The following is a 95,609-nucleotide window of genomic DNA, read 5'->3' on the forward strand; positions in this document are numbered from 1 at the left end:
CGCACCGACCACACCACCGACCACACCACCGACCTCAGCACCTGGCCACCACCCGGCGCCCAGCCCATCCCACTGCGCGACACCTACGCGACACTCGCCGACCAGGGCTACCACTACGGCCCCACCTTCCAGGGCCTCACCACCGCCTGGACCGAGGGCGAGCATGTGTACGCCGAGGTCGCCCTGCCCGACGGTGCGCACGGTGACGCGGCGGCGTTCGGGCTGCATCCGGCGCTGCTCGACGCCGCGCTGCACGCCTCCGACCTCGGCGGACCCGGCGGCGGTGGCGAGGAAACGGGCATACTGCTGCCGTTCGCCTGGCGGGAGGTGGCGCTGCACGCCTCGGGGGCGACCCGGCTGCGGGTGCGTCTCACCCGTACCGGCGAGCACGCGCTGTCCATGACCGCCGCGGACGCGCACGGCGAACCGGTGGTGTCCGTGGGCTCGCTCGTGCTGCGCGCCATCGCCGCCGACCAGTTGCCGAGCGCCAGTACCGGGCGGCACCCGCTGTTCGGCGTCGACTGGACGCCCGTACCGCTCCCCCCGGCGGCCGACGCGGCACCGCTGACCGTACGGCCCTCCGACGCACACCACGACGCGGACGCCTGGGTGGCGGACGCCGAGGCCCAACTGCCCGCCGAGATACCGGAGATCGTGCTGCTGCACGGCGACGAGGGCCCCGACACGGCGCCGTCCGGCTCCGGGCGTGCCCCGGTGTCGGCGGGGACGGGCGCCGCGGTGCGGACCGCCACCGGGAGGGTGCTGGCGCTGCTGCGGCGGTGGCTCGCGGACGAGCGGTTCGCCGGGACACGGCTCGTCGTGGTCACCCGCCGGGCCGTGGCCGCGGACCGCACGGGCGACGGCGCCGAGGACGTGCTCGACCTCGCCGGTTCCGCGGTGTGGGGTCTGGTGCGCGCCGTGCGCGAGGAGCACCCGGGCCGGGTGGCGCTGGTGGACGTGGACGGCAGCCCCGAATCGTGGAAGTCGCTGCCCACCGCCGCCGCGGCCACGGGCGGCGAGCCCGAGCTGGCACTGCGCGGGGGCAAGGCGCTCGTCCCGAGGCTCACCAGGGTCACCGCCACCGAGGACACGGCCGCCGACGGCAGGGCGCGTGAGGTGGCCGGGTTCGCGCCCGGCGGCACCGTGCTGGTCACCGGTGGTACGGGTGGGCTCGGCCGGGTCGTCGCCAGGCACCTCGTCGAGGAGCACGGCGTACGCCGTCTCCTGCTGCTGAGCCGCCGCGGGCCTGCCGCCGAGGGGGCCGGCAAACTCGCCGCCCAGCTCGGCGAGTTCGGTGCGAGCGTCGACATCGTGGCCTGTGACGCGGCCGACGAGGACGCGCTGCGGGCCGTGCTCGCCGCCGTACCGGCCGCGCACCCGCTGACCGCCGTCGTCCACACCGCGGGCGTCCTCGACGACGCCACCCTGGCCGCGCAGACGCCTGAGCGGTTCGAGACCGTGCTGCGGCCCAAGGTGGACGCGGTACTGAACCTGCACCGGTTGACGGCGGACGCAGCGCTGTCGGCGTTCGTGGTGTTCTCCTCGGCGGCCGGCACGCTCGGCGCGGCAGGGCAGTCCAACTACGCGGCGGCCAACGCCTTCCTCGACGCCCTCGTCCAGCATCGGCGGGCCAATGGCCTGGCCGGGCTCTCGCTGGCCTGGGGCCTGTGGAGCGCGGGCGCCGGAATGGGCGGCAAGCTCACCGAGGCCGACATGCGGCGGATGGGCCGCTCCGGGATGCGGGCGCTGGCCGAGGACGAGGGCCTTGCGCAGTTCGACGCGGCGCTCGCCGAGGGCGTCACGGGCCGTGCGGTGCTGCTGCCGATGGCGCTCGACACCAGCCGCGCCGCGACCCGGGGCGGCGCCGAAGAGGTGCCCGCGATGCTGCGGGCGCTGCTCGGGGCGCCAGCCCGCAGGACCGCATCCGGCGGCGGCGACGGTACGGGACCCGGGTCCAGGGGCGCCGAACTCGCCGACACGCTGCGGCGGATGGGCGCGGACGAGCAGGAGCGCACCCTGCTGAACCTGGTGCGCGGCCACACCGCCGAGGTGCTGGGGCACGCGCGGGCGCAGGACGTCGATCCGGAGCGCGGCTTCGTGGAGCTGGGCTTCGACTCGCTGACCGCGCTCGAACTGCGCAACCGGCTGGGCGGGATGAGCGGTCTGCGGCTGCCGTCCACGCTGATCTACGACCACCCGACCCCGGTGGCGGCGGCCCGCCACCTGTGGGACGAGCTGGTCGGCGACGGGGCCGCCGCGGTGTCGCCGCTCGACGCGCTGGAGGCCGAACTCGCGGGCATCGAGGCCGCGATGAGCGCCGCGGAGCCCGACGAGGCCGGGCACACCAGGGTCGCCGCGAGGCTGCGGGCGCTGACGGCGCGGTGGAGCGAGATCGCGCGGACCGGCGAGGAGCGCACCGCCGAGGACGACAGGGCGCAACTGGAGTCGGTCTCCGCCGACGAGCTGTTCGACATCCTCGACGGCGAACTCGACGCCGACTGACGGGAGAACACACAGGAGGCCGGTCACCCGCTCCCGGGTGGCCGGCCTGCTGCGTCGGGTGCGGGCTCAGCCCCGGTCCGCCACCGCCGCGGTGTCGCCCTCGGTGTCGGCCGCGGGCTCGGAGGGGGCCGCGCCGGGGGTGGCGCCGTGCGTGTGGCGCAGCACGAGGAGCGAGACCAGCGCCATGAGCAGCAGCAGTCCGACCGCCGTCCAGGAGGCGGCGCGCAGCCCGTGCGCGAACGCCTCCCTGGCCACGGTGAGCAGTTCGCCGCCCTGCTGCGCGGGCAGCTGGTGCGACGCCTCGACGGCGCCGCCGAGGGTGTCCTTCGCGGAGTGCACGGCGCCCCGGGGCAGCCCCGCGGGCACCCGCCCCGCCACGTCGTGCCGGTAGACCGCGGTGCCGATGCTGCCGAGGACGGCGATGCCGAAGGCGCCGCCGAACTCGGTCGCGGTCTGGGAGAGTCCGGAGACGGAGCCCGCGCGGTCCGGCGGCGCGGTGGCGATCACCAGGTCGGAGGTGGTGGTCATGACGAGGGTGATACCGGCCGCCATCACGACGGTGCCGGTGGCGAGCATCCCGACGCCGGAGTCGGCGTGCATCCGGGCGAGGACCCCGTACCCGAGCGCGGCGACCACCAGGCCGCATGTGACGACCACGCCGGGGCGCACGAAGCGCACCAGGACGGGCGCGAGGCCCGAGCTGACGAGCGCGGCACCGGCGGCGGGCAGCGCCCACAGGCCCGCGCGCAACGGGCCGAAGCCCAGCACGATTTGCAGGTACTGGGCGGTGAAGAGGCCGGAGCCGACCAGGGAGAAGATGGCGAGCACACTGGTCGCGACGGACGCGCTGAACGCCCGGTCACCGAACAGCCGTACGTCCAGGAGGGGTTCGGCGAGGGCACGCTGGCGGCGCAGGAAGTACCAGCCGACGGCGAGGCCCGCCGCGAACGCGGCGACGGGCACGGCGCCGAGGCCGTCCTCGGCGATCTGCTGGATGCCGTAGACCGCGGGCAGCACCGCGGCCAGCGAGAGCACGGCGCTGAACAGGTCGAACCTGGCGGGCTCGGTGGCTTTCGACTCGGGCAGCAGCAGCGAGCCGAGGAGGAGCAGCAGTCCCATCACCGGCAGGTTGACCAGGAAGACCGAGCCCCACCAGAAGTGTTCGAGGAGGACGCCGCCGAGGAGCGGGCCGAGGATGGCGCCGCCCGCGAACGCGCCTGTCCACACGGCGATGGCGATCCTGCGCTGCCCGTCGTCGCGGAACATGGTGCGGATCAGCGACAGGGTGGACGGCATCAGGGTGGCGCCGCCGACCCCGAGCAGGGCGCGGGACGCGATGAGCACGGCGGGGCTCGCGGCGAGGCTCGCCACCACGGAGGCGGCCCCGAAGAGGACGGCGCCGCCCATCAGCAGCCGCTTGCGGCCCATACGGTCGCCGAGGGCGCCCATGGTCAGCAGCAGCCCGGCGAGGACGAACGGGTAGATGTTGACGATCCACAGCAGTTGGGCGCTGCTGGGTTCGAGGGAGGCGCTGATGAACGGCAGCGCGTAGGACAGGACCTGCATGTCGAGCGAGACCAGCAGGACCGCGATGATGAGGACGGCGAGGCCGGTCCACTCCTTGCGTCCCGCCCTTGGCGGCGGGACGGCCGCCGCGTCGGCGTGGCTCATGGGTTGCTCCGCTCCTGGTTCGCAGGCGGTTGCCGGTCCTCCGCGTTCAGATAGGCGAGCACCGCCAGCACACGGCGGTTGTCGTCGCCGGACGCGGCGAGGCCCAGCTTCGAGAAGATGCTGTTGGTGTGCTTGCTGACCGCCTTCTCGGAGACGTACATCCGGGCGGCGATGGCCGCGTTGGAGCGGCCCTCGGCCATGAGGCCGAGCACTTCGCGCTCACGTTCCGTCAGGCTGTGGACCGGGCTGGTCTCGGTGTCGTGCTTGGTCATCAGCTCGGACACCACCTTGGGGTCCATCACGGTGCCGCCCGAGGCGACCTGCCTGAGCATGTCGACGAAGCGGCGGACGTCGAAGACGCGGTCCTTGAGCAGATAGCCGACGGCGCCGTTCTGGTCGGACAGCAGTTCGCGGGCGTACATCTGCTCGACGTGCTGGGAGAGCACGAGGACCGGCAGGCCCGGCACCTGGGCGCGGGCCTGGACGGCGGCCTGGAGGCCCTCGTCGGTGAAGGTGGGGGGCAGCCGCACGTCGACGATGGCGACGTCCGGCCGGTGGGTGAGCAGGGCCCGCAGCATCGCGGGGCCGTTGTCCACCGCCTCGACGACCTCGAAGTCGTGTGCGGTGAGAAGCTGGACCAGGCCCTCCCGCAGCAGGGCCAGGTCCTCGGCGATCACAACTCGCACGGAAGCTCCATCGTCACTAGGGTCGGTCCGCCCGGCGGGCTGTCGATGTCGAGTTCCCCGTCGAAGGCCGCGAGCCTGCGCTGTAGCCCGCGAAGGCCGCTGCCGCCCTCCGCCTTGGCGCCGCCGCGGCCGTTGTCGCCGACCTGGGCGCGCAGTCCGCCGTCCGCGTACCAGAGCCGGATGCTCGCGCGGTCGGCGCCGCTGTGCTTGGTGACGTTGGCCAGCGCCTCGGCGACGACGAAGTAGACGGCGGACTCGATGGGCGCCTGGGGCCGCTTCGGAAGGTCGATGCAGACCTCGACGGGGATGGCCAGCGCCACCGCGAGCGCCCTGACGGCGCCGTCGAGCCCCCGCTCGGCGAGCACCGGGGGGTGGATGCCGCGTACCAGGTCGCGCAGCTCGGTCAGGGCCTGGCTGCTGGACTCCATGGCGTCGGCGAGCAGTTGGCGCACCAGGTCGGGGTTGGTCTCCAACTGGGTGTCGGCGAGGCCGAGTTTCATGCCGAGGGACACCAGCCTGGCCTGTGCGCCGTCGTGCAGGTCGCGTTCGATCCTGCGCAGCTCGGCGGCCTGCGCCTGCACCGCGTCCGACCTGGTCTCGGTCAGGTGTTCCACGCGCAGCGTGAGCCGGGCGTTGCGGGTCGGGGAGAGCAGGGCGCGGTTGAAGCGGATGTGGAGGCGTCCGAGCGCCGGGGCGATCAGCAGGCCCACCACGATGAGGACGAGGCCCTGCGGGATGGCGAGGTTGGCCTCGCCCTGGTCGGTGATGAACCAGGTCGCGCCGAAGCCCCAGTGCGGGCCCATGCTCTGCCACAGGAACGGGGTGACGAACATGCCGTTGAGGCCGTAGGCGACGAACGCCGCGGGCAGCAGCCCGAGGACGAGGCCCAGGGGGGCGTCGAGCAGCATCCACAGGAAGTCCCGCCAGGTGGCGGGGTCGGACAGCAGTTCGCGGCAGTGCGCGAAGGCGCCCGTGGTGTCGTAGGCGCCGTCGGACGTGGTCGGCCGGTAGGGGGTGTCGATGCCCCTGCCCGTCCACTCGCGGGCGGTGCGCCGGTGGAAGTTGGCGAGGCCGCGCACGGCGATCATGACGACCGGCAGGATGAGGAAGCCGATGCCGACGGCCATGGTGGCGAGGGTGGTGACCATCGCGCTCCACAGCAGGACGCTGCCGGCCTGGGAGAGGACCGCGACCAGCAGCCCCCGGGTGCACCAGCGCACCCGCCCGGCGAGCGCGCGCCGCCTCGGCGGCCGTGCGGCCACGTCCTTCTGCAACTGCCCCAACCTCCTGCGGCCCGGCAGCACCCGCCACCCGCGGGACGCGGTCACACGGCGCGCGCGGACGGTGGTGCCTGGGTGATCCGGGTGGCCTGACTCACGACCTGGCCCAGTCTCACATCCTCTTGAGGATCGCATGGGAAGGCCGCCGAAGCGGTGGGGATTGGTCCAGGTCAGGGGTAGGGGTTTCTCCACCCCACCTGTGGAAGAAGACCCATCGGCCAGGCCCCCTGCCCGTCCCTAGCGTGGACAACGTGATCGCGGCCTCCACGCGACAGGTTCAGGGAGTTTGAATGGACACCACCACGGCTGTGGACGACACAGTACGGCTCGACACCGTTCGCAAGGTGTACGGCCAGGGCGCGGGCTCCGTGACGGCCCTCGACGGCGTCAGCCTGAGTTTCCAGCGCGGCAGCTTCACCGCCGTGATGGGTCCTTCGGGCTCCGGCAAGAGCACCTTCCTGCACTGCGCGGCCGGGCTCGACCGGCCGACGTCGGGCACCGTCCTGCTGGACGGCGAGGACCTCAGTGACTACGACGAGACCACGCTGACGAAGATGCGGCGCGAGCGCATCGGCTTCATCTTCCAGGCGTTCAACCTGCTGCCCGCCCTCTCCGTGCTACAGAACGTGACGCTCCCGCTGAAGCTCGCGGGGCGGCGCCCCGACCGCAAGCGGGTGGCGGACGTCATCGACAGGGTGGGCCTCGGCAACCGTACGAACAACAGGCCCGCCGAGCTGTCCGGCGGCCAGCAGCAGCGGGTGGCGATCGCGCGCGCCCTGGTCACCGGGCCCGCGGTGGTCTTCGCCGACGAGCCGACCGGCGCGCTCGACACCCGTACCGCCCGCGAGGTGCTGCTGCTGATGCAGGAGTCCGTGCGGTCGCTGCGGCAGACGATCGTGATGGTGACGCACGACCCGGTCGCCGCCTCCTACGCGGACCGGGTGGTGTTCCTCGCCGACGGCCGCTTCGTGGGCGACTTCTACAACCCCACGGCGGAGGCGGTCGCGGAGCGCATGACCCGCCTCGGCGCGTGGGCCGACGAGTCGCACGACGCGTACGGGCAGCAGCCCACCGCGGCCGGAGGAACGTACTGATGCTGTCCCTGGCCCTGCGCACGCTGCGGTTCCGCCTCGGCGGATTCGCGGCCACCTTCATCGCCATGTTCTTCGGCGCGGCCCTCATCATGGCCTGCGGCGGGCTCATGGAGAGCGGCGTCCGCGACGCGGTGCCGGCCCAGCGGCTCGCCGCGGCGCCCATCGTCGTCGCGGGCGACCAGACGTACGACGGCTCCCAGCTCTCCGAGCGGGTACGGCTCGACCAGGAGCGGGTACGCGCCGTCGAGGGCGTGTCCGGGGTGGAACGGGCCGTCCCCGACGTGTCGTTCCCGGTGGCCGTCGTCCGCGACGGCCACCCGGTCACCGACCTGTCCGACGGATCGAGCGGCGACGAGCACCGCCCCCTCGGGCACGGCTGGGGCTCCGCCCGCCTCGCCCCCTACTCCCTCACCAGCGGCTCACGGCCCGGCGGGCCCGGCGACGTGGTGCTCGACACGGCGCTCGCCGAGCGGGCCGGGGCCCACGTGGGCGACCGGGTGCGGCTCGTCGTCGGCGGGCAGGCCGGGGAGTTCCGGCTCACCGGCGTCGTCGAGCAGTCCGGGGGGCGTACGGCGTCCCAGCCCGCGGTGTTCCTCAGCGACGAGCAGGCCGCCACGGTGGCGGGCGACCGTGTGGACGCGATCGGGGTGCTGCCCGCGCGGGGCACCGACGCCGCCGAGTTGCGCGACCGTATCGACACGGCGCTGGACGGCGCCGCCGCCGTGACGCTGACCGGCGACGACCGGGGGCTCGCCGAGTTCCCGCAGGCCGCCGCCAGCCAGCAGAACCTCATCATGCTCTCCGCGATCTTCGGCGGCTGGGCGGTCCTCGTCGCCATGTTCGGGGCGTCCTCGACGCTGGGCCTGACGGTGCAGCAGCGGCAGCGCGAGATGGCGCTGCTGAAGGCGATCGGCACCACCCCGGCGCAACTGCGCCGCATGATCCTCGGCGAGACGCTGGTCGTGTCCGTCGTGGCCTCCGTGCTCGGCTGCCTGCCGGGCGCGCTCCTCAGCAACCTGCTCTTCGACAAGCTCGTCGACGCCGGGATCATCTCGGGCGCCGTCGAGTTCCGGCAGAGCCTGGCGCCCGCCGTGGTCGCCGTCGGCGCCTCGCTGCTCGCGGCGGTCGGCGCCGCGTACATCACGGCGCGCAAGGTCGCCGAGACCCGGGCCACCGAGGCCCTGGCGAGCAGCGCCATCGAGGGCCGCTGGCTCACCAGGACCCGGATCGTGCTGTCGGTGCTCTTCCTCGTCGGCGGCGTCGGCATGGCCGTGATGACCGTGACGATGATGAAGGGTGACCTGACGGCCAGCACCGCGGGCCCCGCCTGCATCATGTGGGCCATCGGACTCGCACTGCTCGCGCCCGGCTTCACCAAGGCCGTCGTCTGGCTGCTCCAGGGCCCGATGCGCGCGCTGACCGGCCTCACCGGGTACATGGCGGTGCTCAACTCCCGCGCCCACAGCATCAGGATGGCCGCCACCATCACCCCGATCATCCTGCTGACCGGCGTCGCGAGCGGCACCCTCTACATGCAGCAGATCGAGGACGCCTCCAACCGCGCCGCGCACACCGGGGTGCTGCGCGCCGACGACGTGCTGACCTCGAAGGCCGGCCCCCTCGCCCCCGGCACCCTGGAGCGGGTGCGGCAGGTGAAGGGCGTCGACGCCGCCTCCTCCTACGTCGCGAGCACCGGCTTCGTGCAGAGCCCCGAGGACGCCGACCAGACCGGCGACGGCTGGCCGCTCCAGGGCGTCGACGACACCGGCAACCTGGCGGTGCGCGCCGCCACCGGCTCCCTGGCCGCGCTGCGCGGCGACAGCGTCGCGCTGCCCACCGAGCACGCCGAGTCGCTGGGCGCCAAGGTCGGCGACACCCTCACCCTCAGGCTCGGCGACGGCACCCCGGTCGAGGTGAAGGTCGTCGCCACCTACCGCCCGGAGGGCGACGCGACCGCGCTGCTGATGCCCGCCCCGCTGCTCGCGGAGCACACCACCGACGGCGGCGCCGCACAGATCCTGGTGCGCCACGCCGCGGGCAGCGACCCGGCGGCCGTGACCGCGGCGGTGACCGCGGCCGTCAAGGACCAGCCGGCCGTCGAGGTGACGGGCAGCGGCGCGCTGACCGCCGGGCGCACCGGCGGACAGCAGCAACTGGCCACCATCAACTACCTGGTGGTGGGGCTGATCGTCGGCTACACCGCGATCTCCGTGGTCAACACCCTGATCGCGGCGACCGGCAGGCGGCGCAGGGAGTTCGGTCTCCAGCAGCTCACCGGCTTCACCAGGAAGCAGGTCATGGCGATGATGTGCCTGGAGAGCGTGCTCACCGCGGTCGTCGGGGTGCTCCTCGGCTCCGTCGCCGCCACCATCACCTTCTTCCCCTACAGCCTCGCCAAACTGGACGAGGTGGTCCCGTCCGTACCGCTGTGGATCTACCTCACGGTCGTGGCCTGCGCCGTCGTGATCACCTTCGCGGCGACGCTGCTGCCGACCTGGCGGGCCACCCGGTTCCGCCCCGTGGAGGCGGCGACCGCGGCGGCGTAGCGACGGGCACGGCGGCCCGCCCCCGCGGCCGCCCTGATGCCACCTTGAAGGGCCGGATGTCCCAACCCCCCGCAGGGCATCCGACCGGGTCCCACCGCCCGCCGGGCGGTGGGACCCCTTCTCGCCCCGGCGCGCGGGGACGGCGCCCGTGCCCCCGTCCGCCCCACGTGCGGGACCGTGTCCCGGCGCGCGCTCCCCCGCGCGTCGGGACACCGGGCCAGGCGGGCGAAAACTCGCTGGTCATGCGCGGGGGAAAAATCGTAGGGTCCGGATGGTGACCACTGCTTCCCCACCCTCCCACTCCCCCGGCACGGTCCGCTCCCTTCTCCGTCTGTGGCCCTATGTGCGCCCGATCCGGACGCGGCTCGCCTCCGCGGCCGCGATCGCCGTGCTCGCCTCGTGCGTCGGCCTCGTCATCCCCCTCGTCCTCAAGTGGCTCGTGGACGGCCCCGTCGCCCACCACGACCCGTCCGGCGTCTGGCTCGGCGCCCTGTACCTGCTGCTGCTCGGCATCGCCGAGGCGGTGCTCTTCGGTTTCAGGCGCTGGCTGGTGGCGCGGCCCCTCGTCTCCGTCGAGGCCGCGATGCGTACCGGGCTCTACCGGCACCTCCAGCGGCTGCCGATCGACTTCCACGACCGCTGGCCCTCCGGACAACTGCTGTCACGGGGCACCACCGACCTGATGCTGCTGCGCCAGTTCCTGGCCTTCCCCCTGACGTTCCTCCTGGTCAACGGGGCGACCATCGTGATCGGGATGGCCATCCTGCTGCTCCAGCAGTGGGTGCTCGGCCTGGTCCTGCTCATTCCCTCGATCCCGATGATGGTGCTGTGCGGCTACTTCGAGCGCCGCTACAGCAAGGCCGCACGGCTCGCCCAGGACCAGGTGGGCGACCTGACCACGGTGATCGAGGAGTCGGTGCTCGGCATCCGCATCATCAAGGGCTTCGGCAGGCACCGCAGCCAGGCCAGGGCCTTCCACGGGCTGAGCGGTCAACTGCGCGGCACGGAGCTGACGAAGGCGCGGCTGCTGGCGCGGCTGTGGTCGGTGATCGTCGCGCTGCCCGAGCTGGCCATCGGCGCGGCCCTGGTGCTCGGCAGCCTCAGCGTCGCCGACGGCGACCTCTCCGCGGGCACCCTGGTGGCGTTCCTCTCGACGGCGCTCGCGCTGCGCTGGCCGGTGGAGTCCATCGGGTTCCTGCTGGCCATGACCCAGGAGGCGGCCACCGCCACGGACCGCTTCTTCGAGCCGATGGACGCGGCGGAGGAGGCGGACGCCGACACCGCGGGGACGGCGGCCCCGGAGAGCGGCGGCCCGGCGGCCGCGGCCCGCGCCGCCCTGCCCGAGGGGGCCGCCGAGGCGGGTGAACTCCGCTTCGACGGCGTCGAGTTCCGCTTCCCCGACGCGCCACGGGGGACGCCACCGCTGCTGCGGGGCGTGGACCTCAGGGTCGCGCCGGGCGAGACCATGGCGCTGGTCGGCGCCACCGGCAGCGGCAAGACCACGCTGACGGCGCTGGTGCCCCGGCTGCACGAGCCGACGGGAGGCCGCATCACCCTGGACGGGGTGGACATCACCACCATGCCCCGCGGCCACCTGCGCGACCTGGTGTCCACGGCGTTCGAGGACCCCACCCTGTTCTCGGCGAGCGTCGCGGAGAACGTACTGATGGGCATGGGCATGGGCATGGGCACGGACCACGCCCCCACCGCCACCGCCGACACCGCCGACACCGAGCTTGCGCGGGCGCTCTCGGTCGCCCAGGCCGACTTCGCGCACGCGCTGCCCGAGGGCACCGCCACCCAGGTCGGCGAGCAGGGCCACAGCCTCTCCGGCGGCCAGCGGCAGCGGCTCGCACTGGCCAGGGCGGTGGTGGGCCGCCCCCGCTTCCTCGTGCTCGACGACCCGCTCTCCGCACTCGACGTCCACACCGAGGCCCTGGTGGAGGCGGCGCTGCGGCGGGTGCTCGCGGACACCACCGCGCTCGTGGTGGCGCACCGCCCCTCCACGGTGCTGCTCGCCGACCGGGTCGCACTGCTCTCCGGCGGACGGATCACCGCCGTCGGCACCCACCACCAACTGCTGCGCGACAGCCCCGAGTACGCCTGGCTGATGGCGGGCGCGGCGGACGGCGAGGCCGGGGCACCGGCCGCGACCTGCGAGGAGGCCGACCGTTGACGTCCGCACCCACCGCCGAGGCACCCCCGGATGACGAGGGCGCGAACGCCGTACCCGGGCAGGGCCCCGGCACCGACGGCGACCTGTTCGACCGCGACGCGCTGCCCGCGCCGCCCGGCGCGACCGGGCGGCTGCTGCGCTCCCTGCTCGCGCCGATGCGCGGCCGGGTGGTGCTCGCCGCGCTGCTGCTGCTGTTCCAGCAGGCCGCCGTGCAGGCGGGCCCGCTGATCGTGGCGTACGCGATGGACCATGGCGTCCCCGCCGCGCGGCGCTCCTCGTACGGGCCGCTGGTCGTGGTCGGCGCCGCGTACGGGGTGTGCGCGCTGGCGTCCGGGCTCTTCCAGTACGCGTTCACCAGGGCGCAGGCGCGCATCGGCCAGGACGTGCTGCTCGACCTGCGGGGCCGCATCTTCCGCCACGCCCAGGCGCTCAGCGTCGACTTCCACGAGCGCTACACCTCGGGGCGGCTGATCTCGCGCGCCACCACGGACGTGGAGTCGCTGCGGGAACTCGTCGGCGACGGTTTCCAGGAACTCGTCACCATCGCCGTCTCCTTCGTGTCGATCTCGGCGCTGCTGCTCTGGCTCGACGCGGGGCTCGGCGCGGTCGCGGTGGCCTCGTTCGGGCCGCTCTACGTGCTCGTACGGCGCTACCGGCGGCGGGCGGGCGAGGTGTACCGGCGCAGGTCGACCGCGATCGCGGCGGTGATCGTGAAGTTCGCCGAGACCATGAACGGCATCAGACCGGTGCGCGCCTTCCGCCGTGAGGCCGCCAACGACGCCGTGTTCGACACCCTCAACGCCCACCACCAGCGGGTCAACGGCGACGCGCTGCTTGAGATGGCGCGCTATGTCGTCGGCTCCCGGCTGGTGGCGAACACCGCGGTGGCCGGAATCGTGCTGTGGGGCGCCTACCGGGTGGCGGAAGGATCGCTCGAACTGGGCGTGCTGGCCGCCGCGGTGCTGTACCTGCGCAGGCTCTACGACCCCATCGACCGCCTGGGGATGTTCCTCAACGCCTACCAGTCGGCCGCCGCTTCCCTGGAGAAGATCGCGGGCCTGCTGGCGCAGCGGCCCGGGGTGCCCGAGCCGGAGACCTCGGCGGCGCTGCCCCCGCGGGCGCCGGAACTGCCGGGCCGCACGGTGGAGTTCGAGGACGTACGGTTCGCGTACCGGACCGGCGGCGAGGTGCTGCCGCGCTTCTCGCTGCGGCTGCCCGCGGGGCAGACGGTGGCGGTGGTGGGCTCGACCGGCGCGGGCAAGTCCACGGTGGCGAAGCTGCTCGCGCGCTTCTACGACCCCACCGAGGGCCGGGTGCTGCTCGACGGCGTCGACCTGCGCGACCTCGACATCGCGGAGCTGCGGCGCGGGGTGGTGATGGTGACGCAGGAGTCGTTCCTGTTCTCCGGGACGGTCGCGGAGAACATCGCGATCGGGCGGCCCGACGCCTGCCGTGCCGAGATCGAGGCGGCGGCGAAGGCGATCGGCGCGCACGACTTCATCGCCGCGCTGCCCGACGGCTACGACACGGACGTACGCAAGCGCGGTGGCCGGATCTCGGCGGGCCAGCGGCAGTTGGTGGCGTTCGCCCGCGCGCTGCTGGCCGACCCCGCGGTGCTGATCCTCGACGAGGCGACAAGCTCGCTCGACATCCCGGGGGAGCGTGCCGTGCAGTCCGCGATGGACACGGTGCTGCGGGGCCGCACGGCGGTGGTGATCGCGCACCGGCTCTCCACGGTGGAGATCGCGGACCGGGTGCTGGTGATGGCGGAAGGCCGCGTCGTCGAGGACGGGCCCCCGGCCCGGCTCAAGGACGCGGGCGGCCCCTTCGCCGACCTGCACCGCTCATGGCGGCAGAGCGTGGCGAGGGCCGCCCCCGCCGACCCGGACGAGCCACCGGTCATGGGGGCCGGCGGCAGTCCCTGAGGGCGCGGGGGCCGGCGGCCGGGCGCGCGTGCCCCGGCCGCCCGCGCCCCCGCCAGCAGCGCCGATACGATGACCGCCAGGGGGGTACTGATGCCTGCACGCACACACCGGCTGATGTCTGCACGCACACACCGGCAGCGCCGCCGCGGCCGGAGCGCCGCGGCCGCGCTTGCCCTCGCCGCGCTCACCGCCTGCGGCGATCCGGAGCCCTCGGGCCTCTCGGCGTCCGGGCTGCACGACACGGCGCGGGGCGCCGCCGAGGAGACCAAGGAGTGCCCGGTCGGCTACGACCTGGGGAAGGCGGCCTCCGCGGCCCGGGTGCCGGGCCGCGCCGAGCAGGTGAGGGCGCGGGCGGAACTCGCGGACAAGGCGGACGAGGACGCCCCGATCCGCACCTTCGAGGCCACCGACCTGGAGTGCGACTACCGGCTCGGCGGGGAGCCGATGGCCGTCCAGACGGTGGCCGCGGGACACGGCGACGCGGTCGGCCTGATGGGCCCGCTGATCACCAGGAACGCCGGTCTCGACGTGGCCGGGCTGCGCACGTACCTCGCCGCCACGAAGAAGGCCGCGCACGGCACCCCGGTCCTCACCCCGGGCGGCAACGTCGCCTCGGTACGCCTCGACGCCGCCGAGGGCGACAGCGTGGCCCTCGTCATCACCTACGGAAGCGACGACGAGGGCACCGAGCTGACGGCGGCCCAGGTGAAGTCCCTCAGCAAGGAGCTGGCCGCCCAGGCGGACTGGTGACCCCGGCGACGAGACCGACGCCGTACACCATGAGCAGCCAGCCGACGTCGTCCGGGGGGAACCCGCCCGGCGGGCGACACGGCGGAAGCCCCCGCCGCGGGCAGTCGCGGTGGGGGCTTCCGGACGGTGCCGGGCCCCGCGGGGCCCGGCCCGGCTACTTCTGCCAGCCGATCAGCTCGGGCGGGCCGAGGGTGCCGTAGTTGCCGTAGAACTGGGCGGAGCCGAAGTTCGCGAGGCCCTTCTTGGTGGCCCAGATCGTCGTGCCGTTCGACAGCGGCATGATGCCGTACGTCTCCATGGCCTTCTGCTCGACCTTGTTGCCCTGCTCCACCTGCTGGTCCACGGTGGGGAGCTTGACGACGTCCTTCACCTCGGGGTCCATGCTCTTGGGCACCGAGCGCGAGACGTTGAGGGTGGAGTCGGAGCAGTACATCTGGCAGATGAACGCCACACCGTTGGGGCTCGACGAGATGAAGCCCATGCCGAAGATGTCGAAGGCGCGGTCCGTGAAGACCTTGTTGAAGTCCGCGGACGGGCGGGCCTTGATGTTCAGCTTCACGCCGATGTTCTTGTACATCTGCGCCATGGCCGTCGCCCTCGCCTTGATGACCGCGGAGTCACCGATGGTGGGGAAGTCCAGTTCGAGCTTCTGCCCGCCCTTGGCCCGCACACCGTCGGAACCGGCCTTCCAGCCCGCCGCGTCCAGATCCTTCTTCGCCTTGTCCGCGTCGAACTTGACGAGCTTGCCGAAGTTGTCGGCGTACCAGTCCTTCTGGAAGCTGTAGAAGTTGAAGGACCCCGGCAGCGGCTCCGTGTAGTTGAGCCCCTGGAAGGTGATCTTCGCCAGTTGCGCGCGGTCGATGCCCTCCATCAGCGCCTTGCGCACGGCGACGTCCTTGAGCTGCGGCGAGGTGGCGTTGAACACCAGCAGGTTGTTGGACGTGGTGGTGCCGCGGCGGATGTCGATGCCCTTCATCGACTTCACCTGGCTGAGGAACTCGGCCCGGGACACGTCGGTGGCGTCGATCTGCCCGTTCTTGAACGCGTTGATGGAGGAGCTTTCTTCCATCTGCACGAACGTGAACTTGTCCAGATGCGGTTTGGCGCCCCACCAGTTCGGGTTGGGCTTGTAGGAGATGGTGCCGCCCTTGGCGTCGAACTTGTCGATCGTGTACGGGCCCGCGCCCCACTCCGGGTGCGGCTTGTTCACGTACGCCTTGTTGAAGTCGTCGGCCTTGGCGATGTGGGGGTTGATGACCGTGTTGAAGATGTAGTCCCACCACACGTACTTGCCGTCGTAGGTGAGGACCGCCTCGTGGTCGTCCTTGCCCTTGGTCACCGACTTGACGTTGGCGTAGCCGTCGGAGGAGCCGACGACGAAGTTCTTGTCGGTGCCGTTGTTGGCCTTCCAGGTGTCACGGAAGACGGTCCAGTCCCACTTCTGGCCGTCGTTCCACTTCGCCTTCGGGTTGATGTCGTAGGTGACCTGGGTGTTGCCGTCGACCGTCGTCTCCTTGACGCTGGACAGGTAGTCCTTGTTCCAGGTGACCTTGCCCTTGGGGTCGTTGTAGGAGAGCTGGGGCTGGTAGAACCAGGCGACCTTGGAGGTGTAGAGCGTCCCGTCGCCCTGCATCGGGTTGAGCTGGTCCGGGATCTCCACGATCGGCAGGGTCATCTCCCCGCCCTGCTTCAGGTTACTGGCGGGCTGCGGGTTGTAGGAGGTCAGCACCTCGCTCTCCGAGGAGGCGCCCTTCTGTGCCTTGCCGTCACTCTTGTCGTTGTCCCCGCCGGTGCACCCGGCCAGGACGAGGGAGGCGGCGGCGGCGAACGCGACGCCGCCCAACGCGAGTCTCTTCATGTCAGTCTCTCGGTTCTAGGTCTCTACCGTCGTGAGCGTGTCCGCGAAGTGGCATGCGTCGCGGTGGTCCTGGCTCTCCTCTCCCGTGAGCCGCGGTGTCTCCCCTCGGCACCGCTCCTTCTGTGACTCCCCCAGGGTCAGGTGGAGCGGACACCTGGTGACGAACCGGCAGCCGGGCTGGTCGTCGGTAGGGCTGGGCAGGTCGCCCCTGAGCAGGACGCGCTCCCTGCCGCGCTCCGCCGCCGGGTCGGGCAGCGGGATGGCGGAGAGCAGCGCCCTGGTGTACGGGTGCCTGGGGTTGTCGAAGACGGCGTCCGTCGCGCCGATCTCCACGATCCGCCCCAGGTACATCACCGCCACCCGGTCGGAGATATGGCGTACCACCGACAGGTCGTGGGCGACGAAGAGATAGGAGAGGCCGAGGTCGGCCTTGAGTTCGTTGAGCAGGTTGATGACCCCTGCCTGCACCGACACGTCGAGCGCGGAGACCGGCTCGTCGAGCACCAGCAGCTTCGGCCGGGTGGCCAGGGCCCGTGCGATGCCGATGCGCTGGCGCTGCCCGCCGGAGAACGCGGCGGGGAACCGGTCGCGGTGCTCGGGATCGAGGCTGACCAGCTCCATCAGCTCCGCCACCCGGTCCTCCAGCACGTCCCTGCCGCGCTGGCCGATGGCGCGCAGCGGCTCCGCGAGGACGTCGAAGACGGTCATCCGGGGGTCGAGGGCGCCCATCGGGTCCTGGAAGACCATCTGGATGTCGCGGCGCACCCTGCCGATGTCCTGCTTGCGCCTGAGCCGCGCCACGTCCGTGCCGCCGACGCTGATACTGCCGCGCTCCGGGGCCTTGAGCCCCATGATCTCCAGCAGGGTGGTGGTCTTGCCGCAGCCGGACTCGCCGACGAGGCCGAGCGTCTCGCCCTCGCGGATGTCGAAGTCGACGCCGTTGACGGCGTGTACGGTGCCGACCCGCCGCTTGAGCAGCCCGCCCTTGGTGAGCGGGAAGGTCTTGGTGACGTCGACGAGGTCGAGCACCTTGGCGCGCTCCTCGCGCGGGATGACGGCGAGTTCGGTCTCCGGGAGCACCGGGACGGGGAAGACCGGCGCCCCATCGATGGCGCCGCCGCTGATCTCGCCGGAGCGGCGGCAGGCGGCCCGGTGCGCGGGGGCCGCGTCACCGGCGGCGGTGCCGTCGGCGGCGACGGGTTCGAGGGCCGGCTCGGTGGCGCGGCAGGCGTCCTCGACGACGGGGCAGCGCTCGGCGAAGGGGCAGGCGTCGGGCAGGTCGACGAGGAGCGGCGGCGTCCCCCTGACGGGCACGAGGGCGTCGCGGGCGCGGTCGTCGAGCCGGGGGATGGCGCCCATCAGGCCGATGGTGTACGGCATACGGGGGCGGGCGAAGAGTTCGTCCACCGGGGCGTGTTCGACGGCGCGGCCCGCGTACATCACCATGACGTCGTCGGCGGAGCCCGCCACCACGCCGAGGTCGTGGGTGATCATGATGACGGCGGCGCCGGTCTCGCGCTGCGCGGTCTTGAGGACGTCGAGGATCTGCGCCTGGACCGTCACGTCGAGCGCGGTCGTCGGCTCGTCCGCGATGATGAAGTCCGGGTCGTTGGCGATGGCCATGGCGATGACGACGCGCTGGCGCATGCCGCCGGAGAACTCGTGGGGGAAGCCCTTGGCCCGCCGGTCGGGGTTGGGTATGCCGACGAGGTCGAGCAGTTCCACCGCCCGCTTCCAGGCGGCGGCCTGCGGGATGTCCTGGTGGATGCGGAGCGCCTCGACGATCTGGTCGCCGATGCTGAAGATCGGGGTGAGGGAGGAGAGCGGGTCCTGGAAGATCATGCCGATCCGCCGCCCGCGCACCTTCGACATCCGCCGGTCGTCGAGGTCGAGGAGGTTGTCCTCGCCGAGCCTGATCTCGCCGGAGACGGCGGCGTACTCGGGCAGCAGGCCCATGACCGCCATGGAGGTCACCGACTTGCCGGAGCCCGACTCGCCGACGATGCCCAGGGTCCTGCCCCGGTGCAGGTCGAAGGAGACGCCGCGGACGGCGTCGACCCGGCCCGCCTCCGAGGGGAAGGCCACCGTGAGGTCGCGGACGGAGAGCAGGGGCCGCGCGGCTTCTCGCTCCTTGGTGACGGTGCGCTGCTCGATCATGCGCGGCCTCCGGACTGCGAGGTGGGGTCGAGGGCGTCCCGCAGGCCGTCACCGATGAGCGCCATCGCGACGGTCAGCAGGACCACCGCGATCGCGGGCAGGTAGAACAGCCAGGGCGCGGTGGACAGGGTGGTCTGGCCGTCGGCGAGCATCGCGCCGAGCGAGACGTCGGGCTGCTTCACGCCGAAGCCGATGAAGGACAGCGCGGTCTCGGACTGCACGGTGGACGCGACGCCGAGGGTGAAGGTCACGATGAGCAGCGAGCCGATGTTGGGCACCAGGTGCCGCAGGATGGTGCGCAGCGGCCCGACGCCCATGAAGCGGGCCGCCGTCACGTACTCGCGCTCCCGCAGCGAGGTGGCGAGCGACCAGATGACGCGGGCGGTGAGCATCCAGCCGAAGACGGTGAGGACGACCACGAGGATCTTCCAGTCGCCCTGGTAGTGGGTGCCGACCAGCGCGATGATCAGGAACGAGGGCAGGATCAGCAGGAAGTGGACGAAGCCGAGCATGGCGCGCTCCGCCTTGCCGCCCAGGTAGGCGGCGGTGGTGCCGAAGAGCGCGGCGATCGCCGTGGTGAACAGCGAGACGGAGACCGCGATCACCAGCGACCTGCCGAGGCCGTGGACGAGCTGGGAGTAGACATCGTTGCCAGCGGCGTTGGTGCCCAGCAGATGGTCCCCCGTGCCCGGCGAGACGGTGAGGGCGGTGAAGTCCGCCTCCTCGTAGTTCCAGTGCGTCAGGAAGCGCCCGAAGACGGCGAAGAGCACCAGCAGCAGGAAGAGCACGAGACCGCCGAGGGCCGGCTTGTTGCGCGCGAATCGCCGCGCGTAGAGCCGTGTCGGGGAGAGCCGCTTGCCGCGGCTGCCCGCGGCCCGCAACTGCTGTGCGTCCGCCTTCTCCGGGCGTATCTCGTCGGCGTCAGGACCCACGCCCGGCATGTTGATGGCCACGTCAGCTCACCCTGATCCTGGGGTCGAGTGCCACGACGGCGAGGTCGGCGAGGATCGCGCCGATCGCCGTCATCAGCGCGCCGAACGCGGCGACCGCGACCGCGCCGTGCACGTCGTTGGTGGAGATGGTCTTCACGAAGTACTCGCCCATGCCGTGCCAGGCGAACACCGTCTCGGTGATGACGGCCCCGGTGAAGAGCGCCGGCATCGCGAACGCGACCTGGGTGGCGACGGGAATGATCGAGGTGCGCAGCCCGTGGCGCCGGATCGCCTGCTGCCGGGTGAGCCCCTTCGCGCGCGCCGTGCGCACATAGTCGGAGTTGATGTTGTCCAGCAGCAGGGAGCGCTGGAGCAGGTGGTATCCGGCGTAGGAGATGAAGGTCAGGGAAATCGTCGGCAGGATCGCGTGATTCACGCGGGAGCCGAAGACCGCCCAGAAGCCGGAGACGTCGGGGTCCTGCGCGCCGGCGACCGGCAGCAGGGTGTCCCCCAGGGACTGGTTGAGCGCGATGGCCACCAGGACGACCGCCAGCGAGGCCACGGCGGACGGCACGTTGAAGGAGAGCACGGACAGGCCCTGGAAGGCCCGGTCGGACGGCTTGTACTGCCGTGAGGCGGTGAAGACGCCGAGGCCGACGCCGATGACGATGGAGAGGATCGTCGCGCCCAGGACCAGTTGCCCACTGGTGAAGACGCGGTAGACGACCTGTCCGTTGACACTTCCCCCGGTCGGCGACCTGCCCCAGTCGAAGTGCAGCAGGATATCGGAGAACCAGCGCCACCAGCGATCGAGGATCGGCTTGTCCGGATTCAGGTTGTAAAGCGCCAGAGAGTGGTTGATCTGGGCCGGAGTTCGAGGCGGTCGCAGCGCTGTGTAATTCGACGCGGGCTTCAGGAAGGAATTGGCGAGGAAGTACGTGATGTTTGTTGCGACGACGATCATCAAAAACCAGCCGGCGGCTTTGCGGGCGATGTATCGCAGCACTTTCAGCCGGCCTTTCGGGAGCGGGGGTGACCGATGCTCCGGAGGCCCCGGAGGCGGAACGCGCCCTCCGCCGACCGCCGTTGCGGATGGGGTGTCCATCGGCGCGGGACCGAGCGGGGGGCTCCGTGCGGCGCTGCGAAAATGCGTTGCGCGCCCCCGGGCAGGTACGCGACCCTGGGTGGCGGGTAGGCACCCGAGGCGAGTACCGGGGCATGGGTGAGCAGTGCGCCGGACATGGAGCGACGTCCTCGTGGAGAGAGCTGACATAAAGCCGCCGCATGATCCAGCAGCGCCGTTCCCGAGAATTACAAGCGTGCACATGACGCGTCAAGACTGGTCAGGTCGCGATCCGGTTAATGAGCGTCCCATTACCGGACTTTCCGCCCAAATTATGCGAAGCCGCGGTGGCTTCGGGGTGAACGGCCGACGCCCATGACGAGGCGGCGGGGGCGCGCTCTCGCCCCGGTCCGGTCGCGCGGGAGCGGCGGGCCCGCCCTCGTGGCGCCCACCGGTCGCCCGAGGCCCGTACGGCGCGGGCGAGTTGGCCGCCACGGTCCGGCCGACGCGCGGTCACCCCACGCACCCCTCCCGCCCCGTAGGCGATTTTCAGCCACACGAGGGGGCTCGTCCGGCCTCAGGAAGACGGACTCCGACGCCCCCTTGAACACATCCCGACAATCTCCCGTACATGAGTGCACGGGTGGAGGGCGTAACCTCAAGCTCGGCCGCCACTCAAGTGTTTCGTTCGCATTACGTACAGTCAGTCCCGCCCAACGGACGATTTCCGGCCAACATGACGATGCACCCCTGTCGTGTACCCGCCGTAAATGCAACGCTTCCCGGGCAAGCGAACCCGCACCTCACCTGTTTGCCCGGGGAACCTCATGCCCCGGGCCCCCACACTCAGAGGAGCCTGCGTGACCCCCCACATATCCCGAGGCAGGATTCTGGCCATCGGCACCGCTGTCGCGTCCGGTGCGCTCGTGCTCTCCAGCCTCTCCGGTGGCGCCATGGCACAGACCAAGGCCCAGGACGTCAGATCCCTGGCCGGCGCCCCGAGCGTGCTCACCGGTGCCGCGCACACCGACGCCCTCAAGACCGCCCAGTCGCACGCGGCCACCACCGCGAAGCAACTGGGCCTCGGCGCCCAGGAGAAGCTGGTCGTCAAGGACGTGGTCAAGGACCGCAACGGCACCACGCACACCCGCTACGAGCGCACCTACGGCGGACTGCCGGTGCTCGGCGGCGACCTCGTGGTGCACACCGACAAGTCCGGCGCCACCAAGGGCGTCACCCGCGCCTCTTCGGCGAAGATCGCGGTGGACACGTCGAGCAGCCTCGCCGCCAAGGCCGCGCCCAAGGGCGCCCGCAAGGTGGTCTGGGCCGCCAAGGGCACCCCGGTGCTGGCCTACGAGAAGGTCACCAACACGACGGACGAGGACGGCACGCCCAGCAGGCTGCACGTCATCACCGACGCGGCCAGCGGCAAGAAGCTGTTCCAGTACGACGACATCCGCACCGGTGTCGGCCACAGCCAGTTCAGCGGCGACGTGGAGATCGGCACCACGCAGTCGGGCAGCGGCTACGAGCTGACCGACGGGGAGCGCGGCGACACCAGCACGTACAACCTGGACAACGGTGTCTCCGGCAAGGGCACCCTGTTCACGGACGACGACGACGAGTGGGGCGACGGCACCGTCAACGACCCGGCCACGGCCGGCGTCGACGCCGCCTACGGCGCCGAGGTCACCTGGGACTACTACAAGAACGTCCACGGCCGCTCCGGCATCGCAGGCGACGGCAAGGGCTCGTACTCGCGCGTCCACTACGGCGACAACTACGTGAACGCCTTCTGGGACGACTCCTGCTTCTGCATGACGTACGGCGACGGCTCGGGCAACAAGGCCCCGCTGACCGCGCTGGACGTGGCCGCCCACGAGATGAGCCACGGTGTCACCTCCACCACCGCGGGCCTCAACTACAGCGGCGAGTCCGGCGGCCTGAACGAGGGCACGAGCGACATCTTCGCCTCCGCGGTGGAGTTCTACGCCGACGCCCCCGACAACCCGGGCAACTACCTCATCGGCGAGCAGATCGACATCAACGGCGACGGCAGCCCGCTGCGCTACATGGACCAGCCGAGCAAGGACGGCATCTCACTCGACGACTGGAGCAGCTCGGCCGGCAACACGGACGTGCACTACTCGTCCGGCATCGCGAACCACTTCTTCTACCTGCTGTCCGAGGGCAGCGGCCAGAAGACGATCAACGGCATCGACTACGACTCGCCGACGTCCAACGGCGAGTCGGTGCCCGGCATCGGCCGGGACGCCGCCGAGCAGATCTGGTTCAAGGCGCTGACCGAGTACATGACCTCGACGACGGACTACCACGACGCGCGCGAGGCCACGCTGAGCGCCGCCGCCGACCTGTTCGGCGAGGACTCCACGGAGTACTCCACCGTGGACGCCACCTGGGCCGCGGTCAACGTGAGCTGACCAGGTTTTGAGCCCCCGGGGGCCGCGGACCGCGCCGCGAGGCGCAGGCCGCGGCCCCCTCCTCCGTGCCGAGGGGGCACCGCCACCGCCGGGCAGGGGCCGAGGGCGCCGCGCGTCAGCGCAGCAGCACCCCTGCCGCCTCCCCCGCCGCGTCCTGTCCTGGCAGCGCGACGAGGCCGAGTTCCACGCCGGACGCCAGCAGCGGATGGGCGGGCACCACCCGCACCGTGTAGCCGTACGGCCCGGCGCGGTCCAGGGTGAGGGGGCCCTCGTAGGTCCAGGCGCCGTCGAGCCCGGGGCCTCCGGTGTGCTTCAGCGGGGCGATCCCGGCGTCCACGATCCTGTCCTCCTCGTCGACCCGGCCCGCGACCGCCTGCACCTCGACGTCGTCGGGGGTGAGGCCGCCGAGGGAGACCCGCACCCGCAGCACCTGGGTGGCGCCCAGCTCCGCGGTGCCGGCGCCCGCCGCCTCCACATGGTCGACGCTCACCTCGGGCCAGGCGCCGCGCACCCGCGCCTTCCAGCGGGCCAGGCCGTCCGCCGCGTCGGCCCCGAGACCGCGGCGCGCGGCGGCGGCCGGTGCGTACAGGCGCTCGACGTAGTCGGCGACCATACGGCCCGCGAGGACCTTCGGGCCCAGCCTGGCGAGGGTCTGGCGGACCATCTCGATCCAGCGCTCCGGCAGCTCCTCGCCGGGGCGGCGCTCGTAGAACAGCGGGGTGACCCGCCGTTCGAGCAGGTCGTAGAGGGCCCCCGCCTCCAGCGCGTCCCTGCGGTCGTCGTCGAGGCCGACGGCCTGCCGGGGCCCCGCGCCCGGGGTGTCCACGCCGTCCGCGGTGGGGATCGCCCAGCCGAAGTCGGGCTCGAACCACTCGTCCCACCAGCCGTCCAGCACCGACAGGTTGAGACAGCCGTTGAGCGCGGCCTTCATCCCCGAGGTGCCGCACGCCTCCAGCGGCCGCAGCGGGTTGTTCAGCCAGACGTCGCAGCCCGGGTAGAGCTTCTGCGCCATGCCCATGCCGTAGTCGGGCAGGAAGACGATGCGCCTGCGCACCATCGGGTCGTCGCTGAAGCGGACCAGCTCCTGCACCAGGCGCTTGCCGCCGTCGTCCGCGGGGTGCGCCTTGCCCGCCACGACGATCTGCACGGGCCGCTCCTCGTCGAGCAGCAGCCGGGTCAGCCGCTCGCGGTCGCGCAGCATCAGGGTGAGCCGCTTGTACGAGGGCACCCGGCGGGCGAAGCCGATGGTGAGCACCCCGGGGTCGAGCGCGCCCTCGATCCAGCCGAGTTCGGCGGGCGCGGCGCCGCGCTGCCGCCAGGACGCGTAGAGCCGGGCCCGCACCTCCTCGACGAGCCGGGCGCGCAGGGTGCGCCGCAGCTCCCACAGCTCAGCGGCGGGGACGTCGGCGAGGGCGCGCCAGGCGTCGGGGTCGCCGAGGGCGAGGGCGGCCTCGGCCCGCTCGGCGCCGAGGGTGCGCTCGGCGGCCCCGTGCACCTCGGGCGCCACCCAGGTCGGGGCGTGGACGCCGTTGGTGACGGAGGTGATGGGCACCTCCTCGGGGTCGAAACCCGGCCAGAGTCCCGCGAACATCTCCCGGCTGACCCTGCCGTGCAGCAACGAGACGCCGTTGGCGCCGCGGGCGAGCCTGAGGCCCATCACGGCCATGTTGAACAGGTGGGGCTCGCCGCCCTGGTAGGTCTCGGCGCCGAGGTCGAGGACGCGGCCCGTCTCCAGGCCCGGCAGCTCGGCCTCGGGCCCGAAGTGGCGGGCGACCAGGTCGCGCTCGAAGCGGTCGATCCCGGCGGGCACGGGGGTGTGGGTGGTGAAGACGGTGCCGGCCCGCACCGCTTCGAGGGCGGCGTCGAAGCCGGTGCCCGTGGAGGTCAGCTCGTGGATGCGCTCGACGCCGAGGAACCCGGCGTGGCCCTCGTTGGTGTGGAAGACCTCGGGGTCGGGGTGCCCGGTGGCGGCGCAGTAGGCGCGCACCGCGCGGACCCCGCCGATGCCGAGGAGCATCTCCTGGAGCAGCCGGTGCTCGCTGCCGCCGCCGTAGAGCCGGTCGGTGACGTCGCGCTCGCGTGGCCCGTTCTCCTCGACGTCGGAGTCGAGCAACAGCAGCGGCACCCGTCCGACACGCGCCTGCCACACCCTGGCCCACAGGGCGCCCCCGCCCGGCAGCGCGAGCCGTACGCGCACGGGGGTGCCGTCCGCGGTTTCGAGCGGGGCGAGAGGCAGTTCATGGGGGTCGAGTACGGGGTAGTGCTCCTGCTGCCAGCCGTCCCTGGACAGGGTCTGGCGGAAGTAGCCGTGCCGGTAGAGCAGGCCGACGCCGATGAGCGGGACGCCGAGGTCGCTCGCGGACTTGAGGTGGTCGCCGGCGAGGATGCCGAGGCCGCCGGAGTACTGGGGCAGCGCCGCGGTGATGCCGAACTCGGGCGAGAAGTAGGCGACGGCTGCGGGCAGCCCGCCGCCTTGGCGCTGGTACCAGCGCTCGCCGGTGAGGTACCCGGTGAGGTCGGCGTCGGCCGCGGCGAGCCGGTCGAGGAAGGCGGGGTCCCCGGCGAGTTCGGCGAGCCGGGCGGGCGGCACGCTGGCGAGGACCCGTACCGGGTCCCCGTCGCAGGAGGCGTACCGGCCGGGGTCGACCGCCTCGAAGAGCTGACGGGTCGCGGGGTGCCAGGACCAGCGCAGGTTGCGGGCGAGCCGGCCGAGCGGCCGCAGCGGTTCGGGAAGGACGGGTCGTACGGTGATCCGACGGATTGCCTTCACATGTCCACCTTTGCAATCCAGTTCGGGCGCCTCGAAGAAACGCCCCGGGGCACTGGGAGGGTAACCGCCCACGAGGGGCGCAACCACGGCGCACGGAGGGACGCCGTGCCATCCGACGGCCTCCGGTGCTTCCTACGGGTCACACGGTGGCGTGGGACCGGATTGCACCCCCGAGGGCCGGGGGAAGGCTTTTCCGGTAGTCGAGGCACCACTCTCCACACGCCCGTACGAGTGAATCGCGTGAACGCGGACAGGAGCGGCTATGCCCGCAACCCGTCAGTCGTCGACACCGAAGATAAAAAGGTCAAACGTATCTTCCGCCGCCACCACCGGCGCCACCGAGCGCCGTATGTCACCCGTCCACCCCGCTGAACCACCAGGTGAGCCCATGATCGGCCGTATCCCCGTGCTCGACGTCCACCCGCTCGTGCTCGGCGGCCGACGGCCGGCCAAGGCGGTGGTGGGCGAGGCGTTCGAGGTGAGCGCGACGGTGTTCCGCGAGGGGCACGACGCGGTCGCGGCCAATGTGGTGCTGCGCGGCCCGAACGGCGTCGGCGGCCCCTGGACGCCGATGCGCGAGCTGGCCCCCGGTACCGACCGCTGGGGCGCGAGCGTCGTCCCCGACGCCGAGGGCCGCTGGTCGTACGCCGTCGAGGCGTGGTCGGACCCGCTGGCCACCTGGCGGCACACGGCGTCGGTGAAGATCCCGGCCGGGATGGACACGGACCTCGTCCTCGACGAGGGCGCGGCGCTGTACGAGCGCGCGGCGGCCGGGGTGCCCAAGCGCGGCGGGATGCGCGAGGTGGTGCTCGCCGCCGCCGACGCGCTGCGGGACACCGGGCGCGCGGGCAAGGACCGGCTCGCGGCGGCACTCACCCCCGAGGTGACGGAGGTGCTTGCCCGCCATCCGCTGCGCGACCTGGTGACGAGTTCGGCCCGGCTGCCGCTGCTGGTGGAGCGCAGACGGGCGCTGTACGGGTCCTGGTACGAGTTCTTCCCGCGCTCCGAGGGCGCGCTGCTCGCCGAGGGCAGGCGGCCGGTGTCCGGCACCCTGCGCACGGCGGCCGACCGGCTGGCCGCGGTCGCGGCGATGGGCTTCGACGTGGTGTACCTGCCGCCGGTCCACCCGATCGGCACGACGTTCCGCAAGGGCCGCGGGAACACGCTGCACGCGGGTCCCGACGACGTCGGCGTGCCGTGGGCGATCGGCTCCCCCGAGGGCGGGCACGACGCGATCCACCCGGACCTCGGCACCTTCGAGGACTTCGACGAGTTCGTCCGCAGGGCGCGGGAGCTGCGCCTTGAGGTCGCGCTCGACTTCGCCCTCCAGTGCTCCCCGGACCACCCGTGGGTGACGGAGCACCCCGAGTGGTTCCACCACAGGGCCGACGGCTCGATCGCGTACGCGGAGAACCCGCCGAAGAAGTACCAGGACATCTACCCGATCGCGTTCGACGCGGACATGCCGGGGCTGATCGCGGAGACCACCAGGCTGCTGCGGCTGTGGATGGGCCACGGGGTGCGGATCTTCCGGGTGGACAACCCGCACACCAAGCCGGTGGTGTTCTGGGAGCAGGTGATCGCGGACATCAACCGCACCGACCCGGACGTCATCTTCCTCGCCGAGGCGTTCACCAGGCCCGCGATGATGCGGACCCTGGGCGCCATCGGCTTCCAGCAGTCGTACACGTACTTCACCTGGCGCAACACCAAGGAGGAGCTGACCGACTACCTGACCGAGCTGACCGGGCAGGACGCGTGGTGCGTCCGGCCCAACTTCTTCGCCAACACCCCGGACATCCTGCACGCCTACCTCCAGCACGGGGGGCGGCCCGCCTTCGAGGCCCGTGCGGTGCTCGCGGCCACCCTCTCGCCGTCCTGGGGGATCTACAGCGGCTACGAGCTGTGCGAGAACACCGCGGCGCGCGAGGGCAGCGAGGAGTACCTGCACTCGGAGAAGTACGAGCTGCGCCCCCGGGACTGGGAGGCCGCCGAACGCGCGGGGCGTACCATCGCGCCGCTGATCACCGCGCTCAACCGGATCAGGCGCCGCAGCCCCGCGTTGCAGCAGTTGCGCGACCTCACCTTCCACGACGCGGACAAGGACGAGGTGATCGTCTACTCCAAGCAGAGCAACGGCACCCCGGCGAACACCGTGATCGTCGTGGTCAACCTGGACCCCCACCACACCCAGGAGGCCACCGTGTCGTTGGACATGCCGGCGCTCGGCCTCGACTGGCACGAGTCCGTGCCGGTGCGCGACGAGCTGACCGGCGAGACCTATCACTGGGGCAGGGCGAACTACGTGCGTCTGGAGCCGGGCCTGACTCCCGCGCACGTCCTCACCGTCCTGCGACCCACCCCGCCTACCGGAGGGTCACCCACATCATGATCGTCAACGAGCCCGTCCCCGACACCTTCGAGTCCACCCCCGCGAAGGACCGGGACCCCGACTGGTTCAAACGGGCCGTCTTCTACGAGGTGCTGGTCCGCTCCTTCCAGGACAGCAACGGCGACGGCGTCGGCGACCTCAAGGGCATCACCGCGAAGCTCGACTACCTTCAGTGGCTCGGCGTGGACTGCCTCTGGCTGCCGCCCTTCTTCACCTCGCCGCTGCGCGACGGCGGCTACGACGTCGCGGACCACACCGCCGTCCTGCCCGAATTCGGCGACCTCGCCGACTTCGTGGAGTTCGTGGACGCGGCGCACCACCGCGGCATGCGGGTCATCATCGACTTCGTCATGAACCACACGAGCGACCAGCACCCGTGGTTCCAGGAGTCGCGCAAGGACCCCGACGGGCCATACGGCGACTACTACATGTGGGCCGACGACGACAAGCAGTACGCGGACGCCCGCATCATCTTCGTCGACACCGAGGCGTCCAACTGGACCTTCGACCCGGTGCGCAAGCAGTACTACTTCCACCGGTTCTTCTCGCACCAGCCGGACCTCAACTACGAGAACCCGGTGGTGCGCGAGGAGATCCTGGCCGCGCTGAAGTTCTGGCTCGACCTCGGCATCGACGGCTTCCGCCTCGACGCGGTGCCCTACCTGTACGCGAAGGAGGGCACCAACTGCGAGAACCTGCCGGCCACCCACGAGATGCTGCGGCGGGTGCGCGCCGAGATCGACGAGCACTACCCGGACACGGTGCTGCTCGCGGAGGCCAACCAGTGGCCCGAGGACGTCGTCGACTACTTCGGCGACTTCCAGAAGGGCGGCGACGAGTGCCACATGGCGTTCCACTTCCCGGTGATGCCGCGGATCTTCATGGCGGTGCGCCGCGAGTCGCGCTACCCGGTCTCCGAGATCCTGGCGAAGACCCCGGCGATCCCGTCGGGCTGCCAGTGGGGCATCTTCCTGCGCAACCACGACGAGCTGACCCTGGAGATGGTCACCGACGAGGAGCGCGACTACATGTACGCGGAGTACGCGAAGGACCCGCGGATGCGCGCCAACATCGGCATCCGCAGGCGGCTCGCGCCGCTCCTCGACAACGACCGCAACCAGATCGAGCTGTTCACCGCGCTGCTGCTGTCGCTGCCCGGATCGCCGATCCTGTACTACGGCGACGAGATCGGGATGGGCGACAACATCTGGCTCGGCGACCGGGACGCGGTGCGCACCCCGATGCAGTGGACCCCGGACCGCAACGCGGGCTTCTCCTCCTGCGACCCGGGGCGGCTCTCGCTGCCGACGATCATGGACCCGGTCTACGGCTACCAGGTCACCAATGTCGAGGCGTCGATGTCGTCGCCCTCGTCGCTGCTGCACTGGACCCGGCGGATGATCGAGATCCGCAAGCAGAACCCGGCGTTCGGACTCGGCAGCTACACCGAGCTGCCCTCGTCGAACCCCGCGGTGCTCGCCTTCCTGCGGGAGGCGCCCGCGAGCGACGGCGGCGACGACGACCTGGTGCTGTGCGTGCACAACTTCTCCCGCTTCGCCCAGCCCACCGAGCTGGACCTGCGCGCCTTCCGCGGCCGCCATCCGGTGGAGCTGATCGGCGGGGTGCGCTTCCCCGCGATCGGGGAGCTGCCGTATCTGCTGACGCTTGCGGGGCACGGCTTCTACTGGTTCAGGCTGCGCGCGGACGAGGCGGCGCCCGCCGCCGCGCTGCCGGGGGACACGGAACCGGGCTCCGGGGGCCGCGGGCCCGCGGGCTGAGCGCCGCAGGACCGGGCGGGCCGGTTTCCGCCGCCACCCGCGGGGCACCTGACAGGAGTGTCCGCGGGGCGGCGCCCGGCTCGCGGCGCCCCGTGCAGGCGCCGCAGGGACGCGGCGGACACGCCCCGCCCGGCCACCGAGTCCGTACGGACCATCCTCATCCGACACGTCCCGCACAGCCGCACAGCCACCGCCGCCTTCCGGGACACTGACGCGCACTTCCTGTGCCGGGCCCGGGGAAAGGACGCGACGCCATGCCGGAAGCCGCCAGCCGCCCGGGCACGCCGTCCCTCGCGTGCCCCGATCCGCTCGCCTCCCTCGACCCGCTGCTGCGGGGCTGGCTGCCGCGGCAGCGCTGGTTCGCGGGCAAGGGGCGGCCGGTCACGGGCTTCTCCACGGTGTCGGCGACCGAGCTGCTCGCCCCCGGCGCGGGCGGCGCGCCCGGGCTGCTGCACCTGCTGGTGCGGGCCGAGCAGCCGCCGCCAGGCGACGCGGACTGCTACCAACTGCTGCTCGGGGTGCGCGGCAGCCTGCCGCCGCACCTGGCGCCCGCGCTGATCGGCCGGGCGAGCACGGGCCCGCTCGCCGGGCGCACGGTGTACGACGCGCTGCACGACCCCGAGGCCGCCGAGGCGCTGCTGACCGCGCTGCGCGACCGGGCCAGGATCGGCACGCTCCGCTTCGAGCGGGCCCCCGGGGGCGACATCGGCCGCGGGCTCACGCCCCGGCTGCTGGGCGCCGAGCAGTCGAACTCGTCCGTGGTGTACGGGGACACCCTGATCCTCAAGCTGTTCCGGCGGATCGTGCCGGGGCTCAACCCCGACCTCGAACTGCCGCACGCGCTCGCCCGCACCGGCAGCCCCCGGGTGCCCGCGCCCGTGGCCTGGATGCTCGCCGAGCCCGCGGACCCCGCCGTCGCCACCGACCCCGCGGTCGCCGCCGACCCGGGCGCCGCGGGCACCGGTCCCGAGCCGCACCCGGACGAGGTGCTGGTGCTCGGGGTGCTCCAGCCGTTCCTGCGCGGCGCCACCGACGGCTGGGAGCTGGCGCTCGCCGACCTCGCCAGGGGCGGCGACTTCGGCGCCGAGGCCCGCGCGCTCGGCAGGGCCACCGCCGAGGTGCACACCGCGCTGGCCCGCGCGCTGCCCACCGTGACCCTGGGCAGACCCCGGGTGGAGGAGCTTGCCGGGGGCATGGCGCGGCGGCTGACCGCCGCGGTCGCGGCCGTACCCGAGCTGCGTCCGCACGCGCGCGGGCTGCGCGCCGCGTTCGACGCGCTGGCCGCGCTCGCGGTCGACGGCCGGGTCTGGGACGCCCAGCGGGTGCACGGCGACCTCCACCTGGGGCAGTGCCTGCGCGCCCCCTCGGGAGAGTGGTCGCTGATCGACTTCGAGGGCGAGCCCGCCAGACCGCTCGCCGAGCGCCGCACCCCCCAGCCCGTGGCGCGCGACATCGCGGGGATGCTGCGCTCCTTCGACTACGCGGCCCGCTCGCACCGCCCCTGGGCGCCGCTGTGGGCGGACCGTTGCCGGGCCGCGTACTGCGCCGGATACGCGGACGTCTCCGGCTCCGACCCGCGCCGCGAGGCCGTACTGTTGCGCGCCTACGAGGCTGACAAGGCCGTCTACGAGGTGATGTACGAGGCCAGGCACCGGCCCGACTGGCTGCCCGTGCCGCTCGCCGCGATACACCGCCTCGCGGACCCCGACCCCGTCTAGCGCCATGGCCAAAACGGTTCGCCTGCTCGCGACGCCCGGCACACCTTCCCGGCCGCGGCACCAGCGCCGACGGCGCCGCCCCGCCGCCCGCGCGGCGCCGCGGCCCCACCCGACTCCCAGGAGGTCCCCGTGCCCCGCCCACCGTCGCCCCGCTTCCCCGACTCCTCGGGCGAGGCGCGGATTCCGCCGCCCGCAGCGCCCGGGGGGTCCCCGGCCGCGCCCGCAGGGCCCGCGCCCGCGGACCCGGTGCCCGAGGAGGACAGGCGGCGGCTGCTCGACGGCACCCACCACGACCCGCACGGGGTGCTCGGCGCGCACCAGGTGCCCGGCGGTGTCGCGGTGCGGGCGCTGCGCCCGCACGCGCTGTGGGTGGACGCGGTCCCCGAGGGCGCCGGTCCCGTGCGGCTGCACGACGACGGGGAGGGCTTCTTCTCCGCGCTGCTGCCGCTGACCGCGGTGCCCGGCTACTCCCTTGAGGTCGGCTACCCGCCGCCCGCGGGACAGGCCCCGGAGCCGGCCGCGGAGCCGCGCGGGCGGCCCGCGAGCGGCACCGCGCCCGCCGCGGCGGTGCCCGAGCCGAAGCCGAGGGCCGCGCACTGCGAGGACCCGTACCGCTTCCTGCCCACGCTCGGCGAGTTCGACCTGCACCTGCTCGGCGAGGGGCGGCACGAGGAGCTGTGGCGCGCGCTCGGCGCCCGCGTCATGGAGCACCAGGGCACGGCCGGGGTCCGCTTCGCGGTGTGGGCGCCCGACGCCCGCGGGGTGCGGGTGGCCGGGTCCTTCAACTACTGGGACGGCACCGGGCACCCGATGCGCTCGCTGGGCTCGACGGGGGTGTGGGAGCTTTTCGTGCCCGGACTCGGCGAGGGCGAGCTGTACAAGTTCGACATCACGACGCCCGACGGCGCGCACACGGTGCGCGCCGACCCGATGGCACGCGCCGCCGAGTGCCCGCCCGCCACCGCGTCCGTGGTCACCGAGTCGCACCACGAGTGGACGGACGGCGACTGGCTGGCGCGGCGCGGCGAACGCCAGGTACACGAGGCCCCGTTCTCCGTGTACGAGATCCACCTGCCGTCCTGGCGCCCCGGGCTGACCTACCGTCAGCTCGCGGAGCAGTTGCCCGCGTACGTGAGCGATCTCGGCTTCACCCATGTCGAGTTGATGCCGATCGCCGAGCACCCCTTCGGCGGCTCCTGGGGCTACCAGGTCACCGGCTTCTACGCGCCCACGGCACGCCTCGGCACCCCCGACGACTTCCGCGCCCTGGTGGACGCGCTGCACCGGGCCGGGATCGGGGTGCTGATGGACTGGGTGCCCGCGCACTTCCCGCGCGACGCCTGGGCGCTCGCCGAGTTCGACGGCCGCCCGCTGTACGAGCCCGCGGACCCGCGGCGCGCCGCGCACCCCGACTGGGGCACCCTGGAGTTCGACTACGGCCGTACGGAGGTGCGCAACTTCCTGGTGGCGAACGCCGTGTACTGGTGCGAGGAGTTCCACATCGACGGCCTGCGGGTGGACGCCGTCGCCTCGATGCTCTACTTGGACTACTCGCGCGAGCCCGGCGAGTGGGCGCCCAACGAGCACGGCGGCCGGGAGAACCTGGACGCGGTGGCGTTCCTCCAGGAGATGAACGCGACGCTGTACCGCAGGGTGCCGGGCGTCGTCACCATCGCCGAGGAGTCCACGGCCTGGGACGGCGTCACCCGCGCCACCCACCATGTGGGCCCGGGCGGTTTCGGGGGGCTCGGGTTCGGGCTGAAGTGGAACATGGGCTGGATGCACGACTCGCTGGGGTACGTGGCGCACGAGCCGGTGCACCGCAGGTACCACCACCACGAGATGACGTTCTCCATGGTGTACGCGTACAGCGAGAACTACGTGCTGCCGATCTCGCACGACGAGGTGGTGCACGGCAAGGGCTCGCTGGTGTCGAAGATGCCGGGCGACTGGTGGCAGCAGCGCGCCACGCACCGCGCCTACCTGGGCTTCATGTGGGCCCACCCGGGCAAGCAACTGCTCTTCATGGGGCAGGAGTTCGCCCAGGGCGCCGAGTGGTCGGAGGCGCACGGGCCCGACTGGTGGCTGCTCGACCCGTCCTACTCGGCCGCGGGCGACCACCGGGGCGTGCGGGACCTGGTGCGGTCGCTGAACGAGGTCTACCTGCGGGAGGCCGCGCTGTGGCAGCGCGACACGGACCCGGCCGGGTTCGCCTGGGTGGCGGGGGACGCCGCGGAGGACAACGTGTTCGCGTTCCTGCGCTTCGACGCCGAGGGCGCGCCGCTGCTGTGCGTGTCCAACTTCTCGCCCGTGGTGCGGGAGGACTACCGGGTGGGGGTGCCCGAGGGGGTGGCCGCGCCCTGGGCCGAGGTCCTGAACACGGACGACACCCGCTTCGGCGGCAGCGGGGTGCTGAACCCCGCCCCGCTGAAGGCGGAGCCGGTGCCCGCGCAGGGGCGGGAGCGGAGCGTGGGGATGGCCCTGCCGCCGCTCGGGACGGTGTGGCTGCGGCCGGTGTGAGAGGAGCGAGCGGCCGGGCGCACCGGGGAGGCGACGGGACCGGCGGCCGCGGTGCGCCCCCGGGGCGCCGGGAGGGGGCGGTGAATGGGGGGCCTTGAGCTGCCGGTGCTGGTCGCGCTCGGTCTGTTCGGGCTGGTCGGCGGGGTCGGGATCACCGCCGTGGGGCCCGGCGGCGTGCTGCCCACCGTCGCGCTGTTCGCGCTGACCGGGCTCGGCCCCGCCCAGGTCGCCGGGACCGCCCTCGTCACCCATGTGGCCACGGGCGTCCTGGGCACCGCCGCCTACACACGCTCGGGGCAGCTCAGGGAGCCGGGGACCCGCCGCACGGCGCTGGTCCTCTTCTGCGCCGCGGTGCTCGGCACACCGCTCGGGGTGTGGGTCAACACCCTGGTGTCCGAGCGGGTCTTCGGCCTGGTGCTGGCGGTGTTCGTGGCGGGGGTGGCGGCGCTGGTGTGGTACCGCGAGCGGCATGACGCGGGTGCCGGGGCGCATCCGGCCACCGGGGTGGTGGCCCTCCTCGGCTTCGCCGTGGCGGTCGCGGCGGGCGTGGTCGGCATCGGGGGGCCGATGCTCACCGTGCCCCTCCTCGTGGCCCTCGGCGTGCCCGTCCTGGAGTCGCTGGCCGCCGCGCAGGCCCAGTCGATCGCCATCGCCGCGACAGGGACGGTGGGCTACGTCGTCCACGGCGCCGTGGACTGGCCGCTCGCGGCCCTGGTCGGCGTCCCCGAACTCGCCGGGGTGCTGCTGGGCTGGAAGATCGCCCGCGCACTGCCCACCAGCAGCCTCAGACGCGCCCTGGTCATCACCCTGTTCGCGCTGGCCCCGTATCTCGCCCTGCGCGGCTGACCCGCCGGGGCCGACCCGCCCGAGCGGGCCCGCAGTAAACCACCCGGCCGTCCGCGACGGACTGCGGGGCTTCAAATCTGCACAAAAAAAGCGTAAAGTCAGTCGGGGGTCGGCAGTTACCGATGCGATTCGCTGGTGAACGCGTCAGGTGCCGGGAGTTGGGGGGCCACAGAGTGACGTTGTTTCTTGTGCTCGGCATCGTCGGGGTCGTCCTGCTCGTCGCGTCGCTCGTGCTCGACGGTGTCCTTGAGGGCCTGTTCGACGGGGTCGGCGCGCTGGACGGCCTGTTCGACGGCCTGTTGTCGCTGCCGGTGATCGCGGGCTTCGTCTCGATGCTCGGCTTCGGCGGCGCGATCGTGCTCGGCACGACCGGCCTCGGCACGGGGGCCGCCACCGTGGCGGGCGTCGCGGCGGGTGCCGCCGCAGGTGGGCTGACCTGGAGGCTCACCCGCGCCCTGATGCGGGACGGGTCCGCTCCCGCGCCGCGCGGCGACGACCTCGTCGGCACCGCGGGCACGGTGGTCACCGCGATCCCTCCCGACGGATACGGCGAAGTGCTGCTCCAACTGGCCGGTCAGCGGATCAAGTTCGCCGCCAGGAGCGGCGGCGCCGTCGCCCGCGGCAGCGAGGTGTGGGTGGCGGAGTCCCTGTCGCCGACCTCGGTCGCCGTACGGCCCGTCGACCGCTGACCCGACCGCCCGGGACCGCCGCCGACCCTTTCCGAATCCCTTGCACACGCACACCGCACGGGGCCGGGCCGACCCCGCGTCGCCCGCCCCGCCGACCGACTGCCGTCCCCTGGAGGGCAGAAGGGGGAATGCCCATGAGTCCCGTCGCCATCGCCGTGGTCGGAGTCGTCGTACTCCTGGTACTGCTGGCGCTCGTCGTCATCACCCGTTACAAGGTCGCAGGCCCGAGCGAGGCGTTCATCGTCACCGGCCGGCGCGGCAAGAAGGCCACCGACCCGGACACCGGCCGCGTCTTCACCGACAACAGCGGCCAGAAGGTCGTGGTCGGCGGCGGCGTCTTCGTCGTCCCCTTCGTCCAGCAGCGGTTCTCGCTCGACCTGTCCTCGCGGCACATCCCGGTCGCGGTCCGCGGCGCCGTCACGCTGCGCGGCGTGAAGGTGCACCTCGAAGGCGTCGCCGTGGTGAAGGTCGGCGGCACGGAGGACTCCATACGCGCCGCCGCCCAGCGCTTCCTGATGCAGCAGGACGGCATCGTCGGCTTCACTCAGGAGGTGCTCTCCGGGGCGCTGCGCTCCATCGTCGGGCGGATGTCGGTGGAGGACATCATCCGGGACCGCGCCGCGTTCGCCGGGCAGGTCGCCGAGGAGGCCGAGGCGTCGCTGTCCGGGCAGGGCCTGGTGCTCGACGCCTTCCAGATCCAGGACATCAGCACCGAGGGCTCCTACCTGGAAGACCTCGGCCGCCCGGAGGCCGCGCGCGCCAGGCAGGAGGCCGACATCGCCGAGGCCGTCGCCCGCCGCACCTCCGAGCAGGCCAGGCTGAAGGCCGAGGAGGAGATCGCGGTCGCACAGCGGACGCTGTACCTCAAGCAGGCCGAGATCAAGGCGGAGACCGACAGGGCGGCGGCACAGGCGAACGCCGCGGGTCCGCTCGCGGAGGCCGCCAGGCAGCAGGAAGTGCTCACCGAGCAGGAGAAGGTGGCGCAGCGTCAGGCCGCGCTGACCGACAGGGAGTTGGACACCAAGGTCCGCAAGCCCGCCGACGCCGACCGGTACCGGGCGGAGCAGGAGGCGGAGGCGCGCCGCATCGGTCTGGTCAAGCAGGCGGAGGCGGACGCCGAGCGGGCGCGGCTGACCGGTGAGGGCGAGAAGGCGCAGCGCGCGGCGCTCGCCGACGCCGTGCGTCTCGAAGGCGAGGCGGAGGCCGCCGCGATCGGCGCGAAGGGGAGTGCGGAGGCCGCGGCCATGCGGAAGAAGGCCGACGCCTTCGCGCAGTACGGCGACGCGGCCGTGCTCCAGATGCTGGTCGAGGTGCTGCCGCAGGTCGTGGCGAAGGCGTCGGAGCCCCTGGGCGCCGTCGACAAGATGACCGTGATCTCCACCGACGGCGCGAGCCGGCTCTCCCGCACGGTCGCCGACAACGTCGCCCAGGGCGTGGAACTCCTGAACTCGACGACCGGCGTCGACCTCGCCCATCTGCTCAAGAACATCACGGGCGGCGGCAGCGGCCTCGTACCGGCCGCGGCGGGCGGCGCCCGGCAGACACCCGGCTCGCGGGCGGCCGACCCGGGCGCGGGCGGCCGTATCGACGTCACCGACTGAGGCGCGCGGCCCCGGGGCGGACGGCCGGGACGCACGTCAGGCGCCGTCCGCCAGCGCCGCGGCCAGCGGCTTGGGCAGTTCCTCGCGGTGTACGACGCCGAGTTCGCTGGTGGCGCGGGTGAGGGCGACGTACAGGTCGCTGGTGGTGAGGCGCCCTGGCTCCACCACCAGCACGCTGTCGAACTCCAGGCCCTTCGCCCCGCGCGGGTCGAGCAGCACGACCGGCCTGGTGAGGTCCGGCTCGCTCCCCGCGGTGACCCCGGGGAGCGCGGCGGCGACCTCCTCGTGCAGCGCGGCGGGCGCGATCACCCCGAGCCGCCCCTCGTCCGGCGCCAGCTCCTCGGCCAGCCGGGCCACTTCGGCGGCGAGCCGGTCGCCAGGGGCGCACCGCACCCGCGGCCTGGTGCCGGTCGAGCGCACCGAGCGCGGCGGCTCGAAGCCGGGGCGCTCGGCACGCACCACCGCCGCTGCCACCTCCATGATCTCGGCGGGGGTGCGGTAGTTGACGGCGAGCGTGGTGTGCTCGTAGCGGTCCTCGACGTACGGGGCGAGGATGGCGTCCCAGTCGCCGACGCCCTCCGCGTTCTGCACCGGGTCGCCCACCAGGGTCAGCGAGCGGGTGGGGCAGCGGCGCATCAGCAGCCGCCAGGCCATCGGGGAGAGTTCCTGCGCCTCGTCGACGATGATGTGCCCGAAGGCCCAGGTCCTGTCGGCGGCGGCGCGCTCGGCGGCGGTGCGGTGGTCGGCCTCCTCCTGGCGCTCGGCCATCCGCTCGGCGTCGATCACGTCGTGCGCGCCGAGCACCTCGGACTCCTCGTCGCCCTTGTCCTCGAACTCGTAGGTGCGCGACGCGTAGGAGACCTCAAGGACGCCGCGGGCGTAGGCGACGCGCTCCCTGCGCTCCTCCTCCGCGACGGCCAGGCGCACCCGGTCGTCGGTGCCGAGGAGTTCGGCGGCCTCGTCGAGCAGCGGGACGTCGGCGGGGGTCCAGGGGCCGCGGTCGCGGCGGATCGCGTCGGCGTCCTGCGGCGGCAGATGAGTGGGCTCCGCGAGGAAGTCCGCGACGAGTTGACGGGGCGTCAGGTGCGGCCAGAGGCGGTCGACGGCGGCCCACACCTCGTCGTTCTCGGCGAGTTCGTCGCGGATCTGGGTGATGTCGCTCGCGTCGAGCAGGATCTCGCCGTCGTACGGGTCGGTGCCGATGCGCTCGGCGACCATGTCGGTGAGGATGTTGAGGATCTGGCCCTCGAAGACCTCCCGGGCGGCGTTGTGCGGGAGTCCTGTCCTGCGGGTGCGGTCGCGGGCCATCCTGGCCAGGTCGGCGTCGAGCATCAGCACGTCGCGGTCGTGCACGATGGTGATCACCGGGTCGGGCAGCGCCTGCCGGTCGCGCAGCACCTCGCAGAGGACGTCCGCCATCCCGGCGCGGCCCTTGACCGCGGCGGCGCGCGGGGTGTCGGTGCCGGTGGCGACCAGGCCCGGGTACAGCTCACCCACGGTGGCGAGCAGCACCCCGGTCTCGCCGAGCGAGGGCAGCACCTCGCCGATGTAGCCGAGGAAGGCCGGGTTGGGGCCGACGACCAGCACCGCGCGGCGCGCGAGGAGTTCGCGGTGCTCGTAGAGGAGATAGGCGGCGCGGTGCAGCGCGACGGCGGTCTTGCCGGTGCCGGGGCCGCCCTCGACGACGAGGACGCCGCGGTGCGGGGCCCGGATCACGCGGTCCTGCTCGGCCTGGATGGTGCTGACGATGTCGCCCATGCGGCCGGTGCGTGCGGCGTTCAGCGAGGCGAGCAGGACGGCGTCGCCCGCGGGGTCCTCGTGCCCGGTGCGCTCGGCGTCGGCGAGGTCGAGGTGCTCGTCGTGCAGGGCGGTGACGGTACGGCCCTTGCTGGTGATGTGGCGCCGGCGGCGCAGGCCCATCGGGGTGTGCCCGGTGGCGAGGTAGAAGGGGCGGGCGACCGGGGCGCGCCAGTCGATGAGGAGGGGGGTGCGCTCCTCGTCCTCCTCGCGCAGGCCGATCCTGCCGATGTGGTGGCTGACGCCGTCGGCGAGGTCGATGCGGCCGAAGCAGAGCGAGCCGTCGACGGCGTTGAGGGCGGCCAGCAGCCCGGAGCGCTCGGCGACCAGGACGTCGCGCTCCAGCCGTGCCTGGTAGGCGTTGCCGACCGGGCCGAGCGCGTCCGTGACCGACGCCTCCGTCGCCCCGCGCAGGGCGTCGACATGGCGGTACACCTCGTCGATGAATTCCTGCTCCCCGAGCAATTCACGATCTGGAAAAGGCGCGTTTGACAATTCAACTCCCGGCCGGATATACTGTGCACAGTAATCGAGTTCCGTGTGTATTCGGTTTCGAACACACGAAGTGCTCAATATACGCGTGGAAATCCCCCGGTTGTCAATTCACCGGGGGATTTTCTGTGCCCCGCGCGGGCGGCGGCCCCCGTGACTCGTCGTACCGCAGGGTCCCGGTGCGGCGCCCAGGCTCGACGTCGGTGTCACGGTCGGCCGCCGGGCGCGGGAATGGCTTGGATCATGCTCGGGGGCGCGGGCGTCCGGTTACCGTCCGCGCATGACTGTCGGCTGGCTGCCCACGCACGAATTCATTCGGACCATCGAGCGGGCCACGCTCTACGGCTGCCTCTACTTCACCGACGAACGCGGCTGGCCGCTGCAACTGCTCTCGGTGTACGGAAAACGGGAGTGGCAGTGCCCCGGGGGCAACACCGACCCGGGCGAGACCCCCTGGGAGACCGCGCTGCGCGAGTGCAGGGAGGAGACCGGGATCTCCTACACCGGGCCGCAGCGCCTGCTCGCCACCCACTTCCTCGGGCGCGACGAGTCCTGGCCGCTCGCCAAGGTCGGCTTCGTCTTCGACGGCGGCACCCTCTCCGCCGCCGCCATCGAGGCCATCGTGCTCGACCCGGCCGAGCACGAGGCGGTCAGGGTGCTCCCGCTCGACGCCTGGCGCCCGCTGCTGCCCGCCGCCCGCTACCACCAGCTCGCCGCGGCCGACGCCGCCAGGCGCTCGGGCCATACGGCCTTCGTCACGGCGTGAACCGGCGGTGGGTCCCGCCGGGCGGTCACGGGGCGCAACTCCCTTCGGGAAAAGCCCCCTTCACCCACCCGCTGTCACCCGTGCGGGGGACGCGGTTTCGGCCATATCGCGGCCGGGCGGCGGCCCTCAGCCCAGCCGCACCGGCAGCGCGCACACCCCGTTGCCGACGAAGCTGGAGCGCCGGGGCAGCTCCTCCTCGGGCACCGCGAGGCGCAGCCCGGGGAAGCGGGTGAAGAGCCGGTCGAGGACGATCGTGGTCTCCAGCCTGGCGAGCGGCGCGCCGATGCAGAAGTGGGCGCCGTGCCCGAACGACAGGTGCCGGGCCGCCCTGGTGACGTCGAAGCGGTCCGCGTCCGGCCCGTACGCCTCGGGGTCGCGGCCCGCCGCCGAGTAGCCGGCGAGCACCGGGGTGCCCTCCGGGATCACGGTCCCGGCGACGTCGAGGTCCCGTGCGGGGTAGCGGAACGGGAAGTAGCTGACCGGGCCGTCCCAGCGCAGCACCTCCTCCACCACGGCGCCCCAGTCCGCCTCCCCCGAGCGCACCAGCGCGAGCTGTTCCGGGTGCCCGCACAGGGCGACCACGGCGTTGCCGATCAGGTTGAGCGTGGTCTCGTGCCCGGCGATCACCGTCAGCATCAGGGTGCCGATCAGCTCGTCCTCGTCGAGCCGGTCGCCGTCCTCCTCGCGGGCCGCGATCAGCGCGCTGGTGAGGTCGTCCCCCGGCCGCTCGCGGCGCAGGGCGACGACCTCGGCGAGCCGCTCCAGCATCTCCCGGTTGGCGGCGAGGGTGTCCTCGGGCGCCGCGTCGGTGCTCACGATGGTGTTGGACAGGTCGTGCAGCCGGGCCCTGCCCTCCTCGGGCACCCCCAGCAGCTCGCAGATGACGGAGAGCGGCAGCGGCAGCGCGAGGTGGCGGCGCAGGTCGACGACGCCGTCGCCGTCGGCCGCCGCCCGCTCCATCCCGTCGAGGAGCTGAGCGGTCAACTCCTCGATACGGGGCCGCAGGTCGGCCACCCGGCGCGGGGTGAAGGCACGTGAGGCCAGCGAGCGCAGCCTGCGGTGGTCGGCGCCGTCGGCGGTGGTCATGCCCCGTACCGTGGCGAAGGCGCGCAGCGGCCAGTGCTCCGGGATCTCGCCGGTGTGCAGGGCGGCGAAGTGGGAGGCGTCCTTGGCGACGTCGGGGTGCGAGAGGAAGTCCTTCAGCGCCTCGTGCCCGAGCACGAGCGCGCCGTCGACCCCGCCGGGCAGCACCACCCGCGCGACCGCTCCCCCGGCGCGCAGCCGGGCGTTCGCGGCGTGCGGGCAGCCGCTCGCGCCGTCGAGCCGGTACGGGACGTCCGCGGCGGGCGGCGGGGACGCGGCGGTGGCGGGCCGGCCGGAGGCCGACGGGGATGGCTCGGGGGCGGGTCGCTCGGGGGCGGGCGGGGTCATAGGGCTGCTCCTGCCTGCGGCGCGTCGGGCCGCGGTACGGGCGGCTGCGGTGAGAAGGGTGCGGAGGGCACGGACGCCGGTGGCGCGGTCTCGGCGCCGGGGGGCCGCGGCGCGCTGAAGCGGACCGGGAGGGCCGCTAGCCCCTTGCTCCACGGGGACTTGATCCAGGACAGCTCGGACTCCGGCACCGCCAGCTCCAGATCGGGCAGCCGGTGCCTGAGGGTGTCCACCGCGGCGCGGGTGATCAGCCGGGCCGGGTCCTGCGCGGGGCAACTGTGCGGTCCCGCGCTGAAGGCGAGGTGGGAGCGGTTGCCGACGACGGGCCCTCCGTCGGCGGGCAGCACCGCGGGGTCCGCGTTGGCGGCGGCGAGGCCGAGGACCAGCATGTCGCCCTCGCGCACGTCCTGGCGGCCGAGGCGCAGGTCGCGGGTGGCGTAGCGGGCGGGGAAGTTCTGCGTCGGGGGGAAGCGCCACAGCACCAGGTCGAGCGCGTCGTCGACGCTGAGCCTGCCGCCGGTGAGGGAGGAGCGGAACGCCGGGTCGCACAGGATGATCCGCAGCGTGGTGGCGATCCAGTTGAGGGTGGTCTGGTTGCTCGCGACGAACATGGTGACCAGGGTGGCCACCGTCTCCGTGTCGTCGAGCGCGGCGGGGTGCGCGAGCAGCGCGGAGGTGACGTCGCCGCCGGGGGCGCGCCGCTTCTCCCGTACCAGGGCGAGCATGATCTCGTCCGCGCGTGCGCTCGCGCGCGCCGAGTCGGCGTCGCCGCGGGCGAGTCCGGCGATCGCGGTCACCAACTCCCGCCCGGTGTCCGCGTCGAGGCCGAGGAGCCGGGTGATGACCCGCATCGGCAGCTTGCGCGCGTAGTCCCGTACGAGGTCGGCCTCGCCGCGGCCGGAGAACGCCGCGATCAGGTCCTCCGCGTCCGACTGCACATCGCGGCGCAGCTCGTGCCCGTCGACGGCGGCGAGCGCGGCGGCGACCGGGGCGCGCATCCTGCGGTGCTCGCGGCCGTCGACGAACAGCAGCGCGGGCCGCCAGCCGACCATCGGCAGGATCGGCGAGTCGGCGGGCACCCGGCCCTCGCGCAGCAGCCGCCAGCGCCGCGGGTCGTGCGAGAAGTCGACCTCGTCGCGGGTCAGCCGCAGCAGCTCCCGGTGCCCGAGCACCAGCCAGGCGCCGAGCCCGGGGGCGAGCAGCACCGGGGCCACGGGGCCGTGTTCGGCGCGCAGCCGCTCGTAGAGCAGCGGCATCGCGTCGCCGTCGAAGCCGTCGCCGTACAGCGGGGTGACGCCGTGGGGCGCGGCGAACGGGTCGTGGCCCGCGGCCGGGCCCTGCGGGGGGTACGGGGGCCTGGCGGGCGGTGGTGTGGTCATCGGGTCTCCGTGGCGGCGGTGAGGAGGTGGCGCACGAGGGCGATGAGGGAGCGCACACAGGAGCCGCGCTCCGTGGCGTCGCACACCGTCATCGGGGTGCTCGGCAGCAGGTCGAGGGCGAGCCGCAGGTCGTCCTCCGGCAGGTCGGGGCTGTCGGGGAAGCGGTTGACGGCGACGGCGAACGGCAGGTCGAGGTCCTCCAGGTGCCCCAGCGAGTCGAAGGCGGCGCTCAGGTCGCGGGTGTCCACGAGCGCGAGCGCGCCGAGCGCCCCGGTGGCGAGGCCGCGCCAGGCCGGCAGGAAGCGGGGCTGGCCCGGGGTGCCGAAGAGGTAGAGGACCAGCTCGCCGCCGAGCGTCATCCGGCCGAAGTCGAACGCGACGGTGGTGGTGCGCTTGGCGGCGGGCGCGGTGTCGACGCGGCTGCCCGCACGGGTCATCACGGCCTCGGTCACCAGCGGTTCGATCTCGGAGACACTGCCGATGAGGCTGGTCTTGCCGACTCCGAGCGGCCCCACCACCATGATCTTGGCGGCGCCCGCGACCCCCGGCGCCAGATAGGGTCCAGGCTCCGCCGTGGCCGCCGCGACGGCGCCCGTCTCAGAGGTGTTCTTCGAGGCCATGGAGGACCTTTCTCAGCAGGGACGCGTCGGTGCGTTCCGCAGCGGGGACGGGCGGGCGGCTCCCGATCAGGCCCCGGGCGGCGAGGTCGGCGAGCAGCACCTGGACCACGGGCAGCGGCTGTCCGAGACGGGCCGCGACCTCCCCCACGGAGGTGAGGCCCTGGCAGTGGGCGAGCAGCGCGCGGTGCTCGGGCTGGAGCTGCGCGCCGCCCTCGGGCCGCGCGTCGGCGCCGTCGACAGCCCACACCAGGCACTCCCAGGGCAGCGCCGCGTCGCCCGCGTCCGCGCGTCCGCCCGTGATGACGTACGGCCGCACGGCGGGGGTGGTCCGCTCCTGCGGGGACTCCGTCATGGCGACGGGCTCACCTGCTGCCTCGGCAGGCTGCTGAGCTTGTCGCCGATGCGCACCACAAGCAGTTGCATCTGCTGGGCGACGAGCCCCATGTCGGCGTCGGGCCCGGTGACGACGCCGAGGTGCGCGCCGACGCCCGCGGAGGTGAAGAGGATGAAGCCCTGGTCGGTCTCGACGAGTTGCTGGCGCACCCGGACATCGGCGCCGTACAGCAGGGCGCTGGTGGAGCGCCCCGTCATGGCGAGCGCGGCGCTCGCGGCGGCCAGCTTCTCGGCGTCGTCCACGCCGAGTTCCGCGCCGCCCTCCGCGGAGGCGTGGCCGAGGCGCAGCCCGTCCTCGGAGACCACGACCGCGTGCCGCACGCCGGGGATCTCCACCAGGGGCCTGAGCATCCAGCCCAGGTCGGGCAGTTGCGCGATGGTCCCGCTCACCGGGGGCCTCCCTCGTCTCGTACGGACTCTCCGCCGTGCTGTGCGGGCGCCGCGCCGCCGTCGGTGGCGCCGCGGCCGCGGCGGGTGCCGGACATCAGGCTGGCGATGGACGCCCTGGCCGCCTCGGGCGACCAGGAGTCGGCCGCCTCGTCGCGCCCCTGCGGTGCGGGGGGCGTACCGGCGGGCGCGGTGCGGCCGGGGTCGGGCTCGCGGGGCCTGCGGCGGTTGCGGCGGCGCGGCAGGGCGGCGGCGCCCGGGGGCCCGGCGGCGGGCCCGGCCGTGCCGGTCGCCGGGGCGCCGGGTTCCGCCGCGGAGTACGCGGCGGTGGCGTCGGGGGCGGGGGCGTCGACCGTGGCGCGGGTGCCGGGCTCGGTGAGCAGGGCGAGCGGGGTGAAGACGACGGCGCGGGTGCCGCCGTAGGCGGAGGCGGAGGACAGCTCCACCCGGAAGCCGAGTTCGCGGGTCCAGCGGCCGACGCAGGCGAGGCCGAGCCGGGGGACCGCGCCCAGGCTCGTCAGGTCGACCTCGGCGCCGATCCTGGCGGTGGCCTGCTCCAGTACGTCGAAGGGCATACCGAGGCCGGCGTCGTCGATCTCCACCACCGCGCCCGCCGCGACCGTCTTCACGGTGACCACGACCTGGGTGGAGGACGGCGAGAACATCGTGGCGTTGTCGAGGAGTTCGGCGACGGCGTGCATCAGGCCCTCGACCGCGGTCGGCACGACGTACTGGGACTCGCCGCCGTGCACCTCCACCCGGCCGAACTCCACGATCCTGGACATCGCGCCGCGCACGCAGTCGTACAGCGACACCGGCCGGGTCTCGCGCCGCGCGGGCCAGACGTCGCACATCACCAGCAGCGTCTGCGCCTTGCGGGTCATCTGCGCCGCCGCGTGGTCGGCCTTCATCACCTCGCCGAGCACCACCGGGTCGTCGAGCGAGCGCTCCACCCGGTCGAGCACGCCCTGCTGGACGGTGGCCATCCGGTGCAGGGTGCGGGCCACGCCCTCGAAGGCGGCCTGCACGGAGTCGCGCAACGCCCGCTCCTGGCGCACCAGTTCAGCCTGCCGGACCCGCTCCTCCTCGCGCCCCGCCGCGGCGGCACCGGCCCGTGCCTCCGCGCGCTCGGCGGCCCGTAACGCGCGCCCGGCGGCGAGGGCGCGCAGCAGGACGACGGTCCAGGCGGCGAACCCCACGGCGAGCGCGGCGCAGCCCGCCGCGAGCACCCGCCGCCAGTCCTCGGCGGCGCCCCAGACCGCGACCGCGGCGGCCGCCGCGGGTAACAGCACCGCGAGCGCCGTCACCGCCGCCCGGCGCGCCCCGCCACGGCCGGTCCGGCTCACCACCGCGACCACGCTTCCCCGTACACACCTCTGTGGGCGACCACGAAAGGGCAACCTTCCCGGAGCACGGACCGCGCCCCTGCGGGGCGGCCCACCGTGCCTCCATGACTCGTCTCCACGACTGGCCTTTATGGCCGATCTCTGTGTCTGGCCGAGCAACTTCCGGTTAAAACCGCCGACTTGCGGGTCGGCGGGCGGTGCCTGACCCCGACTTCCCCCGACCGGCCGCGCGATCGCCGCGGCGCCTGCCGCAGCCGATCGTGACGGTCCGTACGACGGAGGGTCACCTTTGTTCGAACAGGAGTGTAGGCGCGGCGGTTTGCGGGGCGAACGGCAGCCCCCGCCCGTGCCCTCCCCCGCCGCGGGGCCGCCGGGCCCCGGCCGGGTCCGGGGGGCGTACGGGGCGGGGGTCCGGACGCCTGCCACACTGGCCCGCATGACTGCCTCCCGCCGCACCCTCGGCACCGGCCCGCGCTCCACGGCACAGCCGGCGCCGCTCCCCGCCGAAGACGGCGCGCACGGCCCGCGCGAGCGCGGCACGGCGGCCGAGCGCGCCGCGGCCGAGCCGCACCCGGAGCACCCGGAGCAGCCGAGGAATCCGGAGCACCCGGGGCGCCCCGAGGAGCACGCGGGCCCCGCGGCGGACGGGCAGCCGGACGAGGAGCACGCCGCGCCGAAGGGCCGCAGGTCACTCGGTACGGGGGCGGCGGCGCAGGACGGCGAGGGATAGTCACGGGGTCGCGGACCGGGGGTACTCGACGGGCGGCGCCTGCCCGCCGCGAGCGGCCCCCGCGCACTCAGGCCCCGTCCCTCGCCCCCGGCTGCCCCGGCACCGCGTCCGCCCCCACGGGCTCCCCCGCGGCCTTCTGCCCGCCGTGGCCGGTACCGTCGGCGGAATCGGCGGAATCGGCAACGAAGCGTTTCTCGTCGAACGGCAGCCGCCCCGCGAGCACGTGCGCCACCCGCTCGCGGTCGATCTCCTGCGTCCAGGTGCCGATGAGGACGGCGGCGACCGCGTTGCCCGCGAAGTTGGTGAGGGCGCGCGCCTCGCTCATGAACCGGTCGATGCCGATGATCAGCCCCACCCCGTCGAGGAGTTCGGGCCGGTGCGACTGGAGGCCGCCCGCCAGCGTGGCGAGCCCGGCGCCGGTCACGCCCGCGGCGCCCTTGGAGGCGATCACCATGAACAGCAGCAGCGAGATCTGCTCGCCCGCGCTCAGCGGCTCCCCCATCGCGTTCGCCACGAACAGCGACGCCATCGTCAGGTAGATCGCCGTGCCGTCCAGGTTGAACGAGTAGCCGGTGGGCACCGTGATGCCGACGACGGGACGGCTGACGCCCAGGTGCTCCAGCTTCGCGATCAGCCGCGGCAGCGCCGACTCCGAGGACGAGGTGGACAGGATCAGCAGGAACTCCCGGGCCAGATAGGCCAGTAGCCTCAGGATGTTGAGCCCCGTGAAGATCCGCAGGATCGCGCCGAGCACCACGAACACGAAGATCACACAGGTGGTGTAGAAGCCGACCATGATGACGGCGAGCGACTTCAGCGCGTCCACCCCGGTCTCGCCGACGACCGCCGCCATCGCCCCGAACGCGCCCACGGGCGCCGCCCACATGATCATGGAGAGCACCCGGAACACCAGCCGCTGGATGTGCCCGATCCCGTTCAGCACCGGCACCCCGTGCCGGCCGAGCGCCTGGAGCGCGAAGCCCACGAGCAGCGCCACCAGCAGCGTCTGGAGCACGTCGCCCTCGGTGAACGCGGAGACCAGCGTGGTCGGGATGATGCCGAGCAGGAAGTCGGGCAGCGACTCCGAGGCGCCCTCGGCCTGCGCCTGCCCCGCGTGCCGTACGGACTCGGTGAGGTGAAGACCGCTGCCGGGCTCCAGGATGTTGCCGACCACGAGGCCGATGGCGAGCGCCACCGTGGACATCACCAGGAAGTAGCCGATGGCGAGACCGCCGACCGCGCCCACCTTGGACGCCTTGCGGACCGAGCCGATGCCCAGCACGATCGTGCAGAAGATGATCGGCGAGATCATCATCGTGATCAGGTCGACGAAGCCGGTGCCGAGCGGCTTCAGGTCCTCGGCCACCCCGGGCGCCGTGAACCCCACCAGGATGCCGAGCCCCACCGCCACCACGACCGCCGGATAGAGCCAGCGGGTCCTGTCCCGGCGTGCGGGCGGCGGGGTGCTGTCGGTCGCGGTTGCCTCGGGTGCCACGGGGTGCCTCCTAGAACGGCCCGGCCTCAACGGCCCGATGCGCAGGGGTTCGTACCGGTACGGACGGCGCGCGCACTCCGGCGCGTCGGGACACGGGCATACCCACCGGTCCGCGTACCGACACGCCCGCGCACGACCATTGACCCTGTTCATGACGTCCGCTTAGGTTCACCGCAACCACATCCGGGCGCCTCCCGGCTGTGGTGAAGCCCCGGCCGCCCCGCCCCCAGGAGGTTGCCCGTGCCACCCTCGCCCCGCACTCGGCTGCGCGCCGGTGCCCCCCTGGCCCTTGCCGCCCTGCTCACCGCGGGCACGCTCACCGCCTGCGGCAGCGGTTCCGGCAGCGACGCGGACACCGTCCGGGTCGTCTACAACCGCAGCACCGACAACAAGATCCGCTTCAAGGACCAGTACCTGGAGCGGATGAAGAAGAAGTTCGAGAAGGCGCACCCCGGCAAGAAGGTCGAACTCGTCCCGGTCCAGGCGGCGGACAACGACTACGCGGCCAAGGCGCAGCAGATGATGCGCTCCCCGAAGACCGCGCCCGACCTGGTGTACGAGGACACCTTCCGGATCAACTCCGACATTCAGGCCGGGTATCTGCGCCCGATCGACGACTACCTCGCCAAGTGGTCCGACTGGAGCCAGTTCGAGCCCACCGCGAAGGACGCGGCCAAGGCGCAGGACGGCAAGACGTACAGCGTCCCGGACGGCACCGACACCCGGGGCCTGTGGTACAGCAGGGACCTGTTCAAAAAGGCCGGGCTGCCCGCCGAGTGGAAGCCGAAGACCTGGGAGGACGTCCTCACCGCGGCGCGCACCGTCAAGAAGAAGGTGCCCGGCGTCATCCCGCTCAACGTCTACACGGGCAAGGGCCCCGGTGAGGCCGCGGTGATGCAGGGCTTCGAGATGCTGCTGTACGGGACGGGCGAGAACCCGCTGTACGACGAGGCGTCGAAGAAGTGGGTGACGGGCAGCAAGGGGTTCACGGACGCGCTCGACTTCGTGCGGAAGGTCTACGGCGAGAAGCTGGGGCCCGACCCGTCGGACGCCCTCGACCCCAATGTCGGTACCACGGTGGGCAACGAGTGGCTGCCCGAGGGCAAGCTCGCCATCGACCTGGACGGCTCCTGGCTCGGGCAGAACTGGATCAGCAAGGGCCCGAGCGAATGGCCGGGCTGGAGCAAGGAGTTGGCGCAGGCGCCGATGCCGACCCAGAACGGGCAGGCGCCCGGCGAGGTGTCGATGTCGGGCGGCTGGAGCTGGGCCATCCCGCAGAAGGCGGGCAACCCCGACCTCGCGTTCGACTTCGTCAAGACGATGCAGACCAAGGCCAACGCCGTCGACTGGACGATCGCGGACGCGCAGATCGCGGTGCGCAAGGACGTGGCCGCCGACCCGAAGTACCTGAAGTCGATGCCGGGCATCGAGTTCTTCACCGAGCGCGTCGAGCACACCCACTACCGCCCCACGCTCCCGGTCTACCCGCAGGTGTCGACCGCGATCGGCGAGGCCATGGAGTCGGTCACCACCGGCGACGCCACCGCGGCCCAGGCGGCGAAGGCGTACGACGGGCAGTTGAAGGACGTGACCGACGGCAAGGTAGTGGCCAAGCCGTGAGCGCCCGATGAGCGTCGCGAGGGCGGTGGCACCCGGGCCCGCGAAGGTGCCCGCCGCCGGGCGGCGAAACCGCGCGGGGACGCGCGCGCTGCGCTGGCTGCCGATCGCGCCCGCCACCGCGCTGCTGCTGCTGTTCCTCGCGGGCCCGATCGGCTACTGCGTCTATCTCGCCTTCACCAACATGCAGTTGACCGGCGCCGCCTCGACGGACTTCGTCGGCTTCGACAACTTCACCAAGGCGTTCGGCGACAAGGACTTCCGCAACGCGGTCTGGCTGACCCTGGTGTTCACGGTGCTCTCGTCGATCATCGGCCAGAACACCATCGGACTCGCGCTGGCCGGCCTGATGCGGCGCGCGCCCAAGGCGGTGCGCACCGTCACGGGCGCGGTGGTGATCTGCGCCTGGGTGCTGCCGGAGATCGTCGCGGCGTTTCTGCTGTACGCGTTCTTCCGGCGCGAGGGCACCCTGAACGTGATCCTCGGCTGGCTCCATCTGCCGTCGCAGAACTGGCTGTACACGCTGCCGATCCTCGCCGTGTCGTTCGCCAACGTCTGGCGCGGCACCGCCTTCTCGATGCTGATCTACTCGGCGGCCCTCTCCGACATCCCCGGGGAGGTCACCGAGGCCGCCGAGGTGGACGGCGCGGGCGGCTGGCGGCGGCTGCGGTATGTGACGCTGCCGATGATCAGCCGCTCGATCGGCACCAACCTGATGCTCAACACCCTCCAGACGCTCTCGGTCTTCGGCCTCATCTGGGCGATGACCAGGGGCGGCCCCGGCGACAAGTCGACGACGCTGCCGGTGCTCATGTACGACCAGGCGTTCAACAAGAGCCTGATCGGCTACGGCACCGCGATCGCGCTGCTGCTGCTCGTGGTGGGCGCCCTGTTCTCGGTGGTGTACCTGCGGCTGATCCGTACGGAGGTGTGAGACATGGCCGGTGGTGTCGCGGTGCAACAGCCGCTGGACAAGGCGCCCATGACGGCACGTCACACGCCGCCCGGCAGACGGCCGCTGCTGCGCAGGGCGACGCGGGCCAAGCTGGCGGCGGCGCTCGCGCTGCTGGTGGCGGCGGTGGCGTTCGTGCTGCCGCTGGCGTGGCTGCTGCTGTCGTCGTTCGACGCGAAGGCCAACCTGCGGGTGCGGGTGCCCTCGTCGCCGACGCTCGACAACTTCTCCGCGGTCCTCACCGACGACATCACCTTCACCCCGATGCTCAACAGCCTGGTGCTGTGCGGCAGCGCGACCCTGGTGACGGTCGCGGCGGCGGCCCTCGCCGCCTACCCGCTCTCCCGCTACCGCTCCCGCTTCACCCGCCCGTACCTGCTGACGGTCCTCTTCTCCACCTGTCTGCCGATCACCGCCGTGATGGTGCCGGTGTACGGCCTCTTCGTCCAGGTGAACCTGATCGACACGGTGTGGGGCACGGCGCTGTTCATGGCCGCCGCCCAACTGCCGTTCGCCATCTGGCTGATGAAGAACTTCATGGACTCGGTGCCGGTGGTGCTCGAAGAGGCGGCGTGGACCGACGGCGCCTCCACCCTCCAGACCCTGCTGCGGGTGATCCTGCCGCTGATGGGTCCGGGGCTCACGGTGGTGACGATCTACAGCTTCATCATGATGTGGGGCAACTTCTTCGTCCCCTTCATGCTGCTGCTCACCCCCGACCGGCTCCCGGCGTCGGTGTCGATCTACACCTTCTTCGGCAACTACGGACAGGTGGCGTACGGCCAGCTCGCCGCCTTCTCGATCCTCTACTCGGTCCCGGTGATCCTGCTCTACGTGCTGATCTCCCGCAGGCTCGGCGGCGGCTTCGCGCTGGGCGGCGCGGTGAAGGGCTGAGCCCCCTTACGCCGGGGGGCCGGGCGACGGGCGGTGCAGGACCGGCCGCGGGAGCGGGGCGGGGCGGGGCGGGGCGGGGCGGGCTAGAAGACCGACTCGGCCTCGTCCATCCGCTCCTTGGGGACCGTCTTCAGTTCCGTGACCGCGTCGGCGAGCGGCACCATCATGACCTCGGTGCCGCGCAGCGCCGTCATCCTGCCGTGGTCGCCGCGGTGCGCGGCCTCCACCGCGTGCCAGCCGAAGCGGGTCGCGAGCACCCTGTCGTACGCGGTGGGGGTGCCGCCGCGCTGGACGTGGCCGAGGATGACCGGCTTGGCCTCCTTGCCGAGCCTGCCCTGGAGTTCGAAGGCGAGGGCGGTGCCGATGCCCTGGAAGCGCTCGTGCCCGTACTGGTCGATCTCGCCCCTGCGGTAGTCCATGGTGCCCTCGGCCGGGTGGGCGCCCTCGGCGACGCAGACCACGGCGAACTTCTTGCCGCGCGCGAAGCGCTCCTCGACCATGTTGACCAGGTCGGCCGGGTCGAACGGCCGCTCGGGCAGGCAGATGCCGTGGGCGCCGGCCGCCATGCCCGACTCCAGCGCGATCCAGCCCGCGTGCCGCCCCATGACCTCGACGACCATCACCCGCTGGTGGGACTCGGCGGTGGTCTTCAGCCGGTCCATTGCCTCGGTGGCGACCCCGACGGCGGTGTCGAAGCCGAAGGTGCGGTCGGTGGAGGAGATGTCGTTGTCGATGGTCTTGGGCACGCCCACCACCGGGACGCCCGCCTCCGAGAGCATCCGGGCCGCGGTCAGGGTGCCCTCGCCGCCGATCGGGATGAGCACGTCGAAGCCGTTGTGCTCGGCGAGCTGGCGGGCGTCCTCGCAGGCCGCGCGGAACCGGTCGCGGGCGAGCCGCGAGGAGCCGAGCACGGTGCCGCCACGGGCCAGGATGCCGCTGACCGCGTTCAGGTCGAGCCGCCGGGAGCGGCCTTCGAGCAGGCCCGCGTAGCCGTCCTGGAAGCCGATCACCTCGTCCCCGTAGTGGGTCACGGCCCGGTGCACGATCGACCGGATGACCGCGTTCAGGCCGGGGCAGTCGCCGCCCGCGGTGAGAACTCCGATACGCATGCCGCTGTGTCTCCTGCTCTCCCGGTCTGCCGCTCGCCCGGCCCGGGACGGATGATTCAGCACTTCACTCAAGTGGACCTTGCGTCACGCTATCGCAACCGCCACGGGCCCCCGCCGCTGGCCCGGGGGCGCCCCGGGCCCGCCCGGCGGTACGGTCGTCGCGGGCCAGGCCCGGCCCGTGATCCCGCCCCGCGACAGAGACGGAGAGCCCGCGTGACGCGCAGTGTTTATGTGACCGGAGTCGAGCGGGGGGACGGCAGACAGGTCGTCGAACTCGGCGTCATGGAGCTGCTGACCCGCAGGGTGGACCGGGTGGGCGTCTTCAGGCCCCTGGTGCACGACGGGCCCGACCGGCTCTTCGAACTCCTCCGCACCCGCTACCGGCTCTCCCAGGACCCGGACTCCTGCTGCGGCACCGACTACCGGACGGCGTCCGCGCTCTGGGCCGAGCGCGGCACGGACGAACTGGTGTCGCTGCTGGTCGAGCGCTTCCACAAGGTCGCCGACGGATACGACACGGTGCTGGTGCTCGGCACCGACTTCGCCGACACCCAACTGCCCGACGAGCTGGCGCTGAACGCCCGGCTCGCCAACGAGTTCGGCGCGAGCGTGCTCCCCGTGGTCGGCGGGCGGCGGCAGAGCGCCGATTCGGTGTGCGCCGAGGCCCGCAACGCCCACCGCGCCTACCACGGGCACGGCTGCGACATCGGCGCGCTGTTCGTGAACCGGGTCGCCCCCGACGCGCGCGACACGGTCGCGGACCGGCTCGCCGCGCAGCTCCCGGTGCCCTGCCATGTGCTGCCCGACGACGCCGCGCTCGCGGCGCCCACGGTGGCGCAGATCGCCAGGACCCTGGACGCCACGGTGCTCATCGGCGACGAGGCGGGCCTCGCCAGGGACGCCCTCGACTTCGTCATCGGCGGCGCGATGCTGCCGAACCTGCTGTCCGCGCTCACCCCCGGCGCGCTGGTGGTGACCCCGGGCGACCGCGCCGACCTGGTGGTGGGCTCGCTCGCCGCGCACAGCGCGGGCACCCCGCCGATCGCGGGCGTGCTGCTGACCCTCGGGGAGCGTCCTGGCGAGCACGTGCTGAAGCTCGCCGAGCGGCTGGCGCCCGGCACCCCGGTGATCTCCGTGGCGGGCAACAGCTTCCCGACCGCGACCCGGCTCTTCACCCTTGAGGGCAGGCTGGACGCGGACACCCCGCGCAAGGCGGAGACCGCGCTCGGCCTCTTCGAGCGGTGGACCGACAGCGGGCAGCTCCTCGACCACATCTCGGCGCCACACGACGGCCGGGTCACCCCGATGATGTTCGAGCACCGGCTCATCGAGCGGGCCCGCGCCGACCGCCGCCGCGTGGTGCTGCCCGAGGGCCTCGACGAGCGGGTGCTGCGCGCCGCCGACGTACTGCTGCGCCGCGGGGTCTGCGACATCACGCTGCTCGGCCCCGAGGACGCCGTCGCCAGGAGGGCCGCCGACCTCGGGCTCGACCTCGGCGGCGCCCAACTCCTCGACCCGGCACGCTCCGTGCTGCGCGCGGGCTTCGCCGAGGAGTACGCGCGGCTGCGCGCGCACCGCGGGGTGAGCCTGGAACTCGCCCACGACGTGGTGGCCGACGCCACCTACTTCGGCACCCTGATGGTGCACCTGGGCCACGCGGACGGCATGGTGTCGGGCGCCGCGCACTCCACGGCGGCGACCATCAGGCCCGCCTTCGAGATCATCAGGACCACCCCCGGCACGTCCATCGTGTCGTCGGTGTTCTTCATGTGCCTGGCCGACCGGGTGCTGGTGTACGGGGACTGCGCGGTCAACCCGGACCCGGGGGCGGAGCAGTTGGCGGACATCGCGGTGCAGTCCGCGGACACCGCGGCCAGGTTCGGCGTCGAGCCGCGGATCGCGATGCTGTCGTACTCGACGGGCACCTCGGGCGCGGGCGCGGACGTGGACAAGGTGCGGGAGGCGACAGGGCTCGTCCGGGAGCGCCGCCCCGACCTGCTGATCGAGGGCCCGATCCAGTACGACGCCGCCGTGGAGCCGTCGGTGGCGGCGGCGAAGCTGCCCGGCTCACAGGTGGCGGGGCGGGCCACGGTGCTGGTCTTCCCCGACCTGAACACCGGCAACAACACGTACAAGGCGGTGCAGCGCTCGGCGGGCGCGGTGGCGGTGGGCCCGGTGCTCCAGGGGCTGCGCAAGCCGGTCAACGACCTCTCGCGCGGCGCCCTGGTGGGCGACATCGTCAACACGGTCGCGATCACGGCGCTCCAGGCGGCCGGCACCGCGGAACCGGCCCAGAACACGGCCCGGGGCACGGCGGGGAACACGGCGCCGAAGACGGCGGGGAGCGGTTCGTGAGCGGGCGGGAGACGGCGGCGCGCGACCTCGTGCTGGTGCTCAACTCGGGCTCCTCGTCGCTCAAGTACCAGTTGGTCAGCATGGCCACGGGCGGCCGGCCCGCGGCCGGGATCGTGGGCAGGATCGGGGAGGCGGAGGGGCGCCTCGCGCACTCGGGCCCGAGCGGTCCCGTGGTGCGCGTGGAGCGCTTCCCCGACCACGGCGCGGCGCTGCGCGCGGTCGGGGAGGTGCTGGACGCGGAAGGACTCGGCCTCGGCGCCCCCGGGCTGACCGCGATCGGGCACCGGGTGGTGCACGGCGGCGACCGCACCGAGCCCGCGCTCGTCGACGACGCGCTGCTGGCCGAGATCGAGCGCCTGGTGCCGCTGGCGCCGCTGCACAACCCGGCGAACCTCACCGGCATCCGCACGGCCCGTGCGCTGCGCCCCGACCTGCCGCAGGCGGCGGTGTTCGACACCGCGTTCCACGCGACGATGCCGGAGGCCGCCGCGCGGTACGCGCTCGACACCGCGACGGCCGACGCGTACCGCATCAGGCGCTACGGCTTCCACGGCACGTCGCACGCGTACGTGTCCCGCGAGACGGCCGCGCTGCTCGGCCGCGCGCCCGCCGAGGTGAACGTGGTCGTGCTGCACCTGGGCAACGGGGCGTCCGCGTCCGCGGTGGCCGGGGGCCGCTGTGTGGACACCTCGATGGGGTTCACCCCGCTTGAGGGCCTGGTGATGGGTACCAGGTCGGGGGATCTGGACCCGGCGATCGTGCCGTATCTGATCCGGGAGGCGGGCATGGGCCCTGACGAGGTGGACGAGCTGCTCAACAGGCGCTCCGGGCTCGCCGGGCTCTGCGGCGACAACGACATGCGGGAGATCTCCCGGCGCGTCGCGGACGGCGACGTGCGCGCCACGCTCGCCTTCGACGTCTACGTCCACCGGCTGCGCAAGTACGTCGGCGCCTACTGCGCGGTGCTGGGACGGGTGGACGCGGTGGTGTTCACGGCAGGCGTCGGGGAGAACTCGGCGGCGGTACGCGCGGCCGCGCTGCACGGGCTCGACGGGTTCGGCATCGCGGTGGACCCGGCGCTGAACGGGGCGGAGGGCCACGGCGCCCGGCTGATCTCGCCCGCGGGCTCCCGGGTCGCGGTGGCGGTGGTGCCGACCGACGAGGAAAGAGAGATCGCCCGGCAGACATATCAACTGGTAACCGGTAAAGGCGGAACGACGTCACCGGGAGAGGAGTGAAACACGCGGTCGCGGGAGACCGCGAAGAACACCCGCACACCCAACAATTGAGCAGCGCGGCGCCCACGTGTGATTTTCCGTCACCAGTACCGCGACAACCGCGCTGACCTGCATATTTTCGCCCTCGAACAGAACGATAGGATCTGCCCATGCGCCGTTCCAAAATTGTCTGCACACTGGGCCCAGCCGTCGACTCATATGAGCAGTTGAAATCGCTCATCGAGGCCGGAATGAATGTGGCCCGATTCAACATGAGCCATGGCTCGCACGCCGAGCACGAGGGGCGGTACGAGCGGGTTCGCAGGGCCGCCGAGGCCACCGGGCAGGCGGTCGGCGTGCTCGCCGACCTCCAGGGCCCCAAGATCCGTCTGGAGACGTTCGCGGAGGGCCCGGTCGAACTGGTCCGCGGGGACGAGTTCACCATCACCACCGAGGACGTCGCGGGCGACAAGTCGATCTGCGGCACCACCTACAAGGGCCTGCCCGGCGACGTCTCGCACGGCGACCAGATCCTGATCAACGACGGCAACGTCGAGCTGCGGGTCGTCGAGGTCGACGGGCCCCGGGTCAGGACGATCGTCGTCGAGGGCGGGGTGATCTCCGACCACAAGGGCATCAACCTCCCGGGCGCCGCGGTCAACGTCCCCGCGCTCTCCGACAAGGACGTCGAGGACCTGCGCTTCGCGCTCGGCATGGGCTGCGACATGGTGGCGCTCTCCTTCGTCAGGGACGCGGACGACGTCAAGGACGTGCACCGGATCATGGACGAGGAGGGCCGCAGGGTCCCGGTCATCGCCAAGGTGGAGAAGCCGCAGGCGGTGGCCAACATGGAGGCCGTGGTCATGGCCTTCGACGGGGTCATGGTGGCCCGCGGCGACCTCGCCGTGGAGTACCCGCTGGAGAAGGTCCCGATGGTGCAGAAGCGGCTGGTGGAGCTGTGCCGCCGCAACGCGAAGCCGGTGATCGTGGCCACCCAGATGATGGAGTCCATGATCACCAACTCCCGGCCGACCCGCGCCGAGGCGTCCGACGTCGCCAACGCGATCCTGGACGGCGCCGACGCGGTCATGCTCTCCGCCGAGTCCTCGGTGGGCGCGTTCCCGGTCGAGACCGTGAAGACCATGTCGAAGATCGTCACGGCGGCCGAGGAGGAGCTGCTGTCCCGCGGGCTCCAGCCGCTGGTGGCCGGCAAGAAGCCGCGCACCCAGGGCGGTTCCGTGGCCCGCGCGGCCTGTGAGATCGCGGACTTCCTCGGCGGCAAGGGCCTGGTGGCGTTCACCAAGTCGGGCGACACGGCACGCCGGCTCTCGCGCTACCGGGCGGGCCAGCCGATCATCGCCTTCACCACCGAGGAGTCCATCCGCAGTCAACTGGCCCTGAGCTGGGGCGTGGAGGCGTTCGTGGTGCCGCACGTGGACACCACGGACGCGATGGTGGACCTGGTGGACGCCGCGCTGGTGAAGCTGAACCGCTTCAACGACGGCGATGTCGTCGTGATGACCGCGGGCTCGCCGCCCGGGGTGCCGGGGACGACGAACATGGTGCTGGTGCACCACCTGGGGGCCGCGCGCACCGTCTGAACCTGACGGGCGCCGGGGGGCCTGACGGCCCCTCCGGCGCCATGAAGCCCGGGGCGGCCGCCTGCCGCCCTTTCAGGACCCCGGCGCCTCTCCCGCGCCCCTTCCGACACACAGGCCCCCGTGCGGCGTACAGCCGCCCCGGGGGCCTCTCCGTGCCGTGTGGTGCGCGCGGGGTGCGCGGCGGGCTCAGGTGATGTACTGGTGCAGGCCGGGGATGGTCAGGTTCCCGCCGAACTGGCCGGCCTGGGTGATCTTCACGTTGGTGAAGTAGTACGGCACCGGCAGGTCCACGGGCGGCGGCGGGTGCTCCGGGTCGAACGTGACCGGGATGAGGCCGAAGAGGTTGCCCTGGAGCTTCTCGGTGTAGAGGGTGACCTCGCCGTCGCGGATGGTCGACGTGGAGCCCTTGGCCGCCTGGACGTGGTACTTCTTGCCGCCCGGCCCGTCCACGATCTGGTGCAGGTCCCCGATGTCGACACCGGACGCGGTGAACTTCAGCGCCTGCTTGCTCTCCCCGTTGGGCATCGTCAGGTTGACGACGCCCTTGTAGTGCATGCCGTACAGGGTGAGGCTGCTGGACTCCAGGTACCACGGCTGGTTGGGGACGGTGGCGGGCGGCGTCTCGTCGGTGCCCGCGACCTTCTTCTCCTCGACACAGGGGAACGGGATCTTCCCGTCCGCGTCGTCGGCGTCGTCGGTGTTCTCGGCGTTTTCGTCGTCCGGCTTCGCCGAGTCGCTGGCGCCGGGCGACGGCGACGTGCTGGGGCTGCTCTTGTCGTCGTCCGCGCCCTTGCCGTCGTCGTCCTGCCCGGTGATCTTGTCGACGGTGTCCTTGGCGCCGCCGAGGAGGCCGTCGGAGCCCGCGTCCTTGGAGGCGTCGGGGCTCGGGGTGGCGGTGGCGCCGTCGGACGGGGTGGCGCTGGGGCTCGGAGACCCGGACTTCTTGCCGCCGCCGAGGATGCTGCCGAGACCGTCGCCGATGTCGCCGAGGACGTCGCCGAGACCGCCGAGCGGGTCCTTCTTGCCGTCCTTGCCGTCGTCGGAGCCGGACGTCGCGGACGGGGAGGGCGAGTCGCCGCCCGAGGTGCCGCCGCCGCTGCCGGACGACGGGGTGGCCGAGGGTCCTTCGCCCGCGCCCCCGGTGTCCGAGCCGCCGTCGTCCGAGCCCTCGCCCGACTGCCCCGGCTTCCCGTCCTGGCCGTCCTTCTTGCCGCCCTTGCCGTCTTTGGCCTTGCCGTCTTTGGCGTCCTTGCTGTCCTTGCCGTTCGTCGCGTCCTTTTCGTCCTCGGCGTCCTGGCCCTGGTCGTCGGGCTGGGTGACGCACGGGCCGTCCTGGAACGGGTTCTTGGGGATCGGCTTGGCCTGGGCGAGGGTGGGCGTGAGGCCCATGCCCATCAGCACCGCGCTCGGCATGGCGGCCAGCGCGATGGCCTTGCCCGCGGGCATGTGGAGCCGGGTGAGCAGGGTCTTGCGGGGCGCCGCGTGCCGGGGGCCGCCGCGCGCGGTGGCGGCCGGGCCCTTGGCGCCCGTGGCGTCCTCGGGGAGATCCCCCTGGCGCGCCTCGTCAGTTGGCACGGCGGTGTCCCCCGTTCGTCCCCTTGGACGGCGTACTGCCCAGCAGGTCGTGGCTCACCCCGTCCGCGCCGTTCTCCCCGTCCACGCCGTCCTCGCCGCTCATGCTGTTCGCGCCGTTGTCCCCGTAAGCCGGGTCGCCCTCCTGCCGCGACTGGTGCGGGATGCCCCGCCCTGCGGCCGAGCCGTCCGCGGCGCCCTCGCCGTCCTCCGCGCCCGCGGGCGCGGTGCCGGGGGCCCAGGAGACGGCGAGCGCCCCGCCGACGAGGGCGAGGAGGAAGCCCACGAGGAAGCCGCCGAAGTTGGACACCACGAGGGAGACGAGTCCGAGGAGGATTCCCGCGACACCCGCGAACACCCGGGAGTGGCGCTGGAACCACATGGTGAGGCCGAGCACCACGAGGAGCACACCGATGATCAGCGATCCGGCGCCGGCGGTGGTCGCCATCCGGATCGTCATCGAACCCAGCGTCAGGTTCGCGTACGGGAAGTACATGATCGGAATGCCGCCGAGCAGCGTCAGCAGTCCGCCCCAGAAGGGGCGCTGCCAGCGCCACGCCCGGAACGTTCGGCGCATCCGGCCGAGTCGGCCACTCGGCCCCGCCTGCGCTTCGGCAGTCATCTCGTAATGCTCCTCGGGAACGGCGGGTCAGTCGTGGGTGGTGCGGCCCGGGGCACGGAGGCGGCCGGAGGGGGCGGGCCCCCGTACCCGGGCCTCAGTGTGCCTGCCGCGGCTCACGCCGGGTCAGTAGCACTCGTGCTTGCCCTTCTGGATCTTCATACCGAGCCCGGAGAGCTTGAAGGTGCCCGCGGTGGTCGCCCACGCCCGCTGCCTCACGTTGAGGAAGGTCACGGAGTCGGCCTGCTGCGAGAAGCTGTCCTGAAGGACCTTGTCGCCCTTGGCCGGGCCCGGGCCCTTGGTGGTGTGGCTGACCGACACACCGATGTCGACCTTGTTGAAGGTCGCGTCGGTGGAGAGGTCGTCCGCGTCGATATACAGCTTGTTGGCGCTGACCCTGGCGCCGCCCGGCTTGCCCGCGGTCAGCTTCATCGACACGTCGCCGAAGACGGGGACCGGGACCACCACGGACTGGCAGAGGTTGGTGATCTTGGCGTCGTCGAGCCCGACGACCGCCACCGGGTGGTCGCCCGAGTCACCGCTGTCGATCGACGCGTACTGGACGAACCCCGTGCCGTCGAGCCGGTCGGCGGTCACCTTGAACTGCTGGCCCGACACACTGAACGATGCCGCGAGCGCCCCCTGCGAGAGGGCCACACCGATCGCGGCGGTCGCCGCGACGCTCGGCACCATGACCACGGCGAACCGCTTCCATCTGGTTCCGCCACGAGCCACGGACTCCATGACTTTCCTCCTTCTCGGACGTACATCTCCGGCTCCGGCTGCTCCTCCTGGCGGCTCAGCACGGGCCGGGATGGGAGAAGTGCTACGTCCTCGGGAAGGAGAGCGCCCGCTTCGGAGGCACTGCACGCGCCCGAACCACCGGCGATCACCCCCGAGCGACTACCACAGGCCGCGCCCTGACTCCTCGCGCGCGGCCTGAAGGACAGGCCCCACCACCTGGTGGGAACCCCCCTGCCCTTCGACCCACACCACTGGTGCGGATCGCGCCCGGTGGGGACCCAGTGCCCGCGCTGCCGAATGGCTGTCGGCCACGGGAATGGACCGGGCGTCGCCGATCGTGGTGCATTCTCGGCGCACGCACAAGGGGGTTCGTTACCGCTGGGTAACGGCCGACCGACGGACCCCCGACAGTATGTCACGAAGCCGCCACCCCTCGTGTCGCCATCCCCAAAGGCAGACCACCGCAAGGTGGTTCGCAAACGGACAGAAGCCGTGCACGGTCTTACTGCGAGTAACAGCCGGTACGATTACCAAGTTTTGGCAAAGTGGAGGTGACTTGACCGCGGTTCGGGGAATTTTCACGTTGCCACCACACGACCTGGGTTTACGAACTGGTCAGCGGGCAGGCACCGAGGGCACCCGTATGTCCGGTGAAGCCCGGAGTTCCGCGGGCCGCACGGCAGTTGACGGCGGCGGGGGCTCCGCTTCGCGCGCCGCGAGAGGCGGCAGAGACACCGGGGTCTTTACGAACGGACGAGGGGCGTCCGCACGCGCGGCCGTCGGGGACGCCGGGTCCGGCCCCCGCACAAGAGGGGCCGGACCGTAGGCGCGGGCCGGGTCAGAAGAGGGCGCGGGCCAGGGCGCGGCGGGCGGTGGCGACGCGCGGGTCGTCGCCGCCGACCACCTCGAAGAGTTCCAGCAGCCGCACCCGCGCGGCGTCCCTGTCGTCGCCCGCGGTGCGCCCGACGGTGTCCACGAGCCTGCCGAAGGCGTCGTCGACGTGCCCGCCGACCAGGTCGAGGTCGGCCGCGGTGATCTGGGCCTTGACGTCACCCGGCCGCTCGGCGGCCTCCTGGCGCACCCGCTGGGGGTCGAGGCCCTGCACCCGCTGCATCAAGTCGGCCTGGGCGAGGCCGATCCTGGCCTCCGAGTTGCCCGGGTCCTGCGCCAGGACGTCCTTGTACGCCTGCACGGCCCCCGGCAGGTCCCCGGAGTCCAGCGCGGCCACGGCGGCCTCCAGCAGGGCGTCGTAGGGCCCCGCGGGCTCCTCGGCCGGGGCCTCGTCAGCGGCGGCGGCGTCCGGGTCCACCGCGATCCCGGTGAGCCCGAAGCGCTGCTCGCCCACCTCGATCAACTGGTCGATCGTCGCCCGGATCTGGTCCTCGGGGGCGGCGCCCTGGAACAGCGGCAGCGCCTGGCCCGCCACCACCGCGAACACCGCGGGGATGCCCTGGATGCCGAACTGCTGCATCAGCGTCTGGTTGGCGTCGACGTCGATCTTGGCGAGGACGAAGCGGCCGTTGTACTCGCGCGCGAGACGTTCGAGCACTGGGCTGAGCTGCTTGCAGGGCTGACACCACTCGGCCCAGAAGTCGATGACGACCGGGACCTCGGTGGAGCGCTGGAGGATGTCGCGTTCAAAGCCCGCCTCGTCGACGTCGATCACGAGGCTGTCGGGGGAGACGGCGCCCCCGCCGCCCTGCCGGGCGGCCTCGGCACGGGCCTGTTCCGCCTTGGCCCTGGCCTCTTGGGCGGCCTTCACAGCGGCGAGGTCGACGACTCCGCTCATGGGCATGTTCCGTGGCTGCATACCCCCATCCTCCCCCGGCGGCACCGGGAAGCGGTAATCCCGGCGCCCCGGCCGTCCGGGACCGTCCCCCGCTCCACCGCCCGGGGGCGGGAGCGCCGCCCGCGCCCGCCCCGGGGCGCGCGGCGGGAGCGCCCGCGGTGGTCAGAAGCCCGGCGGCTCCGTGTAGCCTCCCCACTCCTCGCGCAGCGCCCCGCAGATCTCGCCCAGGGTGGCCTCGGCGCGCGCGGCGTCCAGCATCGGGCCGATCATGTTCGAACCGTCCCTTGCCGCGTCCACCATCCGCGCGAGCGCGCCGCGCACCGCGGCCTCGTCACGCGCGGCCCGCCGTGCGCCGAGCGCGCGTACCTGGTCGCGCTCCACCTCGTGGCTGACCCGCAGGATCTCCAGGTCCCCGGTCACGGAGCCCTCGTGCGCGTTCACGCCCACGACCCGCTTCTCGCCCTTCTCCAGCGCCCGCTGGTAGGAGAACGCGGCCTCCGCGATCTCGCCGGTGAACCAGCCGTCGGCGATGCCGCGCAGGATGCCGGAGGTCATGGGCCCCACCGGGTGCTGTCCCTCGGGGTGGGCGAGATCCCCGAAGCCCCTGATCCGCTCGAAGATCCGCTCGGCGTCCGCCTCGATGCGGTCGGTGAGCTGCTCGATGTACCAGGAGCCGCCGAGGGGGTCGGCCACGGAGGCCACCCCGGTCTCCTCCATCAGCACCTGCTGGGTGCGCAGCGCGATCTCCGCGGCCCGCTCGCTGGGCAGCGCGAGCGTCTCGTCGAGGGCGTTGGTGTGCAGCGAGTTGGTGCCGCCGAGCACCGCGGCCAGCGCCTCGACCGCGGTGCGCACCACGTTGTTGTACGGCTGCTGGGCGGTGAGGGAGACCCCGGCGGTCTGGGTGTGGAACCTGAGCCACTGGGCGCGCTCGGTCTTCGCCCCGTACACGTCGCGCAGCCAGCGCGCCCAGATCCTGCGGGCGGCGCGGAACTTGGCGATCTCCTCGAAGAAGTCGACGTGCGCGTCGAAGAAGAAGGAGAGCCCGGGTGCGAAGACGTCGACGTCGAGGCCGCGGGAGAGCCCGAGTTCGACGTAGCCGAAGCCGTCGGCGAGGGTGTACGCCAACTCCTGCGCGGCCGTGGAGCCGGCCTCCCTGATGTGGTAGCCGGAGACGGAGAGCGGCTTGTAGGCGGGGATGCCCGCGGCGCAGTACTCCATCAGGTCGCCGATGAGGCGCAGATGGGGCTCGGGCGCGAACAGCCACTCCTTCTGGGCGATGTACTCCTTGAAGATGTCCGTCTGGAGCGTGCCGTTGAGCGCGCCGATGTCGGCGCCCTGGCGCTCCGCGGCGACCAGGTACATGCAGAAGGCGGGCACGGCGGGCCCGCTGATCGTCATCGAGGTGGTGACGTCGCCGAGCGGGATGCCGGCGAAGAGGGTGTCCATGTCGGCCGCGGAGTCGATGGCGACGCCGCAGTGGCCGACCTCGCCGAGCGAGCGCGGGTCGTCGGAGTCGCGGCCCATGAGGGTCGGCATGTCGAAGGCGACGCTGAGGCCGCCGCCGCCCGCCTTGAGGATCATCTTGTAGCGCTCGTTCGTCTGCTCGGCGTTGCCGAACCCGGCGAACTGGCGGATGGTCCACGTACGGCCCCGGTAGCCGGTGGGATACAGACCGCGGGTGAAGGGGTACTCGCCCGGCCAGCCGATCCGCTCGAAGCCCTCATAGGTGTCCCCGGGGCGCGGCCCGTAGACGGGCTCGGTCCTGTCCCCCGACAGCGTGGTGAAGTCGGCGTCGCGCTTGTACGCGGCGTCGTACCTGGCCTGCCAGCGCCGGCGGCCTTCGGCGATCTCTTCGGTACCCATACCGGCGATTTTAGTTGGACGTCCTAGTAACTGTCGACGCCCGAGGCCACCCGTCCCGTTCCGCGGGGCCCAGCGCCGCCGCGGTGCCCCCGTCGGGGCCCCTGCCGCGGGGCCCCGCCGTGTCCGTCAGGCACGTACGGCCGGCTCCGCCGCCCCGGTGACCCGGGGCGCCAGCTCCCTGGTCACCCGGCGCTCCACGAAGAACGCGGCGGTCGGGATGGTGCCGGCGACCAGCACCCACAGCAGCTTGCCGAGCGGCCAGCGCGCCTTGGAGCCGAGGTCGAAGGCGAAGACGAGGTAGACGACGAACAGCCAGCCGTGCGCGATACCGGTGATACGGGTGAAGTCCGCGGCGCCGTCCATGTCCAGGCCGTACTTGGCGATCACGCCGAGGGTCAGCAGGACCAGCAGGCAGCCGGTGACGTAGGCCATGATGCGGTAGCGGGTCAGCACGCCAGGTTTCATGGACACGAGCGTAACCACCCGTTTTGCACGATCTTCCGGCGCCCCCGCCCGCGGACGCGCCCGGCGCTCAGTCCTCCGTGAAGTCGCCCGTGGCGACCCGCAGCGGGCGCAGCATGGCGAAGATCTCGGCGCACTCCTCGGCGTCGTACGCCCCGAGCCCGAAGTCCATCGTCATGAGGTCCCTGGTGGCCTCCTCGACCACCTCGCGGCCCTTGTCGGTGATGGTGGCGAGGGTGCCGCGGCCGTCGTTGGGGTTGGGCCGCTTGTCGACGAAGCCCGAGGACATCAGGCGGTCCACCGTGTTGGTCACGGAGGTGGGGTGCACCATCAGCCGCTCGCCGAGCTTGGACATCGGCAGCTCCCCCGCCTTGGAGAAGGTCAGCAGGACCAGCGCCTCGTAGCGGGCGAAGGTCAGGCCGTACGGTTTGACGACGGCGTCGACCTCGGCGAGCAGGATCTGCTGGGCCCGCATGATCGAGGTGATGGCCGCCATCGACGGCACGGTCCCCCAGCGCTGCTTCCAGTGCTCGTCGGCGCGGGCGATGGGGTCGAAGGAGAGACTGAGCGGCTTTGGCACACCGGAGAGCCTACCGGCCGGTCACATCGGTGGGCAGCCCCGCTCCCGCCCCGCTTTTTCCCGGCACGGGCCGGGTGCGGCGGATCTCCAGGACGAGCAGCAGGCAGCAGAGCGTGCCGAGCACTCCGGCCCCCATCACCACCCGCGACACCGGCACGAACTCGGCGGCGGCGCCCGCGAGCGCCATGCCCACGCCCTGGATGGTCATGAGCCCGGCGGTGTGCACGGTCATCGCGCGCCCCCGCAGCCCGTCGGGCAGCTCGTCGACGAACCAGCGGTCGAGGCCCAGGGTGTACGCGGAGCCGAGCCCGGTGAGCGCGAGCAGCACCGGGGCCCAGACCAGGCCGGGGTCGAGGGCGAAGCCGAGCAGCGGCAGCAGGAGCACGGAGGCGAGCGGCAGCGTGATGGCGGCACGGGCGCCGGGGGAGAGCCGGGAGCCCGCGTAGACCTCGCCCGCGATGGTGCCGATCGGCATGGAGCACATCAGCAGCCCCACGCCCGCGGTGCCCGCCCCGATCCCGTCGGAGTAGGCGGTGGCCAGCGCCTCGGGCGCGACCTCGAACATCGGGGGCACCCAGAGCAGCAGGAGCAGCGCGCGCAGCCTGCGGTGCGCGAAGACCTCGCGGGCGCCGGAGAGCGAGTAGCGCAGCAGCGCGGCGCCCTGGCCGGTGCCGCGCGCGGGGCGCTCCCCGGTGCCGAGGCGCAGCAGCAGCGCGGAGCTGAGGAAGGTGCCGAGGGTGATGCAGAGGGCGCCGCGCGGCGGCACCAGGGTCAGCAGGATGCCGCCGAGCCCGAAGCCGACCATGACGGCGCTCTGCGAGAGCACCCGCAGCAGCGAGCGGCCGAGGACGAAGAGGTCGCCGTCGCCGAGGATGTCGGTGAGCGTGGCCATCCTGGTGCCGCTGAAGACGGGCGAGACCGCGGAGATCACACAGCGCAGCGCGAGCAGCAGGGCCACCGGGGTGGCGGGAAGCGCCATCAGCGCGGCGCAGCACGCGCACACCAGGTCGCAGGTGACCAGCACCAGGCGGGGCGGGAACCGGTCCGCGACACCGGAGAGCAGCGCGCCGCCGACCACGTAGGGGAGCATGCCGAGCGCGAAGGTCAGGGCGCTGAGCAGCGGGGAGCGGGTGAGGTCGTAGACGAGGACGGTGAGGGCGATCTCGCTGATGACGACCCCGAGCAGCGAGAACGCGTGCGCGGCGAAGACGAAGCGGAACTCGGGCACGGCGAAGAGCGGGCGGTACCCGCGGGACGGCCGTGCGGCAGTCCCCGCGGCCTGGACGGCCGTGGGAACGGCCGGGGCATCGTCGGACATGCCGCGCAGCCTGCACGGTCCCCCTCCGGGACGACAGAGATTCGGCGGGGGGCGAATGTTAGGGTGCCGCGGGGCGAGGGGGCCGGGCGTTCCGCCCCCTCATCTCGCCGCCGCGGCGCGCCACCACGACGGCGGGGGTCCGCCGGAATCCCCGACCGCCCCGGCGGGCCACGCACGAGAAAACCGCCGTACGAGAACCCCGCCGGGCGGGACGAGCCACGGCCGCGTACCGCACCCCGGCGAAGGGGGCGGCCCCGTACCGCACCCCGGGGCCGCAGGCCCCCGCTCACCGCACGGCGAAGGGAGCCGCATGCCCATGCATCTGCGCTTCGGCGAGGAGGACCTGCTCCGCTGCCGGTTCGCCGTCTCCCCGCTCTGGGAGACGCAGGAGGCGGTACGCACCCTGAAGCGCCCCGAGCGGCACGGCTACCACCAGGGCTGGCTGCGGCGGATCAGGGACGCCGCGGCGGGGCTCGACCTGGAGCCGCTGTGGCTGCTGATGCCGCAGCGCGGGCACAGCCCCGACTTCTTCGGCCCGCCGGTGGAGTCCGCCGCCTCCTTCGCGGACGAGATCGCGGCGGCGCGCGCGACGGGGCCGGACTTGGCCCGCTCCGACCTGGCCAAGTCGCTCGCGGACACCCCGGGCGCCGCGGACACCCCCCGGGGCCGCGCGATGCTCGCGGACCCCGCCGGGGCGGTACGGGAGCTGGCGGACTGCCTCGAAGCGGCCTGGCACGCGCTCGTGGAGCCGCACTGGCCCCGGCTGCGCGCGCTGCTCGAAGCGGACGTGGCGTTCCACTCGCGGCGGCTCGCGCAGGTCGGCCTCGGCGGGCTGCTGTCCGAGATCGACCCCAGGCTGCGCTGGGAGAAGGGGACGCTGGTGGTGACGGGCGGGCGGCGCAGGCAGGTGTGGGACCTCGGCGGCCAGGGCCTCTGCCTGCTGCCGAGCGTGTTCATCTGGCCCGACGTGGCGACCGGGGTGGCGCCCCCGTACAAGCAGGTGCTCGGGTATCCGGCGCGCGGCATCGGCGGCCTGTGGGCGCCGCCCGACGAGCAGACCCCCCGGGCGCTCGTACGGCTGCTGGGGCGGGGGCGTGCTGCGGTGTTCGCGGCGCTCGACGAGCCCGCGAGCACCACGGCGCTCGCACACCGCACGGGACTCGCGCCGTCCTCGGTCTCCGGGCACCTGTCCGCGCTGCGCGGCGCGGGCCTGCTGGTCTCGCGCCGCTACGGCCACCAGATGCTCTACGAGCGCACCCCCCTGGGTATCGCCCTGGCGACCGGGGGGCGTTAGGCCCTGCCCTGCCTGTCTTCGCGGGGCCGCGACGCCCGACAGGACAGGACCTGGGCCGTATCCGGTGTCGCACCCCCGCCCGGACTGCCCGTTATGCAACGATTCCCCCTGACCTGTCCCGTGTTCTCGTCAGCGCCCCAGGGGGCTCGATGTACCGGCTGATCCGTACCTTCGCCGCCCTCGCGCTCCTCGGTGGCCTCGGGCTGCCCGCGGGGTGCTCGTCGGGGGGCGGGGTGGAGGAGGCGTCCGTGGTGCGCGGTCCTTCGAGCGGGGCGACGGACTCGCCGTTCTGGACCGATCCTGACAGCCCCGCCGCCTGGCAGGTGCGGCAGTGGCGCGAGCAGGGGCGTGACGACGACGCCAAGGTGCTCCAGCGGGTGGCGCAGCGGCCGGTGGCGATCTGGCCCGCGGGCCAGGACCCGGCCCGGATGATGGGCGCCGCCACCGAGGGCGCGCGCGGGCAGGGCAAGGCGGCGCTGTTCGTGGCGTACGACATCCCGCACCGGGACTGCGGCCAGCACTCGGCGGGCGGCGCCCAGGACGGCGACGCGTACCGCGGCTGGATCGACCGGTTCGCGCGGGCCATCGGGGACACCAGGGCCTGGGTGGTCCTGGAGCCCGACGCGGTCGCGCACATCGTGGACGGCTGCACGCCGCGCGAGTACCACGACGAGCGCTACGCACTGCTCTCGGGGGCCATCGACCGGCTGAAGCAGCAGCCGCACACCAGGGTCTACCTGGACGCGGGCAACCCGGCCTGGATCAGGGACCCCTGGCAGTTGCGGGAGCCGCTGGCCAGGGCGGGCCTGGCGCACGCCGACGGCTTCTCGCTGAACGTGTCGAACTTCCAGACCAACGCGGACACCATCCGCTACGGGCGCAAGCTGTCGCAGTTCGTCGGCGACAAGCACTTCGTCATCGACACCAGCCGCAACGGCAACGGACCGCTGCCGGGCCGCGACGGCGGCGCCGCCTGGTGCAACCCGCCGGGCCGCGCCCTCGGCACCCCGCCCACCACGAGGACGGGCGACCCGCTGGTGGACGCGTTCCTGTGGATCAAGCGCCCGGGAGAGTCGGACGGCACGTGCCGGGGCGGCCCTGCGGCGGGGAAGTGGTGGCCCGAGTACGCGCTTGGCCTCGCCCGCGCCGCCAAGGAGTGAGCGCGGGCGCCGACGGGCGCAGGGCCCCCGGAACCGCGTGGGTTCCGGGGGCCCTGCGTCGTCCCGCGGCTGTCAGGAGCCGCCGGCGCCGCCGCTCGCGGTGAGGGCCGGGGCCTTCTCCGCGGCGCCCGCCGCCTCGGCGGCGCCTTCTTCTGCCTCCGGGCTGCGCGGCAGCCCGCGCCGCCTGGCCCGGTACTCGGCGTACGCCGTGCGGGACCACACCGCGACGGGCGCCAGGGAGATCGCCAGCGCGAGGCAGGCCCAGGTCCGCATCGCGACGTGGGTGTGGCCGAGGACCACGGACGCCACGAGCGAGGCCGCGAGCACGGCCGCCCAGGCCAGGTGGACCCGGAAGGTCGCGAGCCTGTCGGGGCTCGCCGTGCCGCCCTTGGGGGTGACCACGAACCTGCTGGGGCGCCGCAGCAGCGCGCTGCCCAGGGACATGGCGTAGATCGGGGCCGAGAGCGCCGACATCACCATGCCCGCGAGGCCCCCGGAGCCCCGGGGTTCGTGGGGCGAGACGTTGTGCCGCCTGTTCCACAGGTAGAGCCCGATCTGTAGCGCCGCGGCGTCGCTGTAGAGCATCAGCCACACCGAGGCCGCGACCTGGGTCCCGGACGCGCCGAACCAGAGGAACAGCACACAGCTCAGGATGCCGAGCAGCCAGTTGACCGCCGTCATCGGGTAGTAGACGAGCATCAGTGTGTACGAGAGGACCCGCCCGAGCGGCATGCTGAACGGCGCCTTCCAGTACTGCTTGAACAGCGTCTCGTACGTCCCGCGCGACCACCGCATCTGCTGGGTGAAGAAGTCCGTCCAGGAGGCCGGGCCCTCCCCCACCGCGAGCACGTCGGGGGTGTAGACGGAGCGCCAGTACTGCCCGGTGAGCGGGTTCTTCGTGCGGTGCAGCTCGAATCCGGTCGCCATGTCCTCGGTGATGGAGTCGTACAGGCCCCGCACCTGCATGAGCGCCGAGATCCGCACGACGTTGTTGGTGCCGACGAACATCGGCGCCCGGTAGCGGTTCCCGGCGCGCTGGATGAGCGCGTGGAAGAGGAACTGCTGGGACTCGGCGGCCTTGGTGACGGCGGTGTCGTAGTTGCCGTACACCTGGGGGCCGACGACGAAGGCGACGTCCGGGTCGCGGAAGTAGCCCATCATCCGCTGGAGGAAGTTCGGCAGCGGTACGTGGTCGGTGTCGACGGAGGCGAAGTAGTCGTACTCGCCGCCGTGCATGGCGAGCCAGGCGTTGTAGTTGCCGTGCTTGGTCTTCGCCTTGTGGGGGCCGCTGTCCCTGTTCCACTCCGGGACGCCCTTGCGGGTGAAGTGGCGTACGCCCAGCTCCGCGCAGAGCGCCTTGATCTGCTCGTTGTCGCCCTCGTCGAGGAGCCAGACGTCCAGCTTGCCGCTGTGCTGGACGCGTACCGCGCCCTCCAGGGTGGCGCGCACCATGGAGACCGGCTCCTTGCCCGGCACATAGGTCGTCAGGAAGGCGACGCGGGTACCGGATTCCGGGACCACGGGGACGGGGTCCCTGGCGACGAGGGTGGCGTGCGCGATGGAGACGACGTTGACGAGCATGAACAGCTCGATGAGCCCGATCGCGACGAGCATCGTGCCGTCGAGCCAGACCAGCCACTCCTGGCCGCCGTCGCGGTGCGTCCAGTGGCTCGGCCACACCAGGTAGACCAGCAGCGCCCCGGTGAGCACGGGGGCGAGCGCCAGCAGCGCGGCGGCTCGTATTCGGTGGGGCTCTTCGGAGAGGAGAGATCGGTATCCGACCCGGTAAGCACCGCCGTCGGGCTGGGTGAGCGGCCCGGCGAGCGTGCTGTGGGTGTCGTAGTGATAGCCCTCCGGCCGCACAGCGCCCTCCAGTGTGGTGATCGAACAGGTCGACACCCCCACAGAAGTAGATATTTGTCGACATGTCGAGTCGGGAGGGTCCGGACGTGGAGGGGGCCCGGCGGCCCCGTCGCGGGGGCCGCCGAGGTGTGCGGGGGGCGCGGGGCGCCGTGCGCGCGGGCGCGGCGCGGGGCCGCCCGCGGGGGCTACTGGCCCAGATGGCGCTCCACGGTCTCCACCTTGGAGGTGAGGCCGTCGGTGACCCCCGGCCTGATGTCCATCTTGACGACGACGGAGACCCGGGGGGCGCGCGCCTCGACGGCCGCGACGGCGCGGCGCAGCACGTCCATCACCTCGTCCCACTCCCCCTCGACGGAGGTGAACATGGCGTCGGTGCGGTGCGGGAGGCCGGACGCGCGGACCACGCGGACCGCGTCGGCGACGTACTCCCCCACGTCCTCACCGACGCCGAGCGGCGTCACCGAGAAGGCGGCGATCACGCGTTCACCACTCCCTCGCGGCGCGCCCTGGAGGCGATGACGGCGTTCTCCGCCTCCCGCTTCAGCTTGCGCTCGGCGAAGAAGCCGCCGGTCGGGAGCACCGAGAGGACGAAGTAGAGGGCCGCGGTGCCGCGGCCCCAGCGGGCGGTGCGCCAGGCGTCGGCCCACAGCACGACATAGGCGACGAACAGAATGCCGTGGACGGCGCCCATGACCGGCACCGCGTTGAAGTCGGTGGTGCGCTTGAGCACCGAGCAGACGAGCAGCAGCAGGAAGGACACGGCCTCGGGGACCGAGATCAGCCGCAGGCGGCGGAGCGCGGTCGCGGTCTTGATGTCCACGGGAGTCACCTCGGGGGTCGGGGGCCCTTGTGAAGGGAAGCACAAGCGTATCCATTGTTGCCCAGACACGGTCGTCGGGTGCACTCAGGGTCCGGTTCGTCCGCCGGGCCCTGTTCGGGTGCGGTGCCGGGCGGCTACCGTCGCCGGGTGGCTACGTTTCGACTCCAGGGGAGCAAGGTGCTCGCCATCGACATGGCGGGGGACGCCGTGCGGGCCAAGAACGGCTCCATGGTGGCCTACGAGGGCCGGATGGCCTTCAAGAAGCTGACCGGCGGCGGTGACGGCCTGCGCGGCATGGTCACCCGCAGGCTGACGGGGGAACGGATGGCCGTGATGGAGGTGAAGGGACAGGGCACCTGCTGGTTCGCGGACCGGGCGACGGAGATCAGCCTGGTCGCGCTGCACGGGGACAAGCTCTACGTCGAGTCGGACAACCTGCTCGCCACCGAGGCGGGTCTGCGCACCGGGACCACGTTCACCGGGCTGCGCGGCGCCTCGCAGGGCAACGGCCTCTTCACCACGACCGTCGAGGGGCACGGACAGGCGGCGATCATGTCGGACGGCGAGGCGGTGGCGCTGCGGGTCTCGCCGCAGTACCCGCTGACGGTGGACCCGGGCGCGTACGTCGCCCACCAGGGGAACGTGCGGCAGACCTTCCAGTCGGGCGTGACGTTCCGCACGTTCCTCGGCGAGGGCGGCGGCGAGGCGTTCCAGATCCGCTTCGAGGGCGACGGCGTGGTCTATGTGCAGCCGAGCGAGCGCAACACGATCGCGGGGGACGTCTGATGCCGTTCCGGGAGGTCAACGCGAAGATGGTGGAGGCCACGGTGGTGCCGGGGACCACCCTGTACAGCCAGCGCGGCGCGATGCTCGCCTACCGCGGCGACGTGTCGTTCACGCCCAGCATCCAGGGCGGCCAGGGCGGCCTGATGTCGATGATCGGCCGCCGGGTGGCGAACGAGGCGACCCCGCTGATGACGGTGGAGGGCAGCGGCACCGTGATGTTCGGGCACGGCGGCCACCACATCCACCTCATCCAGTTGACGGGCGACACGCTCTACGTGGAGGCCGACCGGCTGCTCGCCTTCGACGGCACCCTGCGCCAGGGCACGATGTTCATGGGCTCGCAGGGCGGCGTCATGGGCATGGTGCGCGGCCAGGTCAGCGGCCAGGGCCTGTTCACCACGACGCTCCAGGGCCAGGGCGCGGTGGCGGTGATGGCGCACGGCGGCGTGATCGAGGTGCCCATCGCGCCCGACGCGCCGGTGCACGTGGACCCGCAGGCGTACGTGGCGCACCACGGGGAGGTGCGCAACAAGCTGTCGGCCGCAATCGGCTGGCGCGAGATGGTGGGCCGCGGCTCGGGCGAGGCGTTCCAACTGGAGCTGTCCGGACAGGGCACGGTGTACGTGCAGGCGTCGGAGGAGAAGCTGTGAGCGCGTACCAGGGCCTCGGCGGGGCGCCGGGCCACGGTCCCGTGGTGTACGACCCGGCGACCCTGCCCACCGACGACAACGTGAACCCGTACACCTTCTGTGTGGAACTCAAGGGCAGCCAGTGGTTCCTCCAGAAGGGCAAGATGATCGCCTACTACGGCGGCATGGAGTTCAACGGCATCGGGCACGGCCGGCTGGAACCGCTGGTGCGCACGTCGTTCCACTCCCCGCTGCACGCGAGCGACTGGGTCGTCGCCGAGGGCAGCGGCAAGATGCTCCTCGCCGACCGCGCCTTCGACGTCAACTCCTACGACCTGGAGGACGGGAACCTCACGGTACGCTCCGGCAACCTGCTGGCGTTCCAGCCCAGCCTGTCGCTGAAGCAGTCCATCGTGCCCGGCTTCCTCACACTGCTCGGCACCGGCAAGTTCGTGGCGGCGTCCAACGGGCCCGTGGTGTTCATGGAGCCGCCGCTGCGGGTGGACCCGCAGGCCCTGGTCGGCTGGGCGGACTGCCCCGCCCCCTGCCACCACTACGACCACGCGTATCTGACCGGGCTGCTCGGCGGCGTCAGGGCGTGGACGGGGATCGGCGGGGCCTCGGGCGAGGAGCACCAGTTCGAGTTCGTGGGCGCGGGGACGGTGCTGTTGCAGTCCACCGAGACGATGATCGAGGAGCGGAACCGGGGGGCCGTGCCGCAGCAGGAGGGCGTCCCAGGCGGCCGCGGTCCCGCCCCCGCGGGCGGCGGGGGTGCGCCGGGGCAGGTCGGCGGGCTCGGCCGACGGTTCGGACTGTGAACGGGCGATAGGCTGCGGACAGGACCTGGCAGGCGTCGGCATTTCGTTTATAGTTCAACATCTTAGGTAGAATGCGCACATGGACACCGAAACGGCCGGGACGGGCGGAACCGAAGAGGCGGCACGGGCCGCGGCGGTGCAGACGCGCTGGCTCACCGACACCGAGCAGTGCGCGTGGCGCACCCACCTTGAGGTCAACAAGCTGCTGACGTACCAGTTGGAGAAGGACCTCCAGCCCTTCGGGCTGACCCTCAACGACTACGAGATCCTGGTCAACCTTTCGGAGTCCGAGGGGCGCCGGATGCGCATGAGCGACCTCGCGGCGGCCACCCTCCAGTCCAAGAGCAGGCTGTCGCACCAGATCACGCGGATGGAGGGGGCGGGCCTGGTACGACGGGAGAACTGCGAGTCGGACCGGCGCGGCCTGTTCGCGGTGCTGACCGAGGAGGGCATGGAGACCATGCGCGGCGTGGCACCGCACCATGTCGCCTCGGTGCGGCGGCACTTCATCGACCTCCTGTCACAGGAGGGGCTCCAGGGGGTGCGGGACGCGCTCGGACCCGTCGCCGCGCACCTGCGGGGGGAGCGCGGGGGCCCCAGGGGCTGACCCGCGCGCCGCGCATCGCCCGCAGCGGGCCACGGAGGCTTCACCGCCCCGTGGCCCGCTTTCGTCTCCGACGCCTTCGCCGGGGGGTGAAGGTGCATACATCGGGGGGTCTCGGGCACTGGAGTTCGAGACAGAGAAAGAGGCGTTCGCATGACGAAATCGGAGACCGACCGCGACGCACGCGAGGACCGAAGCACCTCGGGACGAGAAGGCATCAACGCCCCCACGGCGATGCGGCGAGCCGCCGAACAACTCCGTGAACTGCTCGGGGGTGCGCCCGATTCCGTGTCCGCGGTCAGGAAGACCGACACCGGCTGGACGGCCGTCGTCGAGGTCGTGGAGATCGAGCGGATTCCCGACACGTCGAGCGTGATGGCCTCCTACCGCGTGGAGCTTGATGACGAGGGCGAATTGACCGGCTACGAAAAGGAACGCCGGTACGCCCGTGGCCAGATCGACAGGTGACCCTCGCGGGTGATGCGCGCGGCCCCTCTCCGCCCGAAGGACGGAGGGCGCGGCCGAGGCGGCGCACCTCGCGGAGAAAGGAGCACCATGAGTGTGGTACAGCAATCCAACGCCCCTACGAGCGGCTCGGGTTCCGGAAATCTGTATGACGTTCTGGAACTGATTCTCGACCGTGGTCTGGTGATCGACGCGTTTGTCCGTGTCTCGCTGGTCGGTATCGAAATCCTCAAGATCGACGTACGTGTCGTGGTCGCGAGTGTGGACACGTATCTGCGTTTCGCCGAGGCGTGCAACAGGCTCGATCTGGAATCGGGCCGCAACAAGCCGTCGGGCCTCACCGACCTGGTGGGGGACAGCGTCGAGAGCGGCGCCAAGGGCAAGAGCAAGGGCGCGCTGACGGGTGCCGTGGAGGCGATCACGGATTCGCTCCAGGGCTCCGGCGACGGGGGGCGCGAGAAGGAGGCCGAGGGCGAGCGCAGGAGCGCTACGAAGACGCGCTCCACCAGCCGCCGTACGACGCAACGCCGGGAGGAGTAGTCCGTGTCCACGTACGTCTACGCGATCACCGCGGCCGACCACCCGGTGCGCCTGGAAGGGCTGAGGGGCGTCGGCGAGGACGGGACGCCGCCGCGGGCGGTGCGGTCGGGGGAGCTGACCGCGGTCGTCGGGGACGCGCCCGACGGGCTGCGCGCCAAGCGCCGCGACGTCGCCGCCCACCAGGCCGTGCTGGAGCGCCTGATGACGGACGGCGCGGTGCTGCCGATGCGGTTCGGGCTCGTGGGGCCCGACGACGAGCAGGTGGCCGCGGCGCTCGAAGAGAACAGCGAGAACTACCGGCGCCGCCTCACCGAACTCGACGGCTGCCTGGAGTTCAGCCTGAAGGTGTCCAGGGACGAGGACGACCTGCTGCGGGAGATCCTGCGCGACTCGACGGAGATCCGCGAGCTGAACGAGGCGACGCGCGACAACCCCGGGGCGCACGGCGACCGGGTCCGCCTCGGCGAGCTGATCTCCCGGGAGGTGGAGCGGCGCAGGGAGCAGGAGGCGCGGGAGATCACCGGGCGCCTCGCCCCCGCCGCCCTGAAGACCGCCGCGGGGCAGCCGCTCCAGGACACCCTGGTGAACGTGTCCTTCCTCGTCGGGCGGGACGGCGCGGCCGCCTTCTCCGAGGCGGTGCACCAGGAGGCCGAGCGGCACAGCGAGGCGTACACGATCCGGCTGAACGGGCCGCTGCCGCCCTACAGCTTCGTGTGACGCCGGGCCGCAGGACCGAGAAGAGTCCGGCGGCGACGCATAAGTGCTCCGCGCGGTGGCAGACGGGAAAGAACGGCAGAGAACGACACGGCGCGGAGAAGGACGGGAAAGAAACGGCGGCATCGGCACAGAGCGGACGGGAACCGGCCGCAAGGAAGAGCGGGAGGTAACACCATGGGACTCATCACCCAGGTCCTCACTCTTCCCGTGGCCCCCCTCCGTGGATTCACCTGGGTGCTCGGACACGTCCTGACAGCGGCCGAGCAGGAATACTACGATCCGGCGCCGGTCCGCGAACAGTTGGCGGACCTGGAGAAGGACCTCCTCGCGGGCCGGGTCTCCGAGGAGGAATTCGACCGGCGGGAGGACGAACTCCTGGACCGGCTGGATTTCATCCAGCGCGAACGCGCGCGCCTCGGTCTCGATTCCTGACGCTGCGGCGGTCACCGCCGTACGCGCGCTCCCGGCCCGCGACTCGGCGGCCGACCGCGCCCGCACACCAGAAGACTCTCGGACATTCGGACATGGAGAACGAGGTGCGCGACAGATGATGTCCAACAACGCCAAGATAGCCGCGGCGGTGGTCGGCGGCTATTTCCTCGGCCGTACGAAGAAGGCCAAAATGGCCATCGGATTCGGCATGTTCCTCGCCGGCAAGAAGCTCTCTCTCGACCCCAAGCAGCTCAGTGGGCTGCTGGGCGACTCGAAGCTGCTCGGCGGCCTGAACGACCAGGTGCGGGGCGAACTGCTCGACGCCACGAAGTCGGCCGCGACCACCGCCCTCACCAACCGGATCGGCGGCTTCGCCGACACCCTCCACGAGCGCGCGCAGCGCCTCGAAGGCGGCGGGGACGGCGAGCAGGGGGAGCAGGAGGAGAACGACGAGGACGGCGCCGCACGCGGCACGGCCGCCGACACCGACACCGACACCGCCGAGGACGAAGCGCCCCGGGAGGAGCGGCCCGCCAAGCGGACGGCACGCAAGACCGCCCAGAAGGGCCGCACCCGTGCGGCGGCACCGGCGAAGAAGAGCGCCCCGGCGAAGAAGACCGCGGCGAAGGGCACCCGCAAGGCGGCCTCAGGCGCCCGCGGCACCTCCTCCACCGCGCGCAAGACGGCCTCGGGCACCGCCCGCAGGGCCACCAGGGGAGGCGGCAATGGCTGACTCGGCACTCGGAACCCTGCGCAAGGAGGTCGCCGAAGCCCCGGCGACCGACCGGCTCAAGGAGGAACTGCGCAACTACCTGGTGGCCCGCGCCACCCACACCGTGACCAACCTCGGCAAGCGGATCGGCGAGGGCGCGGACAAGCTCGGCACCCCCGGCGGCCTCACGAGCAGCCTCGCCAAGGGCGGCCAGGCGCTCACCGAGGGCGGCTCCCCCGTCGACGCGCTCAAGGCGGCGGGCAAGGACCACCTGAAGAACACGCTGAAAGACAAGGTGAAGGGGCTGTTCGGCAAGGGCCGCAAGGGCGGCGGCGGCAAGTCCAAGTCGGTGACCGTCAGCGAGGACATCGACGTCGGCGTGCCGGTGCGCGAGGCGTACGACCAGTGGACGCAGTTCCAGGAGTTCTCCACCTTCGCCAAGGGCGTGGTCAGCGTGGAGAAGAGCGACGACACGTCGAGCAACTGGAAGGTGAAGGTCGCCAAGTCCACCAGGAGCTGGAAGGCGAACGTCACCGAGCAGGTCCCCGACGAGCGCATCACCTGGACCACCGAGGGCGCCAAGGGCACCGTGAAGGGCGTCGTCACCTTCCACGCGGTCACGGACAACCTGACGCGCGTCCTGCTCGTCCTGGAGTACTTCCCCAAGGGGCTCTTCGAGAAGACCGGCAACATCTGGCGCGCCCAGGGCAGGCGGGCACGGCTCGACCTGAAGCTCTACCGCAAGTTCATCATGATGCGCGGCGAGGCCACCGACTCCTGGCGCGGCGAGATCCGGGACGGCGAGGTCGTCGAGGACCACGAGGAGGCGCTGCGGCGCGAGGAAGAGGAGCAGGAGCGCGCGGCCGACGAGCCCGGGTCCGACGGCGCCGAGAACGCGGAGGACGCAGAGAACGCGGAGGACGCAGAGGGCGCCGAAGACACCGAGGACGGCGAGCCGGTCGAGGAGGCCGACGACGAGGCCGCGTACGACGACGACGCGTACGACGAGGCCGAGGACGCCGAAGGCACCGAAGACGCCGCCGACGAGGACGAGGCCGAGTACGAGGACGACGCCGAGGGTCCGGTCGCCGAGGACGCCGAGGAGGCCCCGTACGAGGAGGAGTTCGAGGACGAGCGGGAGGCCGAGCCCGCCGGGCGGCGCTGACGGGGCTCGTACGAGAAGAGGGTGAACTGACGTGTCCGACTCACTGGCGGCCCGCATGGGCGGCCCCCCGGCCGGCTCCCCGTACGGGGGCGGCCCCGGGACCTCGGCGAACCTCGCGGACATCCTGGAGCGCGTCCTCGACAAGGGCGTGGTGATCGCGGGGGACATCCAGGTCAACCTGCTCGACATCGAACTGCTCACCATCAAGCTGCGGCTGCTCGTCGCCTCCGTGGACAAGGCGAAGGAGATGGGCATCGACTGGTGGGAGCACGACCCCTCGCTCTCCTCCCACGCCCGGCGCGAGGCCCCCGACCGGCAGATGGCGGCGGGGCACCGCGGTGGGTCCGAGCCCGTGGAGGCGGACGGCGGGCAGGCCGAGGAGATCGCGCGGCTGCGCGCCGAGGTGGCCGAGCTGCGGGCCGCGGCGCTCCCCCGCGGCGGCGGCCGGAGCCGCAAGGCCGACCCGGACGGCGAGACCGGTGGCGGGGGCAACAGCAAGAGGAGTGGGGAGCGTTGACAGCCGAGACCGTCTCACCGCGGCAGGACACCGCGACCGTCTCCTATGCGTACGGCATCTGCCGGGCGAGCGCACCCGCTCCCCCGCCGACGGTGCCGGGCGACCCCCGGGGCCCCGCGCTGCGTCTTGTGCGGCAGGGCGACGTGGCCGCGGTGGTGGCGTCCGTGCCCGCGCGCGAGTTCGAGAGCGGCGCCCTTGAGGGGCGGCTGAACGACCTGGAGGAGCTGGCGGCGCTGGCCCGCGCCCACCACGCGGTCGTGGACGCGCTGCACGCGCGGGCGACGGTGCTGCCCCTGCGTCTCGCCACCGTCTACCACGACGACGCCCGGGTGGCGGAGGCCCTGCGGGACGGCGCGGAGGACTTCGGGCGGCTCCTCGACTGGCTCGACGGGCACGAGGAGTTGGGCGTCAAGGTGTACACGGCGCCCCAGGACGGGGAAGCGCCCGCGGCGGACCCGCCTGACCCCGCCGGGCCCCGGGAGAGCCCGGGGCGGGCCTATCTGAGGAAGCGTCAGGAGCTGCGGCGGGGCAGGCGGGACGCCGACCGCGCGGCGGGCGCGGTGGCGGCGCGGCTGCCGTCCGCGGTGGCCGGGCTCGCCCGGGGGCGCGCCGTGCACCGGCCGCAGTCCGGGGCGCTGGCCTCGGGGCCGGGTGAGAACGTCGCCAACGAGGCGTATCTCGTGGACCGCCGCGCCCTCGGCGCGTTCCGGGACGCGGTCGCCGGTCTTGCCGAGGGGGCGCGGGGGGTGCGGGTCGAGGTGACCGGGCCCTGGGCGCCGTACTCGTTCACGGCGCCCGAGGGGACGGAAGGACCATGACGGAGCCGTTGCCAGGGGCCCCGTTCGCGCCCGGCGCCAGGACCACCGGCTTCGAGGACGAGGGGCTCGGCGGCCGGGAGGTCGCCCTGATCGACCTGCTCGACCGGCTGCTGAGCGGTGGCGCCGTCCTCACCGGGGACCTGGTGCTCTCCGTCGCGGACGTCGATCTGGTGCACATCAGTCTGCGCGCGGTGATCCGCTCCATCACCGCCGACGAGCCCGCCCCCTGGGAGGTGTGAGCGATGACGACAGGACACGGGGCGCCCGCCCCCTCCCCCGCCGCGGGTCCGGCGCCCGGCACTCCGGCGGCGGACATCGCGCAGCGGCTGCGTACGGACCCGGAGGCGGTCGAGCGCGACCTGATGAAGCTGGTCCTCACGATCGTCGAGCTGCTGCGGCAGTTGATGGAGCGCACGGCCCTGCACCGGGTCGAGCGCGGCGACCTGGACGAGACGCAGGAGGAGCGCGTCGGCCTCACGCTGATGGTCCTCGAAGAGCGCATGGCCGAGCTGTGCGACCGCTACGGCCTCACGCCCGACGACCTCAACCTGGACCTCGGCCCGCTCGGCTCGCTGCTGCCGCGGGAACGGGACGGCGCGTGACGGGCCCGGGTGCCCCGGACCGGCTTCCGTAGAAGCCCCGGTCGGCTCCCGTCGAAGCCTGGGCCGGCTCTCGGTGAGCCCTCGGCTCCCGGTGGGGCCCGGGGCTAGCTCCCGGTGACCCCCCGTACCAGTTCGTCGGCCGCGGTGTACGGGTCGAGGCCGCCCGTCACCACGCGTTCCGCGAGCGCTTCGAGGCGGGTGTTGCCGCGCAGGTCCGCCATACGCTCCCGGAGCGCGGTGACGGCGATGGTCTCCACCTCGCGGGCCGCACGGTCGAGACGGCGGCGGCGCAGCTCGCCCCGCTCCTCCATCCAGGCGCGGTGCTTGTCCACGGCGGCCACCAGCTCGTCCACGCCCTCGGCGCGCGCGGCTACCGTCTTCACCACGGGCGGGCGCCAGTCCCCCGGCTCCCTGGCCTCGCCGAGGCCCAGCATGTGGTTCAGCTCGCGGACCGCGGCGTCGACGCCGTCCCTGTCGGCCTTGTTCACCACGTAGACGTCGCCGATCTCCAGGATGCCTGCCTTCGCGGCCTGGATGCCGTCGCCCATGCCGGGCGCGAGCAGCAGCACCGAGGTGTCCGCCTGGGAGGCGATCTCCACCTCGGACTGGCCGACCCCGACGGTCTCGACCAGGATCACGTCCCAGCCGGCCGCGTCCAGCACCCTGATGGCCTGCGGTGCCGCCCAGGCGAGACCGCCGAGATGCCCCCGGGTCGCCATCGAGCGGATGTAGACCCCAGAGTCAAGGGCGTGTTCGGACATTCGGATACGGTCGCCGAGCAACGCGCCCCCGGAGAACGGCGACGAGGGGTCGACGGCCAGCACCGCGACCCGCCTGCCCGCCTTGCGGTAGGCGCTGACCAGCGCGGACGTGGAGGTGGACTTGCCCACGCCCGGCGCCCCCGTCAGCCCGACGACGTACGCGTGCCCGGCCAGCGGGGCCAACTCCGCCATGAGCCGGCGCAGTTCCGGCGCGGCCCCCTCCACCAGGGAGATCAGCCGGGCCACCGCGCGCGGCGCGCCCTCCCTCGCCCGGGCCACCAGCGACGAGACGTCCTGCATCACCACTCCGTCCAGTTCCGTCGAGTTCCGTCGGCGCGCACCGGCCCGTCGGCACCCGGCTCCCCGGGTCCCGGCCGCGTCAGCCCTTCGGCACCCGTACGATCAGCGCGTCGCCCTGCCCGCCGCCGCCGCACAGGCCCGCCGCGCCCACACCGCCGCCGCGGCGCCGCAGTTCCAGGGCGAGGTGGAGCACGAGCCGGGCCCCCGACATCCCGATCGGGTGACCGAGGGCGATCGCGCCGCCGTTGACGTTCACCCTTTCAGACGACACCCCGAGGTCCTTCACCGACTGCACCACGACCGCGGCGAACGCCTCGTTGATCTCGACCAGGTCCAGGTCGGAGGCGGCGAGCCCCTCCTTGCGGAGCGCCTGCGCGATCGCGTTCGACGGCTGGGACTGGAGGGAGTTGTCGGGGCCCGCGACATTGCCGTGCGCGCCGATCTCGGCCAGCCAGGTCAGGCCCAGTTCCTCGGCCTTCGCCCTGCTCATCACGACCACCGCGGCGGCGCCGTCCGAGATCTGCGACGAGGTGCCCGCGGTGATGGTGCCGTCCGCGTCGAAGGCGGGGCGCAGCCTGCCCAGGGTCTCGGTGGTGGTCTCCGGCCTGATGCCCTCGTCCTCGCGGACCACGACGGGCTCGCCCCCGCGGCGCGGCACCTTGACGGGGACGATCTCCGCGTCGAAGACGCCGTTCTTGCGCGCGGCGGCGGCCCGCTGGTGGGAGCGGGCGCCGACCTCGTCCTGCTCGGCGCGGAGGATCTTCAGCCGGGTGTTGTGCCGCTCGGTGGACTCGCCCATCGCGATGTGCTCGAACGGATCGGTCAGGCCGTCGTGGGCCATCGCGTCCAGCATCTCGATCGCGCCGTACTTATGGCCGGTTCGCGACCCCGGCAGCAGGTGCGGGGCGTTGGTCATCGACTCCTGTCCCCCGGCCACCACGATGTCGAACTCGCCCGCCCTGATGAGCTGGTCGGCGAGGGCGATCGCGTCGAGCCCCGAGAGGCAGACCTTGTTGACGGTGAGCGCGGGCGTGGTCATCGGGATGCCCGCCTTGACCGCCGCCTGGCGCGCCGGGATCTGGCCCGCGCCCGCCTGGAGCACCTGGCCCATGATCACGTACTGCACCTGGTCCCCGCCGATCCCGGCGCGCTCCAGCGCGGCCCTGATGGCGAAGCCGCCGAGGTCGGCGCCGGAGAACGGGGCGAGCGAGCCGAGCAGCCGCCCCATCGGGGTGCGCGCGCCCGCGACGATCACCGAGGTGGTGGAGGAGGAGTGCGGCATGACGAGTCCCCTTCTACGGAGGTTCCGCCGGGGTCCCCGCCGGAGCCCCACGGCCCGTGGGCGTGGCGGTCCTTCCAGCGTAGGTCCTGGCTGCGGCCGAGTGAACGATGGTTCACACGAATGTACTGAGGGGTAGCCGCGGCGTCATCGCAACCCGAGTGTGATCGCGCGCACGTTGCGCGCACACGCGCCCACCCGCTGCACTAGGGCCATGCTGACGCGCATCGACCACATCGGGATCGCCTGCCATGACCTCGACAGCACCGTCGAGTTCTACCGGGCGACATACGGCTTCGAAGTGCACCACACCGAGATCAACGAGGAGCAGGGGGTGCGCGAGGCCATGCTGCGGATCAACGGCACGGACGACGGCGGCGCCTCGTACCTCCAGCTCCTCGAACCGATCCGCGAGGACAGCGCGGTCGGCAAGTGGCTCGCCAAGAACGGCGAGGGGGTCCACCACATCGCCTTCGGCACCGCCGACGTGGACACCGACTCCGAGGCCATCAGGGACAAGGGCGTACGGGTCCTCTACGACGCGCCGCGCCGCGGCTCGATGGACTCCCGCATCACGTTCCTGCACCCGAAGGACTGCCACGGCGTCCTCACGGAGATCGTCACCGCGGCGGGGCGTACCGGGGCGGACGGGGAGAGCGGGGAGGCAGGGGCGGGCGGGGAGCGCTGATCCCGCGGGCCGTGTCCCCTCGCGGGGCGCGGGACACGACCCCGCCGCGGGCCGGGGAAGCGGTCGCGAACCCCGTGGAGCGCTGCCTTGCGTATACCGCAGCCGGGTAGGGTTGGGGTCGGCCGGGCACACGAGGGCGCGGCCATCGCCGGGGTCCGGGTCTCCGGGGGCGGGCGCGGGGCAGCGGTCCTCGCCCGGCAGTTGATCTGACACCATTTCCCCGGGGGCTCCGTCCGGCACCGCGGACGGGGTCCGTAAGGAGTGACTTGCGACCAGGGGACGGATGGGACCGCGCAGTGCCAGGCTACGAACGCCAGGAGCGAGAGCGGGCTGACGTCGACTCCCTGTCTCGGTTCGAGGCCGAGATGGACCGGCTGAAGACCGAGCGGGAAAAGGCCATCCAGCACGCCGAGGACCTCGGCTATCAGGTCGAGGTGCTGCGGGCGAAGCTGCACGAGGCCCGCCGCAGCCTGGCCACCCGGCCCGCGTACGACAGCGCGGGGCTCGGCTACCAGGCCGAGCAGTTGCTGCGCAACGCCCAGACCCAGGCCGACCAGCTACGCGCGGACGCCGAGCGCGAGCTGCGCGACGCCCGCGCCCAGACGCAGCGCATCCTCCAGGAGCACGCCGAGCAGCAGGCGAGGCTCCAGGCCGAGCTGCACGCGGAGGCGGTCTCCCGCCGCCAGCAGCTCGACCAGGAGCTGGCCGAGCGGCGCGCCACCGTCGAGTCCCACGTCAACGAGAACGTCGCCTGGGCCGAGCAGCTCCGCTCCCGCAGCGAGCAGCAGGCCCGCAGGCTGCTCGACGAGTCGCGCGCCGAGGCGGAGGCCGCCGTGGCGCAGGCACGCGCCGAGGCCGAGCGGCTGACCGGGCAGGCGCGCCAGCGCCTCACCGACGACGCCGAGGCGGCGCGCGCCGAGGCGGAGGCGCTGCTGCGGCGCGCCCGCACCGACGCCCAGCGGCTCGTGGACACCGCCGCGGCCCAGGCCCAGGAGGCCGCGGAGCACGCCGAGCGGGTCCGCTCCACCAGTTCCGACGAGTCCGACCAGGCCCGCCGCCGCGCCACCGAGCTGAGCCGCGCCGCCGAGCAGCGGATGACGGAGGCCGGCACCGCCCTCGACAAGGCGCGTGCCGACGCGGAGCAGGTGCTCGCCGCGGCCAAGGACGAGGCCGCCAAGGTCGTCGCGGGCGCCGAGTCCGCCAACGAGCAGCGCACCCGTACCGCCAAGGAGCAGGTGGCGCGGCTCGTCGCGGAGGCCACCGAGGAGGCGGAGGCCGCCAAGGCCGAGGCCGAGCGGATCGTCGCGGACGCCCGCGCGAGCGCCGAGCAGGTGATCGCCGCCGCCGAGGAGAAGGCGCGCACCGCTACCGCGGAGGAGACCGCGTCCCAGCTCTCGAAGGCGGCCCGTACGGCCGAGGAGGTCGTCACCAAGGCGTCGGAGGACGCCAAGGCGACCACCAGGGCCGCGGCCGAGGAGGCCGAGCGCATCCGCGGCGAGGCCGAGGCGGAGGCCGACCGGCTGCGCGGCGAGGCCCACGACATCGCGGAGCAGTTGAAGGGCGCCGCGAAGGACGACACCAAGGAGTACCGCGCCAAGACGGTCGAACTCCAGGAGGAGGCCCGCAGGCTGCGCGGCGAGGCCGAGCAGTTGCGCGGCGAGGCCGCCGCCGAGGGCGAGCGCATCCGCAGCGAGGCGCGCCGCGAGGCGGTCCAGCAGATCGAGGAGGCCGCGAAGAGCGCCGAGGAGCTGCTGACCAAGGCCAGGGCCGACGCCGACGAGCTGCGCGGCACCGCCCAGGGCGAGGCCGAGAAGGTGCGCACCGAGGCCATCGAGCGTGCCACCGCGCTGCGCCGGCAGGCCGACGAGGCGCTGGAGCGGTCGAGGACCGAGGCCGAGCGGCTGCGCACCGAGGCCGAGGAGCAGGCGGCCGCCGTCAAGGCGGAGGCCGAGGCAGCCGCCGTGACGCTGCGCGAGGAGACCGAGGCCGGGGTCGAGGCCCGGCAGGCCGCCGCGGCCGAGGGCCTCGCCCGGCAGCACACCGAGGCCGAGGAGCGGCTCGCCGCCGCCGAGACCGCCCTCACGGAGGCACGCGCCGAGGCCGAGCGGCTGCGCAGGGAGGCGGCGCAGGAGACCGAGCGGCAGCGCGCCGAGGCGGCGGAGCGGGTCAGGACGCTGCACGACCAGGCCGCCGCGGAGGCGGAGCGGCTGCGCGCCGACGCCGCCTCCGAGGCCACCGCCACCCGCACCGAGGCGGAGGCCGCGGCGGGGCGGCTCAGTTCGGAGGCGGAGGCCGAGGCCGAGCGGCTGAAGGCGGAGGCGCAGGAGGCCGCCGACCGGATGCGCGCCGAGGCGGCGACCGCCGCCGAGCGCACGGGGGCCGAGGCCGCCGAGGCGCTGGCGGGCGCCCAGGAGCAGGCGGCGCGGCTGCGCGCGGAGGCCGACGAACTCCTCGGCGGCGCCCGTACCGAGGCCGACCAGGAGCGCGAGCGGGCCCGCGAGCAGAGCGAGGAGCTGCTGGCCGCGGCCCGCAAGCGGGTCGAGGAGGCCCAGGCGGAGGGCGTCCGGCTGGTCGAGGAGGCGGACAGGCGCGCCACCGAGATGGTGGGCGCAGCGGAGAGCACGGCGCAGTCCGTACGGGACTCGGTCGCCGGGTTGCAGGAGCAGGCGCAGGACGAGATCGCGGGCCTGCGCTCGGCCGCGGAGCACGCGGCGGAGCGCACCAAGCGGGAGGCGCAGGAGGAGGCCGACCGGGTACGGGCCGACGCCTACGCCGAGCGGGAGCGGGCCGGCGAGGACGCCTCCCGGGTCAGGCGCGAGGCGGGCGAGGAGAGCGACGCCGCCAAGGCCGCAGCCGAGCGGACCATCGCCGACGCGGCCACGGAGGCGGAGCGGCTGCGCTCCGAGGCCGCCGCGCGCGCCGAGACGGTGCGCGACGACGCCGCCACCGCCCTGGAGGCCGCCGAGCAGGACGCGACGCGCGCCCGTACCGAGGCGCGCGACGACGCCAACAGGATGCGCTCCGACGCGGCGTCCCAGGCCGACCAGCTCATCGCGGAGGCCACCACCGAGTCCGAGCGGATGCGCACGGAGGCCGCCGAGGCCGCGGCCGCCGCGCACCAGCACGCGGAGCGCACCCGCGCCGAGGCTGAGCGGGTGAAGGCGGACGCGGAGGCGCACGCCGAGCAGGTGGAGGCCGCGGCGCGGCAGGAGGCCGAGCGGCTGCTCGACGAGGCGCGCAAGGACGCCAACAAGCGGCGCAGCGAGGCCGCGGAGCAGGTCGACACGCTCATCACGGAGGCGGTCTCCGAGGCCGACCAACTGACCACCCAGGCCCAGCAGACCGCGCTCTCCACCACCGCGGACGCGGAGGCGCGCGCCGACACCATGGTCGGAGCGGCCCGCGCGGAGGCGGAGCGTCTCGTCCAGGCCGCCACGGTCGAGGGCAACTCCCTGGTGGAGCAGGCCCGTACGGACGCCGACGAGCTGCTGGTCGGCGCGCGCAGGGACGCCACCCAGATCCGGCAGCGCGCCGAGGAGTTGCGCGACCGTATCACCGACGAGATCGAGGAGTTGCACGAGCGGGCGCGCCGGGAGTCCGCGGAGGCCATGAAGACCGCGGGCGAGCGGTGCGACGCGCTGGTGAAGGCCGCGGAGGAGCAGCGTGCCGAGGCCGCGTCGCAGGCGGAGAAGCTGGTGTCCGAGGCGTCCACGGAGGCGAGCAAGGTGCGTATCGCCGCCGTGAAGAAGGCGGAGCAGTTGCTGAAGGAGGCCGAGCAGAAACGCGTCGACGCCGGCCAGGAGGCCGAGCGGGTGAAGGGCGAGGCGCAGGCCGAGGCCACCAGGATCGTCGACGACGGCAAGCGGGAGCTGGAAGTGCTCGCCAGGCGCCGCCAGGACATCAACACCGAGATCTCCCGTGTCCAGGACGTGCTGGAGGCGCTGGAGTCCTTCGAGACCCCCGGCGGCGGAGCGAACGGCGGGGCCGAGGGCGGCGCCGGCTCGGGCGTCAAGGCGGGCGCGAGCGCCGGGTCATCACGATCGGGTGGCAAGTCGTCGGACGGCTAGTCAGAACGGTAAGTTCTGTGATTCTGATGGACGGTTGTGGCCCCCGGGGCAAGTACTCCTACCATCAGCCACCCAAAAGGGGTGTCATTCTCCAGATCAAACCGACATCCGCTCGATGACACGCCGTCGAGCCCCCTAGGATTCCCCCTATCACCTCACCCGGTCTCTTTCGACAGGAACCCCATGAGCGACACTTCCCCCTATGGCTTCGAGCTGGTGCGGCGTGGGTACGACCGCGCTCAGGTGGACGAACGCATTTCCAAGCTCGTCTCCGATCGTGACGGCGCACTCTCACGCATCACCGCGCTGGAAAAGCGCATTGAAGAGCTCCACCTGGAAACGCAGAACGCTCAGGCCCAGGTGAACGACGCGGAGCCGTCGTACGCCGGTCTCGGCGCTCGCGTCGAGAAGATCCTCCGTCTCGCCGAGGAGGAGGCCAAGGACCTGCGCGAAGAGGCGCGCCGCGCGGCCGAACAGCACCGCGAACTCGCCGAGTCGGCCGCCCAGCAAGTGCGCAACGACGCCGAGTCGTTCGCCCAGGAGCGCAAGGCCAAGGCCGAGGACGAGGGCGTCCGCATCGTCGAGAAGGCGAAGGGCGAGGCCACCACGCTCAGGGCCGAGGCGCAGAAGGACGCCCAGTCCAAGCGCGAGGAGGCCGACGCCCTCTTCGAGGAGACCCGCGCCAAGGCCGCCCAGGCCGCCGCGGACTTCGAGACGAACCTCGCCAAGCGGCGCGAGCAGTCCGAGCGCGACCTGGCGTCCCGTCAGGCCAAGGCGGAGAAGCGGCTCGCGGAGATCGAGCACCGTGCGGAGCAGCTCCGTCTTGAGGCGGAGAAGCTGCGTACGGACGCGGAGCGCAGGGCCCGCCAGACGGTGGAGACCGCGCAGCGCCAGGCCGAGGACATCGTGGCCGACGCCAACGCGAAGGCGGACCGCATCCGCAGCGAGTCGGAGCGGGAGCTGGCGGCGCTGACGAACCGGCGCGACTCCATCAACGCGCAGCTCACCAATGTGCGCGAGATGCTGGCCACGCTCACCGGTGCCGCCGTGGCGGCCGCGGGCTCGCCGGAGGACGAGACGGCCTCCCGGGGGGTGCCCGCCCAGCAGTCCCGCTGACGCGCGGGAGAGCCGCGTACGGATGTACCGCCTCGCACCGGGCGCCGGTGCGAGGCGGTTCTTCCTGTCCGGGGCCGTCCGGGGGTGTCGGGTGAGGGTGTCGTAGGCCGCGCGGTGTCGCGCGCGGCAGGGGCCATGGGAGGGCGTCGCCGTCCCATGGCCCCTCGCTTTTGCGGGCGCGGCTTTCCCGCCTCCCGGCGGGTGTGGCTTTCCCCGTCGGCGTTTCGCACAGCTGTGCGGGGATCACCGGGAAACTTCGGGGGTACGAGGGTCGGCATGCAAGCCAAGGCTCACACACTTATATGGCAACGCCGTCCCCTACCGCTTAGCGTGGCACCATGATCGAGCTAGCCGGACTCACGAAGCGCTACGGGCAGAAGACCGCCGTGGACGGCCTCAGCTTCACGGTCAGACCGGGCACGGTCACCGGGTTCCTCGGGCCGAACGGCGCCGGGAAGTCCACCACGATGCGCATGGTGCTGGGGCTCGACAGACCGACGTCGGGTGACGTGCGCATCGACGGCCGCCGCTACGACCGCCACAGGGAGCCGCTGAAGGAGATCGGCGCCCTGCTGGAGGCGAAGGGCGTGCACGGCGGCCGCACCGCCTACAACCACCTGCTCTGCCTCGCGCAGAGCAACAAGATCCCCACCCGCAGGGTCGCCGAGGTCCTCGACACGGTCGGCCTGAGTTCGGTCGCCAAGAAGAAGGCGAAGGGCTTCTCGCTCGGCATGAGCCAGCGCCTCGGCATCGCGGGCGCCCTGCTGGGCGACCCCCGTATCGTGATGTTCGACGAGCCGGTCAACGGGCTCGACCCCGAGGGCATCCAGTGGATTCGCAACCTGATGAAGTCGCTGGCCGCCGAGGGCCGCACCGTCTTCGTCTCCTCGCACCTGATGAGCGAGATGGCCCTCACCGCGGAACACCTGGTGGTGATCGGCCAGGGGCGGCTCCTCGCGGACACCACCATGGCCGACTTCATCCGGCAGAACTCCCGCTCGTACGTGCGGGTGCGCTCGCCCCAGCAGGAGGCGCTGCGCGACGCGCTGCACGCGGCCGGGGTCACCGCCGTCGTGGGGTCGGACGGCGCGCTGGAGATCGACGGGGGCAACGCCCCGCAGATCGGCGAGCTTGCCGCACAGCAGGGCGTCGTACTGCACGAGTTGAGCAGCCAGCAGGCGTCCCTGGAAGAGGCGTTCATGCAGCTCACCGCGGGCTCGGTGGAGTACCACGCGCACTCGGGCGGCACCGGGGCGCCGCCGCCTGCGGGCGTCGCCCAACCACCGCAGGGACAGCCCCCGCAGGGACAGCCCCAGGGGCCCCCGCAGGCACCGCCCCAGCAGGGTGCGCCCCAGGCGCCGCCCCCGCAGGGCCCGCCGCAGCCCCCGCCGCCGCAGGGGCCGCCGGGGGGCGGGCAGGGCTGGGGTTCCGGATGGCAGCAGCGGAAGGGGTCATGAGCATGATTACGCCCGTACTCCGCTCGGAGTGGACCAAGGTGCGCTCGGTGGCCTCCACGGTCTGGACCCTCGCCATCGCCGCCGTGGTGACCGTCGCGCTCGGCATGCTGATCAGCGCCCTGTCGAACAACGACTTCGACAACATGAGCCGTAACGACAAGCTCGCCTTCGACCCGACGTACACCAGCTTCGCCGGGATGAGCCTCGGCCAGCTCGCGATGATCGTCTTCGGGGTGCTGGTGGTGTCGAACGAGTACAGCTCCGGCATGATCCGCACCTCGCTCGCGGCGGTGCCCAAGCGCGGGGTCTTCCTGTTCAGCAAGCTCGCCGTGGCGACCGTGCTGGCCTTCGTCGTCGGCCTGGTCACCAGCTTCCTCTCGTTCTTCCTCGGCCAGGCCATGCTGGGCGACCACTCCGCCTCGCTCGGCGACGACGGGGTGCTGCGCGCGGTCCTCGGCGGCGCGCTCTACATGGCGCTGATCGCGCTGTTCTCCATGGGCGTCGCCTCGATGCTGCGCAGCCCCATGCTCTCCCTCGGCATCCTGATGCCGTTCTTCTTCCTGATCTCCAACATCCTCGGCGCGGTCTCCGCGACGAAGAAGGTCGGCAGGTTCCTGCCCGACCAGGCGGGAAGCAAGATCATGCAGGTGGTGCCGCCGGTGGACGACGACACCCCGTACGGGCCCTGGGGCGGCCTCGGGATCATGGCGCTGTGGGTCGTCGCGGCGCTCCTCGTGGGCTACGCCGTGCTGAAGCGGCGCGACGCCTGAGCCCGCGCGGCGGCCCGGCCTGCCCCCCGAAGACGCGGCCGGGCCGGCTCGGCGGAGAGGGCCGGGCCGGCCCGGCGGCGGGGGGAGACCGGATTCCGGTTCGCACGGCCGAACGGGAACCGTACGGGCCCGGTTATCCTCCTTAGCCGTACGGGGGCGACGCCCCTGCCCTACGCGGTGATGGGTGCTGAGCGATGATCGAGGCCGTCGGCCTGACAAAACGGTACGGCGACAAGACCGCCGTGGAGAATCTGTCCTTCCAGGTGCGGCCGGGCGCCGTGACCGGCTTCCTCGGGCCCAACGGCTCGGGCAAGTCGACCACGATGCGGATGATCCTCGGCCTCGACCAGCCCACCTCGGGCCATGTCACGGTCGGCGGCTACCCGTACCGCAAGCTGCCGAACGCGCCCCGCCAGGTCGGCGCCCTGCTGGACGCCAAGGCGGTGCACGGCGGCCGGCACGCGCGCAACCACCTGCTCTGCCTCGCCCAGCTCTCCGGCATCCCGGCCCGCAGGGTCGACGAGGTGCTGGGCGTGGTGGGCCTCCAGAACGTGGCGCGGCGGCGCTCCAAGGGGTACTCGCTCGGCATGGGGCAACGCCTCGGGATCGCGGCGGCGCTCCTGGGCGACCCGCAGATCCTGCTCTTCGACGAGCCGGTCAACGGGCTCGACCCGGAGGGCATCCTCTGGGTGCGCAACCTGATGAAGTCGCTGGCCGCCGAGGGCCGCACCGTCTTCGTCTCCTCGCACCTGATGAGCGAGATGGCCCTCACCGCGGAACACCTCATCGTCATCGGGCGCGGCCGGCTCCTCGCCGACATGGGCGTCAAGGACTTCATCTCGCGCAACAGCGCCGACTTCGCCCGGGTGCGCACCCCGGACACCGAGCCGCAGCAGCGGGAGAAGCTGGCGGCGGCGCTCAGCGAGGCGGGCGGCCAGGTGCTGCCCGAGCCGGACGGGGCGCTGCGGGTGACCGGGATACCCCTGCCCCGCATCAGCGACGTGGCGCACGGGGCCGACGTACGGCTGTGGGAGCTGTCCCCGCACCAGGCGTCCCTCGAAGAGGCGTACATGCGCATGACACAGGGCGCCGTGGACTACCGCTCCGTCGACGACCAGCGCGCCGGGCTCCAGCAGCCGCTGCCGCCAGGCGCCTATGTGGCGCCGCAGCTCCCGGTGGCGGGGCAGGGCCAGCCGGGCTGGTACGCGCCGCCACCGCCGGGGCAGGGCGGCACCCCGTTCGCGCCGCCCGCGCAGGCGCCCGCCGGGCAGCCAGGCCCGTACGCGGGCCCGGCGCCCGCCCCCGTCAAGCCCCAGCAGGACAGCGAGGACGTTCGATGACCACGCCGCAGACGCCGCCCACGCCGCCGCAGCAGCCGGCGGTCCCGTACGGCGCGCCGCCCGCGCCCGGCCCGTTCCCTGCGCCCGGCGGGCACGCGGACGCCTGGCAGGCCGCGCCGGGGGGCTCGTACACCTCGCCGATCCCGATCCGCCGTACCCATCTGGGCAACGCGCTCACCTCGGAGTGGACGAAGATCAGGACCGTGCGCTCCACGATGTGGACGCTCGGGGTCTTCCTGATCCTGGTCATCGGCGTCGGTCTCATCCTCACCGCGCAGACCAAGGACAACGACTACGGCAACGTCCCGTACACGCTGCCCGCGTTCTTCGGGCTGATGCTGGGGCAGATCTGCCTGATCACGCTGGGCGTGCTGGTGATCACGTCGGAGTACGGCACCGGGATGATCAGGACCACGCTCACCGCGTCCCCGCAGCGGCACCGGGTGCTCGCGGCGAAGTTCCTCGTGTTCTTCGCGGTGGCGTTCGTGGTGTCCTTCGTCTCCATCCTGCTGGTCGGCCTCGCCGCCTCCTCGATGCACAGCGGGGCGTCGTCGGTGGGCATGGGCCCCTCGCTGCTGAAGGGCTCGCTCTACGTGTCGCTGCTGGGGGTGCTGGGGCTCGCGGTGGGCGCGATGCTGCGGCACTCGGCGGGCGCCGTCACGACCATGATGGGCGTGGTGCTGCTGCCGGCGATCGTCCCGGCGTTCCTGATGCTGGCGGACAGCCTGAAGCCGATCGGCAGGAAGATGCTGGACTACAACGCCCCGAACGCGCTGGCCAAGATCTTCGGCCTGGACGACGGCAGCGGCGGCGGCACGCCCCAACTGTGGCTGCTCGTGGTGGTGACCGCGGGGGCCGTCGCGGGGGCGTTCGCGCTGCTCGACCGCAGGGACGTGTGAGGGGGAGGGACGGCCGCGCGGGGGCGCCTGGTCAGTAGCGGGGCGCGTTCCTCGACCGCTGCACGCGGGTGGTGCGCCGGTCCTTGGCGGACCAGCACGCCTTGTGCCAGTGCCGCCGCTCGTCCACGCCCGCGTACTCGGGCCAGGCCACGACGTGCGGCATGCCGGAGGGGATCTCCTGGTCGCAGCCGGGGCAGCGGTACGTCTTGCCCGCCGCGCTGGCGCCCGCGACATGGCGCACGCTCCAGTCGTCGCCCTGCCAGCTCTCGGTGTGCTGGAAGCCGCCGTAGCGGCCGCCGCGCTCCTCCTGCGGTTCTTCGGCCCGGCGGGACGAGGCACGGTTGCGGCGCGGGGACACGGCACACCTCTCGGGTCGGATACGTCGGGCCGGATACGGGCCCCGCCCGCCCGGCGCGCGGCCGAGGGGTCGAGGGCGTCGTTCCAGCGTAACCGCCGACGCGCCGCATTCCGGGCCGCCGTCAACAGCCGTACGCGCGACTACCCCGTACGAGGCAGCCGTTCATCCGCCCATCCGCAGATCGGCCGGGCTCCCGGCCCCGGCGGGGCGGGGGCCGGGAGTCCCGTGCGGGTCAGCAGTCGCGCAGATCGGGCGACTGGTTGAGCACCTGGCCGCGCAGGGAGGTGAAACGGGCGTGCGCGGGGCCCGCGGCGGCCTCGTCGAACACCGCGACCCGGTGGCAGTTCTGGAACGCCAGCCGCACCCCGAAGTGCCGCTGGAGCGCGGCCCGGATCGCGTCGCTCGCGAGCGCCCGCAGCAGTTGCCCGCGCGCCCGCTCGTCGGGCGGCGGAGTCCTGTTGTCGGCGAAGTCGCCGCCGTCGGTACGCAGCCGGTCCACCAGGGAGCTGATCGTCTCCCACGCGTACGGCAGGGAGGTTCTGACGCAGTCCACGAAGGCGGCCTCGTCGACCTCGCCCCGCTCGGCCTGTTCGAGCAGCGCCGGTGAGACGTCCAGCGACATGTCGTTCTCCTCTCGTGCCCCCGCGCCGGGGCCCGGGGGCGGTACCGGAATCGGGCCGCCCACGCACCGTGCTCGGATGACGACCGCACACACGTTAGACACCCCCGCACCGCGCACACCAGGAGAACGCGCGCGGCGCCACGACCGTCAACACGGCGGCGGGCGGCGGTGTTCCGGTCCCCCGGCACCCGCGACCGGCCGCAGGGGCACCCGCGAATCGCGCGGCGAGCGGGCGTCGAGTAGGTTGCCGACCATGCGTCTCGTCATTGCCCGCTGCTCCGTCGACTACGCGGGCCGCCTCACTGCACACCTTCCGTCGGCGCCGCGCCTGATCCTGGTGAAGGCGGACGGCAGCGTCTCGATCCATGCCGACGACCGGGCCTACAAGCCCCTCAACTGGATGTCGCCGCCCTGCACCCTCAAGGAGGGCACCGGGGACGACAGCGGTGTCTGGACGGTGGTGAACAAGGGGGGCGAGAAGCTCATCATCACCATGGAGGAGGTGCTGCACGACTCCTCGCACGAACTGGGCGTGGACCCGGGCCTGATCAAGGACGGCGTGGAGGCCCACCTCCAGGAGCTGCTCGCCGACCGCATCGAGACCCTGGGCCCCGGCTACACCCTGATCCGCCGTGAGTACCCGACCGCCATCGGCCCGGTGGACATCCTGTGCAGGGACGGCGAGGGCCGCACGGTGGCCGTGGAGATCAAGCGCCGCGGCGAGATCGACGGGGTGGAACAACTCACCCGCTATCTGGACCTGTTGAACCGCGACCCCCATCTGGCCCCGGTACGTGGCGTGTTCGCGGCCCAGGAGATCAAGCCGCAGGCGCGGGTGCTCGCGCAGGACCGCGGCATCGGCTGCCAGGTCCTGGACTACGACGGCCTGCGGGGCATCGAGGACGACAAGCTGCGGCTGTTCTAGAACGGCGAAGGCGACGGGCGGCACGGTGCCGCGCGGCGGGGGGGGGGGGCCCCCGGGCCCCCCCCCCCCCCCCGGGCGGGGCCCCCCCCCCCCCCCGCCCCCCCCCCGCGCGGGGGGGGGGGGCCCCCCGGGGGGCGGGGGGGGGGGCGGGGGCCCCGCGGCACA

The 95,609-nt window shown here is 72.8% G+C and carries 78 protein-coding genes; 46 read left to right on the forward strand and 32 right to left on the reverse strand.

What is annotated here, in order from left to right:
* A partial coding sequence (locus ACIBIW_RS34650; RefSeq protein ID WP_399342185.1) for a type I polyketide synthase occupies nucleotides 1–2,502 on the forward strand: 2,502 nt, incomplete at its 5' end.
* A 66-nt stretch (nucleotides 2,503–2,568) separates the two neighbouring features.
* Here ACIBIW_RS34650 and ACIBIW_RS34655 read toward each other — a convergent pair.
* The 3 genes from ACIBIW_RS34655 to ACIBIW_RS34665 are packed head-to-tail and all read right to left on the reverse strand — an operon-like array spanning nucleotide 2,569 to nucleotide 6,133.
* The gene (locus tag ACIBIW_RS34655; protein WP_399342187.1) at nucleotides 2,569–4,173 is read right to left on the reverse strand and encodes an MFS transporter; all 1,605 of its coding nucleotides are present in this window, start codon (nucleotides 4,171–4,173) and stop codon (nucleotides 2,569–2,571) included.
* The gene (locus tag ACIBIW_RS34660) at nucleotides 4,170–4,859 is read right to left on the reverse strand and encodes a response regulator (RefSeq protein ID WP_399342189.1); all 690 of its coding nucleotides are present in this window, start codon (nucleotides 4,857–4,859) and stop codon (nucleotides 4,170–4,172) included. The genes ACIBIW_RS34655 and ACIBIW_RS34660 overlap by 4 nt, the downstream gene beginning before the upstream one ends.
* Nucleotides 4,847–6,133, reverse strand: coding sequence for a sensor histidine kinase (locus ACIBIW_RS34665; protein ID WP_399342190.1), 1,287 nt, complete (start codon nucleotides 6,131–6,133; stop codon nucleotides 4,847–4,849). The genes ACIBIW_RS34660 and ACIBIW_RS34665 overlap by 13 nt, the downstream gene beginning before the upstream one ends.
* Before the next feature lie 296 nt (nucleotides 6,134–6,429).
* Between ACIBIW_RS34665 and ACIBIW_RS34670 the strand changes: the two genes are divergently transcribed.
* The 5 genes from ACIBIW_RS34670 (at nucleotide 6,430) to ACIBIW_RS34690 (ending at nucleotide 14,630) form a co-directional block, all read left to right on the forward strand.
* Nucleotides 6,430–7,233: an ABC transporter ATP-binding protein gene (locus tag ACIBIW_RS34670; protein WP_399342192.1), complete on the forward strand. Its 804-nt coding sequence runs from the start codon at nucleotides 6,430–6,432 to the stop codon at nucleotides 7,231–7,233.
* Complete coding sequence (locus tag ACIBIW_RS34675) at nucleotides 7,233–9,779, forward strand: FtsX-like permease family protein (protein WP_399342193.1); 2,547 nt, start codon at nucleotides 7,233–7,235, stop codon at nucleotides 9,777–9,779. The genes ACIBIW_RS34670 and ACIBIW_RS34675 overlap by 1 nt, the downstream gene beginning before the upstream one ends.
* 271 nt (nucleotides 9,780–10,050) lie before the next feature.
* A complete protein-coding gene (locus ACIBIW_RS34680) occupies nucleotides 10,051–11,955 on the forward strand; it encodes an ABC transporter ATP-binding protein (RefSeq protein WP_399342194.1) in 1,905 nt (634 codons plus the stop codon).
* The gene (locus ACIBIW_RS34685) at nucleotides 11,952–13,880 is read left to right on the forward strand and encodes an ABC transporter ATP-binding protein (protein ID WP_399342196.1); all 1,929 of its coding nucleotides are present in this window, start codon (nucleotides 11,952–11,954) and stop codon (nucleotides 13,878–13,880) included. Before ACIBIW_RS34680 ends, ACIBIW_RS34685 begins: the two co-directional genes overlap by 4 nt.
* Nucleotides 13,881–13,994: 114 nt before the next feature.
* Entirely contained in the window at nucleotides 13,995–14,630 is a 636-nt protein-coding gene (locus ACIBIW_RS34690) for a hypothetical protein (RefSeq protein WP_399342197.1), read from the forward strand.
* 154 nt (nucleotides 14,631–14,784) lie between these two features.
* On the opposite strand, the gene ACIBIW_RS34695 is transcribed toward ACIBIW_RS34690, so the two are convergent.
* From ACIBIW_RS34695 to ACIBIW_RS34710, 4 genes are read right to left on the reverse strand one after another with little or no spacing between them, the layout of a single operon-like run.
* A complete protein-coding gene (locus ACIBIW_RS34695) occupies nucleotides 14,785–16,488 on the reverse strand; it encodes an ABC transporter family substrate-binding protein (protein ID WP_399342199.1) in 1,704 nt (567 codons plus the stop codon).
* Nucleotides 16,489–16,503: 15 nt separating this feature from the next.
* Nucleotides 16,504–18,645 carry a dipeptide ABC transporter ATP-binding protein gene (locus ACIBIW_RS34700; RefSeq protein ID WP_399342200.1) on the reverse strand — a complete coding sequence of 714 codons (2,142 nt, stop codon included), beginning with the start codon at nucleotides 18,643–18,645 and terminating at the stop codon, nucleotides 16,504–16,506.
* Nucleotides 18,642–19,598, reverse strand: coding sequence for an ABC transporter permease (locus ACIBIW_RS34705; RefSeq protein ID WP_399342202.1), 957 nt, complete (start codon nucleotides 19,596–19,598; stop codon nucleotides 18,642–18,644). Before ACIBIW_RS34705 ends, ACIBIW_RS34700 begins: the two co-directional genes overlap by 4 nt.
* A gap of 1 nt (nucleotide 19,599) precedes the next feature.
* Nucleotides 19,600–20,583, reverse strand: coding sequence for an ABC transporter permease (locus ACIBIW_RS34710; protein ID WP_399342204.1), 984 nt, complete (start codon nucleotides 20,581–20,583; stop codon nucleotides 19,600–19,602).
* Between the two features lie 917 nt (nucleotides 20,584–21,500).
* On the opposite strand from ACIBIW_RS34710, the gene ACIBIW_RS34715 reads away from it, so the two are divergent.
* Nucleotides 21,501–23,081, forward strand: a complete 1,581-nt coding sequence (locus tag ACIBIW_RS34715; RefSeq protein ID WP_399342206.1) for a M4 family metallopeptidase — start codon at nucleotides 21,501–21,503, stop codon at nucleotides 23,079–23,081.
* A 115-nt stretch (nucleotides 23,082–23,196) separates the two neighbouring features.
* On the opposite strand, the gene glgP is transcribed toward ACIBIW_RS34715, so the two are convergent.
* Nucleotides 23,197–25,851, reverse strand: coding sequence for an alpha-glucan family phosphorylase (gene glgP, locus ACIBIW_RS34720; RefSeq protein WP_399342208.1), 2,655 nt, complete (start codon nucleotides 25,849–25,851; stop codon nucleotides 23,197–23,199).
* Between the two features lie 388 nt (nucleotides 25,852–26,239).
* Between glgP and ACIBIW_RS34725 the strand changes: the two genes are divergently transcribed.
* The 7 genes from ACIBIW_RS34725 to ACIBIW_RS34755 all read left to right on the forward strand — a co-directional run bounded on the left by ACIBIW_RS34725 (nucleotide 26,240) and on the right by ACIBIW_RS34755 (nucleotide 37,395).
* Nucleotides 26,240–28,243, forward strand: a complete 2,004-nt coding sequence (locus ACIBIW_RS34725; protein ID WP_399342209.1) for an alpha-1,4-glucan--maltose-1-phosphate maltosyltransferase — start codon at nucleotides 26,240–26,242, stop codon at nucleotides 28,241–28,243.
* Complete coding sequence (gene treS, locus ACIBIW_RS34730; protein WP_399342211.1) at nucleotides 28,240–30,021, forward strand: maltose alpha-D-glucosyltransferase; 1,782 nt, start codon at nucleotides 28,240–28,242, stop codon at nucleotides 30,019–30,021. Before ACIBIW_RS34725 ends, treS begins: the two co-directional genes overlap by 4 nt.
* A gap of 254 nt (nucleotides 30,022–30,275) precedes the next feature.
* Nucleotides 30,276–31,739, forward strand: a complete 1,464-nt coding sequence (locus ACIBIW_RS34735; protein WP_399342212.1) for a maltokinase — start codon at nucleotides 30,276–30,278, stop codon at nucleotides 31,737–31,739.
* A 129-nt stretch (nucleotides 31,740–31,868) separates the two neighbouring features.
* Nucleotides 31,869–34,259 carry a 1,4-alpha-glucan branching enzyme gene (gene glgB / locus ACIBIW_RS34740; RefSeq protein WP_399342214.1) on the forward strand — a complete coding sequence of 797 codons (2,391 nt, stop codon included), beginning with the start codon at nucleotides 31,869–31,871 and terminating at the stop codon, nucleotides 34,257–34,259.
* A gap of 84 nt (nucleotides 34,260–34,343) precedes the next feature.
* Nucleotides 34,344–35,105, forward strand: a complete 762-nt coding sequence (locus tag ACIBIW_RS34745) for a sulfite exporter TauE/SafE family protein (protein WP_399342216.1) — start codon at nucleotides 34,344–34,346, stop codon at nucleotides 35,103–35,105.
* Nucleotides 35,106–35,278: 173 nt separating this feature from the next.
* Complete coding sequence (locus ACIBIW_RS34750) at nucleotides 35,279–35,794, forward strand: hypothetical protein (RefSeq protein WP_399342218.1); 516 nt, start codon at nucleotides 35,279–35,281, stop codon at nucleotides 35,792–35,794.
* A 134-nt stretch (nucleotides 35,795–35,928) separates the two neighbouring features.
* A complete protein-coding gene (locus ACIBIW_RS34755) occupies nucleotides 35,929–37,395 on the forward strand; it encodes a flotillin family protein (protein ID WP_399342220.1) in 1,467 nt (488 codons plus the stop codon).
* 36 nt (nucleotides 37,396–37,431) lie between these two features.
* On the opposite strand, the gene ACIBIW_RS34760 is transcribed toward ACIBIW_RS34755, so the two are convergent.
* A complete protein-coding gene (locus ACIBIW_RS34760) occupies nucleotides 37,432–39,657 on the reverse strand; it encodes a HelD family protein (RefSeq protein WP_399342222.1) in 2,226 nt (741 codons plus the stop codon).
* A 307-nt stretch (nucleotides 39,658–39,964) separates the two neighbouring features.
* On the opposite strand from ACIBIW_RS34760, the gene ACIBIW_RS34765 reads away from it, so the two are divergent.
* Nucleotides 39,965–40,450 (forward strand): NUDIX domain-containing protein, encoded by a 486-nt coding sequence (locus tag ACIBIW_RS34765; RefSeq protein WP_399342224.1) that lies wholly within the window; start codon nucleotides 39,965–39,967, stop codon nucleotides 40,448–40,450.
* A gap of 126 nt (nucleotides 40,451–40,576) precedes the next feature.
* On the opposite strand, the gene ACIBIW_RS34770 is transcribed toward ACIBIW_RS34765, so the two are convergent.
* From ACIBIW_RS34770 to ACIBIW_RS34795, 6 genes are read right to left on the reverse strand one after another with little or no spacing between them, the layout of a single operon-like run.
* Nucleotides 40,577–41,881: a cytochrome P450 gene (locus tag ACIBIW_RS34770; RefSeq protein WP_399342226.1), complete on the reverse strand. Its 1,305-nt coding sequence runs from the start codon at nucleotides 41,879–41,881 to the stop codon at nucleotides 40,577–40,579.
* Complete coding sequence (locus ACIBIW_RS34775; RefSeq protein WP_399342228.1) at nucleotides 41,878–43,257, reverse strand: cytochrome P450; 1,380 nt, start codon at nucleotides 43,255–43,257, stop codon at nucleotides 41,878–41,880. Before ACIBIW_RS34775 ends, ACIBIW_RS34770 begins: the two co-directional genes overlap by 4 nt.
* A complete protein-coding gene (locus ACIBIW_RS34780) occupies nucleotides 43,254–43,877 on the reverse strand; it encodes a GTP-binding protein (RefSeq protein WP_399342230.1) in 624 nt (207 codons plus the stop codon). The genes ACIBIW_RS34775 and ACIBIW_RS34780 overlap by 4 nt, the downstream gene beginning before the upstream one ends.
* On the reverse strand, nucleotides 43,855–44,229 hold the full coding sequence (locus ACIBIW_RS34785) for a DUF742 domain-containing protein (protein ID WP_399342232.1): 375 nt from the start codon (nucleotides 44,227–44,229) through the stop codon (nucleotides 43,855–43,857). The genes ACIBIW_RS34780 and ACIBIW_RS34785 overlap by 23 nt, the downstream gene beginning before the upstream one ends.
* Nucleotides 44,226–44,660, reverse strand: a complete 435-nt coding sequence (locus ACIBIW_RS34790; RefSeq protein WP_399342234.1) for a roadblock/LC7 domain-containing protein — start codon at nucleotides 44,658–44,660, stop codon at nucleotides 44,226–44,228. The genes ACIBIW_RS34785 and ACIBIW_RS34790 overlap by 4 nt, the downstream gene beginning before the upstream one ends.
* Nucleotides 44,657–46,003 (reverse strand): sensor histidine kinase, encoded by a 1,347-nt coding sequence (locus tag ACIBIW_RS34795; RefSeq protein ID WP_399342313.1) that lies wholly within the window; start codon nucleotides 46,001–46,003, stop codon nucleotides 44,657–44,659. The genes ACIBIW_RS34790 and ACIBIW_RS34795 overlap by 4 nt, the downstream gene beginning before the upstream one ends.
* A gap of 436 nt (nucleotides 46,004–46,439) precedes the next feature.
* Between ACIBIW_RS34795 and ACIBIW_RS34800 the strand changes: the two genes are divergently transcribed.
* A complete protein-coding gene (locus ACIBIW_RS34800; RefSeq protein ID WP_399342236.1) occupies nucleotides 46,440–46,733 on the forward strand; it encodes a hypothetical protein in 294 nt (97 codons plus the stop codon).
* Nucleotides 46,734–46,800: 67 nt separating this feature from the next.
* Here ACIBIW_RS34800 and ACIBIW_RS34805 read toward each other — a convergent pair whose 3' ends face one another.
* Entirely contained in the window at nucleotides 46,801–48,228 is a 1,428-nt protein-coding gene (locus tag ACIBIW_RS34805) for a cation:dicarboxylate symporter family transporter (protein WP_399342238.1), read from the reverse strand.
* Nucleotides 48,229–48,462: 234 nt separating this feature from the next.
* Between ACIBIW_RS34805 and ACIBIW_RS34810 the strand changes: the two genes are divergently transcribed.
* The 3 genes from ACIBIW_RS34810 to ACIBIW_RS34820 are packed head-to-tail and all read left to right on the forward strand — an operon-like array spanning nucleotide 48,463 to nucleotide 51,691.
* On the forward strand, nucleotides 48,463–49,848 hold the full coding sequence (locus ACIBIW_RS34810; RefSeq protein ID WP_399342240.1) for an extracellular solute-binding protein: 1,386 nt from the start codon (nucleotides 48,463–48,465) through the stop codon (nucleotides 49,846–49,848).
* 7 nt (nucleotides 49,849–49,855) lie between these two features.
* A complete protein-coding gene (locus tag ACIBIW_RS34815) occupies nucleotides 49,856–50,779 on the forward strand; it encodes a carbohydrate ABC transporter permease (protein WP_399342241.1) in 924 nt (307 codons plus the stop codon).
* A 48-nt stretch (nucleotides 50,780–50,827) separates the two neighbouring features.
* Nucleotides 50,828–51,691: a carbohydrate ABC transporter permease gene (locus ACIBIW_RS34820; protein ID WP_399342316.1), complete on the forward strand. Its 864-nt coding sequence runs from the start codon at nucleotides 50,828–50,830 to the stop codon at nucleotides 51,689–51,691.
* A gap of 83 nt (nucleotides 51,692–51,774) precedes the next feature.
* Here the strand turns inward: ACIBIW_RS34820 and ACIBIW_RS34825 are convergent, their stop codons facing one another.
* Nucleotides 51,775–52,800 carry an ATP-dependent 6-phosphofructokinase gene (locus tag ACIBIW_RS34825; RefSeq protein ID WP_399342243.1) on the reverse strand — a complete coding sequence of 342 codons (1,026 nt, stop codon included), beginning with the start codon at nucleotides 52,798–52,800 and terminating at the stop codon, nucleotides 51,775–51,777.
* 213 nt (nucleotides 52,801–53,013) lie between these two features.
* Between ACIBIW_RS34825 and pta the strand changes: the two genes are divergently transcribed.
* From pta to pyk, 3 genes are all read left to right on the forward strand, one after another.
* On the forward strand, nucleotides 53,014–55,155 hold the full coding sequence (gene pta, locus ACIBIW_RS34830) for a phosphate acetyltransferase (protein WP_399342244.1): 2,142 nt from the start codon (nucleotides 53,014–53,016) through the stop codon (nucleotides 55,153–55,155).
* Nucleotides 55,152–56,393: an acetate kinase gene (locus tag ACIBIW_RS34835; RefSeq protein ID WP_399342245.1), complete on the forward strand. Its 1,242-nt coding sequence runs from the start codon at nucleotides 55,152–55,154 to the stop codon at nucleotides 56,391–56,393. Before pta ends, ACIBIW_RS34835 begins: the two co-directional genes overlap by 4 nt.
* 149 nt (nucleotides 56,394–56,542) lie before the next feature.
* The gene (pyk, locus tag ACIBIW_RS34840; protein WP_399342247.1) at nucleotides 56,543–57,973 is read left to right on the forward strand and encodes a pyruvate kinase; all 1,431 of its coding nucleotides are present in this window, start codon (nucleotides 56,543–56,545) and stop codon (nucleotides 57,971–57,973) included.
* 186 nt (nucleotides 57,974–58,159) lie between these two features.
* Here the strand turns inward: pyk and ACIBIW_RS34845 are convergent, their stop codons facing one another.
* The 8 genes from ACIBIW_RS34845 to ACIBIW_RS34880 form a co-directional block, all read right to left on the reverse strand.
* On the reverse strand, nucleotides 58,160–59,548 hold the full coding sequence (locus tag ACIBIW_RS34845) for a hypothetical protein (protein ID WP_399342249.1): 1,389 nt from the start codon (nucleotides 59,546–59,548) through the stop codon (nucleotides 58,160–58,162).
* Nucleotides 59,538–60,167, reverse strand: a complete 630-nt coding sequence (locus tag ACIBIW_RS34850; protein ID WP_399342250.1) for a DUF6114 domain-containing protein — start codon at nucleotides 60,165–60,167, stop codon at nucleotides 59,538–59,540. Before ACIBIW_RS34850 ends, ACIBIW_RS34845 begins: the two co-directional genes overlap by 11 nt.
* 123 nt (nucleotides 60,168–60,290) lie before the next feature.
* Complete coding sequence (locus tag ACIBIW_RS34855) at nucleotides 60,291–60,908, reverse strand: DUF6230 family protein (RefSeq protein ID WP_399342252.1); 618 nt, start codon at nucleotides 60,906–60,908, stop codon at nucleotides 60,291–60,293.
* Between the two features lie 838 nt (nucleotides 60,909–61,746).
* Nucleotides 61,747–62,718, reverse strand: a complete 972-nt coding sequence (locus ACIBIW_RS34860; protein WP_399342254.1) for a tetratricopeptide repeat protein — start codon at nucleotides 62,716–62,718, stop codon at nucleotides 61,747–61,749.
* Between the two features lie 141 nt (nucleotides 62,719–62,859).
* Complete coding sequence (locus ACIBIW_RS34865) at nucleotides 62,860–64,560, reverse strand: methylmalonyl-CoA mutase (RefSeq protein ID WP_399342256.1); 1,701 nt, start codon at nucleotides 64,558–64,560, stop codon at nucleotides 62,860–62,862.
* Between the two features lie 126 nt (nucleotides 64,561–64,686).
* Nucleotides 64,687–65,025 carry a DUF3817 domain-containing protein gene (locus ACIBIW_RS34870; protein ID WP_399342257.1) on the reverse strand — a complete coding sequence of 113 codons (339 nt, stop codon included), beginning with the start codon at nucleotides 65,023–65,025 and terminating at the stop codon, nucleotides 64,687–64,689.
* Nucleotides 65,026–65,092: 67 nt separating this feature from the next.
* Nucleotides 65,093–65,602, reverse strand: a complete 510-nt coding sequence (locus ACIBIW_RS34875) for a MarR family winged helix-turn-helix transcriptional regulator (protein WP_399342259.1) — start codon at nucleotides 65,600–65,602, stop codon at nucleotides 65,093–65,095.
* Nucleotides 65,603–65,612: 10 nt separating this feature from the next.
* Nucleotides 65,613–66,920: an MFS transporter gene (locus ACIBIW_RS34880; protein ID WP_399342261.1), complete on the reverse strand. Its 1,308-nt coding sequence runs from the start codon at nucleotides 66,918–66,920 to the stop codon at nucleotides 65,613–65,615.
* A 310-nt stretch (nucleotides 66,921–67,230) separates the two neighbouring features.
* On the opposite strand from ACIBIW_RS34880, the gene ACIBIW_RS34885 reads away from it, so the two are divergent.
* The gene (locus tag ACIBIW_RS34885; protein WP_399342262.1) at nucleotides 67,231–68,214 is read left to right on the forward strand and encodes a DUF5937 family protein; all 984 of its coding nucleotides are present in this window, start codon (nucleotides 67,231–67,233) and stop codon (nucleotides 68,212–68,214) included.
* Nucleotides 68,215–68,363: 149 nt separating this feature from the next.
* Nucleotides 68,364–69,374: a glycoside hydrolase family 6 protein gene (locus ACIBIW_RS34890; RefSeq protein ID WP_399342264.1), complete on the forward strand. Its 1,011-nt coding sequence runs from the start codon at nucleotides 68,364–68,366 to the stop codon at nucleotides 69,372–69,374.
* A gap of 72 nt (nucleotides 69,375–69,446) precedes the next feature.
* Here ACIBIW_RS34890 and ACIBIW_RS34895 read toward each other — a convergent pair whose 3' ends face one another.
* From ACIBIW_RS34895 to ACIBIW_RS34905, 3 genes are all read right to left on the reverse strand, one after another.
* Entirely contained in the window at nucleotides 69,447–71,237 is a 1,791-nt protein-coding gene (locus tag ACIBIW_RS34895; RefSeq protein WP_399342317.1) for a glycosyltransferase family 2 protein, read from the reverse strand.
* A gap of 185 nt (nucleotides 71,238–71,422) precedes the next feature.
* Nucleotides 71,423–71,716 (reverse strand): MTH1187 family thiamine-binding protein, encoded by a 294-nt coding sequence (locus ACIBIW_RS34900; protein ID WP_399342266.1) that lies wholly within the window; start codon nucleotides 71,714–71,716, stop codon nucleotides 71,423–71,425.
* Nucleotides 71,713–72,057, reverse strand: coding sequence for a DUF3817 domain-containing protein (locus ACIBIW_RS34905; protein WP_399342268.1), 345 nt, complete (start codon nucleotides 72,055–72,057; stop codon nucleotides 71,713–71,715). The genes ACIBIW_RS34900 and ACIBIW_RS34905 overlap by 4 nt, the downstream gene beginning before the upstream one ends.
* Nucleotides 72,058–72,204: 147 nt before the next feature.
* Between ACIBIW_RS34905 and ACIBIW_RS34910 the strand changes: the two genes are divergently transcribed.
* From ACIBIW_RS34910 to ACIBIW_RS34975, 14 genes are all read left to right on the forward strand, one after another.
* A complete protein-coding gene (locus ACIBIW_RS34910) occupies nucleotides 72,205–72,843 on the forward strand; it encodes an AIM24 family protein (protein WP_399342269.1) in 639 nt (212 codons plus the stop codon).
* Entirely contained in the window at nucleotides 72,843–73,493 is a 651-nt protein-coding gene (locus ACIBIW_RS34915; RefSeq protein ID WP_399342271.1) for an AIM24 family protein, read from the forward strand. Before ACIBIW_RS34910 ends, ACIBIW_RS34915 begins: the two co-directional genes overlap by 1 nt.
* The gene (locus tag ACIBIW_RS34920) at nucleotides 73,490–74,290 is read left to right on the forward strand and encodes an AIM24 family protein (protein ID WP_399342273.1); all 801 of its coding nucleotides are present in this window, start codon (nucleotides 73,490–73,492) and stop codon (nucleotides 74,288–74,290) included. Before ACIBIW_RS34915 ends, ACIBIW_RS34920 begins: the two co-directional genes overlap by 4 nt.
* A 79-nt stretch (nucleotides 74,291–74,369) precedes the next feature.
* Complete coding sequence (locus tag ACIBIW_RS34925) at nucleotides 74,370–74,897, forward strand: MarR family winged helix-turn-helix transcriptional regulator (protein ID WP_399342275.1); 528 nt, start codon at nucleotides 74,370–74,372, stop codon at nucleotides 74,895–74,897.
* Nucleotides 74,898–75,047: 150 nt separating this feature from the next.
* Nucleotides 75,048–75,362, forward strand: a complete 315-nt coding sequence (locus ACIBIW_RS34930; RefSeq protein ID WP_399342277.1) for a gas vesicle protein — start codon at nucleotides 75,048–75,050, stop codon at nucleotides 75,360–75,362.
* Nucleotides 75,363–75,449: 87 nt separating this feature from the next.
* The gene (locus tag ACIBIW_RS34935) at nucleotides 75,450–75,899 is read left to right on the forward strand and encodes a gas vesicle structural protein GvpA (RefSeq protein ID WP_399342278.1); all 450 of its coding nucleotides are present in this window, start codon (nucleotides 75,450–75,452) and stop codon (nucleotides 75,897–75,899) included.
* 3 nt (nucleotides 75,900–75,902) lie between these two features.
* Nucleotides 75,903–76,616, forward strand: coding sequence for a GvpL/GvpF family gas vesicle protein (locus ACIBIW_RS34940; RefSeq protein WP_399342279.1), 714 nt, complete (start codon nucleotides 75,903–75,905; stop codon nucleotides 76,614–76,616).
* Nucleotides 76,617–76,790: 174 nt separating this feature from the next.
* The gene (locus ACIBIW_RS34945; protein WP_399342281.1) at nucleotides 76,791–77,048 is read left to right on the forward strand and encodes a gas vesicle protein GvpG; all 258 of its coding nucleotides are present in this window, start codon (nucleotides 76,791–76,793) and stop codon (nucleotides 77,046–77,048) included.
* 115 nt (nucleotides 77,049–77,163) lie between these two features.
* The gene (locus ACIBIW_RS34950; RefSeq protein WP_399342283.1) at nucleotides 77,164–77,781 is read left to right on the forward strand and encodes a hypothetical protein; all 618 of its coding nucleotides are present in this window, start codon (nucleotides 77,164–77,166) and stop codon (nucleotides 77,779–77,781) included.
* A complete protein-coding gene (locus tag ACIBIW_RS34955) occupies nucleotides 77,774–78,925 on the forward strand; it encodes an SRPBCC family protein (protein WP_399342285.1) in 1,152 nt (383 codons plus the stop codon). The genes ACIBIW_RS34950 and ACIBIW_RS34955 overlap by 8 nt, the downstream gene beginning before the upstream one ends.
* A 31-nt stretch (nucleotides 78,926–78,956) precedes the next feature.
* Nucleotides 78,957–79,442 (forward strand): gas vesicle protein, encoded by a 486-nt coding sequence (locus tag ACIBIW_RS34960; RefSeq protein WP_399342287.1) that lies wholly within the window; start codon nucleotides 78,957–78,959, stop codon nucleotides 79,440–79,442.
* Nucleotides 79,439–80,260: a GvpL/GvpF family gas vesicle protein gene (locus tag ACIBIW_RS34965; RefSeq protein ID WP_399342288.1), complete on the forward strand. Its 822-nt coding sequence runs from the start codon at nucleotides 79,439–79,441 to the stop codon at nucleotides 80,258–80,260. The genes ACIBIW_RS34960 and ACIBIW_RS34965 overlap by 4 nt, the downstream gene beginning before the upstream one ends.
* Nucleotides 80,257–80,499 carry a gas vesicle protein gene (locus tag ACIBIW_RS34970; RefSeq protein ID WP_399342290.1) on the forward strand — a complete coding sequence of 81 codons (243 nt, stop codon included), beginning with the start codon at nucleotides 80,257–80,259 and terminating at the stop codon, nucleotides 80,497–80,499. Before ACIBIW_RS34965 ends, ACIBIW_RS34970 begins: the two co-directional genes overlap by 4 nt.
* A 3-nt stretch (nucleotides 80,500–80,502) precedes the next feature.
* On the forward strand, nucleotides 80,503–80,862 hold the full coding sequence (locus tag ACIBIW_RS34975; RefSeq protein ID WP_399342292.1) for a gas vesicle protein K: 360 nt from the start codon (nucleotides 80,503–80,505) through the stop codon (nucleotides 80,860–80,862).
* Nucleotides 80,863–80,966: 104 nt separating this feature from the next.
* Here the strand turns inward: ACIBIW_RS34975 and meaB are convergent, their stop codons facing one another.
* Nucleotides 80,967–81,923 (reverse strand): methylmalonyl Co-A mutase-associated GTPase MeaB, encoded by a 957-nt coding sequence (gene meaB, locus ACIBIW_RS34980; RefSeq protein WP_399342294.1) that lies wholly within the window; start codon nucleotides 81,921–81,923, stop codon nucleotides 80,967–80,969.
* Between the two features lie 79 nt (nucleotides 81,924–82,002).
* Nucleotides 82,003–83,205 (reverse strand): acetyl-CoA C-acetyltransferase, encoded by a 1,203-nt coding sequence (locus ACIBIW_RS34985; RefSeq protein ID WP_399342295.1) that lies wholly within the window; start codon nucleotides 83,203–83,205, stop codon nucleotides 82,003–82,005.
* 211 nt (nucleotides 83,206–83,416) lie between these two features.
* Here ACIBIW_RS34985 and mce point away from each other — a divergent pair, with 211 nt between their 5' ends.
* From mce to ACIBIW_RS35020, 7 genes are all read left to right on the forward strand, one after another.
* Nucleotides 83,417–83,890 carry a methylmalonyl-CoA epimerase gene (gene mce / locus ACIBIW_RS34990; protein ID WP_399342296.1) on the forward strand — a complete coding sequence of 158 codons (474 nt, stop codon included), beginning with the start codon at nucleotides 83,417–83,419 and terminating at the stop codon, nucleotides 83,888–83,890.
* Nucleotides 83,891–84,186: 296 nt separating this feature from the next.
* Complete coding sequence (gene scy, locus ACIBIW_RS34995; protein WP_399342298.1) at nucleotides 84,187–87,957, forward strand: polarized growth protein Scy; 3,771 nt, start codon at nucleotides 84,187–84,189, stop codon at nucleotides 87,955–87,957.
* A 183-nt stretch (nucleotides 87,958–88,140) separates the two neighbouring features.
* A complete protein-coding gene (locus tag ACIBIW_RS35000) occupies nucleotides 88,141–89,073 on the forward strand; it encodes a cellulose-binding protein (RefSeq protein ID WP_399342300.1) in 933 nt (310 codons plus the stop codon).
* Between the two features lie 338 nt (nucleotides 89,074–89,411).
* Nucleotides 89,412–90,530: an ABC transporter ATP-binding protein gene (locus ACIBIW_RS35005; RefSeq protein ID WP_399342302.1), complete on the forward strand. Its 1,119-nt coding sequence runs from the start codon at nucleotides 89,412–89,414 to the stop codon at nucleotides 90,528–90,530.
* On the forward strand, nucleotides 90,527–91,300 hold the full coding sequence (locus tag ACIBIW_RS35010; RefSeq protein ID WP_399342304.1) for an ABC transporter permease: 774 nt from the start codon (nucleotides 90,527–90,529) through the stop codon (nucleotides 91,298–91,300). The genes ACIBIW_RS35005 and ACIBIW_RS35010 overlap by 4 nt, the downstream gene beginning before the upstream one ends.
* 194 nt (nucleotides 91,301–91,494) lie before the next feature.
* The gene (locus ACIBIW_RS35015; protein WP_399342305.1) at nucleotides 91,495–92,640 is read left to right on the forward strand and encodes an ABC transporter ATP-binding protein; all 1,146 of its coding nucleotides are present in this window, start codon (nucleotides 91,495–91,497) and stop codon (nucleotides 92,638–92,640) included.
* Nucleotides 92,637–93,539, forward strand: a complete 903-nt coding sequence (locus ACIBIW_RS35020; protein WP_399342307.1) for an ABC transporter permease — start codon at nucleotides 92,637–92,639, stop codon at nucleotides 93,537–93,539. Before ACIBIW_RS35015 ends, ACIBIW_RS35020 begins: the two co-directional genes overlap by 4 nt.
* 31 nt (nucleotides 93,540–93,570) lie before the next feature.
* Here ACIBIW_RS35020 and ACIBIW_RS35025 read toward each other — a convergent pair whose 3' ends face one another.
* Together ACIBIW_RS35025 and ACIBIW_RS35030 are read right to left on the reverse strand one after the other, a co-directional pair.
* A complete protein-coding gene (locus ACIBIW_RS35025; protein ID WP_399342309.1) occupies nucleotides 93,571–93,897 on the reverse strand; it encodes an ATP/GTP-binding protein in 327 nt (108 codons plus the stop codon).
* Nucleotides 93,898–94,129: 232 nt separating this feature from the next.
* Nucleotides 94,130–94,519 carry an SCO5389 family protein gene (locus ACIBIW_RS35030; RefSeq protein ID WP_399342310.1) on the reverse strand — a complete coding sequence of 130 codons (390 nt, stop codon included), beginning with the start codon at nucleotides 94,517–94,519 and terminating at the stop codon, nucleotides 94,130–94,132.
* A 253-nt stretch (nucleotides 94,520–94,772) separates the two neighbouring features.
* Here ACIBIW_RS35030 and nucS point away from each other — a divergent pair, with 253 nt between their 5' ends.
* A complete protein-coding gene (gene nucS, locus ACIBIW_RS35035; protein ID WP_399342312.1) occupies nucleotides 94,773–95,444 on the forward strand; it encodes an endonuclease NucS in 672 nt (223 codons plus the stop codon).
* The last annotated feature ends 165 nt before the right edge of the window (nucleotides 95,445–95,609 follow it).

It is taken from the genome of Streptomyces sp. NPDC050560 (assembly GCF_044457285.1).
Classification (GTDB): Bacteria; Actinomycetota; Actinomycetes; order Streptomycetales; family Streptomycetaceae; genus Streptomyces.

Coding starts and splice junctions, on each gene's coding strand:
- ACIBIW_RS35000 (WP_399342300.1), top strand. CDS start 88,141: ATGAGCGACACTTCCCCCTATGGCTTCGAGCTGGTGCGGCGTGGGTAC.
- ACIBIW_RS34890 (WP_399342264.1), top strand. CDS start 68,364: ATGTACCGGCTGATCCGTACCTTCGCCGCCCTCGCGCTCCTCGGTGGC.
- meaB (WP_399342294.1), bottom strand. CDS start 81,923: ATGCAGGACGTCTCGTCGCTGGTGGCCCGGGCGAGGGAGGGCGCGCCG.
- ACIBIW_RS34850 (WP_399342250.1), bottom strand. CDS start 60,167: ATGACTGCCGAAGCGCAGGCGGGGCCGAGTGGCCGACTCGGCCGGATG.
- ACIBIW_RS34755 (WP_399342220.1), top strand. CDS start 35,929: ATGAGTCCCGTCGCCATCGCCGTGGTCGGAGTCGTCGTACTCCTGGTA.
- ACIBIW_RS34970 (WP_399342290.1), top strand. CDS start 80,257: ATGACGGAGCCGTTGCCAGGGGCCCCGTTCGCGCCCGGCGCCAGGACC.
- ACIBIW_RS34745 (WP_399342216.1), top strand. CDS start 34,344: ATGGGGGGCCTTGAGCTGCCGGTGCTGGTCGCGCTCGGTCTGTTCGGG.
- ACIBIW_RS35030 (WP_399342310.1), bottom strand. CDS start 94,519: ATGTCGCTGGACGTCTCACCGGCGCTGCTCGAACAGGCCGAGCGGGGC.
- ACIBIW_RS34800 (WP_399342236.1), top strand. CDS start 46,440: ATGACTGCCTCCCGCCGCACCCTCGGCACCGGCCCGCGCTCCACGGCA.
- ACIBIW_RS34885 (WP_399342262.1), top strand. CDS start 67,231: ATGCCCATGCATCTGCGCTTCGGCGAGGAGGACCTGCTCCGCTGCCGG.
- ACIBIW_RS34915 (WP_399342271.1), top strand. CDS start 72,843: ATGCCGTTCCGGGAGGTCAACGCGAAGATGGTGGAGGCCACGGTGGTG.
- ACIBIW_RS34865 (WP_399342256.1), bottom strand. CDS start 64,560: ATGGGTACCGAAGAGATCGCCGAAGGCCGCCGGCGCTGGCAGGCCAGG.
- ACIBIW_RS34780 (WP_399342230.1), bottom strand. CDS start 43,877: ATGGCCTCGAAGAACACCTCTGAGACGGGCGCCGTCGCGGCGGCCACG.
- ACIBIW_RS34815 (WP_399342241.1), top strand. CDS start 49,856: ATGAGCGTCGCGAGGGCGGTGGCACCCGGGCCCGCGAAGGTGCCCGCC.
- ACIBIW_RS34670 (WP_399342192.1), top strand. CDS start 6,430: ATGGACACCACCACGGCTGTGGACGACACAGTACGGCTCGACACCGTT.
- ACIBIW_RS34820 (WP_399342316.1), top strand. CDS start 50,828: ATGACGGCACGTCACACGCCGCCCGGCAGACGGCCGCTGCTGCGCAGG.
- ACIBIW_RS34675 (WP_399342193.1), top strand. CDS start 7,233: ATGCTGTCCCTGGCCCTGCGCACGCTGCGGTTCCGCCTCGGCGGATTC.
- ACIBIW_RS34855 (WP_399342252.1), bottom strand. CDS start 60,908: ATGGAGTCCGTGGCTCGTGGCGGAACCAGATGGAAGCGGTTCGCCGTG.
- ACIBIW_RS34935 (WP_399342278.1), top strand. CDS start 75,450: ATGAGTGTGGTACAGCAATCCAACGCCCCTACGAGCGGCTCGGGTTCC.
- nucS (WP_399342312.1), top strand. CDS start 94,773: ATGCGTCTCGTCATTGCCCGCTGCTCCGTCGACTACGCGGGCCGCCTC.
- ACIBIW_RS34825 (WP_399342243.1), bottom strand. CDS start 52,800: ATGCGTATCGGAGTTCTCACCGCGGGCGGCGACTGCCCCGGCCTGAAC.
- ACIBIW_RS35010 (WP_399342304.1), top strand. CDS start 90,527: ATGAGCATGATTACGCCCGTACTCCGCTCGGAGTGGACCAAGGTGCGC.
- ACIBIW_RS34655 (WP_399342187.1), bottom strand. CDS start 4,173: ATGAGCCACGCCGACGCGGCGGCCGTCCCGCCGCCAAGGGCGGGACGC.
- ACIBIW_RS34985 (WP_399342295.1), bottom strand. CDS start 83,205: ATGCCGCACTCCTCCTCCACCACCTCGGTGATCGTCGCGGGCGCGCGC.
- ACIBIW_RS34860 (WP_399342254.1), bottom strand. CDS start 62,718: ATGCAGCCACGGAACATGCCCATGAGCGGAGTCGTCGACCTCGCCGCT.
- ACIBIW_RS34955 (WP_399342285.1), top strand. CDS start 77,774: ATGGCTGACTCGGCACTCGGAACCCTGCGCAAGGAGGTCGCCGAAGCC.
- ACIBIW_RS35015 (WP_399342305.1), top strand. CDS start 91,495: ATGATCGAGGCCGTCGGCCTGACAAAACGGTACGGCGACAAGACCGCC.
- ACIBIW_RS34925 (WP_399342275.1), top strand. CDS start 74,370: ATGGACACCGAAACGGCCGGGACGGGCGGAACCGAAGAGGCGGCACGG.
- ACIBIW_RS35005 (WP_399342302.1), top strand. CDS start 89,412: ATGATCGAGCTAGCCGGACTCACGAAGCGCTACGGGCAGAAGACCGCC.
- ACIBIW_RS34690 (WP_399342197.1), top strand. CDS start 13,995: ATGTCTGCACGCACACACCGGCAGCGCCGCCGCGGCCGGAGCGCCGCG.
- ACIBIW_RS34695 (WP_399342199.1), bottom strand. CDS start 16,488: ATGAAGAGACTCGCGTTGGGCGGCGTCGCGTTCGCCGCCGCCGCCTCC.
- ACIBIW_RS34725 (WP_399342209.1), top strand. CDS start 26,240: ATGATCGGCCGTATCCCCGTGCTCGACGTCCACCCGCTCGTGCTCGGC.
- ACIBIW_RS34765 (WP_399342224.1), top strand. CDS start 39,965: ATGACTGTCGGCTGGCTGCCCACGCACGAATTCATTCGGACCATCGAG.
- ACIBIW_RS34880 (WP_399342261.1), bottom strand. CDS start 66,920: ATGTCCGACGATGCCCCGGCCGTTCCCACGGCCGTCCAGGCCGCGGGG.
- treS (WP_399342211.1), top strand. CDS start 28,240: ATGATCGTCAACGAGCCCGTCCCCGACACCTTCGAGTCCACCCCCGCG.
- ACIBIW_RS34945 (WP_399342281.1), top strand. CDS start 76,791: ATGGGACTCATCACCCAGGTCCTCACTCTTCCCGTGGCCCCCCTCCGT.
- ACIBIW_RS34735 (WP_399342212.1), top strand. CDS start 30,276: ATGCCGGAAGCCGCCAGCCGCCCGGGCACGCCGTCCCTCGCGTGCCCC.
- ACIBIW_RS35020 (WP_399342307.1), top strand. CDS start 92,637: ATGACCACGCCGCAGACGCCGCCCACGCCGCCGCAGCAGCCGGCGGTC.
- ACIBIW_RS34770 (WP_399342226.1), bottom strand. CDS start 41,881: ATGACCCCGCCCGCCCCCGAGCGACCCGCCCCCGAGCCATCCCCGTCG.
- ACIBIW_RS34680 (WP_399342194.1), top strand. CDS start 10,051: ATGGTGACCACTGCTTCCCCACCCTCCCACTCCCCCGGCACGGTCCGC.
- ACIBIW_RS34785 (WP_399342232.1), bottom strand. CDS start 44,229: ATGACGGAGTCCCCGCAGGAGCGGACCACCCCCGCCGTGCGGCCGTAC.
- ACIBIW_RS34870 (WP_399342257.1), bottom strand. CDS start 65,025: ATGAAACCTGGCGTGCTGACCCGCTACCGCATCATGGCCTACGTCACC.
- ACIBIW_RS34930 (WP_399342277.1), top strand. CDS start 75,048: ATGACGAAATCGGAGACCGACCGCGACGCACGCGAGGACCGAAGCACC.
- mce (WP_399342296.1), top strand. CDS start 83,417: ATGCTGACGCGCATCGACCACATCGGGATCGCCTGCCATGACCTCGAC.
- ACIBIW_RS34975 (WP_399342292.1), top strand. CDS start 80,503: ATGACGACAGGACACGGGGCGCCCGCCCCCTCCCCCGCCGCGGGTCCG.
- ACIBIW_RS34775 (WP_399342228.1), bottom strand. CDS start 43,257: ATGACCACACCACCGCCCGCCAGGCCCCCGTACCCCCCGCAGGGCCCG.
- ACIBIW_RS34700 (WP_399342200.1), bottom strand. CDS start 18,645: ATGATCGAGCAGCGCACCGTCACCAAGGAGCGAGAAGCCGCGCGGCCC.
- ACIBIW_RS34950 (WP_399342283.1), top strand. CDS start 77,164: ATGATGTCCAACAACGCCAAGATAGCCGCGGCGGTGGTCGGCGGCTAT.
- pyk (WP_399342247.1), top strand. CDS start 56,543: ATGCGCCGTTCCAAAATTGTCTGCACACTGGGCCCAGCCGTCGACTCA.